Below are 114643 nucleotides of genomic sequence, written 5' to 3'. Positions count from 1 at the left end.
AAGGCGTTCGGGGTGGTGCCGCGGCTATCCGAGGCGGAATGGCTGGAGGTCAGGGTCGGGCTGCGGCCGGCCAGCCGCGACGGCGAGCCGCTCGTTGGGCCCGCACCAGGGGTCGAAGGCTTGTGGTTGGCCACCGGGTTCGGGCCGCAGGGGTTGACGCTGGCGCCGTATTCCGGCTGGCTGCTGGCCCGGGCGATCCTCGGCGAGTCCGTCGAGTTTCCCGTACCCATGGCGGCTACCCGGCTGGCCGCACCGGTTCGTTCGTGAACGACCGTTACCTGCCACCGATTCCTTGTGCTGTGTGTCGCCGTCATAACCAGGGGACCACTGGGCCGCGACACACTAGAGGGAGAACCAAGGCGTGGAGACGATCATGGCTGACGACGTTCGCAACAACACCGAGCCAGTCGGAGGGGAGGTGGCTCTGGTCGCGGCCGCACAGGCGGGCGACGAAGCCGCGTTCACCACCCTGGTCGAGCGGTACCGGCGCGAACTCCATGTGCACTGTTACCGGATGCTGGCGTCGTACGACGATGCCGAGGACGTCGTGCAGGAGACGTTCCTACGCGCCTGGAAGCGGCGGCGAAGCTACGCCGGCCGGTCCACCTTCCGCGCGTGGTTATACCGGATCGCTACCAACGCGTGCCTAGACATCCTGACCGCCCGGTCCCGTCGGCCGCGGCGATTCCAGGGACCGCCGCTGGCCGGGGCGCCCGTGGCGGAACCACCGGTGCACGTACCCTGGCTTCAGCCGTACCCGGATCGGCTGCTCGACGTGAGGGCCCCCAGCAACGTGGAGCCCGACGTGGTAGCCGTCGAACGAGAGACGGTCGAGCTGGCCTTTCTCGTCGCCATTCAACAACTGCCACCCCGGCAGCGGGCCGCGCTGATCATCCGCGACGTGCTGGGGTGGTCTGCTGCGGAGACAGCGGCGCTGCTGGACACCAGCGTCGCCTCGGTCAAGAGCGCGCTACAGCGGGCTCGGGCGACGATGCGCGAGCATCTGCCGAAGAGCCGCGACGACTGGTCTACCTCCTCGGCGTTGACTCCTGAAGAGGACGCACTGGTAGCGCGGTATGTCCAGGCGCACGAGCGGGCCGACCTGGACCTACTAGCGTCGTTGCTCGCGGACGATGTCGTGCAGACCATGCCGCCGTATCCGGCGTGGATTGTCGGCCGCGACGCCCTGGTCTCGTTCTCCCGGGACGTTTTCACGCCAGGAACGCCGGGCCATCTCGGGGGTTGGCGGTCGGTTGTGACCTCCGCGAACTGCCAACCGGCCGTCGCGCACTACGTCGAACGCCCGGTGGCTGCTGAGACGCGTGACCTGCCGGGGGCCCATCGGGCGCAGGTGATCGACGTGTTGCGGATCGAGGGCGGAGCCGTGGCGGCGATCACTTCGTTCGAGCCGCACCGCTTCAGGCTCTTCGGGTTGCCGCTCGTCCTCGAAGATCCGGCCGGCCCGGCCCCGTCCGCCGAGTAACTACGGCGGACCGATTCCTTTCGCGGCCGGCTGGCGTCAGACAGATACCAACCGGCTAGTAGAGGAGGACGTCATGGCAACCGAACACAGCACCAGCAAGACCGGACCCGACGCTGAGCTGCGTGCGTTGGACCGGCTGGTGGGCACGTGGCGGGTGTCCGGCGAGGCGCAGGGAGAGATCAGCTTCTCCTGGCTCGATGGAGGCTATTTTCTCGTGCAGGACGTCGATATCGCGCAGCCGAAGGTGGGGGTTCACGTCAAAGGAATCGAGGTGATCGGCCGGATCAAACCGTTCGGGGCTGAGGAACCGGAGGCGGAGATCCGCTCCAGGTTCTACAGCAACACCGGCGACACCCTCGACTACGTGTACGAACTCAGCGGTGACACCCTCACCATCTGGGGAGGGGAGAAGGGCTCTCCGGCGTACTTCCGGGGTGAGTTCAGCGCCGACGGCTCAACGCTGGCCGGCGGCTGGGTGTGGCCAGGTGGAGGGTACACGTCGACGGCGACCCGAGTGGTGGTCGACTGACAAGCAGCATGTGCGACGATGTGCGCCGTGGATGACCAGGAGTCCAACGCGGCAGACCCGCGGACCAACCTGCGGCGCGAGTCGGGCGGCGCCTGGGTGTGGCCTACCGGTTGGCGGCGAACGGATCGTCGGGCCCGCGCCTACGCGGCCGCCGGCCACGCCGGGGTCCGCGTGGTCGACGTCGACATCGACGCGTATCGCGAGCCGGGGCTGCTGTTGCCGATGCACCCGACGCCGCGCTGGCGGGGTATCGGGTTCCTGGCCCTGGGAGCGGTGTTCATCGCGCTGGCCGTCGTCATCGGCATAGTGGCGGTGGTGGACGGGCTCTGGGCGGGGATTGTGGGCCTGCTCGTTCTTGGCGGTGTCGGTGCCGTGTTCGTTCTCGGCGGTCTGGCCACGTTGAAACAGCGGCGGGACGCCGTGCCGGGGTTGCGGCTCACGCCGTCGAGGGTGGTGTTCGACGCTGGCCTGGATCGGCTGGGGGTGCCGTGGGATGAGATCACGGAGCTGCGTACCTACACCATCAGGTATGGGATAAACCCACTGATGCCCCGGCCGTGGCAGAACTGGTTCAGCGTCGACGTGCGTGACGTGGCGGCGGTGCTGCGGCCGTCCGAGTCCGCCGGGGCGGCGCGGACGGCCCGCCGGTTGCGCGGGTCGACCGCGTTCGCCGTGCCGGATCGTCGACTGGCGCTCGACCCGGTGGTTGCTTATCAGGTGCTGCGGTATTACCTCGACCATCCGGCCGACCGCACCGAACTCGGTACACCCACGTCCGTCGCCCGGGTGGCCGAAGGACGGCTGTTCGACTAGCGGCGGAACTCTAACGCAGCGGGTCGTCGATGTCGTCGGGCCGATCGATGACCTCCCGGCGAGTCCGGCGCCTCGACGCGCTGAGAATCATGGTCAAGATGACGCCGAGCGCACCGACGCCCGTGAGGATCCAGCCGATGACGCTGAGATCGAAGTCGGCGAGTTGATCGCGCACGCCCAGGGACAAGATCAGGCCGACCGCAATGAGGAAAATGCCGAGGCCGAGTCCCATGTCGATGCCTCCGTCCTGTCGGATGTCACACGTTCCGCCGGCGACGGAACCTGTGATCACCTACTACCCAGGCGCGCTGGCCTGAAACTGTCAGGCCGGGGAGTGTGAGGCGTTGGCTGGCCGCCAGCGGGTCGAGTACCAGACGTCGACGGCGGCGAACACCATCGCGGCGGCGCCGGCGAGGTGCAGGCCGACCAGCAGTTCAGGGAGTTCGAGCCGGTACTGCACGGCGCCGATGAGTCCCTGCGCGAAGAGCACGGCCAGCAGCACGGCTGCTGCTCGGGCGGTTCGGCCCGGCGCTCCGGCGACGCGGGCCGCCGCGTACAGTCCGATGGCCAGACCAAGGACGATCGCCGCGGCATGGGCGTGGAAGCCGGTGACGAGGCCGAGGTCGAATCCGGTGCGTGGGGCGTCGGGGTCACCCGCGTGTGGGCCGCTGGCGGTGACGATAGTGCCCATGTAGACGGCTACGGCCGTTGCCCCGAGTGTGATGAGCGCTAGCCGCTCCAGCCAGGGAATCCCGATCCGCTCCGGCACGTACAGCGCGGGCCGTTGCGCCCGCCGGACCAGCACGGTGGCGACACCCACGAGCACTGCCGAGACCAGGAAGTGGAACATCACCACCCATGGGTTGAGGCCGGTCCAGACGGTGATCCCGCCGATGACGGCTTGGGCGGGGATGACGCAGAGCAGGAAGATCGACGGGACGAGCAGGTCGCGCCGGGGCCGGCCGGAGGAGAGCGTGCGGACCACGGCCAGGAGCATGGCGAGGGCGACGAAGCCGAGGACGAATGTGAGCAGTCGGTTGCCGAATTCGACGACCCCGTGGATCCCCATTTCCTGGGTGGCGGTCCACGATTCGTCGGTGCACCGCGGCCACTCCGGGCAGCCAAGGCCGGAGTCGGTGAGGCGTACCGCGCCGCCGGTGACGATGATGCCAGCCTGGGTGATCAGCGAGGCGTAGGCCAGCTTGCGCAGTGTGGGTTCGGACACGAGCGGCAGCCGGCCAAAGCCGCGAGCACGGCTGGATGGCGGCGCCGACCGGTTCTGCGTCGTCGTCACCGTGTCATGGTACGTCCCACCCCGATGATCATTGGCACTTGACTACCGGATCCGGTAGTCAAGTGCCAATGATCATCGGGTTAGTCCCAGCGGAACCAGCGGGCGGCTGCGGCGAAACCCGCGACGGCCCAGGCGGCCAGGACGCCCACCCGGTCCCACGGCAAGGCGGCGCCGTCGGCGAGGACGGTACGTAGACCATCGGCGAGTGCACCGGCCGGGGTAGCCGCCAGCACCGGCTGCAGAGTGTCGGGGAACTGGTCGAGTGGGATGACGATGCCACCCAAGACCAGGAGCAGGAGGTAGACGAGGTTGGCCGCAGCCAGTGTGACCTCCGCGCGCAGCGTGCCCGCCATCAGCAGGCCGAGGGCGGCGAAAGCGAAGGTGCCGGCGATGATGATCACGACGGCCGCCACCGCCGACCCACTGGGCCGCCACCCCAGCGCCACCCCCAACCCGCCGACCAGCACCACCTGCACCATCTCGACAGCCAGCACGGTCAACGCCTTGGCCAGCAAGAGCGCCCAGCGGGGCAGTGGCGACACGGCCAACCGGCGCAGCACTCCGTAGCGGCGTTCGTATCCGGTAGCGATGGCCAGTGAGGTGAAGGCCGTGGACATCACCGCCAGGGCAAGGATCCCGGGCACGAGGAAGTCGATGCGCTCATAACCACCGGTGTCGAAGACGTCGATGCCGGCGAACAGGGCCAGCAACACCACCGGGATGATGGCGGTCAGCAGCAACTGCTCACCATTGCGCAGGAGCAGCCGGACCTCGAAGGCCACCTGTGCGACCAGCATGTGTGGCAGCGGGGCGGCGCCCGGCGCGGGACGGTAGCCGGTCGGAGACGAAGCGGAGGACTGGTCGCCGGTCGGGGACGAAGCGGGGGGCTGATCGCGGGTCATGACGTGACCGGCTTCCGCCCGGTGACGTCGATGAAGACGTCTTCGAGTGAACCACGGCCCACGGTCAGCCCGTCCGGCATGACGTCGTAGGTGGCGCACCACGAGGTGATGGTGGCCAGCAGCTGTGGATCGACGGTAGCTGTGACGCGGTAGCGGCCAGGTGCGGTCTCTTCCACCCGGGCGTCGGAGGGCAACGCCGTGCGCAGACCGGTGAGATCCATCCGGGGTGGACCAGTGAACTGGACGGTGGAATCCTGCCCCGCGGTGAGCTCCGTCGGGCTGCCCGCGGCGACCAGCCGCCCGTCGTCGACGATCGCCACCTGATCGGACAGCCGTTCGGCCTCGTCGATCAGGTGGGTGGTGAGCACGATCGTGACACCGTCGGCGCGTAGCTCCTCCAGGAGTGCCCAGATCGAACGGCGCATGTGTGGATCGACCCCCGCGGTGGGTTCGTCGAGGAACACCAGCTCCGGGCGGCCAACCAGCGCGGCGGCGAGCGCGACCCGCTGGCGTTGGCCACCGGACAGCCGCCGGATCGGGGTCCGGCCGGTTTCGTGCAAATCGAGCCGGTCGGCTAGGACGTCGGGGTCGAGCGGGTGCGCGTGCAGCTGAGCCAGGTGGGCGATCAGCTCGACGGGCCGGGCGCCGGGGTAGAGCCCGGCGCCCTCCTGGAGCATGACGCCGATGCGGGGCCGCAGCCGGCCGCCGTCGCGCCGGGGATCCAACCCGAGCACCCGCACCGTGCCGGCGTCGGGGATACGCAGGCCCTCGCAGCACTCCACCGCGGTGGTTTTGCCGGCGCCGTTCGGCCCGAGTACCGAGGTGATGGCGCCCGCGGTGATGGTGAGGGTGAGCCCGTCGACGGCGGTGGCCGGCCCGTAACGTTTGACCAGGTCGTGGATCTCGACGGCGGGGGAGGAGCTCACGCCAGTGAGTCTGACATGTGAGCACGAGCGGCGGCAGTGCGGGTCAAAGCTGGGTGGCGGGTCGGCCGTACTGGTCCCAGAGTTCGTGCGGTACGTGTTCGAGGACGCGGCTCATCGCGTCGAGGCGGGGGATGACGTCGGTGGGGTCGAGGCGGCCCTTGCGGTAGGAAATCATGACGTCGCCGTCGAACCGCCACGCCCACACCTCGCCCCGCATCATCAGGTCCACCAAGGCTGGATTGAGGATGCGGCGGCCGAACTCCGGTACGTCGCAGGTCACCTTGAACCGGCCGTCGAAGTCTGGGTCGCCGATGTCCAGGCGATTGAAGCCGAAGGCCTTCGCCACCCGGCCGCCGAGGATTCCCTCCGCACCCAGCGAGATGGACGGCACCGAGGCCGGCAGATAGATGACCCAGGTGGAGTAGTAATGGGTGGTGGTGCTGGTGGTCTGCCCAGTGCTGGTGGTTGTGGTGTACGAGTACTCGAAGGCGACGAAGTCCCGCCCGTCGTGGGTGCCGGTCAGCACGTTGCGGGCCCGAGCCCGGCGCTTATGGCCGCGGAATGGCGGACCGTCCCATCTCGAGGCGTAGGAGTCGTCCCGATCGGTCCATTGCCAGCCGTGGGCGTTGGCGGCGTTCTGCAGAGCCTCTCGCCGTTTTGTTTCGTTGTGATGGTGAATGGCAAAGATCGCCAGTCCGATCACCAAGCTCCCGACGATAACTAGGGCGACAATGCTCTCCATGTGGGCAGTGTTTCAGGTGGTGCTACACCGGGACTACATTCGCGAGGGTCGCGCGGATTCGGCGATTTAGCCCGGCATCCCGGGGTCTAGCGGTCCGAATACGGGGTGAAGCACCCGTGCGGTCGGCGTGTCGGGCAACGCTGGCGCACGATGAGCTGTCGTTGTACGCCAGCGTTGCGCCGAAACGGACATACGGCGGCGAAAGCGCGACGCTAACGCACGACGTGCACTGGTAGTGCGCCAGCGTCGCGCCATACAACGGACGCTCGGCCAAGTTCGACGCGGAACGACGGCGGAACGGTACAGGTCGACGTCGTAACGTCGGGGAACGGTGCGGAACGGTGCGAGTCGACGTCGTAACGTCGGGGAACGGTACAGATCGACACCGGGATGTCGACGATCAGATGTGCCAACGCACTGGCAGGCGCCGATACTGCATCTGATCATTGCGCGTCCACATCTCGGGACGCGATCAGATGTACACCTCGGTGCCGCCACCTGCCACAACGCGTCGTCGCCCGCACCTGATCACCCCGGTGAAAGCGATCAGGTGTCAAAACGGAGATCAGGTGCACAACAGGGGAGGGTGGGCGCTCAACCCGGCCGGTGCGCATGGGGGCGGTCGGTCGCTATTCGTGGATAAGTTAAGTGAGGCTGGCCTGCGTGACTGACGCCACTGGATGGGGAAGGCCGACAGATTTGTGTCGGGCTCGGAAAAAGAGCACGATGGTGTTGTGAAAAACATTCGTACGGCGTTAGCGACCGCGGAGCCTAGCCCCGTGGCCGCGGAGTCGCACGAACGTACCCGGGAACGGGTAGCGCGGGCCATTCTCGAGAACGGCCCATCGACGGCCGTGGCCCTGGGGGAGCAGCTCGGGCTCACTCCGGCCGCGGTGCGCCGGCACCTGGACGCTCTGCTGGCTGACGGCATGATCGAGGGCCGGCAGGAACGTGTCTATGGGCAGCGTGGACGGGGCCGGCCGGCCAAGGTGTTCGTGCTGACCGACGCTGGCCGGGACGAATTCGAGCAGGCGTATGACGACCTCGCGGTTCACGCCCTGCGTTTTCTGGCCGACACCGGAGGTGAAGGGCTGGTCGCCGAGTTCGCCCGGCATCGGGTGGCCGATCTGGAGTCCCGGTATCGTCCGCTGATCGACGCTGCCCGGCCGGAGGAGCGCACCGCCGTGCTGGCCGCGGCGCTCAGTGCCGACGGATACGCGGCGTCCGCCGCGGAGTCGCCGGTCACCGACGGTGAGCAGCTATGCCAGCACCACTGCCCGGTGGCACACGTCGCCGAGCAGTTCCCGCAGCTGTGTGAGGCCGAAACCGAGGTCTTCGCCCGGCTGCTCAATACCCATGTTCAGCGCATCGCCACGATCGCTCACGGCGACGGCGTCTGCACCACGCACGTACCTCGCGGCATCGAAGTCACGGGGCAGCATACGGAAGACCCTGCGGAGAGGATCTCTTGATATGACCACCACCGCTCACCCAGAGCTGGAGGGCCTCGGCCGGTATGAGTACGGCTGGGCCGACTCGGACGCCGCCGGAGCGATCGCGAAGCGCGGTCTGAGTGAGGACGTCGTCCGGGAGATTTCCGCTCTGAAGAACGAACCACAGTGGATGCTGGATATCCGGCTCAAGGCGCTGCGGCTGTTCGAGAAGAAGCCGATGCCCACCTGGGGTGCCGATCTCTCCACCATCGACTTCGACAACATCAAGTACTTCGTCCGGTCGACGGAGAAGCAGGCCGAGTCGTGGGAGGATCTCCCGGCCGACATCAAGAACACCTACGACAAGCTCGGCATCCCGGAGGCGGAAAAGCAGCGTCTGGTGTCCGGTGTGGCGGCGCAGTACGAGTCCGAGGTCGTGTACCACCAGATCCAGGAAGACCTGGAGAAGCAGGGTGTCATCTTCCTCGACACCGACACCGCGCTGCGCGAGCACCCGGAGCTGTTCAAGGAGTACTTCGCCTCGGTCATCCCGGCCGGCGACAACAAGTTCTCGGCGCTGAACACGGCCGTCTGGTCCGGCGGGAGCTTCATCTACGTGCCGAAAGGTGTGCACGTGGAGATCCCGCTCCAGGCCTACTTCCGGATCAACACCGAGAACATGGGCCAGTTCGAGCGCACGCTGATCATCGTCGACGAAGACGCCTACGTGCACTACGTCGAGGGCTGTACCGCGCCGATCTACTCGTCGGACTCGCTGCACAGCGCCGTCGTCGAGATCGTCGTCAAGAAGGGCGCCCGGGCTCGCTACACCACCATCCAGAACTGGTCCAACAACGTGTACAACCTCGTGACCAAGCGGGCCACCGCCGCCGAGGGCGCCACCATGGAGTGGGTCGATGGCAACATCGGCTCCAAGATCACCATGAAGTACCCGGCCATCTACCTGATGGGGGAGCACGCCAAGGGTGAGACGTTGTCGCTGGCGTTCGCCGGCGAGGGCCAGCATCAAGACTCCGGCGCCAAGATGGTGCACCTGGCGCCGCACACCTCCAGCTCCATCGTCTCCAAGTCGGTGGCGCGGGGCGGCGGGCGCACGTCGTACCGGGGGCTGGTCCAGGTCATGCCGCGCGCCACCTCCAGCGCCAGCACGGTGCTGTGTGACGCGCTGCTGGTCGACACCGTGTCCCGGTCGGACACGTATCCCTACGTCGACATCCGCAACGACGACGTCTCGATGGGGCACGAGGCCACCGTCTCGAAGGTCAGCGAGGACCAGCTGTTCTACCTGATGAGCCGGGGTGTGCCCGAAGACGAGGCGATGGCCATGATCGTGCGGGGCTTCATCGAGCCGATCGCCCGCGAGCTGCCCATGGAGTACGCACTCGAGCTCAACCGGCTGATCGAGCTGCAGATGGAAGGCGCCGTCGGCTGACGGCCCTCCGAGTCCCACCGCAGATTCCGCCCGGCCGGTCCATCCGGCCCTGGCTGACGAGTAGAACCTGAGGAGCAGATGAGCACCGCCACCGAGACGCCGGCCCAGCATGGCCTCACCGCCCACTCACACGGCGCCGGCACCGAGAGCGCACCGGGCGCGCTCGACCGTTTCGCGTCGTTCGACGTCGCCGCGCACCCGGTCCCGCGTGGCCGGGAGGAGGCGTGGCGGTTCACCCCGATGAGTCGCCTACGTGGTCTGCACGACGACGCGCCGCTGGACGGCGGTGACTACACCGTGGACGTCGACGTCGACCCGCGGGTCACCGCCACCACGGTGGGCGCCGACGACTCCCGGAAGGGTACGTCGACGTACGTCCCGATCGATCGGCCCAGCGCACGGGCATGGCGGTCGGCGGAGAAGGTGTTCGCCGTCGACATCCCGCGCGACACCGTCATCGAGAAGCCGGCGATCATCAAACTGACCGGCACCTCGGCGGAGCGTGGCGCGGCTGGTCATCTCGTGGTGACCGCGGGCCGGCACAGCAAGTCGGTGGTCGTCGTCGAGTACGACGGTTCGGCGGCCCTCGTCGAGAACGTCGAGATCGTCGTCGAAGATGGCGCGGAGTTGACGTTCGTGGCGTTGCAGGACTGGGCCGACGATGCCGTCCACCTGTCTCACCACCACGTACACGTTGGCCGCGACGCCACGGTCAAGCACGCGGTGATCACCTTCGGCGGTGATCTCGTGCGCAACGGCACCACCGTGAACTACGCCGGGCCCGGGGGCGACGCCACCCTGCTCGGGTTGTACTACGTCGATGCCGGTCAGTACGTCGAGAACCGGCTCGTCGTCGATCACAACACCCCCAACGCCACCAGCGACGTCGAGTACAAGGGTGCATTGCAGGGCAAGAAGGCCCATGCGGTGTGGGTCGGCGACGTGCTGATCCGCAAGGAAGCCGTCGGCATCAACACGTATGAGCTCAACCGCAATCTGGTGCTGACCGATGGCGCCCGCGCCGACTCGGTGCCCAACCTGGAGATCGAGACCGGCGACATCGAGGGTGCCGGGCACGCCAGCGCCACCGGCCGCTTCGACGACGAGCAGCTGTTCTACCTGCAAGCTCGGGGGATCCCGGCGGACCTGGCCCGCAAACTCGTCGTTCGCGGGTTCTTCGCGTCGCTGATCAACCGGATCGGCGTGCCGGATCTCAAAGAACGCCTGATGACGACGGTCGAGCGTGAACTAGCCGTTGTCGAGGAGCTCGCCGCCGATTCGTCGGCCAGCTGACGGACCACCACCACATCATTTTCGAAACGAGGCACGAGTTACCGATGAGCACTCTCGAGATCCACGACCTGCACGTCTCGGTCGAGACCGAGACCGGTCCGAAGGAGATCCTGCACGGCGTCAACCTCACCGTCCGCGCCGGCGAGATCCACGCGATCATGGGACCGAACGGATCCGGGAAGTCCACCTTGGCGTACGCGCTGGCCGGGCACCCGAAGTACACCGTCACCTCCGGCACCGTGAAGCTGGACGACGAAGACGTGCTGGAGATGTCCGTCGACGAGCGGGCGCGGGCCGGACTGTTCCTGGCCATGCAGTACCCGGTCGAGGTGCCGGGTGTGTCGGTGTCCAACTTCCTGCGCACCGCGAAGACCGCCATCGACGGTGAGGCGCCGAAGCTGCGCACCTGGGTGAAAGACGTCAAGGGTGCGATGGACGAGCTGCGGATCGACTCAGACTTCGCCGAGCGGGACCTGAACACCGGCTTCTCCGGTGGTGAGAAGAAGCGGCACGAGATCCTGCAGCTGGAGCTGTTGAAGCCGAGTTTCGCCATTCTCGACGAAACCGACTCCGGGCTGGACATCGACGCGCTGCGGATCGTGTCCGACGGCGTCAACCGGTTCACCGCCGGCGGCGACAAAGGTGTGCTGCTGATCACCCACTACACCCGGATCCTGCGCTACATCAAGCCGGACTTCGTGCACGTGTTCGTCGCCGGCACGATCGCCGAGGAGGGCGGCCCGGAGCTGGCCGACAAGCTCGAGGAGCAGGGGTACGTGGACTACGTCGGCGCCAGCGCCTGATATCCAGCTCACCTAGGGGAGGTAGTCGTGGCGCACCGGATGGCCAGTCCGCTGGACGTGGATCGGATCCGCAAGGACTTCCCGATCTTGGAGCGGCGCCTGGCTGGGGACCGGCAGCTGGTGTACCTGGACTCGGCCAACACCTCGCAGAAGCCGCGGGCGGTGATCGATGCCGTCACCGAGCATTACGAGCGGCACAACGCGAACGTCGCCCGGGCGGTGCACCAGCTCGGTGAGGAGGCTACGGCGGCCTACGAGGACACCCGCGACAAGGTCGCGGGGTTGATCTCGGCGCCGAGCCGAGATGAGATCATCTTCCTCAAGAACGCCTCCGAGGCGCTCAACCTCGTGGCGAACACGCTGGCGAGCGGGCTGGCGGAAGATCCACGCTACCGGCTCGGTCCGGGGGATGAGATCGTCATCACCGAGATGGAGCACCACTCCAACATCGTGCCGTGGCAGCTGGTCGCCCGGCGCACCGGAGCCACGCTGCGCTGGTTCGGGCTCACCGACGACGGGCGACTCGACCTCACCGATCTCGACGAGCTGATCAACACCCGCACCAAGATCGTTTCTATGGTGTATCAGTCGAACATTCTCGGGACGGTGAACCCCGTCGAGCGGATCGCCGCTCGGGCTCGCGACGTCGGCGCGCTGGTCCTGGTCGATGCCGCGCAGGCGGTGCCGCACATGCCGGTCGACGTGACCGCGTTGGCCGAGCATGGTGTCGACCTGCTGGCGTTCACCGGCCACAAGATGTGTGCCCCCACCGGGGTCGGCGTCTTGTGGGGCCGCAGCGAGGTGCTGAACTCGCTGCCGCCGTTCCTCGGTGGTGGGGAAATGATCGAGACCGTCGCGATGGAAGGGTCGACGTTCGCGCCCATCCCGCACAAGTTCGAGGCGGGAACCCCGCCGATCGCGCAGGTCGTGGGGCTTGGTGCCGCGGTGGACTACTTGACCGGACTCGGCCTCGGCGCCATCCACGAACATGAACAGGTCCTCACCGCCTACGCGCTGGACCGGTTGGCCGGCGTCGACGGCGTCACGGTGATCGGGCCGGCCGAGCCGGTAGACCGCGGCGGCACCGTGTCCTTCACCGTCGACGGTATCCACCCCCACGACGTCGGGCAGGTACTCGACGAGCACGGGATCGCCGTGCGGGTGGGGCACCACTGCGCGCGCCCGGTGTGTGTCCGGTATGGAATACCTGCGACCACCCGAGCGTCGTTCTACCTGTACACCACTACCGCTGAGATCGACGCGCTGGTGGACGGCATCGACGAGGTGAAGAGGTTCTTCGGGTGAGCGAGTCCCTGTACCAGGAGATCATCCTGGATCACTACAAGAACCCGCGTGGGCGCGGGTTGCGGGAGCCGTTCGACGCAGAAGCCCACCACGTCAACCCCACCTGTGGCGACGAGATCACGGTGCGGGTCCGGCTGGACGGCGACACCCTCGCCGACGTCTCCTACGACGGCCAAGGCTGCTCCATCAGCCAGGCGGCGGCCAGTGTGCTGCACGAGCTGCTGACCGGTCACACCCTGACCGACTCGGCTGTCGCCGGAACCGCGTTCACCGAGATGATGCAGGGTAAAGGCAAAGTCGAGGGGGACGAGGACATCCTGGGTGATGGCATAGCGTTCACTGGAGTTGCCCGGTACCCCGCCCGGGTCAAGTGTGCGTTGCTCTCGTGGATGGCGTTGAAAGACGCGGTGCACAGGGCGTCGACCGAGAAGGTCGGCTGACATGAGCGTGAGGGAGAATGAATGATATGACGACGACCGTTGACCTCGAAGACCTGAAAGAGGCGTTGCGCGACGTCGTTGACCCGGAGCTGGGTATCAACGTCGTCGACCTTGGCCTGATATACGGCGTGTCCGTCGACGACGACGGCGTGGCCACCGTCGACATGACCCTCACCAGTGCGGCCTGTCCGCTGACCGACGTCATCGAAGAGCAGGCGAAGTCCGTCACCGACGGTCTGGTGACCGACCTGCGGATCAATTGGGTGTGGATGCCGCCGTGGGGGCCGGACAAGATCACCGACGATGGCAAAGAACAGCTGCGTGCCCTGGGCTTCAACGTATGAACACGGTTGTCTTCGACCTGGGTGGTGTACTGGTCGACTGGGATCCGCGGTATCTGTATCGGCAGTTGCTGCCGACCGATGACGAGGTCGAACGGTTCCTGGCCGAGGTCACCACGCCCGAGTGGAACGCCGAGCAGGATCGTGGCCGGTCGTGGGACGCCGCCGTCAAGCTTCTCAGTGCTGAGTTTCCCGATCACGCCGAGCTGATCGCCGCCTATCACCACCGCTGGGACGAGATGATCGGCGGGCCGGTCGCGGAGACGGTGGACGTGCTGGCCGATCTGCGGAACACGGGTGCTGAGCTGTATGCGTTGACCAACTGGTCGGCGGAGAAGTTCCCTATCGCGCGGGAGCGGTTCCACTGGCTGTCCTGGTTTCAGGGCATCGTCGTTTCCGGCGAGGAACAGCTGGTCAAACCGGATCCGCGGATCTTCCACCTGTTGACCGACCGGTACGGAGTGCAGCTGTCGTCGGCGGTGTATATCGACGACAACCCGCCCAACGTCGAGGCGGCTGAACAACTCGGGATGACCGCCGTCCATTTCACCTCGGCGGCCAAACTGCGGGTTGACCTCAATAGCGCCGGCCTACTGCTCAACCTGCCGTGATCGTTGCCGCTTTCGGGCCGCTATAGCGACCCGAAAGCGGCAACGATCACCGGGGCAGGACATCATGGAGGAGAACAGAACGTCATGGCGGTCCGAGAGATTCGCCTTTTCGGCGATCCCGTCTTGCGCACCAAAGCCGAACCGGTGGTCACCTTCGACAAAGAACTACGTGGCCTGGTCAAAGATCTCGCCGACACCATGCTCGAAGCTGGTGGCGCCGGCCTGGCCGCACCCCAGCTGGGTGTGTCGTTGCGGGTGTTCACCTACGACGTCGACGGCATCGTCGGGCATCTGATCAATCCGGACCTGCAGCTGTCCGAGGAGGAACAGTTCGGCCCCGAAGGGTGCCTGTCGATACCGGGCCTGGAGTATGACTGCGTGCGGGCCTACGGCGTTGTGGCGAAAGGGTTCAACGAGTACGGCGACCCCGTCACCATCGAGGGAACCGAACTCCTGGCGCGGGCTATCCAGCACGAGACCGACCACCTGGATGGCGTATTGTTCGTCGACCGCCTGGACCGCGAGACCCGCAAAGCTGCCATGAGGGCGATCCGCGAGGCTGAATGGGCCGGTCAGGAACCGCCGGAGGTGAAGGTGTCGCCGCACCAGATGTTCGGCCGCGCCACGTAGTGTGTTTACCTTCCACTGTCCCTATAGGGGCGGTGGTTGGGTCTTGCGCTGCCGTTCTGCGCATCTATGCCGGCCATCGGCGCGCCGATCAGCACGGCAGAGTCGCCCCCCGTTTGTGCGCCTGATCTCCGTTTGTGCGCCTGATCGTTTGTGTGGCGACGATCAGATGTAGGTGTGATGGCGACGCTGCTGGTCAGCGCGGGGGTTTGCTGCATCTGATCTCGCCTCGTGATGCGGACGGTTGGCGATCAGATGCATGATGCGCTCCTGAAAGCGGTTGTCGTGCATCTGATCGATCGGCGTGGTTGCCCGTTGGTGTCATGTGTTGTGGTGGCGGCCATCGGTGCGTGGGTGCATGCGTGAGGTTGCCGGGGCATGGGCCTGCTGGCTCAGAATTGCGGATAGGCCACCTCAGACGCGGTCTATCCGCAATTCTGAGCCAGCAGGCCCACGCTCAGGAGAGATCAGATGCACCAACCGCGTCGTCGCCCGCCGTCAACACGTCGTCGCCCGCATCTGATCGCCCCCTCGAAAAAGATCAGGCGTCAAAACGGAGATCAGGTGCACACAGGGGGGAGGTTTAGTCGTCGGCGACGGGTTCGCCGGTGGGCCCACGGGTGGCGGCCGCCTGCGTGATACCGCGTTCCTCGTCGGTACCGGGGATGACGTTGTCGAGGATCAGGCCGAGTATCGCGGCCACCGCCATGCCGGTGCTGCCGACGGTGTTGATCACGTCGCCGAGCCACTCTGCCCAGGATATGTGAACCTGGACGTCCTCGAAGAACGCCGGCACCGACAGTCCCATGAACAGGATGAACCCGATGATCATCAGGTTGCGCTGGCTGGTGAGGTCGGCCCGGGTGACGTTGGAGATGCCGATCGAGGCGATGAGGCCGAACAACGTGCAGTAGAGGCCGCCGACGATGGGTGGTGGAATCGTCGCGATCACGGCGCCGAACTTGGCGATCAGCCCCAACACGATCAACAGCCCGGCCGCGACGTACACCACCCGGCGGCTAGCCACCTTGGTCATGGCCACCAGGCCGATGTTCTCGGTGTAGCTGGTGGAGGCGAACCCGCCGAACATGCCGGTGGCGAAACAACCAACACCCTCGGCGCCGATACCGCGGTTGATCTGCTTCTCCGTCGGGTGATCCTTGCCCACCGCGCGGGAGATCGCGTGGTAGTCACCGAACGACTCGATCATCGAGGCGAGGAAGCCGGCCAGGGTGGCGAGGATGAAACCCAGACTGAACTGTGGCCAGCCCCAGGGCATGAAGATGCCGCCGTCACCGAAGTTCAGGTTGCGGATCCACGGAGCGTCGCCCAGTCCGTCGAAGCTGACGTAGGCCGGGTTGCCTTCGCTCAGTACGCCGATGGCGCTGAAGAACCAGGCCGACATGTAGGCGAGCAGTACGGCGAGCAGAATGGGGAACAGCGAGAAGAACCGCACCTTCGGGGCGAGGATCAACGCGAAGGTGAACGCGGCTGCGATGGTCAGCCCGCCGAACCACCAGTTGCCGCCGGCCATGGGGGCGCCGGCCTGGAACAGGGCCAGGCCGATGAGCGCGATCACCGGACCGATGACGACGGGGGTGATGTAGCGGCGGATCCGGCCGAACAGGCCGGTATATCCGAGCACCATCTGCAACACCGAGCCGGCGATGATGGCGCCGGCGATGTATTGCATGCTGACGTCGCCGCCTTGCGCGACCGTTCCGGCGATGATGGCGAAGAACGGGCCAAGGAACGCGAAGGACACGCCCTGGATGATGGGCAGCCGGGTGCCGAAACGGACCTGGATGAAGGTGGCGATCCCGGAGCAGATCATCACCGAGCTGACCAAAACGGCCATCTGTTCCGCGCTGAGGTTCATGGCGGGGCCGAGGATGAGCGGCACCGCGACGGTGGCGCCGAACATGGTGAGCACATGCTGGATGCCGAGCCCTAGGCTCGCTAGCGGCTTCGGAACGTCGTCGAGTCCGTAGTTCAGATCCACCGGCCGTGCTGGGGTGCCGCTCATGAGCCCCTCCTGTAGTCCCGTTCGCCACGTGGCCATGCCGGGCCGTGTAATGGGCATGCGGTATATCTCGTGGACAAGGAACGTACCGGTCGGGCGGGGTGCTGGTCACCTGGTGACATTCACGACATTCCTGCTGGTCCTCCTGGCACATTTCGCCATAGTGACGGGCGGACGTCGTGGCCTGACGTGGCGTAGCGTTGTCGCATGACGGATACCGCGGACACCGAGCGCGGCGACCATCCCCGTGAGCCCTATAACGGTCAGATCGCCGGGCCTGGTGAGCTGGCCGCCCGGCTCGACGCCAGTGGCTATCTCGCCGACGACGGTCTTGCTACGGCTGCTTTCCTGGCGCTGCGGATGGGGCGGCCGTTGTTCGTCGAAGGTGAGGCCGGGGTGGGGAAGACGTCGCTGGCTCGTGCGTTGGCGTCGGTCCTCGAGGCGCCACTGATCCGGTTGCAGTGTTACGAAGGCGTCGACGCGGCCCAAGCCCTCTATGACTGGGACTTTCCCCGCCAGCTTCTGCACTTACGGGCCGCCGAGGCAGCCGGCGTCACTGACGTGGAGCGGCTCGAGCACGAGCTGTACGATCGGCGGTTCCTGCTGGCTCGACCGCTGCTCCGGGCGCTCGAAGAGTCACCGTGTGTTCTCCTCATCGACGAGATCGACCGCGCCGACGACGAGTTCGAGGCGTTCCTGCTTGAGGTTTTGTCCGATTTCACCATCTCCATCCCGGAGGTCGGCACGGTCCGTGCGGACACCCCACCGATGGTGGTCGTCACGAGCAACCGTACCCGTGAGGTACATGACGCCCTGAAGAGACGGTGTCTATACCACTGGCTCGACCACCCCACCGTCGAACGCGAGATCGCGGTCATCCGGCGGCATCTTCCTGAGGTGTCCGAACGCCTCGCCGGCGACGTCGCACGCGCCGTGCACCGGCTTCGGGACGCCGACCTGCTCAAACCGCCGGGACTGGCCGAGTCGATCGACTGGGTGGCGGCGCTGGCGGCCTTGGGCGCCCACGAGCTGGACGGCGACGTAGCGGCCCGGACCCTGGGTGCGGTCCTCAAATACCAGGAAGACACCGAACGTGTCCGCACCCAGGTGGCCGACCTCGTCGGCGGATAGGACGGAGGGGCCGGGCAGGACACCAACACGTGAGCAGGACACCAACACGTGAGGAGGAGGCAGGCATGGAGACCGGCGACGCGGTCAGCGCCGTGGTGGCGTTCGCCGGGCAGCTGCGCAAGGACGGCGCCGCCATACCACCAACCCGGGTCCACGCGATGCTTCACGCGCTCGGTGAGCTGGGCGCGGACTCACTACGTTCGGTCTACTGGGCCGGGCGGCTGACCCTGTGTGCATCGCCGGAAGACATCGACCGCTACGACCGCGTGTTCGCCGACTTCTTCGCCGGCCGGACGCCGCGGCCCCGCACCCGGATTACGGTTGAGCCGTCGTACCAGCTGGTCGCCACCCCGGCCGACCCCAACGGGACGGGGAACGAGGAGCCAGACGATCAGCCGCGGCAGGTGGCCACCGCCAGCCGGCAGGAGATCCTCCGGCACCGCGACGTCGCCGATCTCAGCACTGCTGAACGCGCGGAAGTGCACCGGTTCATCGGGCTCCTGGCGCCTTCGGGTCCGCAGCGGCTGACCCACCGGATCCGTCCGGCCGCGCGCGGGACCGTCGATCCGCGCCGCACGGTGCGGGCGATGCTGCGCCACGGCGGCGAACCGGCCGAACTGCGTTGGCACCGACGAGCGCGCCGAAACCGCAAACTGGTCTTCCTCATCGACGTCAGCGGGTCGATGGCACCGTACGCCGACACGTTGTTGCGCTTCGCCCATGCGGCCTGCCGGGCCCGCGGCGGCACCGAGGTGTTCACCGTCGGAACCCGCCTGACCCGAGTGACCCGGGAGCTGCGTGCACGAGAACCGTCGGCGGCGCTGGCCGCGGCGTCGGCGATCATCCCGGACTGGCGTGGCGGCACCCGGCTTGGGGCCGAACTCAAGGAGTTCCTCGACCGCTGGGGGCAGCGTGGTACCGCACGCGGCGCCGTCGTCGTCATCGCCAGCGACGGCTGGGAACGCGGCGACCCGTTGCCATTGGCGATCCAGATGGCCCGGTTACGCCGGCTGGCCCGGCGGGTCGTGTGGGTCAACCCGCATCGTGGCCGGGCGGGTTACGTTCCCCGCACCGGCGGGATGCTGGCGGCGCTGCCACATCTCGACGATCTGGTGGCGGGGCACTCGCTGGCCGCTCTGGAACAGCTGGCCCGGATACTAGGTACAGACGAGCCGAGCGGGACGGCCCCGCCGGGAATGGTGGTCATCGATGCGTGAGGTCATGAAAGACCTGGTCGCGGCGGTCCGTTCGGGCCATCGGGCCGGGCTGGTCACCGTCGTCGGCACCTTCAAATCCGCTCCGCGGCCAGCCGGCACGGCGATGGTGGTCACCGACGCCGGTGAAGCGATCGGCAGTGTGTCCGGCGGGTGCATCGAAGGAGCGGTGTACGAGCTGGCCCGTGAGGTGATCGACGGCAGCGAACCCCCGTCGGTACAGCGGTACGGGGTGAGCGACGACGACGCCTTCGCGGTGGGTTTGACCTGCGGCGGCATCATCGACGTCTTCATCGAGCCGGTCGATGCGGCCACTTTCCCGCAGTTGGGGGAGTTGGCCCGGAGTATCGCCGAGTCCGAGCCGGTAGCGCTGGCCACGGTGGTGTCCGGCCCGGGCACGCCGGGTGCACACCTCGTCGTCTGGCCCGATCGGGTGGCCGGCAGTCTGGGCGGGGCGCGCCTCGACGACGCCGTCGCCGACGACGCCCGCGGCATGCTGGATCAGGGCGGCACCGGGGTCCGTCGTTACGGCGCTGAGGGCGAGCGGCGGATGGACGAGCTGGAGGTGTTCGTGCAGTCGTTCGCGCCGCCACCGCGGATGTTGGTGTTCGGCGCCATCGACTTCGCCGCCGCGGTGGTGCGCATCGGGAAGTTCCTTGGCTACCACGTCACCGTGTGCGACGCCCGGCCGGTGTTCGCCACCGAGCGCCGGTTCCCCGACGCCGACGAGGTGGTGGTCCGCTGGCCGCATGACTACCTCGCGGAGACGACGGTGGACGCCCGGACCGTCATCTGCGTGTTGACCCACGACCCCAAGTTCGACGTGCCGTTGTTAGAGGTCGCGTTGCGCACCCCGGCGGCCTACATCGGGGCGATGGGGTCCCGTCGCACCCACGAAGACCGAGTGGCCAGGCTCCTGGAGGCCGGAATCACCCTAGACGAGCTGGCTCGGATGGCGTCGCCGGTGGGGTTGGACATCGGGGCCCGAACCCCGGAGGAGACGGCGGTGTCCATCGCGGCCGAGATCGTCGCGGCGCGGTGGAGCGGCACCGGGCGACGGCTCAGCGAGTTGTCCGGCCCGATCCACCATGACCGGTGAGGTGTCATGACGATCGCGGCGGCGGGGCTGGTGCTAGCGGCAGGTGAGGGGCGACGTTTCGGTGGCCCCAAGGCGACGGTGCAGGTGGGCGGCAAGCGGATGGTCGACCACGCGGTGCGGCTTCTGGTGGACGGCGACTGCTGGCCGATCATCGTCGTCGACGGCGCGGTTCCGCTGCACGTGCCCGGCGCCCGGACAGTGCACAACCCGCAGTGGCGCACCGGGATGGCGTCGTCGCTGCGGGCGGGGTTGGAGGCGGTCCGCGACGAGCCGGTGAACGCGGTGGTCGTGACCTTGGTCGATCAGCCCTGGCTGGGTGCGGAAGCGGTACACCGGTTGCGCGCGGCCTGCGCCGGGGGAGCGTTCCTGGCGGTGGCCACCTACGGCGGTGAACGGGGCAACCCGGTGCTGCTGGCACGTCAGGTATGGGACGACGTGCTGACGCTCGCCGTTGGCGACGTCGGAGCCCGGGCGTTCATGAAAGCACACCCGGAGCTGGTGACCCCCGTGCCATGCGACGGTACCGGCCGCCCGGACGACGTCGACTACCCCGCGGATCTGCCTCCCACGTAGGCGCTGGTGCTGATCATGAGCTCAACAGCGGCGGCGTCACCGTGCGGGCGGGGTGCGGTTGGCCAGCTCGGCGAGGGCCGCGACGAAACACTCCGCCGGTGGTTTGACCAGGCCAGCGCCGACCTGGCCGGTGCCGGCGACCTTGCCGGCCATACCGGTGTTGATCTGCGGCAGGATGCCGGTACGGGCCACGAGAGTGATGTCGATACCGGTGGGCGCACCACGGAAATCCAGGATCGGGTACGCGTACGCCGGATTCTCCGCGACGGTGATCTCGTACATGAGCTGCGACGTATGCAACGCATCCGGAACGGTGCCGCCAACGAAGCGGACGATGGCCGGGGCCGCGGCCATGGCGAAGCCGCCGATGCCCATGGTCTCGGTGATGGTGGAGTCGCCGATATCGGGGTTGGCGTCGTCGGGCCCGAACGAGCCGAGGTACAACCCGTCGGGGGTGTTGGCCGGTGCGGTGAACCATTGGCTGCCGGTGCCGGACACCTGGATACCGAAGTCGGTGCCGTTGCGGGCCATCGTCGTCACTAGGGAACAGCCGTCGATACCGGCCGCGGCGGAGGTCTGGAGTTTCCCGGCCGGCATCACCAGGTTGAGGAAGAAGTGGTCGTTGCCGGACACGAACCGCACCACCTCGGCTACCTGGGCCGGTGGCGCGCCGCTGTCGATCAGATCCGGCAGCAGCTCGCGCAGCAGCATCAGCGTGCCCGCGCGGTTGCGGTTGTGGCCTTCGTCGCCCATCTGGATCATCTGCGCGATGATCGCTTTGACGTCGATCCGGCCGCGGCGCCGCACGGCGGTTTGTAGCAGCGGGCCGAGGACGTCGCGCATCCACCGCAGCCGCTCGATGACGTCGGGGGAGTAGGCGCCGTACCGCAGCACCTTGCCCAGGCCCTCGTTGAGCGAGCACCACGAGGTGGTGTTGTTGGCCTCGTCCCGCAGCTCGAACATCCACATCGACGCAGACACCACACCGGCCATCGGGCCAACGGCGCCGCGATCGTGGCAGGGCCCCAGGGACACGCCGGTGCCCGCAGCCAGTGCTTTCTCCGCTGCCTCGGGTGTTGCCGCCAGGCCCTCGAAGAGCATCGCACCGATCAACGCGCCGCGCATCGGGCCCGACGCGTGATCCCAGGTCAGGGGTGGTCCGGCATGGAGGAACTGGCCGGGCTGCAACCCAAGGACCTCGCGCGCGGGCCGGACATCGACGAGTTCGGCGGTGGAGGCGAGCATCCGCTGGACCGCTTCGGCGTTGGCGGCGTCGCGGCGAGGGTCGGCGAGGACAGCCGCGACGTGTTCGGCGGTGGCATCCAGCGGAGGGCGCCAGTCGACCGGGCCAACTTCGACGGCTTGGGCCCGCAGGGTCTCGGTGAACAGGTCGACACCAGCGGTGACAACCCGTGGCTCGGTGCTGAGCAGGGGGTGCGGTTGGGTCACGGTGTCCCTCCGGCGAGACGGACCGCCTCGCGAGCGGCGGCGGCGTTGGATAGATGGACCGACGCACCGGCTTCGGCGAGGGCGGTGGCCTGCCGGTCCAGACCCTGGGGGTCGTCGTCGGTTCCGACCAACCCGACGACGACGGCCGGCCCGGATCCGTTGCCGCCAGCCCGGGCTCGGGCGATGGCCGGAGCCAACTCGGCCGCCGGGTCGGGATGGGCGCCGTGCCCGAGCACGACGTCGAGCAGCACAACGGCGCACTCGGGGTCCGCGGCATCGGCGAGCAGCCGCTCGACCCGCAGCGAGCCGTCGATCATGGGGTGCGGCCGGCCTTGGGTGAGGGTGTCGTCACCGAAGTCGATCATCACGTGGCCGGTTCCGCGAAGGTCGTCGTCCACCACCCAGTCGGGACGCAGCGGAATGTTCGAGTGGATGGGGCCCAACGCCGCGCTGGCGATGATCATGGCTTCGTCGCAGAGGCTGCCCCCGGCGAACGAACCACGGATGTACCCCGGCCTGGGAGTAGGTGGTGTGGATGGCCGCCAGGTGCGTGGTTGGGGCCACGTGCCCCCGGCGGCCTCTACGACGCCGCGGGCCGCTGCCGTGAGGTCTGGTTGTCCCTCACCGAGCAGCGCGAACAGGACCGGCTTACCCAAGCCGGCGGCATGGGTGCGGACCGTCTCGGCCACCTCGGGTGCTGGTGGTTTGCTCACCACGGTGATCACCTCGGTGGCGTCGTCCGCTGCGAGCATGTCCAGTGCGGCGAGGGTGGACAATGCTCCGACGGCGCCCGAGAGGTCGCGCCCACCAACCCCAAGACAGTGGCTGATACCAACCCCGGCGGTGCTGACCAGGCTCATCACCTGCTGCGCACCGGTACCGGATGCGGCCACCAGACCGACTGGTCCGGGCCGCACCACGTTGGCGAAACCAAACCCGACACCACCAACCACCGCGGTGCCGCAGTCCGGGCCCATGACCAGAAGGTCGCGTTCGCGGGCGGCCTGTTTGAGCCGGATCTCCTGGTGGAGCGGGACGTTGTCGGAGAACACGATGACCGACACGCCGTGGTTGAGTGCGTCCATGGCATCGGCGAACGCGTACTGCCCGGGGGTGGAGACGAACGCCAGGGTGGCGTCGTGGCGGAGCACCGCGGCGCCCACCGTCCGTGGTGACGGCGCATCGCCGAAGCCGGTCTGGCTCGCCGCGACCCGTTGGGCGAGGGCTGCCTCGACGGCGGCTAGCGCCTGCCCAAGGGACCCGTCGTCGTCGGCGTGGACGGCCACGAGCAGATCGGTCGGGCGTGCCTCGGCCGGAGCGTCGAATCCCATGCCGGACAGCAGGCCGACGTTGAGTTCGGTAGCCATGGCCACCAGCGCGGCCCGCACCCCCGGGACATTGCCGACGGCCTGGCTGACCTGCATCAAGGACACTGAATCTTGGTAGACCCCGGCCCGGAGTTCGAGATGACGAGTCAAGGTGTGGCACTCCGATCGACGGGTGACGGGTGGACGGCGACCTCCAGCGCACATCGGACCCCCGCGTACAGCGCCGCGCCGGACGTGTGGCCCACGTCCAGAAGGCGTCGATAGGCGGGTAGCGGATCCGCGCCCGGAGTGTCGAGGGCGGCGAGCAGTGCTGTTAACGGGGGAACACCGTAGGCGTCGGCGGCATGCGCCAACAGGCCCGCAGACACGGCGGTGGTGCGGGTGAGCGGGTCGGCGGTATCCACCGACGCTGCCAGTTCGGTGGCCCGGCCGGCGCCGGCCGCGCTTAAGGTGACGAGGGCGCCGGCGAGCACGTCGTCACCAGCGGGGGTGAGCCCGGGCCCGAGCCCGAGCAGCCCACCCACGGCGGCGTCGAGCTCATCCCGGCCGCCACGCAGGGCTACGGCGAAGCGTTCGGTTGCCTGCCGGACCGCGGCGTCGAGCGTCGGCTCCGGGCAACGTGTGGCCTGAGCAGCGCAGCGTGCCGGGTGGGAGATGCGCAGTGGGGCGTCAGGTAGCCATCGGCCGACGGTGACCGACACCGTGGGTAGCCGCAACCACCCGTCGCCGATCACGGCGGGAGCGCCGGCGCTGACGACAGGCAATGGTCCGGCCAGGAGCATGGCCCCGGGGAGCCGGACGGCGTCGCGAGTAGCCAGGACCGCCAATGCGGGCTGGCCACCAGGAATGTGCACGGCCACCAGGCTGCGGGTGCTGGCGACGATTTGTCCGGTGCGCCGCGGGCCGAGCAGAACCGGCCGCAGCGCGGTGCCGACGGCGGCGAGTGCGGGGGATGGCATGGTCACCTCCTCACGTTGGCCACGAGATGACTCTGGGTTAACGCTGTCTTGAACGTAACTGGGGCGCTACGGTCTCCTGCATGGGAAATGTTGCCAACGATCCTGGCCTTGCTTCGCCGGAGTTGCCAGCGCCCGAGGCCGGGGCGCCGGCGATACCCGGGCTGACGGTCCGCAAAGCCATGGAGATGCCGGCGCTGGCCGGCGCACGCCTGGTGGCCGGTGCCGGCGGGCTCGATCGGGTGGTGCGGCGGGCCAACATCATGGAGGTCCCCGACATTCTGCCCTGGGTGAAACCCCACGAACTCCTGCTCACCACCGGGTACCCATTACGCAACACCCCGCAAGGATTCCCGGCACTGGTCACCGACCTCAACGACCGCGGGCTCGCCGCACTCGGGGTCAAACTCCACCGGTACCTCGACCGGCTGCCCGACCAGATGGTCGACGAGGCCGACCGCCTCGACCTTCCGTTGTTGCTGCTGCCCGACGCCGTGGGCTTCGACGACATCCTCAACCAGGTGCTCACCGGCGTGCTCAACCGGCAGAGCGCGGAGCTCGAGCGGTCCTGGGAGGTGCATCACGCGCTGCTGTCGGTCGTGCTGGCCGGTGGCGAGTTGGCCGAGTTGGCCGAGCGGGCGGCGTCGGTCCTGGACATGTCGGTGTTCATTACCACCGCCGACGGCCGGGTACTCGCCGCCGGTGGTGCGCCGACCGACCTGGACGCCTGGCGCGACACGGCGTGCTTCGACGAGACCGGCCGGTTCCGCACCGAATACGAACCGGGTGGTGTGCACCACCACGCCGACGTGCCGGGCCGGCACGCCGTTGTGCCGGTGGTGGCCGGGCGGGTGGATCACGGCCGGATCGTCGCCTTCACCCGTGACCGCGACCTCGACGAGAGCGACGTCAATCTGTTGGAACGTACCGCCACCGTGGCCGCGCTCGCGGTCAACAAACAGCTGGCGGTCACGGCGGTGGAGAGTAAGTACCGCGGCGACTTCCTACGCGACATGCTCGCTGGGCGGGCCGGCGAGCGCGAGCAGATCGTGGCGCATTGCGAGGTGCTCGGCTGGGACGTGGACCGCGACCTCGTTGTTGTGGTGGCCGAACTCGACCCGGGGCCGGGGCCGGCTCCGGTCACCGGTCTGGAGTTGCGCCCGGCCCAGGAGCGTTTCTCTACGGCGTGGCAGACCGTGGTGGCCCGGCGCGACGGCAAGGCGCCGGTGGTGGGTTTCGCGCAGGAGGTCGTAGCTCTACTGCCGGTGCCGTCGGGAGCCGACGTCGACGTTCTGATCCGCGACGTGGTGCGCGGGGTCACCGGTGACGGCGGGGGCGGGCGTCGTTCGTTTTCCACCGGTGTCAGCCGAGTGCTCGACGACGTGACCCGCCTGCCGGGCGGGTACGAGCAGGCCCGGCGGGCCGTCCACGTGGGCCGGCAGATGAACGGGCCAGGATCGCTGGCACACTTCGACGCGCTGCGTTCGTTCCGGCTGATCAGCCTGATCGAGGACCAGGACGAGCTGCGTGGTTTCGTCAAGGAGACGTTGCGTGACCTGGCCGCCGAGGCCGATCCGGACATGGCCGATCTGCGGCATACCTTGAAGGTGTTGTTGGACACCAACCTCAATGTGGCGGAGGCAGCCCGGATGTTGCACTTCCACTACAACACGTTGCGGTACCGGATCGGCAAACTCGAACGTATGGTGGGCGCGTTCACCACGGACCCGGAGCTCCGGCTGGACCTGGCGTTGGCGCTGAAGGTGCTCCAGATGCGATCACTCGACCATGACCACTGACGGGTACCCGGTGCCCTGTCCCGCGCCGCACACGGGGCATGGGTTGCCGACAGATTGCCGCCGGCGTCGGCAGATGATGCCCATGATCCGTCGATTCGAACTGCATAGGTTTCCTGCATCAGGTCTCCTGGGAAGAGGATGATCGCGTGAAGCCATCGCCGTTCACCTACCACCGGCCCGGCACCACCGAGGCCGCGGTAGGGCTGCTGACTGAGCTGGGCACCGACGCGAAGGTGCTGGCCGGCGGGCAGAGCCTGGTGCCGTTGCTGAACATGCGGCTGGCCGCACCGCCGCATCTGGTCGACATCAACCAACTCCAGGAGTTGAACTACGTCCGTGCCACCGGCACCAGCCCGGATGGTGCCGGGCCCGCCGTCGTGGTGGGCGCCGCGGCGCGGCACGCCGACGTCGAACGCGACCCTGCGGCACACCAGGCCCTTCCATTGCTGCGCCGGGCGCTTCGACACGTGGCTCACCCCACCATCCGCAACCGCGGCACCACCGTCGGCAGCATCGTGCATGCCGACCCGGCGGGCGAGATGACGGCGGTGCTGGCGCTGCTCGATGGGTCGGTCGAGCTGCGCTCGGCGAACGGTAGCCGCCGGGTTGGCGCCGCCGATTTCTTCGTCGGCCCCCTGGAATCGGCGGCCGAGCCCGGTGAGCTGGCGGTCTCGGCGACGTTCCCGGTGCCGCCCGGCCAGACCGGAACGGCATGGCTGGAGGTGGCGCGCCGGCACGGAGACTACGCGGTCTGCGGGGTCGGCGCGCTGGTCACCGTCGACGCCGACCACCGCGTCGTCGGAGCGCGGGCGGCCTACATCTCGGTCGACACCACGCCGGTGGTGCTCGATCTCCTCGACGCGGTGGGTACCGGACCGGCCGACACGGCCGATTGGTCAGCCGCGGGTCGGCTGGCCGCCTCCACGCTACGTCCCGACGCCGACATCCACGCCACCGCGGAGTACCGCCGTCATCTGGCAGCGGTGCTTACCGGCCGGGCGCTCACCGCGGCCGCGCTGGACGCACGCGGGCGCGGCGTCAACCACCACACCGGCGAGACGGAGGAGACCGCGTGACCGACATCCCCGCAGACGAGCCGCTGCACGAGGTGACCGTCGTGGTCAACGGCGTGCCCCGGGCCGCCGCCGTGCCCGCGCGCCGGCTGCTGTCCGACTTCCTCCGCCACGATCTCGGCCTGACCGGCACCCACGTCGGGTGTGAACACGGCGTCTGCGGTGCGTGCACGGTGCTGGTCGACGGCCGGCCGATCCGATCGTGTTTGCAGTTCGCCGTGATGCACGACGGCGCGCAGGTCACGACGGTTGAAGGGTGTAGTAGCGGCGATGGCGGGCTGGGGCCGGTGCAGCAGGCGTTCCGGGACTGCCACGGCCTGCAGTGTGGGTTCTGCACCCCCGGATTCGTCACCACGATCACCGCGTATCTGGATGAGAACCCGCAGCCGAGCGAGGACGAAGCCCGCGAGGCCATCGCCGGAAACCTCTGCCGTTGCACGGGGTATCAGAACATCGTCGCCTCGGTGCTCCGCGCCGCCGAACTGCGCGGTTCGACGGGGGAGGTGGCCCAGTGACCACCAGAATGCTCGGCGCCCCCATCACCCGGCGGGAAGACCCGAGGCTGCTGGCCGGACAGGGCCGCTACGTGGACGACATCGGTGCCGGTGCCCTCGAGGTCGCCTTCGTACGTAGCCCGCACGCCCATGCCCGGATCGTCGACATCGACGTCACCGACGCACTCGACGTCCAAGGCCTGGTGGCCATCTACACCCACGAAGACCTTCCCGGCCGGGTTGGCGAGCCGCTGCCCCTGCTGATCCCACACCCTGCGCTCACCCATGGCCGCACTCCGTGTGCGCTGGCCAAAGACGAGGTCAACCACGTCGGCGAGCCAATCGTCATGGTCGTCGCCACCAGCCGTTATCTCGCCGAAGACGCGTGTGACCGGATCCGGGTGTCGTTCGACTTCGACCCGCCCGTCGTCGGCATCGAGAATGCCCGCGACGGTGCCCAGCTGGTGCATGACGACGTCCCCGGCAACGTCGCCGCTCATCTCGTGCAGGAAGTGGGCGACGCCGCGGCCGCCATCGACGCGGCACCGAACGTCGTCGAACTCGACCTGGACATCGAACGCAGCGCGTCTATGCCGATGGAGGGTAAAGGCGTCTGGGCCCGCTGGGACTCCGACGACCGCAGCCTGCGCGTCTACACCTCCACTCAGGCGTCGACGTCGGTGCGAGCGGCCGTCGCCGCCAAGCTCGGCCTCGAGGCCGACCGGGTAGAGGTGGTGGCGCCGGACGTCGGCGGCGGATTCGGCGTGAAGATCGTTCATCCGTGGCCGGAGGAGATCCTCATCCCGTGGGCCGCGCTCACCCTCGGCCAGCCGGTGAAATGGACCGAAGACCGCCGCGAGCACTTCGTCTCCAGCGCACACGAGCGCGGTCAGCTGCACAAGGTGCGGGCCGGCTTCGACGACGACGGCCGGCTGCTGGGGCTCGACGTCACCTTCTGGCACGACAACGGCGCCTACACGCCGTACGGGATCATCGTGCCGATCATCACCTCCACCCAACTCCTTGGCCCGTACAAGCCGGGGGCGTACCGGGTGGAGTTCTTCAGCCTCTACACCAACACCGTCCCGGTCACGCCGTATCGAGGAGCCGGTCGGCCACAGGGCTGTTTCACCATGGAACGCACCATGGACGCCATCGCCCAGCACCTCGGCCTGGACCGCACCGTCGTTCGAGAGCGTAACTTCATCCAGCCCGCCGAGATGCCCTTCGACCACGGTCTGACGTTCCAGGACGGCCGGCCGCTCATCTACGACTCCGGCGACTATCCGGCGTCGCTGGAGAAGCTGAAGAAGCTGGTGGGGTGGGACGAGTTCGAGCAGTACCGCACGGCGGCGCGAGCCGAGGGGAGGCGGGTCGGCATCGGCCTGGCCTGCTACGTGGAAGGCACCGGTGTCGGCCCGTACGAAGGAGGGTTCGTCAAGGTCGAGACGGATGGCGGCGTCGTCGTCGCCACCGGGCTCACCACCCAAGGGCAGGGCCACCAGACCGCGTTCGCGCAGGTAGTCGCCGACGAGCTCGGGGTGCCGATCGACAAAGTGACGGTGACGACGGGCGACACCCGCCGCTTCAAATACGCCGTTGGCACCTTCGCGTCCCGGGCGGCCGTCATGAGCGGAAACGCCATCGCCGTGGCAGCCCGGCAGGTCCGGGAGAAGGCGCTGCGGGTGGCCGGTGAGGCGTTGGAGGCCGATCCGCGTGACCTGGAGATCGTCGACGGTGTCGTGCAGGTGAAAGGCGCCCCTGGTTCCAGCGTGCCGCTGGCCACCGTGGCCGTGCTGTCCAACCCGTTGCGGTACGCGTTCGACGAGGAGACGCAGCGGGCCACTCAGTTCGCCAGCCCGGCCGACCCGGACCGGCCACCGGTGGCCGAGGGAGACTCCCCGGGGCTGGAAGGGACGGGGTACTACTCGCCGCCCCGGTCCACCTTCGCCAACGGCATGCATGCCGTCATCGTCGAGACCGACCCGGACACCGCCGAGATCACCGTGCTGCGGTACTGCGTGGTGCATGACTGCGGCACGTTGATCAACCCGCGTATCGTCGAAGGCCAGATCCACGGTGGCGTCGCCCAGGGGGTGGGCGGCGCTTTGTACGAGCGGATGGTCTACGACGACGCCGGGCAACTACTCAACGCGTCGTTCATGGACTTTCTGATGCCGTACTCCACCGAGGTGCCGGCAGTGGAGACCGACCATCTGGAGACTCCTTCGCCGCTCAACCCGCTCGGCATCAAAGGCGCCGGCGAGGCGGGAGTGATCCCCGGATCCGCCGCGCTGGCCTCGGCCATCGAAGACGCCGAAGGGTTCCGGATCACCCGGATGCCGATCTCGCCCTCCGAACTGCACCATCTGCGCGTACAGCACGAGCTTGCGTCGTCCGCCGAGAAGGGTCTTGAAGCATGAAGATCACTGGTTCCGCTGTGTTGCACGCACCCCGGGAACGGGTATGGGAGGCGCTGAACGACCCCGCCGTGCTGGTGCGGACCATCCCCGGATGCCAGCGGTTGGAAGCGATCGGTCCGGACCAGTACCGGATGACCGTCGCGGCCGGCGTCGCGTCGATCAAAGGCACCTACGCCGGCGAGGTACGTCTGCAGGATCAGCAGGAGCCGGGGTCGTTCGTCATGGTCGCATCCGGGGCCGGTGCGCCCGGCACGGTGAGCGCCAACGTGCGGGTGACACTCAGCGAAAACGGCGACGGGACGCGGCTGGACTACGACGCCGACGCCATCGTGGGCGGCATGATCGGCGGAGTGGGCCAGCGCATGCTGACCGGCGTGGCCAAAAAGACCGCCGGGGAGTTCTTCACCGCCGTCGACGACGTGCTGACCGGAAAGGTGCCAACCGCGGCGGCGGCCACCGTCGGGGTGCCCGGCGTGGCCGCCGGACCGGAGGGGGCTGCCGGCGTATCTGCCGGGCAGCCTGGTGCCGCCATGCCTGGTGTATACGAGGCGCCGGGTGCTCAAGGTGGTGGTACGGATGTGTTGGGTGGCGAGTTCGGCCGGGGCATGCTGGTAGGCGCGGTGATCGCGTTGGCCGGAGTGGCGATAGGCGGCTGGATCGCCGGCCGCCGCTCGTAACCGCCCCCCGTTGTGCACCTGATCTCCGTTTTGTCACCTGATCGTTTTCTGCGGAGCGATCAGGTGCACGGACGACGTGTTTCGCAGAGTGTTGGTCGTCTGATCGATTCTGACGATGGCATCACCACGCGGATGGCAAAAGATCAGATGACAAAGGTGAAGAATCCCGCGGGGTTATGCATCTGATCGTCGGGCGTCCGAATGGTGGAGATGATCAGGTGCACGAAGTGCGCGGGTGTCCGGTGTAGACGCGGGCGTCGGCGCATCTGATCGCTCCGCAGAAAACGATCAGGAGCGGAAACGGAGATCAGGTGACACAGTGGGGAGTAGGAGGGACGTCGCATGCGAGCATTTACGGCGGCCGCGATCCAGGTAAGGCCGCGAGCCGAGCAGTTGACCCCGGAGTCGATCAAGGCGAACATCGACCACGCGGTGGAGTACGTCGAACGCTGCGTGGCCGACACCGGGGCCGACCTCGTGGTGTTGCCCGAGTCGGTGACCACCGGGTTCACCCCGGACTGTAGCCCGGAACAGCTCTGGGACCTGATCACGGACATCCCCGGCGGACACGCCGAGCCGTTCCAAGAGGTGGCCGACCGGTTGGGGATCTATCTGGTCTGGGGTGCTTACCAGCGAGGCGAGGACCGTGGCGTGGTCTACAACGCCGCCGCGCTGGCCGGCCCGGACGGCTCGATCCGCGGTGTCTACCACAAGACGCATCCCTACTGCACCGAGTTGCGCTCCCGCGGCGGATGGGTCACTCCGGGACATGACGTTCCGGTCGTCGACACCGAACTCGGCGGTATCGGCATGATCATCTGCTTCGACGGCGATTACCCGGAGTTGTCGAGGATCGCCGCGGTGCGGGGTGCGGAGGTGATCGTCCGGCCGTCGGCGTTACTGCGCTCCGCGGACATCTGGGAGTTGACGAACCGGGCCCGCGCCTACGACAACCACGTCTACGTCATTGGCGCCAACTGCACCGGCAGCGACCCGGCGGGGGTGATGTACTTCGGCAACTCGATGATCGTCACGCCGGTCGCCGAGGTCGTTGCCCGCGCCGCAACCCACGAATGCTGGATCTCGGCCCGCCTGGATCCGGAGGCAGCGTTGCGTTCGCTCACCCCGGCGTCGAGCATCGGTCAGGGTTTCGACCACCTCGCCGACCGCAACCTGGAGATGATCCGCCGGCATGCCGACGATCTCACCCGGGAGGCGGCGACGACGTTTCCGCATGCCCGCCCCTGACTGTCGAGTACGAAAGATCGACCTTCCGGGCGGGTGTGCGCCTTATACCGGACCGGGGCCGTTTCGGCGCGCGCTTTCACTGGATTCGGTGTAGGTTCTGCGCAGAAGGTGCTCCTCGGCCGGGCGATCGGACCCTCATAAGTCGATCCACCGCGGGCGAGGAGCACTTTCTTCACGTTATTCGGCTGCTGTGGTTTACACAATCCGTCAGATCGCCAGAAGGCTCGGCGAAAAGAACGGTTATCTGGACAGCTGGACCGGCGGTCAGTCGACTGTTTTCACGACGAACTCGACGTCGAACTGGCCCTGGGAGTCACATCGCTGGTTGGACGGCGTCCTGGTCTCGATCTTGAACCAGACCTCATCTGTGTCCAGCGCCCGTGGCAGGGTGGATGCGGCCAACGTCTCCGTTGGGTAGCGGGTGGAAGTGAAGTGGTGGGTGAAGTAGCTGCTGGTTTCTTGCTCATTGGTGAACAGGATGCCGAGGTGCAGCGGTCCGCAGCCGTCGTCGACGGAATCGTTGCCGACCACTAACACGTCGGCCTGAAGGGTGGTCCCTGGTGTGATCTCGAAGCGGTAGAAGTTCTCTTCCTCTCGGAGCACTACGTCGGTGTAGGTGGTGTTGAGCTGACCGGTGTTGGCCCGCTGCGGGATGGGGGCACCTTCGAAGCGGATTCCTTCGGCCACCACCCGGCGCTCTTCACGCTGGGTGATCTGCCGCAGCGTGTTCGCTAGCTCATCGGCGCTGTCGACGTCGTAGAAAACACCATGGCCGACGTCGGCGATGCAACCGAGTTCTTCGCGAGCCTGCTCATTGTCCTCCAGCGCGAAACCCACGGTGTGGATGGTGAGGTCGATGCCGTCCTCGGCCAGGTCGGCGGCCACCTCGCAGGGCGGCGGGGGAGCGCAGGTGTCTTCTCCGTCGGAGACGAGGATGATAGACCTCGGGCCTTCGGGTGGCAGGTCGCTGCCGGCGTCCCGTAGTGCCTGGCCGATGGGTGTCCACCCGGCGGCCTGGAAGCCGTCGATCGCGTCGAGCATGGCGGCCCGGTCGAGTGGTGCCACGGGGTGGATCAGCTCGGTGTCCCGGCAACCCACCTCGCGATCGTCGCTGGCCGATGTGCTGCCGAAGACCCGGAGGCCGACGTTGGTGCCGTCGCCGAGTCCGTTGACGACCCCCCGCAAGGCATCCTTGGCGGCCGCGAGCCGGGTGGTTTCGCCGTCACCGAGGTCGGCTTCGTTCATCGAACCGGAGGCGTCCATGACGAGCATGATGGCGGTGCTGTCGCTCTCGTCCCGGACCTCCTGGTTCTCCGGGGCGGGCGGATCGGAGTCATCGTTGTCCGGTGTGCCGGAATCGGTGCCGGGATCCTCGGAATGGTCGTCGGACCCCTCGCCGTCGGCGTCCGGATCCGGTTGCGGGTCTGGCGTGACGACGTGGGTGGGATCCGGAGTGTCGTTGGACAGCGCGGTGGTGTCGCCGGAGCTGACCTCGGCGCCGCAGGCGCTCACGAGTAGCACGGCGGAGAGAATGGCAGCGGCGACGAGTCCGGGCCGGCGGGTACGGGGTGTTCGGTGCATTGATCCGGTCCTCTCAAGAGCGGTCAACTAGCTGGTAAATCGACCGTAGAGGCCGGTTGTCGCGCTGATAGTGCCGTCGTGTCGCAGCCCTGCGACACGGGTAGCAGACCGGATACACGAGTCATGGCGCGGACGGCACCGACGCCGGGAGCCGCACCGTGACGACCGTGCCGTGGCCGTCCCGGCTGCGAAGGGCCACCGTGCCACCGTGCCGGACGATCACGGCTCGCACCATCGCCAGGCCGAGGCCCATCCCGGGGGTGCCACGCGCGGCCTGACCGCGGGCGAGTTCGTCCCAGACCTGACCGACCTCCTCGAAGGGGATGCCGATACCGGTGTCGGCGACTTCGACGACGACGTACGCCTGGTCGTCGTGGGCGCGTAGTTCGATGTGATCGTCGTCGCTGGTGAACTTCACCGAGTTCGCGAGGAGGTTGTAGAAGGCGAGGAACAGCAAGTCGCGGTCACCGGCGACCGGAGACAGCGGCCACGGCGCCTGAGGCACCGTCAGCGTGATGCTGCGCCGCTCGGCGCCGTCCAGCTCTTTCGCCGCGTCGCGTACCTCGTCGAGGAGGTCGGGCAGGTCGACTGAGTCTTGTTCGATCGGGCGGGTCTCGAGTTCGGCCAGCTTGCGCAGGTCGGCCACGAGGTCGGCGATCCGCTGGGCCTGGGTCGCCACACTTTCGACGACGGATGAGGCCCGGCGATCGGCGCTCTCCTCCAGCACCCCGGACAGGTTGGCGATACCCACCTGCATGGCGGTGACCGGGTTCTTGAGCTCGTGGTCGAGCCGCAGCATGAACCGGTGGTGGTTGGCCGTCGCGACCTGCTCAGCGGCGGCGGCCGCTTCCGCCCGGACGTGAGACATCCGGGCGCGGATCAGCACGGGCACCATCACCAGGGCGGTAGCCAGGAGGCCGGCGACGAGGATCGCCGCCCACAGGTGGGCCCACACGGTGAGCCGGGCGGCTGCATCGGTGCCATAAACGGCCGCCGCGGCGACGATTCCGGCGACGGCGGGCACCGCCGTCAGCACCACATGGATCGTTCGTGGCCCGCTGCGCACGGGGTGGACGGCCTCGGTGCGCACCACGTCGCTCATTGGCCACCCCGTTCGATGCGTCCGCAGAAGCGGTAACCGAGCCCGGGCACCGTCTCGATCCAGGTGGGCGCCGACGGATCGTCGTCGAGGAGGCGGCGTAGTTCGGCGACCCGGTTGTCGACGGCGCGCGTGCCGACCGGGGTGGCGAACCCCCACAACACTTCGAGCAACCGTTCCCTGGTCAGTAGTTCATCCGGATGGGTCAGCAGGTAGTCGAGCAGCGTGAGCGCTTTCGGGGTCAGGGTGAGCTGGCGTTCACCGAGCCAGGCCCGGCGGGCTACCCGGTCGAACCGGAGTGGGCCACTGCGCAGCACACCCTCGGTGGCCAGCGGTGGCCGCCCGGGGCGGGCCCGGCGGAGTACGGCCCGGATCCGGGCGATCAGCTCCTGCGGGTCGAAGGGTTTGTTGAGGTAGTCGTCGGCGCCTTCTTCCAGCGCCATGGCCCGCTCGCCGGCCTCGCCGACCTGGGTCAGCAGGACGACCGGGGTGTGACGGCCGTCGCCCCGGAGGCGGCGGAGCACCTCGCGTCCGTCGAGCCGGGGCATCATGACGTCGAGGACACACAGGTCTGGATCGACGTCGGCGACGGCGGCCAGAGCGGCGGCTCCGTCGTGGACGACGTGGACGCTGAACCCGGAACGTTCGAGGAACGGCCCGAGGTTGTCGGTGATAGCTCGTTCGTCGTCGGCCAGCAGCACGACGGGACGTCCATGCTCGTCGTTCGTATTCAGGCCAACCACCCCAAACATCATGCGGCGGCCAGATCATAGCGGAGCCCGGCGACGCGCACCCGTGGTGCCCGCCGGATGAGCAACAACTGGCGGGAGGACGACGCCGGGAGACGCCGGGAGCCGCAAGGACGGGTTGGTCGGCTACGTGACAGGCCAGCGGATCTCGGTGCGGAGCTCGGCGTCGTCGCTGACATCGGCTGGGGAGTTGAGATAGATGTCGTACGGCTCACCGGTCAGGGTGAGATCGTGTTCGCTGACCCATTTCTCGAGGTCCGCGTACGCCTGGGGGATGTCGTCGTACGACCCGGTGTGAACAGTGGCGGCGACCCGCCCTCCGGCTGAAGTGTGGACGGCAAGGCCGTCTGGCATCTCGGTCGCCTGGACCAAGGGCGCGCAGGCCTCGACGGTCCACGTGTCTTCATGCAGGTCGTAGTAGACCAACCGAGGTGGGCCCGCCGGAACCAGCCCGGCTTGATCGATGGCGTGGTAGATCTGTTGGTAGGCGCTGCTCACCTCGTGTCCCAGCTCGCCGGCCTTGGCGGTGATCCGCACTCCGACGAGCACCTCGGGTTCCACCGTCTTGACGGTGATCTCCTGGCTCATGGCGTCCTCCGGATGTGACAGGTGTTCCTCTTTTCCCTTCCCACCATGTCGTCGTTCGGTGCCGCCAGCCAGAGGCTTTCGGCTGGCGCTGATGCGGCCGAACGGCGACGACGGGGGTGGTTGCGGGGGTACCCATCGTGGGTGACGATCGTCGTCAGGAAGAGGACGGTGGTGGACATGCGCAGACGACCGGTCGCCTCGTCGGTGATCGAGTCCGTGGGGTACGACGCGGCCAGCCGGACACTGGAGGTGGCGTTCCACTCTGGCTACGTGTACCAGTACCTGGACGTGCCGGAGTTCGACGTCGCGGGCCTTCTTCGGGCGGAGAGCAAGGGGCGTTTCATCAACGAGCGGATCAAACCCAGATATCGGGTCGTCTACGTGCAGGAGTGACGCCAGGGTTGTGGACCGAAGGCAGTGTGCGTACACTGGGTGCACAGAATGAACATGGATGGTGGTGTCATGCCTCGTATCGATGCCCAGTGGCAGGAGCGCCGGAGTCAGCGGCTGCACGTGCGCGTGTCGCCGGATTTCAAAACGCGGCTTGAGCGGGCCGCGCGAGAGGTGGAGATGAGCGTGTCCGACTTCGTGGTGCGGGCGGTCAGTGACCGAGTCGAGCACGTTCTTGGTGACGGGTCGGCGGGTGCGGGCGAGACGAGCGCACAGCTGGTCGACGCCCTGGGGGTCGAGGCCACGCAGATGGTGCACCAGATGGCGGCCGCGGAGGGGGCTTCCCGGGATGAGGTGGTGCGGCGGCTGCTCGGCCGGGCGCTCGCTGGGGTCGGTGATGACCTGGCGGCGGATCTCGCTGCCCTCGACGCGTCGTTCGGGGCGTACCCCGACATCGAGATCACACCCCGGGGTGTGGATGAGCGGGCGCGTCATCTGGCCAGCGTGCGAGCAGACGAGGACTGATGCTGGTCGACAGCGATGTTTTGATCGCGCACCTTCGCGGTCTGGATGCGGCCCGGGCATGGCTGCTCCAGGCCCGTCAGGCGGGGCCGCTGAGTATCAGTGTGGTGTCGGTGGCTGAGCTGACCGGAGGCATGCGGTCCGGGGAGCGCCGCGAGGTCTGGTCGTTGCTCGGCGCGTTTCGGGTGGAGCCGGTGACCGAGGTGGTGGCCCGCCGGGCGGGGGAGTTTACTCGGCAGTACCGGCGTAGCCATGACGGCATCGGCTTGGGTGACTACATGATCGCCGCCACCGCGGATGTGCGGGGGCTGCGGCTCGCCACACTCAACGTCCGGCACTTCCCGATGTTCACCGGTCTCCGGGCGCCCTTCAAGCTCTGAGCGCTCAAGGCTGCACCGGTCACCAAGCCGAACGTCCGGCCTTGGCAGAAGTTGCCGACGCGTCAGGCAACTTCTGCCGGTTGAATCGCCGCATGGGATCGCCACCCACCTCCAGCATCCGCGTCGGCATCGACACCGGCGGTACGTTCACCGACGTCGTCGCCGTCGACGAGCGCACCGGCCGGCTGGCCGCGACCAAGACGCCATCCACCCCGGCCGATCCGGCCGACGGCTTCATGACCGGCCTGCACAAGGTCCTCGACCACCTTGGTGCCGTGCCATCCGCCGTGTCCGCGGTGTGTCACGGCACCACCGTCGCCACCAACAAACTCCTCGAAGGCAAGGTCGACGACCTCGGGTTCGTCACCACCGAAGGGTACGAGCACATGCTCGAGATCGCCCGCCAGTCGGTCCCGGACGGCTACGGCAACAGCTACTTCTGGGTCAAGCCACCCCGGATCGTGCCGGTCGACCGGGTGCGTACCGTCCGGGGCCGGCTGTCGGTCGACGGCACCGTCATCCGGCCGTTCGACGAGGACGACGCGGTCGCGGCCGCCCGGTTCTTCCGTGATCGCGGCATCACCACCATCGGGGTGTGTTTCCTGCACGCCTACGCCAACCCCGAACACGAACTGCTGATGCGCGACGTGTTGGCCCGTGAGCACCCGGAGGCGACGGTGTCGATCTCCTCGGACGTGCTCCGCGAATACCGCGAGTACGAGCGCAGCGTCACCACCCTGGTCGACGCCGCCGTCAAACCGAACATTCGCCGTTATGTCGCCAACATCAGTACCCGCCTGAGCGAGCTGTCGGGGGCCAACGGGCAGGACCACGCTCTGCCGTTCTACGTGATGAAGTCCAACGGTGGAGTGTTGTCCGCCGACGAGGTCGCCTCGCAACCGATCACCACCGTGCTGTCCGGACCGGCGGCGGGTGCACTGGGCGCGGCGGTGGTGGCCGGAACGGCCGGTTACTCCAGTGTGCTCACCCTCGACGGCGGCGGTACGTCCACCGACGTCACCGTCGTCGTCGACGGACACCCGGCGTTGACCACCGAGGGGTCCGTGGGCCGTTACCCCAGCAAGATCCCCATGATCGACGTCGTCACCGTCGGTGCGGGTGGTGGTTCGATCGGGTGGTTGAGTCCCGAGGGAACGTTGAAGGTCGGGCCGCATTCGGCCGGCGCCGACCCGGGCCCGATCTGCTACGGCACAGGGGGCACGGAGCCAACCGTCACCGACGCACACGTCGTGCTCGGCCGGATCCCGCCCCACCTGCTGGGCGGCGAAATCCCACTCGACGCGCCGGCGGCTGCCCGCGGCATCGCGGACCTGGCCGCCCGGCTGAACCTCGACGTCGAGCAGTGTGCCGCCGGCGTGCTGGAGATCTCGGCCTGGAACCAGGCCAACGCCCTGCGCCAGATCACCGTGAAGCGTGGCCTCGACGTCCGCGACTTCACCCTGGTTACCTTCGGCGGCTCAGGTTCCCTGCTGGCCTGTCGCCTGGTGGACGTCCTCGGACTCGACGGGGTCCTGGTACCGGTGAACCCCGGTAACCTCTCCGCGTACGGTCTGCTCACCGTCGACGTGCGCAACGACTACGTCCGCACCGCCGTCGCCCGGCACGCCGAACTGGACCACGCGAGCGTCGCGAAGATCCTTGACGATCTTCGCGCCGAGGCGGACGTGGCACTGCGGCGAGAGGGGTTCGAGCCAGCGCAGCGGCGTTTCGTGCGCACCGCCGACCTCCGGTACTACGGGCAAGCGTTCGAGGTCCGCGTCGACGTTCCGGACGGCCCGGTCACCCCGGAGCTGGCCCAGACGGTCGCCGACGCCTTCCACGACGCGCACCGAGCGCTGTATGGCTACGACTTCCGGGACGACTCCCGCCAGGAGGTCGAATGGGTCAACCTGCGGGTCACCGGGATCGGCCCGATCCGGCGCCCCGAGATGGTCGAGATCGCCCCGGGTACCGGTGCCGTCCCCGCTGCGCAGCGGCGGGTGTACTTCGACGAGTGGCACGACGCCGACGTCTACCAGAGGTCGGCGCTGGGTGCCGGTGACACGGTGACCGGCCCCGCCGTCATCGAGGAGTTCGGGTCCACCGTGCCGGTGCACCCGGGGTTCCAGGTCCGGGTCGACCGGTTCGGGAACCTGCTGATGCGACGGGAGGGCGCGGCATGACCAACAGCAGCTACCACCTCACCGACGGCGTCGCCGCCGACCCGGTCCTGGTGGAGATCGTCCAGGGCTACCTGGCCAGCGTCGAGCAGGAGGTCGAGACCGCCATCGGCCGCACCTCGCGCTCGCCGATGATCCGCGACGCCCATGACTACCGGGCCGGCATCCATGATCGCCATCTGCGCAAGCTGACCGGCCGGTCGTATTCGGCGCTGGTGCATCCGGTGGCCCGGGATTACCCGATCGAGACCATGCGCCCGGGCGATGTGTACTTCCACAACGACGTCTATCTCTCCGAGGGAGGTATCGGGCATCTGCCGGATCTGTGCGTGACCGCCCCGGTGTTTCACCGCGGCGCCGACGGCACCGACTCGGTGGTGGCATTCGTGCAGGCGTTCGGTCACCACGACGACATCGGCGGGGCCGTGCCTGGCTCGATGCCGTCCCGCGCCACCAGCGTGTTCGAGGAAGGCCTGATGGTCCCGCCGATCAAGCTGTGGGACGCCGGAGTGCCCAATGAGGCCGCGCTGAAGATCATGACCAGGAACTCCCGGATGCCGGAGTCGCTGGCGGCCGATCTCGACGCGGAGTGCGCGGCGTGCCTCATGGGTGCCCGGCGCATGGCCGAACTCTTCGGCCGCTACGGTCAGCCGACGGTGGAGGCGTGTTTCGACGCCATCCTCGATCAGACCACCGAGACGTTCCGGCGCGAAGTGCTGTCGAAGATCCCGGCTGGCTCGTACACCTGGGAGGACTACGCCGAACACGACGGCGTCGACGAACCCATGCTGCACCGGCAGCGGATCACGCTGACCAAGTCCGACGCCGACGGCGGCACCCTCACCATCGACTTCACCGGCACCGGCCCGCAGGCGAAGGGGCCGATCAACCACGCCGGCGACTACGCCGACGGGGTGTTCCTGAAGAAGTGGCTGGCACCGGTCCTGCGCAATCTCGCCGACACACCGGAGCGGATGGCCGAGCTGGACGTCAACGAGGGCATCGTGCCGCTCATCCACATGCGATTCCCGCCGCCGGGCACGCTGCTCACCCCAGTGTTCCCAGCGCCGACCAACGCCCGCACCTTCGTCATCCTGCGGATGTTGGGTGTGCTGGCCGGGGCCGTGGCCAAAGCCGTCGACGGTCACATGCCCGCCGACCAGGAGACCATCCGTTACACCGGCGTCTACGGCACGGACACCAATGGCCGGCCGTACCTGATGCGAGAGGTGCTGGGCGGCGGGTCCGGTGGCCGGTACTACGCCGACGGGGAAGACACCATCCACGTCGTCCCCGACTCCCGGAACCTGCCGAGCGAGTTCAGCGAGTCCCGGTTCCCGTTCGTCGTCGAGCGGCTGGGCCTAGCCATCGATTCCGGGGGGCCAGGGCGATTCCGGGGTGGGCTGGGGTACGAGAAACACATCCGGATGTTGCGTGATGCCCACTTCATGTCGATCGCCGACCGCTCGATCCTGTCCTGCTGGGGGGTGCGCGGGGGGCGGGCCGGCCAGCCATTCAGCGTCACCGTCGACCCCGGCGGGCCCAATGAACGTGAGGTGGACGCACTAGCCGACGCCGAGCCAGTGGCCGCCGGGGAGGTCATCCGGATCCGCACCACCGGCGGCGGGGGATGGGGTGACCCGCTGGAGCGCCCGTACGACGACGTCCTCCGGGACATCCGGTGGCGCAAAGTGTCGTTCGGTGGTGCCCGATCCGACTACGGCGTGGTGGCCAGCGGCACCTGCGACGATCCCGTCCTCGACCCGGCCGCGAGTGACGAACTGCGGGCCGAACGACGGGCCGGCCGTGCCGGGGACGAGCCGTTCTTCGATCGTGGACCGGGCTACAGCCGGCTGTCCGGGGGAGCCCCGGCAGCCGGCGTCGACTGGCTCGCGTGAACGTTGTCACACACGATCGACCGATGAGTACGGCCGGCTTTGGCATAGTGTGCTATCGAAACGGCCGGGAACGGCGTCGTATGTTGCCAGGTATTGCCATATCCGTCCCGCTTCGGAGGTAACCGTGGACCACGTGCAGGCGTCCTCGCAGGGCCCGCTGTCCGGGTACGTCGTCGTCGATCTTTCCCGGGCGCTGGCCGGACCCCACGCCGGGATGATGTTGGGTGATCTCGGTGCCCGGGTGATCAAAGTCGAGGCGCCCGGCCATGGCGATGAGTCCCGCGGGTGGGGCCCGCCGTTCGTCGGCGAAGCCGCTGAGCAGGTCTCCACCTACTTCCTGTCCTGCAACCGGAACAAGGAGTCGGTCACCGCCGATCTCAAGAGCGACGAGGGTCGCGAGCTACTCACCCGCCTGGTTCGCCATGCCGACATCCTCGTCGAGAACTTCCGCACCGGGGTGCTCGATCGACTCGGCTTCGGCTTCGACCGGCTGCATGAGATCAACCCACGTCTGGTCATCCTCTCGATCACCGGATTCGGCCACGACGGTCCGGCGGCCGGACGGGCTGGCTATGACCAGATCGCGCAGGGGGAAGCCGGACTGATGAGTATCACCGGCGAGCCGGGCACCCCGACCAAGGTTGGTGTCCCCATCGCGGACCTCTTGGCCGGTATGTACGGCGCTTCGGGGGTGCTGGCGGCGTTGCTGGACCGGGAACGCACCGGCCGGGGGCAGGTGGTGCGCACCTCCCTGCTGGCCTCCGTCGTCGGTGTCCACGCCTTCCAGGGCACCCGGTGGACCGTCGCCGGCGACGTGCCGGAACCCACCGGCAACCACCACGCGGCGATCGCGCCGTACGGGCTGTTCCGAGCCGCCGACGGCGCCCTGCAGGTGGCGGTGGGCAGCGAGGCACAATGGCGGTCGTTCGTCGAGGCCGTCGGACTTACCCCGGACGATCCACGATTCACCACCAACGCCGAACGGGTGCACCATCGCCAAGAGCTGATCGACGAGATCGAGCGGGTCTTCGCCACCGCACCGTGTGACCACTGGTTGGGCCGGCTGGAGCAGGCCGGGATCGCCTGCGGGAAAGTGCGCACCCTCGACCAGGTCTACGAGTGGGAGCAGACCCGTTCGCAAGGACTCCTGGTGGACGTGGAGCATCCCGAGCTCGGCTCGTTCCAGCTGCCCGGTCCGCCGTTGCGGTTCGACGGGGCGCCGGCGCGAGACCACGCGGCACCACCCCTGCTCGGGGAGCACAACCAGACGGTGCGCGAATGGCTCGACGAGCTTGACGGGCTCGACCGCGTTGCCGAACGCCGGTAGCGGGGTGTCTGCGGTGCCGCGCCGGTTGGGGGCACTGGAACTCGTCGACCTGGTGCTCGACGACGCGTCGTTCATCCAATGGGATACCGCTGCGGTGGACGTCCCCGCCACCGAGACGTACGCGGCCGAGCTGAGGGCAGCTCGGGAACAGACCGGCCTCGACGAAGCGGTAGTCACGGGGGAGGGGCGGCTGCGTGGGCGCCGGGTGGCGGTAGCGGCCGGTGAGTTCGCCTTCCTGGGCGGGTCCATCGGCGTCGCGGCGGCCGAGCAGTTGACCACCAGCATCGAGCGGGCCACAGCGGAGGGGTTGCCGCTACTGGCGGCACCCGTCTCCGGTGGAACCCGAATGCAGGAAGGCACCCTCGCCTTCGTCCAGATGGTCAAGATCACCGCGGCGGTCACCGCGCACCGGGCGGCCGGCCTGCCGTTCCTGGTGTACCTGCGCCATCCCACCACCGGCGGGGTGCTGGCGTCGTGGGGCTCGCTCGGACACGTCACCGTGGGAGAACCCGGTGCGCTGATCGGGTTCCTCGGGCCACGCGTGTACCAGGCGCTGTACCAGCGAGAGTTCCCGCAGGGTGTCCAGGTGGCCGAGAACCTGTACGCCCACGGGCTGCTCGACGCCGTGCTGGCACCCGAGCACCTCGCCGAGATCGCCCACCGCGCGCTGAGTGTTGTGATGGCACCTCGCGACGGGCTGCCACCGGTGCCGGAGCTACCCAAGGAGCCGCTGGCCGACATCCCCGCGTGGGAGTCGGTCACCCGGTCCCGCCGGCCCGGGCGGCCAGGTGTGCGGCGGCTGCTACGCGTGGCGGCCACCGACATCGTCACGCTCAACGGCACCGGTGAAGGCGAACGGGACCCCGGCCTGTTGTTGGCGCTGGCTCGGTTCGGCGGCGCGCCGTGTGTGGTGCTGGGCCAGGACCGACGCGGGCAGGCCCGCGGTCCCGAGCCCATGGGGCCGGGTGCGTTGCGGGAGGCTCGCCGCGGGATGCGGCTGGCCGCCGAGTTGGGGCTGCCGCTGGTCACCGTCGTCGACACCCCGGGCGCAGCGTTGTCGAAAGCCGCCGAAGAGGGCGGGATGGCCGGTGAGATCGCCCGGTCGCTAGCCGATCTGGTCACTCTCGACGCGTCGACCCTGTGTCTTCTGCTGGGCGAGGGCACCGGCGGTGGCGCGTTGGCGCTGGTTCCGGCCGACCGGGTCATCGCCGCCCAACATGCGTGGCTGTCACCGCTGCCGCCCGAAGGGGCGAGCGCCATCATGTATCGCACCACCGAACATGCCGCCGACGTCGCCCGAGCTCAAGGTGTGCGCTCGCTGGACCTCCTGCGTAACGGCATCGTCGACCGGATCATCGCCGAACACGACGACGCCGCCGACGAACCCGACGACTTCTGCCGCCGCGTCGGTCAGGTCCTGCAGTACGAACTCACCCGCCTGCTGGAGGCGCCTCCGGACGAGCGGCACGCGGCTCGGCTGCGCCGCTACCGCCACCTCGGAACCCGGTGATCAGCTATTTCCGCCGAGAAGACGTGATAGTTCGGCGAGGTGGTCCAGGCGCGTCTCCAGCGGCGCATGGTCCGGGTGCTTGCCGTCGCGGTAGGCGCTGACCGCCGGTTCCCGGTCTTCGCGCGACAACCGATGTCCAGCTCGCGTCACGGCACTGACCGGCCCAGACGGCGTTGGGATCGGCAGAAAGGCCAGCGGTTTCACTGAGCTGAGGTCGCGTAGTTCCGACGGGAAGACATCCGCCTCCGCGGCGGCGAGTGTGCGGATCGTCGCCGCGAGCGTAGCGGGCTGGCCGGTGATGATGGCGGCTGACCGGTCAGCGGCCAAGTCTCGGTGGTGCCCGAGGCCCCTCGTCGCATAGCCGGCCGGGATGAGGAAGAGCACGAACCCAATGGTGGCGATGCCCGCGACGGTGATACCGAGCTGGACGAACCATCGGGTCACCACGAGCGCCGGAATGACCGTGAGCCCGAGTAGCACATTGAGCCTGGGCGGGCGGTTGATGTGCTGTGGTAGCTCGCGATTCCTGGCAAACCGCGGATACCAGGTCCATCCGCACTTCCGGGCGATCCAGCAGATACGCCACTCGGCTCGCGAAAGAAGATCAACGACGAGTGTCGACGGAGCGGCCATCGCGGTCATGGCATAGGTGGCAGCGGTCATCACCTCGGCGTCCCGGTGGGTCACGTGGGCCAGCTCGTGCGCCAGAACCGCATCGAGTTGCGCGTCGTCGGTGATATCGAGCAGGCCACGGGTGACGGCGACAGTGGGACGTCGCCCGGGCAACCGGAAGGTAAAAGCGTTGGGCAACGCGGTATCGATGACCTTGAGTTTCGGTTTGGGCAGGTTGGCCAGGGCGCAGAGCCGATCGACGATGACATGTAGCCGGGGCTCGTCGCTGCGCTCGGGTGAGGTGATGCCGAGCTCGCTGGGCAGCGTTTCGAGCACGCCACTTCGGTAGAGCAGGACGGCCGCGATCACCGGCAGAACCAAGCCGAACCACCACGGCAACCCGAAGACGAGGTGGAGGAGCCCGGCAAACAGCAGGCCGTAGCCGAGGCTCACCAACAGCAGGATGAGCCAAGCGCGAACGATCCGGAACGTGTGCACGGGGCTAGCGTGGAGAGGTGGATCGGGCACGTGTCCCCTTTTCGTCCGCTCACGATCGCCCAGCCGTGCAGGTGAGGTGACTGATTGTAACGAGGCCGCGGCAGCGGCCGGGCGGGTGTGGACGTGACGCAGCCGGGCGATCGTCGATTGCTGCCGAAACCGGGCCGTTGTTTAGGCGAACCTCACCATCGTTCCTGGCCGTGCCCGGTCTTTAGGCTCGACGTACGCGTTCGGCCCATGATCATGAACACTTTGCCGCGCTATCGCACGGCAAAGTGTTCATGATCACCGGTAGGAGGAGGTGGTGGTATGCGCGCGCTCATCGCTCTGGGCGGCAATGCCATGACCGCGCCCGACGGCAGCGCCCGCCCGGACGCTCAGATCAAGGCGGTCGCCGTCGCCATGCAGCCGGTGGCCGACCTCGTCGCGGACGGTTACGAAGTGGTCCTCACCCACGGCAACGGCCCGCAGGTCGGCAACCTCCTGGTCAAGAACGAGCTGGCAGCGTCGGTGGTGCCGCCGGTCACCCTCGACTGGTGCGGCGCGCAGACCCAGGGCACCATCGGCTATATCGTCGTCAACGCTCTCGAACGGGCACTAGCCGAGCGTGGTGCGCGGCGCCGGGTGGCCGCCATGGTCACCCGCACCCGGGTCGATGCTCAAGACCCGGGCCTGTCCACCCCCACCAAACCGATTGGCCGCTACCTCCCGGCCGCCGACGCCCGCGTTCTGATCGACCACGGTCAGGTGTGGGAAGACCGCGGTGAGCGTGGCTGGCGACGAGTGGTGGCCAGCCCGGAGCCGGTAGAGATCCTCGACGCCCCAGCCGTGTCGGCCCTGCTGGGTGCGGGGTTCGTGGTGGTCGCCAACGGTGGCGGCGGGATCCCCGTCGTGCGGAGACCCGACGGCAGCATCGAGGGTGTGGAGGCCGTCATCGACAAAGACTTGGGTGCCGCCCTGCTGGCCCGCACCCTGAGCATCGACGTGTTGGTGATCGCCACCGACGTCGAGGCCGCCGTGCTCGGCTTCGGCACGGCCGACGCCGCCGCGTTGGGCCGGGTCGACGTCGCCACCCTGCGCACCCACGCCGCCGCTGGTGAGTTCGCCGGCGGCAGCATGGGACCCAAGGTAGAGGCGTGTTGCCGATTCATCGAGCAAGGTGGGCACAAGGCCGTCATCACCTCCCTGGATCGCATCGCCGACGGGGTGCGGGCCGAAGCTGGCACCACCGTCGTCGCGTAGCCGCGAAGGCCGGAGACACCGGCCGACAGATATCGAGTACGAAAGGTGGCCGGGAATGCCTGAGCCGATCGAAGTCCGCAAGGTTGCCATCAAGCACGTCAGCGACGCCTCCGGGCTGGCCGAGCTCATCGACACCGGTGTCCTGGAGGCCGACCGCGTCATAGCCGTGGTCGGCAAAACCGAAGGCAACGGCGGTGTCAACGACTACACCAGGATCATCGCCGATCGCGCATTCCGCGACGTGCTCGTCGAGAAAGGCACCCGTACCCCCGACGAAGTGAAGCAGGTACCCATCGTCTGGTCGGGTGGCACCGACGGCGTGATCAGCCCACATGCCACGATCTTCGCCACCATTCCGGCCGACCGCGCCGAACCAACCGACGAGCCGCGGCTGACGGTGGGATTCGCGATGAGCGACACTCTGCTTCCCGAAGAGATCGGCCGGCGCGGCATGGTCGAAAAGGTCGCCGCCGCCGTCGAGGTAGCCATGAAACGGGCCGGGATCACCGACCCCGCCGACGTGCACTACGTGCAGACCAAAACTCCGCTGCTGACCATCCACACCATCCGCGACGCCAAGGCCCGCGGCAAAACGGTCTGGACCGAACACACTCATGAGTCGATGGACCTGTCCAACGGCTGCACCGCGCTCGGGGTGGCGGTCGCCCTGGGCGAGATCGAGATGCCGGACGACGCCGACGTCATGCACAGCCGCGAGCTCTACTCGGCGGTCGCGTCGTGTTCGTCGGGTGTTGAGCTGGACCAGGCGCAGGTCGTGGTGGTCGGCAACGCGAGAGGCGTCGGGGGTCGCTACCGGATCGGGCATGCGGTGATGCGCGACGCTCTCGACGCCGACGGCATCTGGGACTCCATTCGCGACGCCGGGCTGGAGCTGCCGGAGCGGCCGCACCCGAGTGACCTCGACGGCCGACTGGTCAACGTCTTCCTCAAATGTGAAGCCAGCCAGGACGGCACCGTCCGGGGGCGGCGCAACGCCATGCTGGATGACTCCGACGTGCACTGGCACCGCCAGATCAAGGCCGCCGTTGGTGGTGTGTCCGCTGCGGTCACCGGCGACCCCGCGGTGTTCGTGTCCGTGTCCGCGGCTCACCAGGGCCCGGAGGGTGGCGGCCCGGTGGCGGCGATCGTCGACCTTGGTCCCGAACCAACGGGAAACCGCGGCGCCTGACGCTCGCCAGCCTCACCCCGCGGGTCTCACCGGTGAGTCTCACCCCGCGAGTCTCGCCCCGCGGGTCTCACCAGCCACCGCTGTCAGGGCGGGCGCGAGCATTCGCCCTGGTCAGCTAGTTGTCCGGGCTGACAGGTGGCAAACCGGGGGTGGGGTGTGCGGACGCGGTGGGCCGGTGTGGGTTTGTGCAGGCGGACTGTGAAAGAGTCAGGGCTGACTCGCTGAGATCGTGAGGAGGTCGCCCGCCGTGCGTGTGTTGTTCGCCGGTACGCCCGACGTCGCCGTCCCGCCGTTGCGGGCCCTGCTGGCATCGCGGCATGAGGTCGTCGCCGTGTTGACCCGCCCTGACGCGCCGGCTGGGCGGGGGCGCAAGCTGCACCCCAGCCCGGTGGCGCAGCTGGCCGCCGAGGCCGGCATCGAGGTGCTCAAACCCGCCAAACCGCGTGACCCGGAGTTCCTGGAGCGGCTGACCCAGCTGGCGCCCGATTGTGCACCGGTGGTCGCCTACGGCGGGTTGATCCCGCGGGCCGCGTTGGACGTTCCCCACCACGGATGGGTGAACCTACACTTCTCGCTGCTGCCGGCGTGGCGGGGGGCGGCGCCGGTTCAGCACGCCGTACTCAACGGCGACGACGTCACCGGCGCGTGCACCTTCCAACTCGAGGAGGGCCTCGACACCGGGCCGGTGTACGGGCTGGTCACCGAGGAGATCCGGTCCACCGACACCAGTGGTGACCTGCTCGAGCGGCTGTCCAGGTCGGGTGCTGAGCTGCTGGTCCGCACCCTCGACGGGATCGACGACGGCACGCTGCGGGCAGAGCCGCAGCCCGTCGACGGCGTATCGCACGCACCGAAGATCACCGTCGCCGACGGCCAGATCGACTGGACCGCACCCGCGTTGCGGGTGGACCGGCTGGTCCGGGCCTGCACCCCGGCCCCGGGTGCATGGACGACGTTCCGAGGTGAGCGGCTCAAGATCCGGCCGGTCGTCATGGAGCGTGGGCGATCCGCAAACCCGCCCGGTGAGCTGGTCGTGGAGAAGTCGGGTGTGCGGGTCGGCACAGGTAGCCATCCGGTGGTGCTCGGCGAGGTGCAGCCGCACGGGAAACGGGCGATGCCAGCGGTGGACTGGGCCCGAGGTATCCGTCCGGAGCCAGGGGAGCGGCTCGGCTTATGAGCGAGCGGCGCGGATCAGGGGCGGCATCGGGACGGCCGGGGGGCCGGGGTCGGCCGCGTGGCCGATCCGGCCAGCGCAGCAGTGGATTTCACGGTGCCGCCGACGCCGCCCGCTCCGTCGCGTATGAGACGTTGCGCGCGGTGAGCAGCGACGACGCGTACGCCAACCTCACCTTGGCCGATCGGCTGCGGGCCTGGCGGGTCGACGCCCGTGACGCGGGCTTCGCCACCGAGCTCACCTATGGCACGTTGCGTGCCCTCGGCACCTACGACGACATCGTGCGGGCCAGCTCGGGCCGGGAACCGACCGATCTCGATCCCGCGGTGCTCGACGGCCTCCGGATCGGCATCCATCAGCTGTTGGCCACCCGGGTTCCGCCGCATGCCGCCGTGTCCACCACGGTCGATCTGGTGCGCGAACATACACATGAGGGGGCGGCGCGCCTGGTGAACGCCGTTCTGCGGAAGGTTGGCCGGCAGGACATGGACGGCTGGGTGCGGGAACTCGCCCCCGACCGCGATACCGACCCGGTCGGTCATCTGGCCTTCCGGCATGGCCACCCGGGATGGATCGTGCGCGCGTTCAACGATGCACTCGGTGGCGATCTGGCGGCGGTCGAGGCGGCGTTGGTCGCCGACAACGAGCCCGCACCGGTCACACTCGCGGTCCGCCCCGGCCGCGGCGAGGTGACCGAGTTGGTAGCAGCTGGGGCCAGCCCAGCCCGCTGGTCGCCCTATGGCGCGGTCCTCACCTCGGGTGATCCGGGTCGGCTGCCGGCGGTCCGCAGCGGGCGGGCCGGGGTGCAGGACGAAGGTAGCCAGCTGGTTGCGTTGGCCCTGGCTGAGGTGGAGCTGGACGGCCCGGACGACCGCTGGTTGGACATGTGCGCCGGCCCGGGGGGCAAGGCGGCGCTGCTGGCCGGACTCGCTACAGGCCGCGGGGCGCGGCTGTTGGCGGCCGACCGGCATGAGCACCGTGCCAGGCTGGTCGAACAGGTGCTGCGTGGCGACCCCGGTGAACACGAGGTTCTGGTGGCCGACGCCACGGCCCCGCCGTGGCCGGAGGGCGATTTCGACCGCGTACTGCTCGATGCGCCCTGCACTGGACTGGGTGCGTTGCGCCGTCGCCCAGAGGCGCGCTGGCGGCGCCAGCCCTCGGACGTCGGCGAGCTGCGCTCGTTGCAGGTGTCGCTGCTGGAGTCCGCCGTGTGGTCGGTCCGCCCAGGCGGGGTGATTGCCTACATCACCTGTTCGCCACACCTGGCCGAGACGGTGACCGTGGTCGACGACGTACTGTCCCGTCGCAACGACGTCCACCGCGTCGACGCCCGACCGTATCTACCTGGCGTTCCGGACCTCGGTGACGGGCCCGACGTGCAGCTGTGGCCGCATGTCCACGGCACGGACGCGATGTACCTGGCGCTGCTGCGCCGGGCGTGAGTAGCTGGCCGTCAGAGATCCACGAGCTCGGCCGGTACCACGGTGATGGGGAACGGCTCCCGCACGGTGAGTGGTTCGCTGCCCGTGGCGTGCCCGGCGTCGACGTACTTGCCGCCGACGAGCTGATAGGCATCAACCGACGGTGCGGTGGGGTCGACGATCCAGTACGACGTAACACCCGCGTCGGCGTACTTGGAGAACTTCAGGACCCGGTCCTTGCGCCGGGTGCTGGGGGAGAGGACCTCCACCGCGAGAACCAGTGGCTCGGTGATGTTGCGCTGGCCGATGTCGGCGCGGGCGACCACCAGCACGTCGGGCTGTAGCGACGTGCGGTGATCAGGCTGCCAGTCGAGCGGGGCCACAAACGTCTTCAGATGGCTCGGGCATGAACGGTCGATGGTCTTGTATAGCTCGCCGAGCACTCCTTGATGGAGAGGGATAGGGGCCGGAGTCACCAGGAGCATCCCGTCGAGCAGCTCATACTGCAAACCGTCGTCGGGAAGCTGATGAAGGTCGTCGACTGTCCAGTCATACGACGCACGGGGCATCACCGCCATAACTGTCATTGTGCCTCCACGGGGGCTGGTCGCACCATCGTGACAGACAACCGGCATCGAAATTAGGTTATCCACAGGAAAACATAGGCAAGCCAAGGAAAACATCGGTAAACAAAGATCAAGAATCTTGTTGCCAGTCGGTCGAGCGGCGCCGGCCAGCGCCGTCTACGCTGGTGCGCGTGGGAATCCAGATCGCGCCGAGCATCCTGTCCGCCGACTTCGCCAACCTCGAGGCGGAGATCGGCCGCATTCACAACGCCGACCTCATCCATGTCGACGTCATGGACAACCACTTCGTGCCGAATCTGACCCTCGGCCTGCCGGTTGTGGACGCCATCCTGCGGCGCACCTCCCTCCCGGTGGACTGCCACTTGATGATCGACGACCCGGATCGTTGGGCACCGGCCTACGCCGAGGCCGGTGCACACAGCGTCACCTTCCACGCTGAGGCCGCCAAGGCGCCGGTCCGGCTTGCGCGGGAGATCCGGCACCAGGGAGCCCGCACCGGCGTCGGGTTGAAGCCGGCAACGCCGGTGGAACCATTCGAGGACCTCTTGGGTGAGATCGACATGCTGCTTATCATGACGGTCGAGCCGGGTTTTGGTGGGCAGGCGTTTCTCGACATGTGTCTGCCGAAGATCCGCCGGACCCGGGAGATGGTCAGCCGGTCGGGCCTCGACGTCTGGATCCAGGTGGACGGCGGCGTCTCCAAAGAGACCATCGAACGCTGCGCGGACGCTGGCGCCGACGTCTTCGTGGCGGGGTCGGCCGTCTACGGCGCCGACGACGCCGCAACCGCGGTGGACCAGCTACGCCACCTGGCGGCCGCGGCCCAGCAGTAGCGACCACGGCCCGTCACGGAGAACCATGCCACCCGCCCCCTCCCCTCCGCGTGCACCTGATCTCCGTTTTGACGCCTGATCTTTTTCATGGGGGCAATCAGATGCGCCGACGACGCGTGACCGCCCGATGAGTGCATCTGATCGCATCCCGAGATGTGGACGCGCGGCGATCAGATGCACGGACAAGCCGTTTAAGCCGTGTAGTGCATCTGATCGTCCGATGGGTCCACCACCTCGCCCCTAGGCAGTCTGGAAAAAGGGGGGCATGGGTGTGCCATGGGGTTTGGTCGCGCGACGCGGATCGACGTTAAGGATGTTGACGATCAGATGCACCAACCCACTGATAGACCCCGTTCACGCATCTGATCGCCGCGCATTCACACTCTAAGATCCGATCAGATGTACTCACCGCGTCGTCACCAGCCGCCATGCGTGGTCGGTGCATCTGATTGCCCCCATGAAAAAGATCAGGCGTCAAAACGGAGATCAGGTGCACCTGACGGAGTGCGATGTGTCATATCCGCGCCGGAAGACGACTCGCTAGGCGGCGGTTATACTCCCATTAGGAGAACGAAGCGTGCTCCGGGGCTCGGTGAAATTCCGAACCGGCGGTGACAGTCCGCGACCCGGCTGCCGTCTCGACGAGGCGGTCGGTTGATCCGGTGGAATTCCGGAACCGACGGTGAAAGTCCGGATGGGAGGCAGCACGCAACGGCATCGCCTTGTCGGCGGACGTGTATAAGCGTCCCCGAATCATGGTGTATGTCGGGTTCGGTCGTTGAAGCGACCCATCCCCCCGGAGCCCGCTCGGCTGACGAGCGAGGAGGAGCTCCGGTGGCGGATCACACCGAGCTGGCGGCGATGCGCCGGGCTATCGAGCTGTCCACCCGCGCGTCGTACACAACACCACCCAATCCCGACGTCGGCTGTGTGATCGTCGATGCTGTCGGCGACGTCGCCGGTGAAGGCTGGCACGAACACCCCGGCGGCCCCCACGCCGAGGTCGCCGCATTACGGGCCGCCGGGTCGCGCGCCCGTGGAGGGACCGCCGTCGTCACCCTCGAACCGTGCCACCACCACGGCCGGACCGGCCCCTGCACTCAAGCTCTAGTGGAAGCTGGCATCAGCCGGGTGGTGTTCGCCGTACCGGATCCGAATCCGGTAGCGGCCGGCGGCGGCGCGGCCCTCGAGGCTAGCGGTGTCGACGTCGAGGGTGGCGTGCTGGCCGCGGAAGCCGCCCAAGTGAACGCCCGCTGGCTCGTGCCCTTCCGAACCGGCCGCCCGTTCGTCGTCTGGAAGTTCGCCGCGACGTTGGACGGGCGCAGCGCAGCGGCCGACGGCACCAGTCAGTGGATCACCGGCGGGCAAGCGCGGGCCGACGTGCACCAGCTACGGTCCGCCGTCGACACCGTCGTCGCCGGGATCGGGACGGTTCTGGCCGACGATCCGCAGCTCACCGCCCGCCCGAACGGCACCGCCCGGCCACCGGCCGCCCAGCCTGTGCGGGTGGTGGTTGACTCCGCCGGCCGGACCCCGGCGTCGGCAAAGGTCAGGGACGCCGCCGCACCCACCTGGATCGCCACGGCCGACGAGGTCGGCGCCACCCCGGACGGCCGGGTGGACCTCGTCAAGCTGCTCGCCGCCCTGCACGAGCGGGGGCAGCGCTACGTGATGGTGGAAGGTGGGCCGGTGGTGGCCGGGGCGTTCCTCCGGGCCGGCCTGGTCGACCGCGTCGTCGGATACGTCGCCCCGGCACTACTCGGCGCCGGCGCGAACGCACTAGCGGCGGCCGGCGTCGAGACCGTCGACGACGCGATCCGGCTGCAGATCACCGACCTGACCGTCCTTGGCGACGACCTACGGATCACCGCCGTTCCCCGTATCACCACCGCGAACCTGGAGGTCTGACCATATGTTCACCGGAATCGTCGAAGAACTCGGCCGGGTGATCAAACTCGACGCCGCCGAGACATCGGCCCGGCTGACGGTGCACGGACCACTGGTCGCCTCCGACGCCGTGCACGGTGCGTCCATCGCGGTGAACGGCGTCTGCCTCACCGTCGTCGACGTCGACGACACCAGCTTCACCGTCGACGTCATGCAGGAAACGCTGCGACGATCAGCCATCGCCCACCTCACACCGGACGATCCGGTCAATCTCGAACGCGCGGTCAAAGCCAGCGACCGGCTGGGTGGCCACATCGTCCAGGGGCACGTCGATGGGGTCGGGGTGGTCCGTAGCCGCACCCCGGGGGAGCGATGGGACGTCGTGCGCTTCAGCCTGCCGGAGCCGGTACGCCGCTACGTGGTCGAGAAGGGTTCGATCGCCATCGACGGTGTGTCGTTGACCGTCTCCGGCCTCGGGTCGGACTGGTTCGAGGTCAGCCTCATCCCGACGACGCTGGAGCTCACCACACTCGGTACCCGCCAACCCGGAGAAGAAGTCAACCTGGAGGTGGACGTGATCGCGAAGTACGTCGAACGTCTTCTAGACGCCGGACACTCGACGGCGCCGGCCGGCGGAGCTGCCCCGGCGAACGGCAGTGAGGTGCGGTCATGAGCCAACCGATTCAACTCGACTCCATCGAACGTGCCATCAAGGAGATCGCCGCGGGCCGCGCCGTGGTGGTGGTGGACGACGAAGACCGCGAGAACGAAGGCGATCTCACCTTCGCCGCCGCCCGCGCTACCCCCGAGCTGATGGGTTTCGTCATCCGGCACACGTCGGGTGTGGTGTGTGTGCCGATGACCGGCGCCGAACTGGACCGGCTCAAACTGCCCCCGATGACGCCGGTCAACGAAGATCGCAAAGGCACCGCCTACTCGGTGTCGGTGGACGCTAGGCACGGCATCGACACTGGCATCTCGGCCGCGGACCGCGCGCACACCGCGAAGGTTCTCGCCGATTCGGCCACCGAGGCCTACGAGCTGACCCGGCCCGGCCACGTGTTCCCGCTGCGGGCCAAGGACGGCGGGGTGCTACGCCGGGCCGGGCACACCGAGGCCGCGGTCGACCTGGCGCGGCTGGCTGGTTTCTCGTCGGCTGGGGTGATCTGCGAGATCGTGCACGACGACGGGTCGATGATGCGTGCGCCGGCGTTGCGGCGGTTCGCCGACGAGCACGGCCTGGCGATGGTGTCGATCGCCGACCTGATCCGATATCGGCAGCGACACGAATGGCAGGTGGAGCGGATCGCCACTACCCGGCTACCCACCGCACACGGCACGTTCCGGGCGTACGGCTACCGTGACCTGGTGGCCGAGGTCGAGCATGTCGCCATGGTCATGGGAGACCCGTCGGGCTCCGATCCGGCGCTGGTGCGGCTGCACTCGGAGTGCCTGACCGGGGACGCCTTCGGGTCCTTGCGCTGCGACTGTGGTCCGCAGTTGCAGGCGGCCCTGGCCGCGGTGGCGGCGGCTGGGCGAGGCGTCGTGGTGTATCTGCGCGGGCATGAGGGCCGGGGGATCGGGCTGGCGCACAAGCTGCGCGCTTACGAACTGCAAGATGGCGGCCACGACACCGTCGACGCGAACCTGGAGCTTGGGCTTCCCGCCGACGGACGCGACTACGGCGTCGGCGCCCAGATCCTGGCGGACCTCGGCGTCGAGTCGATCTCCCTGATGACGAACAACCCCGCCAAGCTGACCGGTATCGAGGGGTACGGTCTGGCCATCGCCGAGCGGGTGTCGCTGCCGGTCAACGCACACCCGGAGAACGTGCGGTACTTAAAGACGAAACGCGATCGGTTCGGGCACGACCTGCCCGGCCTCGAAGAACTGGAAGGGAACGTGACGTGAGCGGAGCAGGTGCACCTGACCTGACACTTCAGGCCGACGGGCTGCGGGTAGCCGTGGTCGCCGCGCAATGGCACCAGACCGTGATGGACGGGTTGGTCGACGGTGCCCTGGCCGCGTTGAAAGAGGCTGGACTGGGGGAGCCGACGGTGATCCGGGTGCCGGGTTCGTTCGAGCTGCCCGTCGCGGCTGCCAGGTGCGCGCGGGCCGGGTTCGACGCGGTGGTCGCGCTCGGTGTGGTGATCCGCGGCGGCACCCCCCACTTCGATTACGTCTGCCAGGCGGCCACCGACGGGTTGACCCGGGTGTCCGTCGATACCGGTGTACCCGTCGGCTTCGGTGTGCTGACCTGTGACACCGAGGAGCAGGCGTTGGACCGGGCTGGGCTGGAGGGGTCCCGGGAGGATAAAGGCCGCGAAGCCGCCCAGGCCGCCGTCGCCACCGTCCTCGCCCTCCACCCCCTCCACCCCCTCTCCCTCCACCCCCACTCCCGGTGATCATTGGCTTTTGACTACCGGATCCGGTAGTCAAAAGCCAATGATCACCGGGAAGGGTGGGGGCGCGCTGGGTAGCGGCGCCGCGTAGGCTATACGCACGTGAAGAGCTTCGAGGGCCTGTGGGCCGAGCTGTCGGCGAAGGTGGAGTCCGGTGCGCCCGATTCGGGCACGGTGCAGGCGGTGCGCCAGGGCGTCCATCATGTGGGCAAAAAGGTGGTCGAGGAGGCCGCCGAAGCCTGGATGGCAGCCGAGCATGAGGGTGCTGAACGCGCCGCGGAAGAAATCTCCCAGCTCCTCTACCACGTCCAGGTCCTGATGCTGGCGCGCGGCATCAGTCTCGACGACGTGTACGCCAAGTTGTGAAAGCGAGTCACGATCTTTCATGAATACTCTGCGCATCGCCGTGCCCAACAAAGGATCTCTGGCCGAACCCGCGGCCGAGATGTTGCGGGAGGCCGGCTACCGGCAACGCCAAGATGGTGGGCGCGAACTCGTCCTCTCCGACCCGGAGAACAACGTCGAGTTCTTCTTCCTGCGCCCACGTGACATCGCCGTCTACGTCGGATCGGGCACACTCGACGTCGGCATCACCGGCCGTGACCTGTTGCTCGACTCCCACGCACCGGCACGTGAGCTGCTACCGCTCGGTTTCGCCCGCTCGACCTTCCGGTTCGCCGCCCGGCCCGGTACGGCCACCAACCTGGACGGGTTCAACGGCAAACGGGTGGCGACGTCGTACCGCGGCCTGCTCGAGTCCTACCTGAACGAACGCGGCGTCGACGCTGAAGTGATCAAGCTTGACGGCGCGGTGGAGACCGCGGTCCAGTTGGGTGTCGCGGACATCATCGCCGACGTCGTCGAAACCGGAACGACGCTCCGCCAGGCCGGACTGGAACTGGTCGGCGAGCCGATCCTGAAGTCCGAGGCGGTCCTCGTCACCCGCGCCGAGGGGGATCCGGCCGTCGGTACCGAGTTGCTTCTCCGCCGGCTCAAAGGTGTGCTGGTGGCCCGCCGCTACATCATGATGGACTACGACATCCGCGCCGAGCGGGTCGAAGAAGCCAGCGAACTTACCCCCGGGCTGGAGTCGCCGACGGTGTCGCCGTTGCACCGTGAAGGCTGGGTGGCCGTGCGGTCGATGGTGCCGCGCGATCAGGCGCAGCGGGTGATGGACGAACTCTGGGAGATCGGTGCTCGCGCGATCCTGGTGACCGACATCCTGGCCTGCCGCATCTGAGCGGGGCGGCACCTCGTCGTCCGCCGCGCACACTTGTCAGGCCGGGCGCCGACGTGTCCGGCCGGACAACTCGGAAAATTAGTGGGGGACGACGGGGGAGCCGACGTGTAATGTGCCCGCGCTGTCCGGGATCAGATTGATGCCGAACCACACTTTGCCGTCCCAGCGGCGATACCGGGCCAGAGTCCGGATCGGCTCGCGGCCCTTGAGCAGGGTGTCCGGGTCGATCGTGGTGAGTACACACCGGGCGCACGGCTTGGCGACCCGGAACGTGACGTCGCCGAGCTGGACCCGGGTCCATTCGTCTTCGCTGAACGGCTCGTCGTTCTCGATGACGACGTTCGGCCGGAACCGGCGCATCGGCAGCGGATCCGGTGCCGGCTCACCCCGGTCCAGAGCGTCGGCGACGATCCAGTCGTTGAGCTGGCGAAGTGAACTCGTCGTCGTCAGAAGCACCGGGTAGCCGTCGGCGAAACTCACCCGGTCGGATTCGCGCCCGTGCGCCGGGTTGACCGACCGGCGAGTGGGCTCATCCAGCCAGACGAGGCGGACGTCATGGTTGAGCAGAGCGCTGAACCATCGATCGGCCTCGGGGCTGGGGTGAGCGGCTTTGAGCTGACTACGCCAGATGGTCACCGGCACCAGTTCGGCATCGCCGGTGGCGTCGACGGACACCGGCTCGGCGCCCGGCCGCTCCAACGTCACCCGGCCCGGCGAGTGATGGGTGGCGGTGACCGTGAGCAGCCGGGAAAAGACACGCGCGGTGACCACGGTTCCGCTGGCGTCCACCACCATCCACCGCCGATCAGCGGCCAACCCCCACGGCTCGACGTCGACGGACTCGACCGAGTGCCCTCGGGTCGACTTGACCGGATAGACGTTCAGCTCACCGATGTACATGCCACCAGTCTCACAGGAACGCCTTTCCGTCACCGCGGTAGGTGGGTGTGGTGTCGACCAGCCGCTCGCCGCGGACCAGGTGATAGTTGTCGAACCGTTCGGCCATCTCGCCGGCTTTGACGTGCCGGAACCAGACGAGATCCCCGATGGCCAGGCTGTCGGCCGTAGCTCCCCCGAGCAGGGGAGTCTGCGTCTGGCCGGCGCCTTCGTCCCGGGACAGCCGCAGGCCCTCGGGCAACCAGGGCAGCGGCAACTGGTGCGCACCCGCCGTGCCGCTGGCGACGTAACCGCCGCCGGCGACGGTGACCACACCCGGCCCTGGGCGGCGCACCACCGGTGCGGCGAAGAACGCCGCTGGCCGGGGCTGGACGTCGGTGAGGTCGTCGGTGCTCGCCGGCCCGAGCAGTGCGGAGCCCGCCGACACCTCCGTCACCCAGCTGTGCTGTGCCGTCGCCGCCATCGAGGCCGTGCCGCCGGCGTTGACGAACTCGAGATCGGTGATGGCACGCACGGCCTCGACCACTGCCGCCTGCCGCTCGGCCAGCCGACCCATGGATCGGCGCAGGACCCGTCGGGCGAGTGCGCGTCGGATCCGGCCGTGGCGAGTCCGCCAGAGGTCGACGGCCGGCTGGGAGTTGTAAGCCATCAACCCCACCAGCCGGAAGCCCGGACGGGACATGACGGCCCGAGCCAGCCGGGTGACGTCGTCGACGGCGCGTAGCGGCGAGCGGCGGTAGCCGAGCCGCCAACGGCCGCGGAGGGCCTGCCACGAGGAGTCGAGATCCAGGCAGACCCGCAGTTCGGCCCGGGCCTCGGGCGGGGCGACGGCGTCGACGAGGTCCAGGTGTGCGATGTCGTCGACCATAAGCGTGACCCGCCCGGCGAGATGTTCGTCGCTGGTCAGCCGCGAGATCGCGCGGCGGTCGGCGCTCGGATAGGCGACCAGGGCGTCGTCGGAGATACCGGTGCCGGCCAGCCAGATCGCCTCGGCCAGGGTGAATGACAGCACACCGCGATAACCGTCGCGGCCCAGGAGGTCGCGGAGCAGCGCGCGGTTGCGGATCGCCGCGGTGACGACGCGGATCGGGCGGCCGGCGGCGTGCCGGACCAGATCGTCGGAGTTGGCGTCCCACGCGTCCATGTCGACGGCCGCCAGCGGCAGGTCACATCCAGCGGTGGCGCTGTTCAGGCGATGTCGGAGGTCGGCCCGGGAACTGGTGAGGGACGGTGGTGGTGGTTCGGCGGCCGGCGGGCGGGTGGCCGGTAGCGTCTCCCGCCGTGGCGCGGGCGGGGGAGGAGGCGTCGATTCTTCGGCTAGCTTGATCTCCACTAGGCATGGATATCAGAAGATCTCGCCCAGGTCACCACGAGATCACCACTATCCTTCAGATCGGTGCAAATGCCCTGACGGCTGGCGCTGATAAACGACCGTTAGCCTTGATTCGTATGTCGAGAACTCTCCTGCTGCTGCGGCACGCCAAGTCGGCCTGGCCCGACGATGTCCCCGATCATGAGCGCCCGCTCACTGGCCGCGGGCGTCGCGACGCCGAGCAGGTCGGCCGGTGGTTACAAGACAGCAAGCTGGCGCCGGAGTTCGCGCTGGTCTCCAGCGCGCAGCGGACCCGTGAGACCTACGAGCGGCTGGCCGCTCAGCTCGACGCGCCGCCCCGGCCGCAGGTCACCGACGCAGCGTATGCGGCTGGTGTCGGCGACCTGCTGGACCTGGTGCGAGGGTTCTCCATCGACGTGCACCGGGCGATCCTCATCGGCCACAACCCCGGCATCGGCACCCTCGCCACCTTGTTAGACGACGAGTCGAGTGACGTCTCGGGCCGGTCGGAGATGCGAATGGGATATTCCACGGCGGCCTGCGCGGTGTTCGACGTGGCGACGGAGTGGGCCGAGCTCAACCCCGGAGACGCTCGCCTGACCGATTTCGTCGTCTCCCGCGGCTAACCCCACCCCACCTCCACCCACCCCACCTCTCCGTGATCGTCGGCGGGATCGAGTCGCTATAGCGACTCAATCCCGCCGACGATCACCGGATTAGGTGCCGACGCTGGTCATGACATGTTTGACCCGGGTGTACTCCTCGAAGCTGTACATCGACAGGTCCTTGCCGTAACCGGAATGCTTAAACCCACCGTGCGGCATCTCCGCCACCAGCGGGATGTGGGTGTTCACCCACACGCAGCCGAAGTCCAGCTCACGCGATAGCCGCATGGCGCGGCCGACGTCGGCGGTCCACACCGACCTCGTGATCATTGGCTCTTAACTACCGGATCCGGTAGCTAAAAGCCAATGATCACCGGGGCAGGGGAGGGGAGGGGGTGACATAGCCGTCGGCGGCGTCGGCCGCTTCGACGTCGGCGCGGCTGATACCCAGCAGGTACAGCACCGCGTCGAGGTACGGGACGTTGACCGCGGTGTCGGCGGCGTCGCGCACGACGGGTTTGGCGTTGAACGCCACTCCGAGGCCGGCGGCGGCGATCATGTCGAGGTCGTTGGCGCCGTCACCGACCGCGATGGTCTGCGACAGCGGCACCCCGGCTTCGGCGGCGAAATGTCGCAGCGCCTCGGCCTTGCCGGCGCGGTCGAGGATCGGCCCGACGAGCCGGCCGGTGAGCCGCCCGTCGACGATCTCAAGGGTGTTCGCGGCGGCGAAGTCCAGGCCGAGGTCCGCGGCCAGGGCGTCGGTGATCCGGCTGAACCCGCCGCTGACGATGCCACACCGGTAGCCGAGCCGTTTGAGGGTGCGCACCAGGGTGCGAGCACCCGCGGTGAGCTGGACGTCGGCGCGGACGTCCTCGAGTGCCGACTCGGGCAGCCCGGCCAGGAGCCCGACCCGCGCCCGCAACGACTCGCCGAAGTCGAGTTCGCCGCGCATCGCTGCCTCGGTGACCTTGGCGACCTCTTCCAAGACACCGGCCCGGGCGGCCAGCATCTCGACCACCTCACCCTGGATCAGCGTGGAGTCGACGTCCATGACCACCAGTCGTTTGGCCCGCCGGATCAAACCGGACGGCTGAACCGCGACGTCTACCCCGGCGTCCAGGGCGGCTGCGGCCAGCTCGGCCTTGAGCTCCTGCGGGTCGGCGCCGGACACCTCGAACTCGATGGACGTGACGGGGTACGAAGCCAGCCGCATGATGCGGTCGATGTTGGCCCCGGCCGCGGCGACCCGTTGAGTAATCGCGGCTACCGCGGGCGGGCGCAGCGGTGCACCGAGCACGGTGACGTGAGCGCGCTCGACCGGTTCGGCCGGATCGCCATGCCCGCTATTGAACTCCACCGTCAGCCCCAGCGTGGCTGCTACGTCGCTGAGCTGTGCGCGCACCGACCCGTCGTCCCCGGTTACGTCGAGAACCGCCGCCAGCACCAGCTTGCCTCGGGCGGTGACCTGCTCGATGTCCAAGACGTCCACCGGCCGCTCGCCAAGAGCGCCGAAGATCCGCGCCGTCAGCCCGGGCCGGTCGGTACCGGTGAAGGTGGCGAGCAGGGTGGGCATGGGAGACGTAGGAGAATCGGCCAGCACGGTGTTCACGCTACCGGACTCAGTGAGTTGCACGCGGCGACCAGGGCATGCCGGGCCGCGCGCTCGAGCGGAGCCAGCGCCGCACGCCGTGACGCCGCGGAACTTGCCGTGACGGCCCCGCCGTCGTCGTCGAGGGCAAAGCCGGCGATCGCGAGCAGCCGGATGCTGCGCGCGGCCACCACCTGGGCCCGGTTGGGAAAGGCCCGGGGCAGCGGTTCGGTGACCTGGTCGGAGCGTACCTCCTCGAGGAGGACGGCGACGTCCGGCTTCCACGCCGCGACGTCGAGCCGGGCCAGAGTGGAGCCAGCCTCCAAGAGTGTGGTGGCCAACGCCTGCTCGGCGTCGCGTAAGTCGGGTCCGGCCGGTGGTGGCGCCGCCGGCAGGCAGCGCCAGGTGACCATATGGCCTTGGTCACCTGGCGGGCCGAAGGCCCGGACGTCGGGTATGAGCGCGCAGGGTTGCGGGCCGACCGCGAGGACCGTCTCGCCGGCGTCGATGGCATCCGCGGTGAGAGCGGCCGGTCCACCGAGCGCCACCGGGTCGCCCGGCACCGGCAGCGAGACCCGGAACGAGGAGAGGCCATCGGCGCGCAGCGTGGTGAGCGCGGTGACCAGGCTGGTGGTGGACTCGTGGCCGGGGAGGTCCACCACGTCGTGCGGCTCGTCGTCGGCGGTGACGCGGTCGACGACCTCGTCGAGAGAGCATTCGCCGTGCAGCCATGCACTGGCCCATGCGGCCAGGCGGGCGGAGCGCGGCATCGTCACCATGGCCCCCAAGCCTAATGTCCCGTGGGGAGCATCCGCGCGGTGGTTCGGCACAGCCCAGCGGATCGGCCCGCAGGACCCGCCAGGTATCGTGCGCTTGCGTAGTGTCGCGCCGATCGACGAAGCCCGAGGGAGCGAGTTCCGTAATGTCCGACGTGCTCGAGTTCGCCGACGTGACACTGGTCCGGTCCGGGAACCGGCTGCTCGACGGCATCAACTGGCGGGTCTCCGAGGGGGAGCGGTGGGTCATCCTCGGTCCTAATGGCGCGGGCAAGACGACGTTGCTGCAGATCGCGGCCACCAATATGCACCCCACCAGTGGGTACGTGTCCGTACTCGGGGAGGTGCTGGGCGGGGTCGACGTGTTCGAGCTGCGGCCCCGAATCGGGTTGACGAGTGCGGCACTGGCCGAGCGGATCCGGGGCAGTGAATGGGTGCTCGACGTCGTGCGCACCGCTGCCTACGGTGTGCTCGGCACCTGGCGGGAGTCCTACGAAGATCTGGACGACTCCCGGGCCTTGGGGCTGCTGGTACGGCTCGGGATCGCACATCTGGCGGGGCGGACGTTCGGGACGTTGTCCGAAGGGGAACGTAAACGCACCCAGATCGCGCGGGCCATGATGAGCGACCCTGAACTGTTGCTGCTCGACGAGCCGACGGCGGGCCTCGACCTCGGTGGGCGGGAGACATTGGTCGCGGCACTGAGCGAGATCGCCGCCGATCCGGTGTCGCCGACCACGGTGCTGGTCACCCACCACGTGGAGGAGATTCCGGCCGGGATCACCCACGCCATGCTGTTGCGTTCGGGCCGAGTGGTGGCGTCGGGACCCATCGGGCAGACGTTGACGCCCGATAACCTCGCGGCCTGTTTTGGTGTGTCGCTGGACATCAGCCATCAGAACGGCCGGTGGAGTGCACGCGCCTCTGCTCGCAACGGCGGGTAGCGCACCTGGAGCCGGGCGTTCCGTGTCGGCGATACTGTGGGCGTGGAGTATGTGTCCAGAGTGCCGCGACCGCCGCTGGACGGGCTGATCGACGACCTCTATTACCTGGAGGGTGTGTCGCCGTATGCCCGGCTGACGCTGCCGGCGAGTCCGGCGGCGTTTCTCATCGTCAACCTTGGGGCGCCGTTCCGCATCCGCGCCGGTACCGACGTCGCGACGGCCGAGTATGCCGACGGCTGTGTGGTCACCACGCCCACCCGCGCGTTGGAGTTCGGCTACCCACTGCGGACCCGGTCCGTCGGCGCGCATTTCAAGCCGTGGGGGCTGGCGCCGTTCCTGCCGATGCCCGCGAGCGAGCTGTGTGACCGGCCGGTGACGGTAGAGCAGGCGTGGGGCCGGCCCGCCGTTGCTGAGCTGCGAGACCGGCTGGCCACGGCGCCAGGACCGGACGAGATGCTGACGCTGCTCGAGGAGGAGCTCAGGCGACGGCTGTGCGAGACCGCCGGCCTGGGGCTGGTCCGCCATACGAGCAGCGTCATCGCGGCAACCAGCGGGGCGGCGGCGATCGGCGACCTGAGCGTGGCGGCCGGTGTCAGCAGCACTCACCTGGCACAGCGGTTCAAGGAGCTCATCGGCGTCACGCCGAAGCGGCTGGCCCGCACCTACCGTTTCACCGCCACCGTCTTCTCGATCAACCCCGCCGAACCGGTCGACTGGGGCGACCTCGCCAGTAGCGCTGGCTATTTCGATCAGGCCCACTTCGGCCACGAGTTCCGGGCGTTCACCGGGCTCACACCGACCCGATACGTCGACGTCCGGCGGCGGTTCCTGCGCGAACATCCCGGCCACGCCCTGGACGGCTGGCCGCTGCCGGCCGATTGATTTCTTACAAGAGCGACAGCTCACGACACGCTAGCTTTGGGGGCACCCCAAAGCAGAGGAGCGCCCCGTGGGCAAAGTAGTCATGTACGCCTCGGTGTCGGTAGACGGCTTCATCGCGGACGAGAACGACCAGCCCGGACCGCTGTTCGACTGGTTGTCCAGCGGTGACGTCCCGTTGGACGAGAGCGGCTACGTGAAGGTGTCGCAGACGTCCTACGACTACACCCGGGCGTACTGGGACCAGATCGGGGCGACAATCGCCGGGCGCCACGTCTTCGACATGACGGACGGCTGGGACGGAAAGCCGCCGAGCGGGATCGACCACGTGGTCGTCGTGACCCACCGGCCGCCACCCGAGGGCTGGGACCCCGAGGCGCCGTTCCACTTCGTCGACGGCGCCGAGGCAGCCGTGGCCAAGGCGCAGGAGCTTGCCGGTGACCGCATCGTCGAGGTCGCTGCCGGCGATGTCGGCGGCCAGGCGCTGGCCGCGGGTCTGGTCGACGAGGTGCGCATGGACGTCGTACCCGTTGTGTTCGGGGCCGGCAAGCGCTACTTCGGGTCGGTCGACGCGCAGCACCTGTTGGAGGACCCCGACGTGGTGATTCAGGGCAACCGGGTGCTCCACCTCCGCTATCGGGTGCGCCGTTGAGCGATCTCAGCGGGTACGCGCAAACCGCCGCAACTCGCCGGGGTTCGGGAGCAGGCTCTCAGCGGTAATCTGGTCGAATGGAAGGTTTCTGGGACTGGCTAGGCGACAACGAATGGTCGGCTTGGCTCGGACTGGCCTTCATCTTCGGGATCGCCGAGACCACCACCCTCGATCTCGTGTTCCTGATGCTGGCGGCCGGGGCGGCGAGCGGAGCCGTAGCCTCAGTGGCTGGGTTGCCGTTCATGGCGCAGACACTGATCGCGATCGGCGTCAGCGCCGCGTTGATCGGTGTCGTGCGCCCGATCGCCAAACGTCATCTTCGGGTGCCGACCCGGGTGCGTACCGGCGCCGCGGCCCTGGTAGGGCTCAGCGCCGTGGTACTCGAACGGGTCGACGGCGACGGTGGCCGGATCAAGCTCCAGGGCGAGATCTGGACCGCTCGGAGCTTCGACGGACGCACGGTTATCGAACCTGGCGAGAACGTGGATGTCGTCGAAATCGACGGTGCGACGGCTTTGGTGTTCCCGGGGCATGATCCCGTGTAGGGTCGGCTTCGACGTCGACGTGAAAGGTGATCGATGGAAGCCGGACAGGTGTTTCTGCTCTTCGTGATCTTCCTGCTGGCCGTGTTCGTGCTGGTTGCTTTAGCGAAGTCGGTGCGGATCGTTCCACAAGCCCGGGCCGGCATCGTCGAGCGGCTGGGGCGTTACCAGCGCACGCTCAGTCCGGGCCTCGCCATCGTGGTTCCGTTCATCGACCGGGTGCTGCCGCTGCTCGACCTGCGCGAGCAGGTGGTGTCGTTCCCACCGCAGCCGGTGATCACCCAGGACAACCTCGTCGTGTCCATCGACACCGTCATCTATTACCAGGTCAACGACCCCAAGGCCGCTACCTATGAGATCGCCAACTACATTCAGGGTATCGAGCAGTTGGCCGTCACCACGCTGCGTAACGTCATCGGTGGTATGGACCTCGAACGCACCCTGACCAGCCGCGAGGAGATCAACAGCGCGCTACGTGGGGTACTCGACGAAGCAACCGGCAAGTGGGGTATCCGGGTCAACCGGGTGGAGCTCAAGGCGATCGATCCGCCGCCGTCCATCCAGGACTCGATGGAGAAGCAGATGCGCGCCGACCGCGACAAACGTGCGGCGATCCTCAACGCCGAGGGTGTCCGGCAGTCGCAGATCCTGACCGCCGAGGGGCAGAAGCAGTCGGCCATCCTCGCCGCCGAAGGTGACAAGACGTCGCAGATCCTGCGGGCCGAAGCGGACAAGCAGGCAGCCATCCTGCGGGCCGACGGTGAGTCCAAAGCCATCGCGGCAGTGTTCAACGCCATCCACAAGGGCCGGCCGGATCAGAAGCTGCTGTCCTACCAGTACCTACAGATGTTGCCGGAGATCGCCAAGGGCGACGCGAACAAGGTCTGGATCGTGCCGTCGGAGATCGGCGCCGCGCTCGAGGGCCTCGGCACCGCGGTCGGCAAATTCGGCAACGCGCTGCCTGGTGTCAGCCGGCCGGGGTCCGACAACACAGCAGCCGACCTCGACCTGGATGAGCCGGAGCCGGCCGCCGAGGCAGCCGCCGATGTCTCGGACGCTGCCGACGCCGCGGCGGCCGAAGGTGAGGCAGCGGTGTCGGCGGCCGAGAACGAGGTGCGCGAGGCGTTGCGGGCAGCCGAGGCGGCCGCACAAGGACAAAGCCCGACAGCACCAGCACCTGGCGACGACCCCGGAGACGTCCCGGAACCGCCGCCGGTGCCGCAGCCTCCACGCGAGTGAGTCTGCTCGAAGCCGTCGCGATCGTCGCGGCAGGGTTCGCCGCGGGCGTCATCAACACCGTCGTCGGGTCCGGAAGCCTGATCACGTTTCCCACCCTCGTGGCTTTGGGGTACCCACCGGTGGTGGCCAACGTGTCCAACTCGGTCGGCCTGGTGCCCGGGTCGGTGGCCGGTGCCTGGGGGTACCGGCGTGAGCTGGTCGGTCAGCGGAATCGGCTGCTTCAGCTCGGCGCCGTGGCGCTGGTTGGGGCCGTGATTGGTGCTTTGCTGCTGTTGCGCCTGCCCCCGGAGGCGTTCGAGACGATCGTGCCGGTGCTCATCGTGCTGGCGTGTGTGCTCGTGGCGATCCAACCGTGGCTGACCGAACGGCTCAAACACCGGCCGCGAAGCGAGAACGGCGGCTTCTGGGTCTGGCTGATGATCCTGGGCAGCAGCGTGTACGGCGGCTATTTCGGCGCTGCGCAGGGTGTCATCCTGATCGCGGTGCTGGGTCTCGGGCTGCACGAGACCCTGCAGCGGGTGAACGCCGCGAAGAACGTTCTGGCCGGACTGGTCAACCTGGTCGCTGGGCTCGTCTTCGTCGCCATCGCGGATGTCGACTGGGCGGTGGTGGGGTGTGTCGCGGCCGGTGCGGCGGTCGGCGGGGTCATCGGGGCCCGGATCGCCCGGTCCCTGCCGCCGCTGGCGCTGCGCGTCGTGGTGATCGTGGTGGGCATCGTCGCCACCGTCTCGTTCCTCCTCAGCTGACCCCTCCCATGATCATGAACACTTTTCCGGGTGATAGCACGGGTAAGTGTTCATGATCATGGGAAGGGGCGGGAGAATCTGACGGTGCGGCAGATCCAGATCGACGACCCGGCCGACCCACGCCTGGCCGACTACGTCTCGTTACGCGACGTCCAACTGCGAACATCGTTGGAGGCCCAGCACGGGCTGTTCCTCGCCGAGGGGGAGAAGGTGATCCGGCGGGCGGTCCAGGCCGGGTATCCGGTGCGGTCGTTCCTGATGGCGCCTCGATGGGTGGACCCCCTGGCCGACGTGATCGACGCAGCCGTCGACGCCCAGGTCTACGTCGCGCCAGAGCCCGTTGTCGAACAGGTCACCGGCTTCCACGTCCACCGCGGGGCACTGGCGTCGCTGCGTCGACAACCATTGCCGGAGCTGTCCACCGTGATCCGGGACGCGCGGCGCGTCGTCGTCATGGAGGACCTCGTCGACCACACCAACGTTGGGGCGGTCTTCCGGTGCGCGGCCGCGCTGGGCTGGGACGCCGTGCTGCTCAGCCCGCGGTGTGCGGACCCGCTCTACCGCAGATCGATCAAGGTATCGATGGGCACCGTGTTCTCCGTCCCGTACACGCGGGTGGACACCTGGTACGACGGCCCGGGTGTGCTCCAGGCGGCCGGGTTCGAGGTTCTGGCGCTCACCCCGGCCGTCGACGCCGTCGACCTTGGCGACGTACACCCGCCGCAGCGGCTGGCGCTGCTGGTCGGCACCGAGGGGGAGGGGCTCAGCGAGCGTTGGCTTCGAGCCGCGGACCGGCGGGTGGCCATCCCCATGAGCGGCGGGGTCGACTCGTTGAACGTCGCTGCCGCCACTGCCGTCGCATGTTACGCGCTGCGCCCGGATCGGTGACGACGCCGCGCTCGGATCGGTGACGACGGGCCGCCGGTACCGATGATTTCCGGCCGCTCCGACGGTCCACATTGGCAAGATGCCCGATGACGCGGCATCATCGCAGGTATAGACCGGACGATTCGGGGACGTCGATATGCAAACGGTATGGAGAGGTTCCATCTCCTTCGGACTGGTGTCCATCCCGGTGCGGCTCGTGTCCGCCACCGACGAGAAGGACGTCAGCTTCCGGCAGGTGCACGCAGCCGACGGTGGGCGTATCCGCTACCGGCGCTTCTGCGAGAAGGGCGGGCACGAGGTCGCCTACGCCGACATCGCCAAGGGCTACGAGATGCCCGACGGTGAGATGGTCATTTTGGACAGCGACGACCTCGCCGACCTTCCGGTGGTGTCCAGCCGGTCCGTCGAGGTGCTCGGCTTCGTGCCGTTCGCCCAGATCGACCCGACGGCGTTGGCTCGCGCCTACTACGTCGAACCGACGGGTGACACCAAACCTTACGTCTTGCTGCGTAACTCGCTGGAGGAGTCCGGCCGGGTCGGGGTGGTTAAGGTGGCCCTCCGCAACCGGGAACGGCTGGCGCTCCTGCGTTCACACGAGGGTGTCCTCGTCGTTCAGACCATGATGTGGCCGGACGAGATCCGCAAACCGGAGTTCGGTTTCCTCGACGAGGACGTCAAGATCCGCAAACAGGAGATGGCCATGGCCGAGTCTTACATCGAGACTCTGGCCGGCGACTTCGACCCGGGTGAGTACACCGACGACTACCGCGAGGCGGTGCTCGAGCTCATCAACGCCAAGGCCGATGGTGCAGAGGTCAGCACCCCGGAGGAGGAGCCGGACGACGGCACGGTGGTCGATCTGATGGAGGCGCTGCGCCGCAGCGTCGAGCAGGCCAAAGAGGCGAAGGACGGCAAGCAGGAGAAGCGCCGCACGAAGTCGGCGTGAGCCTCAGGTGGTTCTGGCCTCCGCGTCGGGGCCGGATTAGGCGCCGCCGGCGATGAGCTGGTGGAGGGTCCGCGGGCCGACCGTCGACGCACCGCTTCGCGTGACCCGCTGGCGTAGCTCCCGGTCTGCCGTCACCACCACGACGTGATCGTCCGGGCGTCGCATGAGGGCGTCGTCGACCACGGCCACGATGAGGTCGTCGCCGTTGGCGGGAGCCCGCTCGATGACAACCGGCGACGCGTCGTCGGAGGGTGCGGACTGATCGGCGCGGTAGATGTTTCTGGCCTGCCCCTCGACGACGAGGTGGATCCGCGGCCACCAGGACGTGGCCGGTAGCCCGAGGAGCGCTCCGGGGAGCGACGTCAGCGCGGCCAGCTTGTCGTGCAGCCGCTCAGCCGCTCCTTCCCGATCCCGCCACCACCCGTCCGGCCGGGACCCCACCACGTTGGCCGCGTCGACGACCAGCACGAGGTGGCGAAATGCCTGCTCGCGGATGGCCGGCCACAACTTGCCGAACGCCGGATGCAGCGGCAACGCGTCGACGTCGGCGGCCGGCACCCAGGAGATGTCGAGACTCTCGGGGTCGCTCGGATACGGCACGAAGTCGACGTCGCAGCGGGCAACCACCGTCGTGTACGACCACGGGCCGTGATCCTCGACCCAGCTGTGGCTGGGCGTGACCTGGTCAGCCGGCACCGCTGCCTCTTCGTGTGCCTCCCGGATGGCGCCGTCGAGTGCACTTTCCTCGGAGGCCCGCGCCCCGCCAGGGATACCCCAGGTGCCGCCGTGATGGCTCCACTCGGCGCGGTGCTGCAGCAGGACACCACGGGCCGGGTCGACCACCATGAGGCCCGCCGAGCCGAACAACCCCCAGTGCCGTTGCCCACACGTGCACTCCACCCAGCCGTCACCGTCGGTGTGGTGTCTAAGAGGACTCATCCCCCTCAGTCTCTCGTATCAGCCGACCGTCGCCCAACCCTCGGTGCATCGCCTGGGGCGACATGCAGCGTAGGGTGCGATCCCGTGAACAGTCTTATCGACGTCGGCGGTGCCGGTGAACATACGTTGCGATGGGGCGAGCAGGAAGCCGTTGTCGTCGAGGCCGGAGGTGGCCTGCGGACCTACTCCGCCGCGGGCGCCGACCTCGTAGCCGGCTATCCCGCCGGGAGCGTATGCCCCAGCGCTCGGGGCCAATGGCTCGTGCCGTGGCCGAACCGGATCCGCGACGGCCGCTACACCTTCGCCGGGACCGAACACCGTACGCCGCTCGACCCAGGGAAGACGACGGCGATCCACGGGATGGTGCGTTGGTTGCCGTTTCAAGTGCTGGCCCGGGCCGAAGCGTCGATCGAACTCGGCACGGTGCTCACCGCCCGGCCGGGTTACCCGTGGACGCTGCGGATCTGGACGCGATGGTCGCTGGGGGAGCGTGGGCTCACCTCTGAGCTGGTAGTTGAGAACGTCAGCGACGACGACGCACCCTACGCCGCGGGCACCCACCCGTACCTCGCCCTCGGTGGTGGACTCGTCGACGACGTGACCGTGACGGTGCCCGGGGCGACTATCCTCCTCGGCGAGCACGGCATGATGACCCAGCGCACACCCGTCGACAACGACAACGACTTCCGGACGGCCCGCATCGTCGGGGAGAGCCAACTCGGGCTGTACACCGACCTCTCGAGGGACACATCCGGCCTGGCGCACACCGTGCTCGAACGGCCCGACGGCTGGCGAATCGCCCTCTGGCAGGACGAAGCCTGGCCGTTCGTCCTCCTCTACACCGCCGACAGCGTCAGCGTAGCCGAGGGACGTCGTCGTTCTCTGGCCGTCGAGCCCATGACCGCCGCCGTCGACGCGTTCAACACCGGCGATGGGCTCATCACCCTCGAACCGGGCGGAACCTTCACCGGGACGTGGGGTATCTCAGCCAGCCGATGGCGGTAGGGTCCATTCCGTGGCGAGCACTGACCCGGTCCAGGAGGAGTTAGCCGCGTGTGAGCGCAAGTTCCGACGCAGCGGACTGCCGCTGTTCATCGAGGGCTACACCGCGTCCGAAGACATCTTCACCCGCGCCGCGCCGCTGCTGGCCCTGGTATTCCTCGCCGAGATGCTCGGCGCGATCGACATGGACTGGCCGTTCCTCGTCAACGTCGTCGCTGCGCTTGGTGGCCTGGCCATCCTGATCATCGGGTTCGGGCTGCTCAACCGGCTGCTCGGCCGTGGCTTCTGGACACTGCCGCAGCGGATCGGCCGACCCGAACTGGCGGGCTTCGTCTTTCTCCCAGCCTTGCTGCCGCTGATCTTCGGCGGGCAGCTTCGGCAGGTGGTGGGGGTCATCGCCGGCAACACCGTGCTGCTCGGGCTGATCTACCTAGTAGTCGGCTACGGCCTGATCGGCACCCTGGGGTGGGCCCTGACCCGACTGGCCGACGAACTGGCGGATTCGCTGGCGCGGCTCGTCCGGGCCCTCCCGTTGTTGTTGATCTTCTCACTCGTGCTGTTCCTGAACGCGGAAATGTGGCAGGTCTTCTCCACGATGCCGCGCGACTTCGTCTGGATCGTCGCCGGAATGTTCGTCGGACTAGGCTGGCTCTTCCTCATCCTGCGCATGCCCGGCCAGGTCCGACAGCTCGAGGCGGAGCTACGCGGCGACACTCCCGCACTCAGCCGCCGCCAGCGGGTCAACATCGGACTGACCCTCACGATCAGCCAAGCACTACAGGTCTTCGTCGTCAGCGTCGGCGTCGGCGCGTTCTTCGTGGCATTCGGAGCGCTGGCCGTGGGGGACGAGGTCCGCGCCGCGTGGGCCGTCACCGACGGCATGTGGTCCTACGACGTGATGCTGTTCGGGCACGAGATCCAGATCACCGAGGCACTGCTCCGAGTCGCCGGCGGCATGGCCGCCATTACCGGGCTCTACTACGCGATCTCCATCCTCACCGACGCCACCTACCGCGAAGAGTTCCTCGAGGGTGTCACCGAGGAGATGCGCGACGTCTTCGAGGCGCGGGCGCGGTATCTTGAGTTGAGGGCGTCGATCAACACGGGCGCCGCTTCACCGGGTCACTGATCAGGCCCGCGGTTGGACAGACAGCCGCTGGAGTTTGGTACAGTTACTCGGCCGCCGGCGCTCAAAAGGCGCCGACACCATGTCCGGGTGGCGGAATAGGCAGACGCGCTAGCTTGAGGTGCTAGTCCCCGTTAAGGGGGTGGGGGTTCAAGTCCCCCCTCGGACACGTCCATGCCACACGCGCTAGGTCAACTTCTACGTTGACCTGGCGTGGGTTGGCGTCATAGATGAGCTTGAGGCCCAGTGACGGGTAGAGTTCGGCTCGTTCTTCGGGCGTAGCTTCGGCCAATGCCGATGTGATTCCGCCCACGTGGGCGATGAGTTCCTCGATCTCTTGATCCGCGACGGTCCTCTTCTGGGTGGCTCGCCGGAGTTCTGCCTTGAGTTGGTCGCGTTCATGGGTGCGCTGGGCGAGCTTCTCGGTGAGCAGCGCCATTTCGCCGGAGGCCTCTTCGATGGCATCAACGAGGTTGCGGATCTTGCGTTCTCGGTCCGCGATCTGTTTGCGAAGCGATTCGACATGGGCGTCGTGGGTCGCGCTCGGTTCTTGTGCCGCGCGGAGCCATTCTGGGCTTGCAAGCGTAGCGAGCCACGGATCGAGCTTAGAGACGATCTCGTCTTCGCGGACGTACAGGCTGGACGGGTGGCCCGTCATGTCTGGCGTGATCGACCGTCGTCTTCCGGGAATACACCGGTACATCTTCCAGCCTCGGCCGTTGGCATGGCGTGACTTGTGGTAGCCCGCCTGCATCCGTAGACCGCACTGACCGCAGAACAGTAGGCCCGAGAGCGCGTAGGAACGCTTGGCCGGCACTGCTCTTGTGGTGCCCGGTTTGCTTCTGCTGGCGATTCGAGTCTGCACGGCGGTGAAGAGATCGTCATCAACGAGTGGTTCGTGAGACTTGTGGTCGGGCATGATCCAGCTGTCGCGGCGCCGCCATCGCATCTTCGTCTGGTAGCCCGCAGCGACGTCATCTGGGTCGACGAGCGCTTCGAACTTCTCCTGCTTGCCCCAGACCCGGACACCGGTGTAGACGGGGTTGACCAGGATGGCGCGGACGGCGGAGTGTGCCCAGCCTTTTTGGTCCCGATGTGGGTTGCGTCGTGGGTCGTGCTGCGAAGGGGAGGGATGACCGGCATCGGTGAGATGCTGCGCTATGGCACGGAATCCCATGCCGCCGCGGTACATCGTGAAGATCTCCTTAACCACGGTAGCGGTCACTGGGTCAGGTTCAAGCCGCCTGAGCCTCTGCCCGAGCGAGGCCTTCGCCGGGTTGGGATGCTCGCCAGCGTCAACTAGTTGGTAGCCGTAGGGTGGCCGGCCGGCGAGGTGTCGGTCGGTGGTCTCGGCGAGGTTAGCCATGGCGTCCTTGACGCGCTTTTGGATGCGCATCCGTTCGCCCTTGGACATTCCGCCGAAGAGGGCCATTACCAGGTCGTGTGCTTCACTGCCGGGGTCGACCCGACCGCCGACCTCCGGGACCCAGAGGCCGACTCCGTGGTGCGTGAGCACTGGGAACGTCAGGGCGAACTGTGCGCCGTAGAAGGCGCGTTGCGGTTCGCCGATCACGAGTTCTGTGAACGGTCGAGCCGGGTTGGTGATGTCGTCGAGCAGCCGTGCCGCCTCAGGGCGTCGCTTCCACGGCAACGAACGTGATTGGCCGATATCGAAGTACTCGGCGACTATCTCGCCGCCGTGGGGGTCGATGAGCTGTTGTGCACGTCGTATTTGCCAACCCCGGCTGGACTCCGGGTCTTGGGCATCTTCGGTTGAGCATCGGCCGTAGAAGGCGAATCGCATGGTCGCTCCACGCTGAGACCTGTCGTGTTCCCGTCCCGTCTGGCGGCCTGCCGGGCGCGGACGTTTCTGAGTATCTTCAGTATGGCCCGAGCGGCGCTCGGAGGCGGTGTCCAGCCGGTCGGCGTGTTGACGACGAGTGTGAGCGGTCCGGCGCTCGGCTCGACGTGTACGGACCGTGCTCGTGCCTCTGTCGCGCGAGCACGCGCTTGCGTGCGGCGGTGAGTCTTTCTCATGGCAGGTCGACCTCGTCCGGCAGGACGCCGTCCTCGACGATTCGGCGACGGTTGACGTCGTCTTTGACGAATCGGGCAAAATCCCGGTCGCGGTTAGTGATGCGTGTTTCAGCTGGTTCATCAGGTAGTGCTTCGCCGGGCCAGGTGGTTTGGCGGGTTGGCCGGTCGCGGTCGAGGCGGGTGCCGGAGATGGTGACCCATTCGCGGAGGCGTTCGCGGGCAGCGCGGAAGTCGACCATCCAGGCGAGTGGTGCGGCGGCGTCTTGGTGGGGTTCGTAGGCGCCGAGCCATTTGAGGTGGAGGGCGGAGAGTTCCCAGACGAGTTCGGGGTGGCGGTGCCAGTAGGGCGGGATGACGGATGCGGGCAGGCCGAATTCGTGGCGGAGCCAGTTGACCCAGTCGTTGAGGGTGTGCCATTCGGTTTCGGCTTCCTCAGCCGTGAGGGTGCGCCAGTCGACGGGGCGCAGGGGGAGGCCGTAGGCGTCCTGGAACAGCGCATCGACCTCGTCATCGATGTGGGCGTCGTCGCTGGTGGGGTTGAGCGGTTCGGCGGTGACCACGTCGGGTTCATCCATGTCGGGGACGAAGTCCACGGGGGCGTCGTGTTCATGGTCGTCGGCGCGGTCGGGTGTGTTGAAGACGTGCATAGCGATCCTTCCTCCTCAGCGGGACACAGCCGGTTGGCTAGGCGGTGGCGGGGGAGGACTGGCAGCCTGGGCCGCGTTCGTCCGCGCCTCCACGGCATCGTGAGTGGTCGATGCGTGTGATGCGGATGCTGCTGCCGAACGCGCGCCCTCGGGTCCTGTTCGGCCGCTGTCGTGTTCGCGGGCAGAAGGCTTGCGGTGGACCTCGTAGGTGGTGGTGTTCGGGTCGTGCCCGAGTCGTTTGGCGACGAATTGTTCGTCGGTGCGTTCTTGTCCGTCGATGTTGCGGGTGTATTGGCGGACGTAGCCTTGGGCGACGACGTCGTCGCCGCGGCGGAAGCGTTCGTATGAGCGTTCCGCGCCTCTGCCGAACTGGACGAGGTCGTGGTAGGTCGGCTGGAGTTTGCGGAATGAGCCGTCGTCCTGGCGTTCGAAGTGGTTGATGCCGATGCGGACGTACAGGCGGGCTTGGCCGTCGTCGTTGAAGCTGAGTCTGGGTTCGGTGGCGATGAAGCCATTGATTGCTTGTGTTGTCTTGATAGCCACGGCTACCTCCTGACCGACGGATGACCGATGAACCCGGCGAGGCCGGGATACCGGTCAGGTGCGTCGCGTGGCCCTAGCGTTCAGGTGGCGTCGCGTAGTCGCCGTTCGAGGTCGTCGCGGTCTTCAGCGAGCTGGTCGGCGTCGTTGCGCTTGGTCCATGGCCGCAGGGTGGTGACGATCGGTCGTGCGGTGCGCAGGAGGGTCACGCCGGTGCCGAAGGGCAGCGTGCGCAGCACGTCCGGGGGCATGACCGAGATCCGGCGGAGCGAGCGTTGGGTTGATCGACCACCGTGCTGGTCGATGGTGGTCGAGTCGGTGGTCTCGTCCCGTTCGCCGATGAGCGTGGCGAGGTCTTGCAGATCGCGGCTGTTGGACGCGCCGCCGAGGACGATTTTGACGATAGCGGCGTCCCAAATGGCGTTGGCTTGGTTTTCGCCCCATTTTTCGCGGGCTTGGGCGAGAGATTGCAAGACGGGCAGGGTGGTGATGCCGGTGCCGCCGCCTTCGGCCATGAGGGTCGGCAGGGACGGAAGCGGTGCGAGGTTGCCGATCTCGTCCAGGGCGAGCAGCAGTGGTGGGTCGAGGCGGGCACCGGGGGAGCGGGCGGCGAGTGTGCGAGCGGTCTCGACGAGGTCTTCGATGAGGGCGGCGACGAGGCTGGCTGACGCTCCGGCTCCGGCGCCGGTGGCGAGCAGGTAGAGGGTGCCGTTGTCGCGCAGGAATGTTTCGGGGTCGAACACCTCACCGATGCGTGGTGTGACGGCGTCGAGCACGCGCGGGTCGGCGAGGGCGGAGAAGGCGAGGGAGACGCCGTGCCAGATGGAGTCGCGGGTTTTGGGGTCGGCTTGCAGCATCGCCTCCAGTGAGTCGGCCCAGCCAGTGGCAGCGCGCGGATTGGACTGCAAGATGCGCACCGCATCTCCGGCGAGTGTGGGGTTGAGCGCCCATTGGTACAAGGTGGCGGCGTCGCGCCCGTCCAAGGCAGCGGCGTGCAGCAGAGCTTGGATCGCGGCGGTGGTTTTGCCTTGCCAGAAGTCGCCCCCGGTGACGCTGGAGTAGTTGGTGGATGAGGCCAGCCCGGTGGCTCGGATCATCGCGGTGAGCGGGTTGTCGCAGCCGCGGACGGGGGACCAGCGCAGCCCGGCGGGGATACCGGGTGCAAGCTGTTGGGGGTCGAACACCGCGACTGGGCCTTGTCGCTGATGTGCCGCGAGGGTGACGGTGAGGTTGTCCGGCCGGGTCGAGGTCGTGATCACCGGACCGGGCGCGTCGAGAATCGCGTTGATCACGACATGCAGCCCTTTGCCGGAGCGTGGGGGGCCAATGAGCAGGATCGAGTCTTCGACCGTAGCCCACACGTTCCGGCCGTGGGCTGTGCCGAGCAGGTAGCCGACATCAGAAGGTTCCGGTTTGGTCAGCGACGGGCGCAGCGTACCCGCTCGTTTCAGCAGCCCCCGGGCTGATGCGGCCCGAGCGACGTCGGCACGGCTGGCGGTACCGGGTCGCTGGCGCAGGTCCAGCGCGCTGGTCATACGGACGGTCTGGAGGGCTCGCCACACCACCACGGTCGCGACGGCCAGGACAGCGAGAAAGGCGACGACGACGGCCCAGTAGACGACCGGATTGAGGTCCGGGGTGCCGAGCGCTGACCCGACGTCGAGCGGACGGGACAGCACACCGAGACTGCCCGTGATGCTCGCCGTCGGTTGCGGTTGCCCGGTGAGCACGGCGGTGATGCTTCCGGCGCTCCTGAGGACGGCTGATAGCCCGGCGATCGCGGCGAGCAGGGCGAGGCCAGCGGTAGCCGTTTGGTGGTCGTGAGGACTGGCGTTACGGGTCACACCGCTCAGGTGCGTTTACCAGTAGGCGTGGCCAGCGTTGATCGAAGCGGTCGGGTCTCGGTGCTAAGGCGGCGCTGGTGCCTAACGCGGACCGAGAAAGAAGACCGGAAACCGCCGTAGTTCGTTACCCAGGGTCAACGCGGAGCTGTGCTTCTGCCAATCCCCGGGGGACGCCCTTGTCAATCTGCGGCCGGGGCCCAGCGCGGGGGTAGACCGGTGTGGACACGCAAATTAGGTTCACCCGTGAATCATCGACGTCAATGACTCGTAGGTCTCGGCGTCGGCGGCTGCCACGAGTCCACGGCTTCCCGGACCGATCGGGTCACCGTTGATTCCGGTAACGACGCAGCGAGCGGCCCGGCACACGGCGATGCCGGCGGCGAAGTGCACACTCGCGGACAGGTCGTTGCCATCGGTGACGTAGGCAGCACGCTTGCCGGCGGCGACCCAGGCCAACGCCAATGTCGTGGATACGACACGTGGTCGGAAACTCTTGACGAACTCGGGGTGGGTGAGCAGGTCCGCGGCCCGGAATTCGGGCGCGCTGGGAAACGGCGGGTCCAGGTTGAGGTCTACCAGTTGGGTCGCGGGTGTGGGCACCAGTTCTATGTCGATGTCGTGGTGTCGTGCCCAGGCCGTTTCGCCGTCGGTGAAGAAGATCTCGCCGCTGAATGGGTCGGCGACGGCGGCGGGCCCGTCGCGTAGCGCGACGTTGACAGCGACGAGCATGGTGCGGGCGGCGTAGTTCAGCGTGCCGCACAACGGATCCACCAACCACTGGCGCGCAGACGCCGCGGCGCCTTGCTGTCCGCCTTCCTCGCCGAGCACGGCGTCGTGGGGACGAGCAGTACGGATGATGTCGAGGATCGTCTTCTCGGCCTGGATGTCGGCGTCGGTGGCGAAGTCTCCGCTGCCCTTGTCGATGTGGGAGAGCTGCTGGCCGTGCAAGGTGCGCACAGTGTCCGCACCGGCTTGTGCTGCAGCTACCGCAACCCTGGCATCGTCAGAGTTCGCGTATGAGTTGACCACCCCGTGCAGAATACCGGCCAGTTACAGCCGTTTCCGCACGAGCACAGCCCTCGGTGAGGATGATTGTTCCGGATTTGGAACCGACGAGCACAACATCACGGTCATCCGTGCGGCAGAGATCGACACAGAATTCCAGGTGGCCACCTGGGTCCGCGTGCTCGACACGATCCACGACGGTGACGAGTACCCGCTCGCCCGGCAGGAATCCGTCGTAGCGGGTCGCACACCCGACGTCATCGGGACATCGCCGGCTTGATGGTTCCAGCGCCGGGCGGCGTCGGGGTGGTGGGTGGACGATGTCGGCGTAGATGCCGCCGTCGGGGTCGTGTACCTCGACGCGGACCGCGGTCTCGGCTTGCTCGACCACCGATGCGACAGCGCGGCCGAGGTAGTTACGGAGGACGGGCTCGACAGACACGGGCTGGCCGTCCAGCGTGATCGTGTACGCGCCCGGCTCTGTGGTTGGCTGAACGATCAGTTGCGGCAGGACGACGGGCACGCCCGCCGCTTCCTCCTGCTCGGCACGTCGTCGGTTTCTCACCGCGCGACCATCCTGGCCGTGGTATCGAACGTGGCCAGCTCATCCGGGTGGAGCTGATGCTGGATCACGAATGATCTCTCTTTGATTCTCCAGAGGCCTTGTCCGGTGCCAAGCGTGGGCAGGAGTTTCTGTTCGGTCCGGGTGAGGCCGAGCGCGTTGGCGGTGGCGCCGAGCTGGTCGGATTCCTGCCGGTAGATGATCCGTGTCTCGGCGAGGGCCAGTAGTGAGGACGCTAGGGCTCGTGCGGCGGTGCCGGCGTCGCCGACGTTGTCGAGGTCGGTGAGTTTGTGGAAGATCAACAGGTTGGCGATGCCGTAGTGCCGGGCGAGTCGCCAGTGAGCGTCCATGCGGCGCAGCAGGGACGGGTGCTGCATGAGTCGCCACGCTTCGTCGTAGACGACCCAGCGTTGTCCTCCGTCGGGGTCGAGCAGGGCTGATTCCATCCAGGCCGATGCGCAGGTCATCAGCACGGACACCAGGGTGGAGTTCTCCACCACGCGGGAGAGGTCGAGGGTGATCATCGGCGCTGTCGGGTCGAAGGCCACGGTTGAGGGGCCGTCGAACAGGCCGGCGAGGTCACCGGCGACCAGGCGGCGTAGCGCGTGTCCGACGATGCGGCCGTCGTCGGCGAGGCTGGCATCAGTGCCGCGGTCGGGGTCGAGGATGCGGTCAACGACCATAGGCAAGATTGGCACCTCTGCGGCTGAGAGGGTGGATGTGAGCGCGGCATCGATGGCGGTGTGTTCGAGTGGGCTGAGCGGCCGTTCGAGAACGGTTTCGGCCAGTGCGCCGAGGAGTGAGCGGCGTCGGGAGGCCACGATGGTGGCCCATTCGGCGTCGGACAGGGCGGACGGGCGGTGTCCCTCATCCAGGGGGTTGAGCCGGTTGGGCAGGCCATGTCCGAGGACGATGGCGTGACCGCCTACGGCTTCGGCGACGGCGGCGTGTTCACCTTTCGGGTCGCCCGCCACATAGACGCGGCGGCCGAAGCCGAGGGATCGGGTGTAGAGGCTCTTGGCTAGCGATGATTTGCCCGAGCCCACGACGCCTGCCATAACCACGTTCGGTGCGGTGATCATGCCGTGCTCGTAGAGAACCCAAGGGTCGTAGACGAAAGCGCTGCCGGAGAAGAGATCCTGGCCGACGAAGACGCCTTCGCTGCCCATGCCTCCCTCGGCGAGGAATGGGTAGGCACCTGACAGCGTGGCTGAGGTGTCCTGATGCAGTGGAATCCGGAACCGCCGGTATGTCCGCAAGGCTGCCGGGCCTGGCTCACCGCTGGCCGGAAGGAGAGGGGTGTTGCGCTTTTCGGCCCGCTCGGCGTCGATGCGGGCTTTGGTTTCAGCCCGGCGTGCGGCGGCTGCGTCAGCGTGGATCTGTGAGGCCGCCCGTCGGCGTGCTTTTCGGTACCGGCGCCGTTCCTTGGCGGGCCCAATGAGTACGGTGGCGTGGACCTTCGTCGGCGGACTCTGTCGCATGGCCGAAACCTCCTTCCCCGGAACCTGGACGGGCACAACGTCGGTGTTAGCGCTCGATACCGTCGCGCTCGGCTGGGATCAACGGGTTAGCCGTAACCGCAGGAGTCGCCGACGAGACGCGACGGCTTCGGGACGCCGACGCCGTCCGATCCCAGGCGATGCCGCTGTTGCGATTGTGTGCGTGGTCGACCTCACCGCAGGCGAATCCGACGAACGAGGCGGCGTCGCGCAGGTGGGCGGCTGCCGCTTGCGCGTTGCGGCGCCCGGCAATCCGGTCTCCGTCGTCGGTGGCGGCGTGCCCGGCGTGCCGCTCATGCCACGCGGCAAGCTGCTCCAGTGACTGTTGCAGAGGCCGTAGACCGGCGGCGAGAGCGCCGAGTACGTCGTAGCTCGCTTCTGGATCAGTGAGTGTTCGGCTGGCGTGGGCAAGGCCACGCAAAGCGTGTGCGGCTTCCGCAGCGTCCGCTCTTGGATCATTGAATGTCGCCATCACGAAGCCCTTTCGGAATGGGAGGGATGGTCAGATACCTCGACACAGAGGCAGGGCGGCCGCGGTGAAGGCCTGTGCTTGCTGGCCCACGAGGCGGCGGGTTTCGCAGGACGCTTGGATGGCGGCCTGCTCGATTTCAGCGACGGCAGCTTCGAGTTCGTCGGGTGTGGCCGCGGAGACGGCGATCAGACCGGTGTAGCGCAGTACTCCGTGCCCGGCGGTGAGGTCGGCCTCCTGCTGAAGCACGTCGTGGTACTCGGCGGTCTGGTGGGCGTCTTCGATCTGGCCAAGTTTGGCCCGTTGGGCGGCATCAGAGATGTGCTCGGTCTTTCGACGCCGGATGTCGCGGGCGGCCTGATCGGCTCGGACGGGGTGGCACAGCAGCGTGAACGAGCGCCGGACGCCGGAGGTGAGCAATACGGGGGAGAGGAATCCCGGGTAGACCTGCGATCGGGGCCATTCAGACACCCACAGCACAGCGTTGACCGCGCTGTCAGAGCGCAGGCTGTCCCAGGATTCTTCGACCGCGACGGGGCCGGCGGTGGCTAGGTCGTGGCCGAGGTCGCCGGCACGTTCCAACGTTGCTGCGATGCTCGGGTCGTACGCGGAGCGCAGCGCGATGGCGAGATCACCTGGGGTGTACCAGGCTGATGGTTTCAGGTCGGCTGACCGCAGCGCAGTGGTGAACGTGTTCATCTCCTGTCGCAGCACGTGGGCGGCGCCGCGTATCCCGCCACCGGCGGTGCGGATCGCACGTGCCGCGGCCTTCATGTCCAGCGCGAGCGAGATCGTGGTGACGTGGCGTTCCCCGGCTGGGCCGGCTCGTTCGATCAGCTGCTGGTAGGTGGTGGATACCCACGAGTCGTCGTTCACGCCGTGGCGTGACCACCATTGGGCCAGGCCGGTGCCGGAGTCTGGCAGGGTGCGCTCCAGCACCTGGATACGGGCGATTCGGCCGGATCGGCAGCAGGTGGAGAGTACGCGGCCCCAGCCGGTCACCCGGCGTTGTTGTTCACCGGGGTCGAGCAGCACAAAGGAGGGGTGGGACACCTGCAGGATCGCAGTCAGCGTTCGTTGATGTGGGTCGTGGATCATTACCGCGTCGGTTTCCGGATCGTGGTATTCGCGCAGCGCGGCGGCGTCCCCGGGCAGCGCGAGCGTGCCAGCGGGACGGGGCTTTCTGATCCTGCGGCGGTATATCAGCTGCCTTGCGATCACCCGCACCACCCAGTGTGTGATGAGCGGAATCCACTCGACGATCTTCCGGCCTCTCACCGGAGCCCACGTCACGATCACAGCCGACACCCAGATCGGAGAGACCAAGAGCAGTCCCGCACCGCCTGCCACGTACAACGCAGCCACGGCAACGGTTGCCGCGAGCGCAACGGAGACAACTTGTGAGACGGAAAGCCCCAGGATCACGCCGCGGCGGGTCAGACGGGAGAACTTCACCGGGGCCAGCTCGGCGTCGTTCCGGGTGGTGTCGTTGGACATGGGCTGCCCTTCGAGGTTCGCGAACGGAGGTGTCCTTGCACCAGTCAGGTACGCAACCGCGCCCTGTCTCGCGGGCTCAGCCGGGTGAGTCTTCGTATTCGCGTCCTACGTGTTCTCGTGATCCGGCTTTCTCGGCGGCTGCACCGGCCTAGGGTCCTCTTTGACTGGTGCCGTTGGCTGCGGCGTCTCTGGCGCAGGGGGCGGATTTTCACCTTCCGCCACCGATGCCGAGGCGGGCCGGCTGGCGGCGTCGGGTCCTGCTTGTCCGGGTCGTGCCGATTTCGGCACGGATGGCGAGGACGGTACGGCAGGATCCTGCGTGGTCGTCGCCTCGTTTCGGTTCGGGCGCTCTGCCTGCTGGCTGGCGTCGAGGTGTTGATCGGCAGCGGATCCGACCTTCGAGTCAGCCTCGTGTCCGGCCGCGGCCGCTTGGGCACCACCGGCGGCGCCAGACCCGGCCTCTCCTGCGCTCGCCACTCCGCCGGAAGCCTTCGCCTCACCCGCGCTGCTCTCCTTGGGTGTCTTTTGGCCTGTCGCTTCACCCGCGTCCTGGGAGCCTTCGCCCCCAGTGCCTAACGGGCCGGATTGCCTGCTCTGCGTCGTCGTATCGGCCTCGGCCGTCCCTGTTGGGCCGCGATCGCTACCGCCGCTGGTGCTGTCGGCAGTTGGGGAAACCGGCTGTGTCTGCGTCTGTTCGTTTGAGGGCGTTTCGTCGCTCACGCCGCTGGACTTGTTGCCACCGGTGTCGCTGAGGACCTTAGTCGCCGCGTCGGTGTTAGGCATGGCCGAGACCGGCACGGGCCGGTTGAGCGCGCTCTTGGCCTCCTGTTCGGCGGACATGGCATGGTGCATGTCGAAGCCGACGAAGCTGATGAATTTGTACGTCATGTACGGAGCGAACGCGGCCACGAACATCAATACGACACCGGCGATCGGGTCAGCTATCGAGGCAAGATCGACATCTATTGGGGCCGACACCTGATTGATCGCGACGAGAAACACGACCACGATCACCAGCTTGGAGAGGATCAACGCGAGTACAAAAGACGCCCATTTGCCGAACCAGCCCTTGGTGGCATCCCACGACTGCCCTGACAACGCGATCGGCGCGAGCACAATCGCCACCAGCAACAGTGCCTTGCGAATCAGCAGCGAGAACCACACGATCGCGGCGGCCGAGATGGCGAGCCCGGCGAGGAAGATCGTGATGATCGCGCCGACGCCCGGCATGGCGACATTGATGGCAGTCAGACCCGCTGCGAGGGCCGCGATCCGATCGCCCATCTCCTGCATGCTGGTGCCGGTCGCTTGAACGATACCGACGCACAGCTGGTCGACAATCTCCAGCATGGTTGCGGTGATGGTGATGACCAGGAACGAGCCAAGCACGGATTTCGCAAGCCCCAGGCCGGCACGTTGCAGCGCTGACGGGTCTCGGCGGATCGTGCCGGTGATCAGTTGGAGACAGAAGAAGATCAGCATGACGAACACGGCGACGCCGAACAAGATGTTGTAGACCGCGATATATCCGCTGGAGGTCACGTCGACGAGCGTCGTGGTATCGAAGATCGCCCAGACGCCTTCGAACATCCATGCTGCTGCGTGACCGATGGCATCGGCGAGCCAGTCGAACGGCGCCGACACAAGCGTGGCCGCGGCCTCACCGGCAACGTTGCACACCGTCGAGATCACCGGCACGTCACAGACACTCATCACTCACTCCCAGTGCTACGGCTTCGGAAGGGGGATGCGAGATAGACCCAGCTAGATGCCCTGGCCGACACCCCAGAAGAAATTGACCAACGTGACCGAAGCGCCAGTGATGATCGCCGCGCCACAAGAGATGAGCACACCAGTCTTCCCACGGCCCGCCAGATGCGGGTTGGACGAGTTCGATCCGAAACCCCACACGACCGCAGAGATGATCAACGCCAGCACCGACAACACTAGCCCAATGGTCATCACCGCCCCCACGATGCGACGAAGGGCCCGGATTCCCGGCAGTCCACCTTCGTTGGGGTTGATATTGATCTGGGTCGGTGCCGCGTCGACGACGGAGGCCGCTGCGTCGAAAGCGGCAGTGAGGGGTTCCAACATGATCAGTGACGCTCCTTCACACCACCGGGCGGATGAATCGGTGCTGTCACACAGGTGCGCCAGCGCTGCCGGACAAGAGATGACGAACGATGGCTACAAAGTGGTGCCGAGGTCGATCAGGAAGTTCATCCACGCCACACCTGCGCCAGTCAGCGCAGCGGCACCGATCGACACCCACGCCCCGACACGTGCCCGGCTAGCCACCTGGTAGTTGCCCGCCGCGGCAGAAAGTGCCCATGTCACAGCCGAGATGACCAGCATCAGGACTGCGACGACCAGCCCGATAGTGAGCAACGCACCAACAACCGCCGCGAGGTCACCGGATCCACGGACGCCTTCGAAGTCGGGAAAGACGCTAGTGTCCAGCCGTAGCCGAACATCCTTGACGTACCGATTCTCCACGTTGGTAGGTGCGATCGGCGGTCGTCGGCGCACAGTATGTGCGGGGCGAAGGGCCTGACGCGCGGTTCGCGACCCCGTCTTTCTGCGACTCGAGTTTTGCGCGTTCTGTATCAGAGCCATCGCAGAAGCACGGTCAACCTCGTGCGGGTGGTTGACAATGGCATGGGCACCGGAGGATGCTGCTGCCCTTGTTCTGTGCTGCCGGGAGGGGTGGATGGCTGACCGTGTAACCGTAGACCGCGATGACATCTTTTGTGAAAGAGTCACAGTGCAGCACCCGATTGACGGGGGCTTTGATCTTTTTCGACAGTTCTACGCCACGATCAGCACGGTTGACGAGGTGGGGATCTGCGGCCTTTCCGGTTGGGTGGGCTGGCGAATCGCATACGAGGATCTTCACGATGCGGCGGATGCGATAAGCGCTGACGCCGAACCGTTGGGGTGTGTTGCTCAGCGCATACAGATTGATCGTGAGGATCGTGGCCAAGGACCCGCTGACAACGCTCTATTTGTTGACCGCATGGGGCTCGAACCACAGTACCGGGGGAATCGTCTGGCTGGAGTCATGATCGAGGCAGTCGCCGACCTATTCAGGTTCGATGCCGAAGACACAATCGTCGTTCTCACTCCTGAACCGCAGCGTCCTGGTGGTGGTCCGTACTCGGATGGCCCTGAACGAGATGATGCAATGTCGCGACTATGCGCCGCATATGCCAAGAGTGGCCTGGAGCGCTGGGCCGACACATCTATCTGGTGGCGCCCCATCAGGTAGTTGCTCCTTGAAACGGACCGGGTGCGGCTCGCCCGCCTTTGATTGCGAAGCGCTCGAAGTTCGCGACCGTTGGCGATAACTTGTTCTCGACAAGCTAATGATCAGCACGCTACACGGTCTTTGAGCTGCGAAGCAGATGAATCAGGAGGCGTTGTGGACGAGAATCCTGGCGACGCGAACATGGACGACGAAACCCTAAGGCTCTTAGAGCTTGTGCCCAACAAGGCGTATCACCGCCTGATTGTTCGTTACCCTTACCAGACGGACAGCAATTTTGCGTTCTTCTACCAAGAATCGGCCGAGCGTCTTGCGTCGACCTATCGCGGAAAACCAGAAGACGACACGATCTTAATGCCGTTCCTGATGTTGTACCGTCACGCATTCGAGCTTGAAATAAAGGACTTCATCCGGTTCCTCGCCCAGAAGAGACATCGTTACCACGAGGCCCAGAATGGCGAATTGCGGCGGGAGGAAATTGACAAGAAGCTACGCCACAAACTTCGTCACAACTTAGAAGATCTACTGAACGAACTACTTCAGCACTACGACACACTCGCTCTGCCCGAAGAATTCCCGCAGAGCGTTAAGGACCTGGTGGACATGCTGCACGCGGCCGACCGCGGTGGCACCGCATTCCGGTATGCGGGCGGACTTCCAGACAGTCAAGACTATGCTGACTTTCCAGATCTCGTTGAGTTGCTCCGTGAGAGATTCGAGCTACTCCAGGCGGTTTATTCCTCAGTCGAGGCGCTGTACGATGCGATGCCTGAGCCGGAGGAGCAGCACTACTGATTTCAGGCCAACCAGTGAATACTGGTCAAACCGGCGCTCGCAATTATTCGAAGCGTTCGAGATGTCCATGTCACACGGTGAGCGGGAGACCCCGAGGGGTGTGGACGGCAGGCGGAGTTCGCCGGGCACGCAGGGGTCGGGAGCATTTGATGCCCCGGCCGGTGGCGATCGAGCGGGTGGAGCGAAGGCACCGGCTGCACCGACGCCTGTGGCCTGGTCTGTCCTAGTCGAGCAGCACCGTGTCAGCGATCTTCGTCGCCACTTCCTCCAGCGATGAGTAGTTCGCAGTGTCCAGCCCGGAGCGTGCCGCAAGCAAAGGGCTAACCCGTCGCAGTTCGTCGAACGTCGTGCCGTGGACGATCGGGATAACCCGGTCGGTCGCCAGCAATGCTGAGAGCTCCTGGGCGGCGATACCCTCGTTGTTGAGGCTCGTGAACAAAGCTGGCGTGACGAGCACGATCCCTGCTCGTGAGCCCGCTAGGCCCTTGTCGATCTTCCGGATCAGCGACGTGCCGAGTGGGACGTCCATTTCACTGAACCAGACTGAGACGTCGAGATCAGTCAGTAGGTTGTTCAACTCGAGGGCTGCGCCCTGACGGTCGTCCCATGCGTGGCAGAGAAACAAGTCGCGACCGCCGTCATCGGTCTGCGCGATCTGAACGACCTGTTCGCGCACTGGGTTGAGCGTTTGATACTCGCGCGTGGAGTACGAAACGGATGATCGCCGGGCCCGGCTTGAACTGCTGCCGCCGCCGTCAGAGTATCGACTGGCGTAGCTCGGGAATCGGCGCGGCGCCGGAGGAGCCACGTAGGCGGGCGGCGGCGTGTAGTAGGTCGGCCGGTACGAAGAGCGATAGCGGCAGGCGGGGCAGTTCGCGGCACCGCTCGCAGTGCGATGACCTTCAACTGGAGCTGTGCACTGAGCCATGCGGCCAATAGTACGAATAACCTCCGACAATGGGAGGAGCAAGCGGATCTTCACCGTCTCGCTGAGGCCCAGCCCGCCTGGCCATCGAAACCGTGGACCGCACGTGATCGACGACAGGCGCCCTGATGCCGGACCCCAGGGTTGTGTCAATGTCGGGCAGCGGCGTACTTGTTCCAGGCTGAGCCGGTGAGTTCGACCCATCGGGTGGCGGTGGTGATGTGGATGCCGATGAGGGAGGCGAATACGGCGGGCGGGGTGGTGGCGGCCAGGTGCAGCAGTGCGGTGTTCCGGCTGGCGCGGGAGATGATGCCGAGCTGGTTCATCCGGCGCATCAGCGAGGCAGGGTGCAGGTGGGTGCCGGCGTTTTTGCCGGTGAACAGCCACCGGGCATCGGCCAGGGTGCTCGCGGTGCCGAACGGCTTGGCGACCGGCAGTGCTGTGACGAGCGCGTCCAGGGGCGGGATGAGCAGCAGCGGCTCGGCGCCGAGTGCGAGGTAGGTGCCTGCGTCGCGGACCTTGATGTCGCTGCTGGTCAGCGCGGTGATCTTCGTGACGGGTTGGGCGTAGAGCAGGATCAGGCAGGCGGCGGCCCGGTCCTCGGTGCTGGCGGCGTCAGGGTCGTGTAGGAGTCTGCGGGCGAGCGCGAGCTGTTCCTCGGGGTCGATGTCGTGGCCGGGGTGCTTGTTCGCAACGGGATCGGGTAGCCGCGCTTGGGAAAGGTAGCCGCTCCGTTTGAGCCAGCGGATGAAGCTCAGGCGTGCGCTGCGCCTGGTGGTCAGCCAGGCGTCGAGGCAGGCTTGCGGGCAGTCGTTGAGGTCGTGGCCAAGAGCGGTGTTGTAGTCGAGGAAGGCATGGGCGGTGTGGATGTCGTTGCGGCAGCGGGCCGCGACGTGTGCGGTGAGGTGGCCGTGGCGGTCGGTTTTGGCGCGGCCGACGACGTGCCAGCGTGCGTAGCGGGACAGCACGCCGCGCAGCTCGGGATCGGTGATGTCGGCGACGGCTTCGGCCACGTAGCGGTGCAGCCGGGCGGCGTTTTCGTCGCGTGGTGGGAGTGCGCCGCCGGCGACGAGCATAGCTCGCAGGTAGGTCACCGAGAACACCTGTGGGTGGGCGTCGAGGGCATCGTGTGACAGGTCGAGTCGGCCTTGGGCGATGGCGGTCAGCAGGTGCAGGCTCGGTAGGTCGTGCCAGTTGCTGAGCAGCGATCGGGGTTGGCGGAGTTCGGTCAGGGCGTCGCGGACGCCTTTGAGCTCGGGGCGGATCGTCCCGTCCGGGCCAGTGAGGGCGGCATCGATCTGCTGGGTGGCTTGGCATGCGAAGCAGCGGGAATGGCCGTGGTTGGTGGTGCGTCGGCCGAGGGCTTGCTGTCCGCAGATGGAGCAGTCGATGACCGGTGCCTGGTAGCAGGTCGGGCAGACATCCGGCGTTGTGGTGGTGGCTTTCAGCGCGACCCGTTTGAGCCGTCCGCAGATGCCGCAGGTCCGTTTAGGGTTGCGGTAGCAACGCGGGCAGAGGTTCCGCGACCCGTCGCGCTTGCCACCGGCTCGGGTGGCTAGCGGGCCGATGCTGCCGCATTCGTCGCAGGCATCCTGGGCGGTGCGGGTGTGGGCGTAGCAGGTCACGCAGAGCGCGCCGCCATCATCGGTGCGGGCGTTGACCCGGCGCTGCTTGCCGCAGCCGGAGCAGGGCTCGGTCGGTGAGCGGCGGGCGCGGCAGGCTCGGCATTCGCCCCGGTCCAGGGCGTGGTTCCAACGCAGGGTCTTCACCCGTCCGCAGCGGAAACAGGGGCCGCGGATGATCGTGCTCGCCATTCAGCCGGTCAGTCCCCGGCCGGCTTGATGACGGCACGGGTCGGACGGTTCTTGCTCGATCTGGGTGGCGTGGCGCCGGTGGTGCCGGTCTTGCGTCCGCGCCGCGAGTTCGTGGCGACGTAGGGCTCGATCAGATCGTTGGGGGTGACGCCGAAGATATCGCAGAGCGCGGCGAGCAGGCGCATGTTCAGCCGCTCGGGCTCACCGACCACGATCCGGTAGACCTGGGTGGAGGTCATCACCACGCCCCGGTCGGCCAGCAGCGGCACCAGATCGGTGGTGGACTGCATGCCGTGCTCGTTCATCACCTTGCGCAGGTGCCAGCGATAGGCAACGGTCTTCGTCACGGGGATCAAACCTCCTCCATAGCGGTCGGTGGGGTGAACGCCGCGTCCAGGGCGCGGCGCAGGGTGCGGTTGCGGTAGTCGCCGGACACGCCGGTGTAGAGGGCGGTGGTCGAGCCCCACCGGTGCCCGACCTGCTGCTGCACGAACAACGGGTCGAAGCCGCCCTCGATCAGATGCGTCACATACGAGTGCCGCAGGCAGTGCGGGTGCAGCGCGACATCGAAGCCGAGGTCGTCGCGGTACTCAGCAAACCGCATCCCGATGTAGCTGCCCGTGATCCGTGACTGCCGTTCGGTCGGCCAGAGCATCCCGGTGCCAGCGGCATCGAACAGGGGCAGCACGTCGGTGACGTACTCGTCGATCACCGGACGGGTCCAGTCGAAGACAGCCAGCACCGCCCGCCGCCGAGGTTGGGAACCGCGGCTGGCCTTGGCCCAGCGGACGTTGCAGACCCCGAACCGGCCGAACTCGGTCGCAGTCGGGTTGCGGATGAAGTCGTGGACGTCCAGCATCGTGACCTCCCGGCGGCGCAGCCCGAACGCGTAGATCATCTTGAACAGCGTCGCGTCGCGGAACACCGACTTCCAGCCCTTCTTCCCACGCGTGCGGGCATGGTCGACGCGATCATCGGCGTAGTCGAAGAAGGTCTGCACCTCGTTCCGCGACAGGGGTCGCACCGCTGGGCGTGCTTCGTGATCCCCGGTATGGACGATCGTGTTCCACTCGTGGCAGACCTGCACCGGGTGGGTGCCGAACAGTTCCTCGCACCGCTCGACCCACCCGTAGCGGCGGTCGGTGAGGTAGGCGCAGAACAGCGCGACCGCGTTCTGGTAGGAGCGGATCGTGCCGTGCGAGCACGGCTTGTCGCCGGAGACCAGCTCGGTCGTCCACTCCTCGACGTCGCCCGGCGTCCACTCCCACGGCAGACTTCCGCAGAACCCGGCGAACCGGCGCACCTGCGCCAACCTCGCCTGGATCGTCTTCGGGTTCAGCATCCGCGAGGACTGCTGCGCCGACCACCCGGTGAGCATGTCATCGAAGACCTGCCCGGCCGGACGCAGCAAGGCCACGTTGCCAGGCCGCAGCGCCGTCACCGATCCAGGCCGGTTCCCGTCCTCTGAGTCCACCCCGACAATCTTACATCTAATGTAGGAAAATTACATCTAATGTAGGCATCGGTGTGTTTGTGCTGCTCCGAAGCGGGTTCTACTGCTTCATTGGTGGCCACTGATACCCTTGCCTGACCAGGGAACCTGCACAATCTCGGCCGCCAGCTATTACATCTAATGTAATTATTGCGAATTATGGCTGACCGACAGGTGTAGGTGGTCATAGTGGCCTCCAGTGACGTCGTCGGGGTCGTGCATGCCGCCGCCGTCGTAGGACCGCCAGCCTTCATCGGTTCGGTTGACGCTCCAGATCAGGCCGTCCCAGATGAGGTAGTCCACCCACAGCGCGTCGGCGTGAAGTTGCAGCCAGGTAGTCGTGCGCCAACCTTCGGCCCTTTGCGTGTCAGTCGGGTGTTCGCCGATAGCGTTGCCGAACGTCACGTCACAGGCCCGGCCGTGCGGATGGTCGGAGTCGGTGCCTGGGCGTTCGGCCCAGCAGGACCAGCCGGTGTTGGGGAACGCGGAGCGGGTTTCGGCGATGAGGTGGGCGAGCTGGCGGGTCACCCAGCCGCCGGTGCCGGTCGGGTCGTCGACGCGGCCACCTGGTGAGCCGGTGAATGGCTGCGGTGGTGGTGGCAGGTCGCCGTCGGGCAGGGGAGTGCTGGGGGCGCATTCGTCTGGCTGTTCGGTGCTGGGGTTGTCGGGTCGGCCGAGGTCGCCGGCGCCGTGGGCGCGGAACCAGGTCACTGGGTCGCTTGGCGGGGCGGTGGCTCCGCCGTTGCGGACCTCGACGTGCAGGTGCGGTCCGGTGGCGCGTCCGGAGGCGCCGACGTCGCCGATGTGTTCGCCGACTGTGACGATGTCGCCTGGTTCGACATGGATGCCGTGTTCCCACATGTGCATGTACACGGTGGCGGTGATGTGGTCGCCGAATCGGTGTTCGATGATGATCGTCCCGGTGGCGCCGCCGGCCATGTGGGCTTCGGCGACGACGCCGTCGGCGACGGCGTGGATGGGGGTGCCGTCCTCGGCGGCGAGATCGATGCCGGTGTGTAGTTCTTCCTTGGTGGGATCGGTCGGATCGGGGCGGAGTCCGTAGCCGGAGGTGAACGTGTATGTCCCGTCAGGTAGCGGGAGCACCACCTGATCGGCTTCCGGTATGTCGGCCGTGCGAATTGTCGCGCCGGTCAGGTTGGGTTCGTTGGTGGACCAGTCTCTGGTGAGGTGCCGGATGGTGTCGAGGTACTCGCGGGTGATGGCGGGGATGTCGGGGTAGGTGGCCAGCCGGCCCGGGCCTGCGTTATGTGCGACGGCGAGTGCTTCGAGTTCGGTGAGTTCGCGGGTAGAGGCCCAGTCAGGGTTCGCTTGCCGGGTGCCACGGATGTCGTCTCGCAGATCGCACAGGTAAACCGCGCCGTACTCGGCATGGATGAGCGGCTCTTTGATGTCCCAGATGCCGTTGCCGTTGCGGTCTGCCTCCCATTCGCCGTACACGGTGTGCCAGACGTGTCGGTTGATTTGGAACAGTCCCCAGGTGCCGCCGTTGACGTCGTCGGCGTAGGCGTCCGGGATGAACGAGGATTCGTGATGCATCACCGCCGCGATCCACACGCTCGGCAGTGCTGGGCAAGTGGCGGCGGCGGTGGCGATCCAGGGCCTGGCTTCGTCGGGGATCGGAGCGTCTTCGTTGAGTTCTTGATCGTTTTCAACAGGGAGATCCAGGCAGCCTGCTCCGGCTGCTTGGCCGCCTGGGTTCATGAGCACGGCGACGGCGAGCAGGCCGGTGGAGGGGCTGAGTAGAAGAAGGGCGGTCAGGACGATCAGTGCCTTTTTGAACATGTGTCTGGCCTGCCGGGGTGTTAGGTGAGTGGATTGTCGAGTTCGGAGAGCCGCAGGGTGTGGCAGCGGGGGAAGGCTGGACGGCAGGCGAGGAAGACGGTGAATGCCGTATCGTGTGCGGATTCCTCGGCCCGGTCGTGCCAGATGCCGTGGCGGTGGCGGGTTCCCTCGATCGTGACGGCGACGGTGCCGTCTCGGATCTGTCCGGCGGCATCGCGGGCGATGTGCTCCCAGGCGTCGGGGACGAACGCGGCGTGGATGGTGAAGGTCTGCCGGGTGTGGTAGTCGCGGAGATGTTGCCAGGTGTCGATGTCTGGCAGATAGTGGGTTAGATCGGCGATGAGCCCGGCGGTTTCGGTGCCAGAGGGGTCGGCATCGATCAGGGCGACGTTTCGGTACTCATCTGGTGAGAGGCCCGACATTGTGTCCCACGTGAACACCGCCGTGGCGACCGCGCGTGCGTACCGGACCGGGTCGTTTGTCGCTGGCAGCGTGGGTATGTCCTGCCATGAGGCCGCCGTGGGCGCCGTGGATGGTGTTGGTTTTGATGTGGCTACGTTGGTGGCCGGGTGCCGTGTCGGGTCTTCGCTTGGTGGGCCGGTGATGAGGCCGTAGACCCCGATACCGGTGACGATGATGACCACGATGGCCGTTGCGACCATGGCGATGGTCAAACGCCGGGGAGTCTGCGAGGGGCGTGTGCGTGCCCAGAGGGTGAGTTTCATGACGGGTAGCGGCCCTTCTGCGCTGAAGGAGGTTTGCCCGTAAGGTGGGTTCAGCTGGCCGTGCGGACGCCACCGTCGCGGCGGTTGCGGGCGTCGATAGCGGCGCGCATGAATGCTGAGCAACCGTCATGGCAGGCGGTGATGATGTTCCACTGCTCATCGTCGAGATGTTCGGCGACAGCCTGTGGTGAGACGTTCTCCCACCAGCCAAAATGTTGTTTTGCGAACGTAGCTACGCGGCGGGCGCTGAGGATGTCGCGTGCTGAGGAGTCGATGTCGCTCCAGCCGGTCGCGACCGAGTGAACCTTCTTGGTCGCCCGTTTAGCTTCGCGTGCTGCAATGGCCGGATGGTCGATGGCGGCTAGATGCTCCAGCTCAGACTCGGCCGCGTCACGGACCCGTTCAGGAACGGCGGGGTCCGTCGCGGTGTCTTCAAGTTCAAAGCGTGCTTTGGCTGTCGTGATCGCCAGGTAGCGGCCGTGTACTTTGCCGTCAGCGTTGAGCTCGGCGAGTGCCTGCTCGGTTTCGGCCCGCAGCCACTCGGGCGCCTCGCTGTCTACGATGCGTCTGAGTTCGAGCACCTGTTCGAGCATGCCATGTGAATCGCGGCCAGTTATGGCGCGTGCTGCCTGCACACGGGCGTCTTGCGGTGCCGTCGAATCGACGGCACCGTGTTCCCCGCTACCAAACCGGGTCGAGGCCTGGCGGCGGGCAGCTTCGTCGGCGTAAAGGGCCTTCAGCTCGGCGTAGAGCTCTGCGGCTTCAACCGGAGTGAGATCTTTGCGGATCGTATTTTCGTGCTGGACCGCCATGACGGTGCGTAATCGGTCAGAGATATGGGTGGCAACCCACACCGGCACCCGGCGCCAGTTCAGCCGTTTCACGGCTTCGAGTCGGCGCCGCCCGGAGATGAGCAGTCCGTCAGGGCTGATAACCACCGGGTGCAGCAGCCCCACAGCGCGGATCGACTGGCACAGCTCGCTGAGGTCACCAAGCTCGTGCCGGTACGTGCGCCCCAGTCGGATCGCTGCGACCGAGTACTGCAAGTCCAACCGCCCGTGAGTCATGACGACGCCCCTGGGCAGGTGTGCCGGGCCAGATCGATCAGATCGGTATCGTGAAGCAGATCAGCGAGCTGGTCACCAACCAGGACACGAGCGAACACACCCAGTTCGCCCGGGGATGCGGCACCCGGTCGCGACCCGATGAGCAGCCTGATGAGCGTGGTCCAGGCCGAGTGGCTCAGGCCGAGATGCAGGCGGGTGACGTTGTCACGGCGGAGTGTGTCTCGGGCTGACTCATGCGAGCCCATGTCGGTGGCACGCATGGCCGCGTATTCAACAACTCGCCGTGCGCGGTCATGCTGCCAGCCAGCGACGACCAGGAACGCCGCCGATGTTGCGATCAGCCGCTCGACGCCGACGCCGGCGGCAACGGTGCCGCTGCTCTCGGCCGAAACGATGTCATAGAGAAAATCTTCGTGTTCGCCCGCGCGCATTGGTGCCCGCTCGGGCCGGTGGATCGGGCGGCGAGCCCGTTCAGGCGATATCAGCAGCCGTTCGCCGTAGGTCTCGGCCTGCATGGCCAGCGCCACAGCGCGGGTGATGACTGCCCAGGGGTCCCGGGCAGTCCGAACTGATCGCCCACGCATCGCCATAAAGGCGGCATATGTGGCGTCTTCGGGCGGCCGGTGCCATGCCTGAGCGACCGGGGTGAACCGTTTCTGGATGAACTCCAGCAGTGTCCGTGCCGCGGGCAAGGTATGCCACCCGTCGGGCCCGAGCTGATCGAGCACATGGAGCAGAGTCCGCAATCCATCACTGGTGGCGAGGAACTCTTCTACGGCTGAGCGGTCCGCGTCGGTGGTGTGCATAGCAATCGACATGGGCACCTCCCTGGATATATGGGAGGTGCGCACCGCGTCCCGGCCGCGTTCGGGCAGTTCAGTGTGGTGCCGGGGTTCACCGGCGGTTTGGCGTGCGAGGCGGCTGCGAGTGATCATGGTCTGCCGAATGCTGCTCACAGCGTCGGAGCTGACCGCTCAGCCGCTGGTGGTTCATGGCACTGGGAGGCAGCATTGGGTGGGCCGACAGCGGCTTGCCGCTGCCTCCGCAAGAGTGCTAGACGGGCTGCGGCTCGCCCGCCCTGGCGCGCCAGCATGTTAAGCCTGCGCTGAGCCCGTGCGGCTCGGCTTGCCGCCATGTCGTCTGTACGTTGGAGAACCTCAGTCGCGCGGACCCACCGAAGCTCGGCAAGTTGTCGCGCCGGGGCGGAAGGTTCGTTCCCGTTGGTAGCTTGCTGCAGGGACGGGTCGCCGTGGCGTGCCAAAGCCACAGCGGATTCGGCCTGGGCGGCCGCTGGCTCAAGATCCGTGGTGTGAGCACGGTCGGAGGCGTCCGGGTCATTGCTTACCGGGGCGTTGTAGGCGTTGGTGGTCATGAGTTCCCCTTGTCATCCTGTCGATGCTCATAACCGGCAGGGCGTGCAGCGTGTGTTGCCGGAGGTGTGCTGGGGGTCGTCTGTGCTGATCCGTCCGACGCGGTCATGTTGAGCCAGCGGCTCACCGTCGACGGGTGAACGCCGAGGTGATGGGCGATCCGCGCATTGGGCCAGCCAGAAACGAGGCGGAGCTCGCGCGCCTCTCGGCGGCGGGCACCGTTGGATTGGGAATGCCGGGCAGCTTTCGCGCTAGCGGCGGTGTCGCCGTCGATCGGCGTGAGTGCGCATGTGAGCGAAGAACCACCCGACGACGGTCCGTCTGCCGTGGGCACGTTCGTGCGGCGGGTCAACTCGACGGTGAGATGAGTGATCGCCAACAGCACTAGCGGGGGCACCGCGGACACGGCAGCGGCCAACACACCGGGGGCGGTCGCATGGCGAGCCACGAGCGCGTGCAGCGCGTTTCCGGTCACGGACACGGTGGCCCCGGCGAACAGCAACATCCACGGATATCGGGTCGCGCGTGGTCCGAACGGAGTTAGTGCGACGACGGAGATGGTTGCGACGACGATGATGCCGTCCACGATGAGCGGCCATGTCCACGCCCGGCTGGCATCGATGCCGGAGCGCACCGCCAGGTCGGTCAGCGTGGCGAAGGAGAGCCAGAACGCCCCGAGAGCGATCAGGATCGTGCCGCCGACGGCAGTGGCGACAACCCACCGCTCCACCGTGTGTGCTGGCAGGTCGGTCCTGGGCGGATGCGGGGGAGTCATGGCATCAGAACCGGCGGCGAGATCTCGTGCTGGTGGACCGCCTCTCGTGGGCTGTGAAAGTGTCGTCGGTAGGCCGAGTGGATCGTGACGTGCGTTTCGGGCGCATTGAGTCCGGAACGTTGGGCTGCCGCACCGAGAGTTTCGTGGGCGCTTGCCTCGGCCACGCCGTGCTCGGCGTAGCGGTGCGCCGCCCAGTACAACGCGGAGTTCCGGTTTCCTTCCGGCTGCATGGCCACCCACGCCGCGATCCGGTCGATCGACCCGTCGACCTGAGGTGGTCTGCCGGTAGGATCTCGTGTCGGCATGGGCGGAGCGAGCAGCGCCCGCACCGCCTCGCCGTCAACAGGTCGGGACTGGCGGCGCATCCCGACGACGACGTAGGCACGAGCGGTCTCGTCGTCGCCGGTAACAACTGTTGACGGCGGGGCGATCACGTACCCGCCGATGGCGCGGAAATCGACATGTGCGCTGGCCAAGGACCAGCACCGCTGGCTCTCAGCGCCGGGGTAGTACGCGTGAAGTCCGCCCGATGGCGTGCGGACCAAGCACGCCCAACCGTCGGCCAGCTCCGCCCGGCATGCCGTGCGAAACGCTCTGAATCCTGACCCGGACGGGTGCACGTCGACGTCCACAACGTCGAACCCTCCTCGGCTGCCGGTGGCCAGGCCGATGTTCGCCTGCGGCCACCGGCGCCACCACGCACGTACTCGTGCCCGGCTGGTCGATGCGTCATGGAACCCGTGCCGGGTGAGCGGGCGTTTGCCTCTGGGAATGCAGGGAAACACCGGTACACCGGCAGCGGCGTAGGCTACGGCTGCGGAGCCCAGGCTCAGATCGCCGATTCTGCTCAGCAGGGTGGCGTGGGCGACCATGTCACATCTCCGCCCGGACTGCCGCGCGGTCCGCCACGGGACCGGCCGCCGCGGGTGCCGCGAGGGAGACGGGGTCCGAGCGGGTGAGTCGCGCACCCGGGGGAGTGCCGTCACCGACCGGTGCCTCGGGCAGCTTCTCCAGGATCGATAGGGCTGCCGTGCGGGCACGCTCGCCGGTGGCTCGCACCACGTCGAGGGGATCACGGCCATTGACTGTGGACGACCATCCCGCCACGTAGGGCATCGAGTTCGGCTGGGTGTCGAGGCCGAAGCTGGCCGTCACCATAACGGCCGTCGACTCGGCCTCCACCTCACGGATACCCCGATGCCGGTCATCACCAGGGCCATGGCCGAGCATGATGTGGGCCAGTTCGTGGGCGAGCGTCGCCACCCTTGCGGCCTCGCTCATGTCGGAGCGAATGACCACGGCGCGGTCGTTGAAGCGGGTAACTCCGTCCGCACCTGCCAGTGCTGCTGCGTCGGGAGCGTCGTCGAGGGTGAAACCGAGTTGCCGGACCTGTGCAGCGAGCCCGTCCCACAAGCCGTCTGGAGCTTGGCCATGCAGCACCGCGGGCTCGGGACGCTCCGGGATCGGCTCGCCAGCGGTCTGCGAGACGTCCCACACGTACGCAGGTTTCATCCCCACGATCCGGCGACGGACCGTTTCGCCCGGATCGGGCCGCTCATAGCGGCCTAGCCGCCGCCACGAATGCGGATCGTCCGGGTGGAGTGAAGCGAACCGGGCCGTGACTGGAGACCAGAACATGTAGCCGGACTGGCCCTTCACCACTGACCGGCCCAGCTGCTGCCACTGCCGGAATCCTGCCACGTATGACGGAAACGGCTCCGGGACGCGGCCTTGTTCATACGCGTCCGTGTGCTGGCTGAGAATCAGCAGGGTGTTGGCGAAAGATCGCGACCTAAACCGAGCGGCGAACACCATCGCACGCCGCCACTGCTCGCCCGTGACCAGTTCCTCGACAGCGCGTTCAAGTCGCTCGCTGAGTTCGTCCAGCTTCTCTTCCCGCGACCTGCGGACTCGTTGGTCGTTCATACCGGCTAGGTGCGCCCACCGACGGGCCGACCCGCCTGGCGCGAAGTTATGACGGTTGTCGCATCCAATGGCGATCCGCGGGCCGGATGCTGTCAGACGCACGCCGGCCGACTGCCGGGCATCTGCTGTCACTCGCAGATACGGCCCATGTGTGTCACGTTTGTTCATGTGGACCACGCCGTCATGCTATGTTTACTGATGTGAACACTATTGAGAATGCCTCAGCGATGCGGCTCGGTCAAGGGCTTTGTTGAAGGTCGACGAAGAATGAGTCATTCACGGGACTCGTGGCATGATCTGAGAACTCCAGCCAACCCATCGCAGCGCGAGGAGATGGGCCGTGAATCAGTCTGAAACTCCGCGGCTTTCCGCACTGGCCGGACGGCTTGACTACCTCTTCGCCACTGTCCGTCCCCGGGGGCGAGGCGAGTACACGTACCGTGAAGTGGCCCAGGCCATCAACGACTCGCCGGACGATGTGACCATCTCCGCAAGCTACCTCTGGCAACTCCGCAAAGGCCATAAGGTCAACCCCTCCGTGAGGCACATCGAGGCGCTGGCCAGGTTCTTCGGTGTCCCGACGCGATGGCTCGTCGGCGACGAAGACGCCGACGAAATCACCTCACAACTAGAGCTGCTTGCCGCGATGCGTGACACCGACGTCCGCGAGATCGCCCTGCGCGCCAGCGGGCTATCCGATGCCGCCCTCCAGATGATCAAGAACGTCGTCGAGAACACGCGAAAGATGGAAGGCTTGACAGACGACGACTGAACAAGCCCCCGCGTTGTGAAACGCCAAGCCTCATGACAGCGACCCTAACTAGCGGCATAATCAATGCAAGTGCATCTAGTCACGAACACGGGGTAGGGACGTGGAACCGCGTCGCATCAGGCAGACGTGCGAGGAACAACTGCGCCGATTCGTCCTGCCCGAACCGTTCACGATCGACGCGTTCTGCTCCACCCTGGCACGTGAGCGCGACAAGCCAATACGCCTGATGCCAATGCCCGACGGTGCCGACTCACCGTGCGGGATGTGGCTGGCGACCGCTGACACCGACTGGGTATTCCACCAGGCCGCGACATCTCAACTCCACCAGGAACACATCGTCCTGCACGAACTCGCCCACATGATCTTCGGCCACACCACGAAACAAGACCGGGCCGAACGGTTACAGGCCCGCCTGCTGCCTGATCTCGACCCCCAAATGATCGCATCGGTGCTTGCCCGCACCGCTTACACCTCAGTGGAGGAACAGCAGGCCGAGATGCTCGCTGGCCTGATCGGCGCACACGTCCGACGTCGTGCTCACGTGGACGCAGGGCCCGACTTCACTCGCGCCGCAGACGTGTTCGAGCCAGAGCCGTGAGCACGTACACCGTCATTCCAGCCATCCTGTTGTGGGTCGCGGTTGCCTTCCGGTTGCCGACACGGAGAAAGAACACTTCGCAGCGTCACCTCCTGGTCGGACTGACCGCTCTTGCGATCGCATGCACCCTGGAGATCCCCTCGGTCAGCGCGACTCTTCAGGAACGAATAGTCAGTGCGAATACACCACATCTGGTCAAGCACATCGCAGTCGTGGTCGCCGCGAGTGCCATCTGGGAGGTCGCCCGCCACGTCGCGCTGACGCAAACTGAGGCAGCCACACACCGTGCCCGCCGCGCCGCCATCACGATCAGTGCGATCTGCGCCATGATCGGCATGTTCCTTCTGGCACCCGAACACGACGAGCCCTTGCCCGGCCTCACAAACGCAGCCGTCGGCGAGCCGGCGCTCCTGGCCTACTGGACGGCCTACCTGGCCGTACTCGCCGTGGTCGTCGTGGGCATTGCCCGAGTAGCGGTCTCGGCGCTACGCACGTTCCCAGCCGGTGCGCTTCGGACGGGAGTGTTGTGGATGGGCGCCGGCGCGCTTGTCGCATTGGCGTACTGCCTGAACAAGGCCGTCTACCTCGTGACCGCCACGGCCGGTCTCGCATCGGACCATGCCGACCTCATGGAGTCTGTGCAAGCGCGGTTGCTTGCGCTCACCGTCTTCGGTTTCGTTGTCGGTAGCTTGTGGCCGATCGCCGTCCGCTGGCCGTTGATCCGGCACATCATCGCCTACATGACCTACCGGCGGCTGCTGCCGGTGTGGCGGGCGTATCTTCAGGGCGAACCCGGGCTCGCCTTCAGCGTGACGGGACGGGCGCGTCTCTACGACGTTGAGCTACGCCTTTACCGGCGGGTGATTGAGATTCGCGACGGCATGTTGGCCGCCCGCGCTTACGCAGACCCCGGCCATTGCGACTTGGCCCTACGCGAGGCCCGTCGAGTCACCACGAGAGATCCAGACCTCATAGGCGAAGCGGCTTGGTTGGAAACGGGCCGGCGCGCCAAGCTCCGGCGCGTTCAGCCCAGCGGCGTCCCTCAGGTCGGCATCAGTGGCGGCGCGACCATCACCGACGAGATTCGGGTGCTGACCCGTATTGCCAAATCGTGGCCACTTATTCAGACCATCGCCGACAGAATCGACGACATGTCGGACGTGAGGAAGACAAGCACATGAGCCGGATTGACACCGCTCCTGGCCGGTCAGAGCGTTTCGCTGCGCTGTTGACCACGGTCTTCGCGCCAGCACACCTCGTGATCGGTGTATTACCCGTCATCGGAGCCGCCAGCCATACATCAGTCATCCGTGGCCTTGGCTGGGGCGCGCTGGCTGCGCTCCTTGTTGGCGTCCCGCCCTATGCGTGGGTCCTTTACGCGGTGCGGCGGGGTCGTTTCAGCTCACCCCACATTCCCGATCGCGCCCAGCGGCTTCTCCCGCTGGCCGTTGCCGCGGCCGCCGCAGCCGGCGGGTTGCTCGCCCTAGTGATCCTGGGCGCGCCGCGGCAGCTGATCGCGCTCCTAGTGGCGATGCTCACCGGTCTAGCCGTCACCACCACCATCACCCTTAAGTGGAAGATCTCCATTCACACCGCGGTCGCCGCCGGCACCGCCACAATCCTGACCATCGTCTTCGGACCCGCACTCGGAGCCAGCTGGGCCATAGTCGCCGCGACCGGTTGGTCCCGGATCCAGTTGAGAGACCACACCACCGCCCAAGTCGTCACCGGCGCCATTCTGGGCACGATCATCGCCGCGACAGTCTTCATCGCCCTTCGGTGAAGGGACCTAGAACGGTTGCATTGATGGCATCAGGGAACCTGATATCAACCGGTCTCGCTGATCGCACCTGGAGATCCCGAGTCCAGGGTCCGCGGCGACTTGACGCAGTCCAGGAGGACTCGCGGATCGCGGAAGATGACGACGTTCCTGGCGCTCAGCCAAGCTCCCCTCGTCTGTCGGCTCCCTTCATTGCGGTTGTGACATGACAGGGCTCGATGACGTGGACAGCGGTTCGAGCAGGGCGACGACTTACGTTACGATTTGCGCCTCGCGCCCATTTGAGGAGCGCGCCCGGGCTAATTGACAGTCTCTGAATCTACGGAAGCTGAGGGCTCCCTTGAATCGAGATCGTGGGGCACATTACTATCGCTCAGATTTCCAGGTCCACACGCCTAGGGACGCCAGGTGGAAGGGGAAGAGGGCAACCTCTGACGCCGACCGGGCCGCCTACGCGCAGACCTTCGTCGCTGCGTGCCGACGTGTCGGCCTGAATGCTGTCGCGATCACCGATCATCACGATCTCCTATTTGCTCCGTTGATTCGCAAGGCCGCCGCGAACGAAACGAACGAACACGGCCAGCCGTATGCTCCCGAAGAGCGCCTCTGCGTCTTCCCTGGAGTCGAGATGACGCTCGCTCTCGCGCGTCAGGCTCTACTCATCCTCGACGCCGACTTCCCAGACGATCGGCTGCCATCGGTGCTCCAAGTGCTCGCGATCACTCCGCACGATCCGGCCAAGGCGGCCTTGCCTGATGTAAAGCCGCTGGATCACGTCACATCGCTGGCCGATCTGTACAGGAAGTTCGATGAGCATGATTGGCTCAAGGGCCGCTACATCGTCCTGCCGAATGCCAGCGACAGCGGCCACAAGACGATCATGCGCAAGGGTATGCAGGCTGAGTACAAGGACATGCCCTGCGTAGGTGGCTACCTGGACGGCTCAATCGACAAAGTCGGGACTGGGAACCGGAGGATCTTCGCAGGCGAGGATGCGGCATGGGGCAACAAACCATTGGCCATCTTCCAAACCTCAGACGCCAGGTCCGCAGACTTCGCGAGCCTGGGATCGCCCTCTACGTGGGTCAAGTGGGCAGAGCCGACCGCTGAAGCGCTGCGTCAGGCGTGCCTCGGTCATCAATCCCGCATTGCTCATGTGAGTCCGCAGGTGCCGACGGTCTTCGTGTCGCGCGTGGCAGTCTCCAACAGCAAGTTCCTTGGTCCCGTAGATGTCCAATTGAACCCCCAGTACAACGCCGTCATCGGGGGGCGGGGAACTGGCAAGTCAACGATCCTCGATTACCTACGCTGGGGACTGTGTGATCAGGCAGCCCACGCGGGGGACGAGGAACTAGCGAACCCGAGCGTGCGACGAGAACGGTTGATCGAGAACACACTGAAGTCAGTTGGCGGCCAGGTCGAGGTCTACTTCACGATCAACCAGATTCCCCACGTGGTTCGCCGCGACGCTGTGTCGGGAGACATCCAGCTCAAGGTTGGAGAGGCAGAGTTCGCCAAAGTGCGCGAGGAACATGTCCGAGCGCTCCTTCCTGTGCACGCATACAGCCAGAAACAACTAAGTAGTGTCGCGTTGCGGATGGACGAGCTAACCCGATTCGTCACCGCGCCAGTGCAACGGTCCCTTGACAGCGTCGACCAAGAGATCACGGAAGCCGCAGGCAAGTTGCGTGAGAACTACGCTAAGGTCCAGCGAGCGCGGAGCCTTGATTCGTCGATCGCAAGCCAGCTGTTGGCAGAGCGATCCCTTGCCGATCAGGCCACGAACCTGCGAACAGCCTTGACCGACCTCTCCGACCCGGACCGCGCAATCTTGGGCGCGAAGCCCAAGTTTGATGAGGTTCGGGAGCTCCTTCGGTCCCAGGAGCGGGAGCTGGAGGATGCGCTTGGTCAGGTGCAGACGTCTGTAGATCAGCTCAGCAAGATTCACGATTCCCTCACTACGCCCGGCGAGCTGCCTATCGGAATTGCCGGAGACATCTCGACCCTGATTGACGCGAGGCGCCAACTGGTCGAAGGGCTCCGCAGCGACATCAGTCAAGCGCTAATTAGGGCGACGAGCGCCCGGGCGGAGGGAGCTAACGAGCAAGTCGCGGCGGCTGCCGTCAGAGATGGGATCGGTTCGTTCGACAACCAGTACGAGGAGGTCAAGCGCCGCTCGACAGCGCATCAGGCAAAGCTTGATGAGCTGGCGGGTGTGGAGGCTCGCCGCACGCAGGCCGCCGAATTGCTTGCCAATCATCGTCGCGATCGTCAATCGCTCGGAGACCCCGTAGTCGCGCATGCCGAGTTGCGAGGCGCACTCGTCAACCTCTATCGCACGCGGTCGGACCTGCTTACGAATGAGACCGCCAAGGTGACTGAACTCTCCGACGGGCTCTTGAAGGCGAGTATCAACCGCGGCCAGGGACTCGCGGCAGTCGAGGCCAAGTTCCGCGGTTTCATCCAAGGCTCCAGTGTCCGTGGCGGCAAGGTAGATCAGTTCTTCGCGGGCCTTCGTTCCGAGTCCGACCCCCTGGAGACATGGGAATCCGTACTGGGAGAACTCGAGGAACTGCTACTCCTGGAGGAGGATGCCGAACACACGTCTGAGACGACCCCTAACCTCACTCGCCTCGGCTTTCCAGTCCCGGACCAGCGGCGTGCCAGGACACGAATGACGGCTGACGGCTGGCTGGACCTCGCTCTCACGCCGATACGAGATGAGCCTGTCTTCGAGTACCAGACCAAGGAAGGCGAGTTCATTGCGTTCAACGCGGCCTCTGCCGGCCAGCAGGCGACAGCACTGCTTCGGGTCCTGCTCGCGCAAACGGGTGTCCCGCTGATCATCGACCAGCCGGAGGAGGACCTTGACAGCCAAGTAGTGCAGGACGTCGTGACTCGAATCTGGGCTGCCAAACAGAGGCGCCAACTGATATTCGCGAGTCACAACGCCAATTTGGTAGTGAATGGCGATGCTGAACTTGTGGTCGCCTGCGACTACCGAAAGCAGGGCGACCAGTCTGGAGGTCGCGTCAAGTTGGAGGGCGCAATCGACATCGTGGCTGTGCGCGACGAGATCACGCGCGTCATGGAAGGTGGGGAGAAGGCGTTCCGCCTCCGTAAGGAGAGATACGGGTACTAAGGTTCGATGGCACCGGCGAGACGCTGGTGGGTTCGTGTCGCCACGATCTGGGCGGTTCGCCCGTTGACGATGAGGGCGTTGCTTTGTGGGCGAAGCGATGCGACGTCGCTAAATCTACCGTGCGATGGTCAGCTGCGCGCACTCTGGTGGTCGGTCAAGATGGTCCCGTGCATCAGCGGTGCTGACTTTGGTCAGCTACCCCAGTCGAATGGGCCAGGCCTTGGTTCGGGCAGTGAAACCATCGAGCCCGCACGTTCGCATCGCTAGAGGATTCCTGCTGTGTAGGATCTTGGATCTTTGTCCGGCGCTGCCGACGAGTCCTGCGGTCGTCCTTGACGCCGCTTGCCAGGGATCGACCGACTACCGTGGTAGCAGCCTTGGCTACGCCTCTGATTGTTGATCTTTAGTCACACCTCTTGCAACTGAGGCCCGGTGGCGCACCTGACGGGTGTGACGGTGTCGATGCGGGTGATGTCTGCGGGCAGCGGCTACGCCTATCTTCTCAAGTCGGTGGCCGCCGGCGACGGGCGTCGTCGCCTCTCTGAGCCGTTGGTCCGGTACTACACCGAGAAGGGCACACCGCCTGGTTGGTGGCTAGGCAGCGGCGTGGGCAGCCTCGCCTCCGACGTCGTCGCGGGGGACGTGGTGGCTGAGGAGCAGTTGAGGCTTCTGCTGGGGGAGGGAAGGCATCCGGTCACTGGTGATCCGTTGGGTCGGGCGTTCCCGGTGTTCGCGTCCGTGCAGGACCGTGTCAACGACCGCGTCGCTCGCCTCGACCCTGCGCTCACTGAGCGTGAACGTTCCGAGGCCGTCTCGGCCATCGAAGCTGAGGAGTCTCGTCGGGGGAACCGGCGGGCGGTTGCCGGCTACGACTTCACGTTCTCGGTTCCGAAGAGCGTGAGCGTGCTCTGGGCGATCAGCGATGCGGCGACGCAAGCACGGATCGCGCGTGCGCACCACGCCGCCATCGCCGACACAGTTGCACTCTTGGAACGGGAAGTCGCAACAACACGCGTTGGTCGTGCAGGCCTGGACGGAGCTGTTGCACAGGCCGAGGTCACCGGGGTCGTGGCGACCGCGTTCGATCATTACGACTCGCGTGCGGGTGATCCGCAATTGCACACGCATATTGTGGTGTCGAACAAGGTGCACACGGTCCGCGACGGCGCATGGCGGACGTTAGACGGGCGGCCGTTGCACGCGGCGACGGTGGCGCTGTCCGAGCACTACAACGCGTTGCTGGCGGATCGCCTCACACTTGACCTGGGCATTACGTGGCAAGCGCGCCCGCGTGGGCGGGACCGCAACCCGGCGTGGGAGATCGCCGGCGTGCCGGATGAGCTGTTGACGTCGTTCTCGTCCCGCAGTGGCAAAATCGACGCCGAAACCGACCGCCTGATCGCCGCCTACGTTGATGCGCACGGGCGTCGCCCCAGCACCGATGTCGTGATTCGGCTGCGGGCGCAGGCGACGCTGTCGACGCGGCCGGAGAAGATGGTGCGGTCGCTGGCCGAGTTGACCGACGACTGGCGACGACGCGTGACCGCTGTGCTCGGCGTGGACGCGGCAACATGGGCGCGCAACCTGTGTGGCACGTCGTCAACGCATGCAACGGCGTTGCGTGCGGGCCAGGTTGCCGATACCGATGTGCGTGCACTTGCGACGCAGGTGGTGCGTGCGGTGGGGGAGAAGCGTGCCACGTGGACGCGGTGGAACTTGCATGCTGAAGCGTCGCGCACGTTGATGCACATGCGTTTCGCCAGCACGACTGATCGGGAAGCTGCCGTGGCACGGGTGGTCGATGCGGCCGAGCGTTTCTCGTTGCGGTTGACCCCACCGGAGGTGGCATCTTCACCGGAGCCGTGGCGCCGCGCGGATGGCACGTCGGTGTTCCGGCCACGGCACGGCGAGGTGTTCACGTCGACGGAGCTGTTGGCCGCCGAGCACCGGCTTCTGGACCATGCGCGCGCCACCACTGCACCCCGCGCGAATGTGGCTGACAGTCCGCGGCTTGTACGTCGAGACATCCACGACGGCGGCGCGCTCGCCGCAGAGCAGGTGGACGCGATCACCAAGATCGTGACATCTGGACGGACCGTGGACGTGCTCGTGGGCGCGGCTGGAGCCGGAAAGACCACCACGATGCGGGGCATGCGCCGGGCCTGGGAAGTCGCCCACGGTCCTGGGTCGGTGATCGGGCTGGCGCCCTCGGCCACAGCGGCGGAGGTTCTTGCCGCTGATCTCGGGGTGGCGTGCGAGAACACAGCCAAATGGTTGCGCGAGCGTACGGCCGGGCGGTGGCCGCTGCGGCGAGGTCAGTTGATCATCGTGGATGAGGCGTCGATGGCCGGGACGTTCACGCTTGACACCATCGCCAGTCACGCCGCACGGGCGGGGGCGAAAGTTCTGCTGGTTGGGGACTGGGCGCAGCTCGCCGCGGTCGATGCTGGTGGTGCGTTCGGGTTGTTGGTGCGTGACCGCGGGAACGACGTGGCGGAGCTGACCGGTGTACGCCGTTTCCACCATGCGTGGGAACGGTCCGCGTCACTGCGGCTACGCCGCGGCGATACCGCCGTCGTCGAGATGTACGACCAGCGTGGCCGCGTCGTCGGCGGAAAACTCGACGACATTCTCGACGCTGCCTACACCGCTTGGCGCAACGATCTCGATGCCGGGCACGCATCGATCATGATCGCGGAGACCATCGACACTGTCTCGGCCCTGAATGCCAGAGCACAACTGGACCGCATCGTCGCTGGAGAGGTACTCGCTACGTGCGAGGTGAACCTTCACGACGGTACGCGGGCCAGTGTCGGCGATCTGGTGGTCACTCGCCGTAACGATAGGAGGTTGGCGAGCGGGCGGGGGTGGGTGAAGAACGGCGATCGGTGGACGGTCACCGGCATCGGCGACGGCGGTTCCGTCGTCGTCCGCCGCGCCGGGCATCCTAGTTCGAGTGTGACGTTGCCGCCCGACTATGTCAGTGAGCACGTCGAACTTGCCTACGCCGTGACGGTGCACCGGGCGCAAGGTGTCACGGTGGACACTGCCCACGCCGTGGTCGCCTCGCCGTCGATGACCCGCGAGGCGTTCTACGTTGCGATGACCCGCGGCCGCACCCGCAACACCGCCTACGTGGCGACCGATCAGTCGCACCTGGAACAGCACCAGAAGCCGGTCAGCGAGGACGATGTCACCGCCACCGCAGTCCTGACGGGCGTGCTCGCACGACGTGGCGCGGAGCCATCCGCACATGAGACGCTGCGGGCCGAACAAGAGCGTTGGATGAGCATCGCGCAGCTGGCGGCGGAGTACGAGACCATTGCCGCGGAGGCGCAGCGGGGACGCTGGGCGACGCTCGTGCAAACGTGCGGATTGTCGCCCGAGCAGGCGGTGGCGGTCGTCAACTCGGAGGCGTTTGGTCCGCTGGCTGCGACATTGCGCCGTGCCGAAGCCCACCACTGCGACGTCGACTCGCTCTTGCCGCGCCTCGTCACACGACGCGGCCTCGACGACGCCGAGGACATCGCCGCAGTGCTGCACCGACGCCTCATCGCCGCCGTTCCTCCCCGGCACACCGGTGGTCAGCGTCCGCCGGAGCTGATCGCTGGGCTGATCCCAACAGCTGTCGGCCCCATGGATGCGTCGGCGCGGGAGGCGTTGGCTGAACGGCACCGGCTCGTCGAACGCCGGGCAAACACGCTCGCCGGCGCTGCTATTGAGGAGCGAGCGGATTGGGTGCGTCGGCTCGGCAACGACCCGCACGAGCCACGGCGGCGGGCAGCTTGGCGACGCGCAGTGGTCACTGTGGCCGCGTACCGAGATCGTCACGGCATCACCGATGCCCACCCCCTCGGTTCCGTAACCGTGCCGAGCGAACGCTGGCGCACGGACACGGCTTATGCCCGCGCGGCGTTGGAACGGGCGCGCCGGCTCGCACACGACGCCACAGCCCAGCAACCTGCCGCCAGCCATGAGTCGCCCGACCATCCGGTGATGGACCGGGACCTCTGAGCCCACCGGGAGCGGAGCACGCGGTGATCCTGATAGCCGCCACGCCGTCGGTATCGATGGCGACAGCGGCCGACCCGGCGTAGTGTTAGACATTGCGGCAGTAATGTCTGTCCGTCCCAGCTTCTAGCCTGGGCGGCGAACCCCGAATCTCGGGCGTCCTTTCAACTCATGGGGCCGCATTCCACAGTTGTCACCGTCTTCGATGGTGGGAGGATGCCACGATGTTCCGTTTGATCGGCCGCCTCGGCGGCGGCTACTACCGACTGCTCACTTACGCGCCGACGAACGTGCTGCTCGCATACCTGCGCACGCGGCGAGACCTCACAGCCACCCTGATTGCGCTGCTCTCTGGGGCCGGGTATCTGTACGCCGCCGCCGTCTGCACGGTCCTTGTGGATCGCGGTGCACCGGAGTGGCTGTACGGGGGCGTTGGCCTGTTCATCTGGAACGGCTTGAAGCTGCTTGTCTTCGTTCCCGTCAACCTTGCCGTGATCGTCACGACCCGCGGTGCGCGGCATCGATCCGCCCGGCATGAGGACGTCGCCAACGTCCGCCAATCCGTGACTTGAAGGAGCTGATCAACTAACCAGACACGCCTTTTTGCCAGGCGGGGCCGCCGGGAGCGGACACTCCACGACGACCCCTTGATCCCCTACCTGCCGTAACAGGAGGAGACCCGATGGGTACGCTACCCAACCCGCTCACGCCCACGTCGACCAGCCTCGATACCCGCCCCCAGCACTGTCAGCAGCTGCGCTGGTGCGACGAGCCCTACTCCCATCGTGGACCGTGCCGGCGCTATCTCGGTGAAGCCCGAGCTGGATCAGAACGCAATCCCAGCTTCCTCGGTGTCGCGGTCATCAGCACCGGCGTCGGTCAGCGCCGACTGGAAGTCTCCGCTGGTCAGGAGTGTTTGGTGTTCGACTGGCGACAGGTCGAAACCCTAGCCACGCTACTGGCGCAGGCGCGCCGGTCATACGCGAGCTAGAGCCATGGTTCCGGAGTTTGACCCTGACCAGGCCGATCTGAGCTATCTGTACGTGGCCTTCGCCGACTACCTCACTGCCCGCATCAACGATGGTACGCACCCACCACGTGCCCGCATGCTTGGCGAGCGTGACCTCGCCGCGGAACACGGCGTGTCCGTCGGGACCGTGCGCCGCGCCACCGAGCTCCTGCGCGAACGTGGCCTCGTCGTCACGCTGCCCGCTAAAGGCACCTACGTCGCCCGGTCGACCATGCCGGGCGAAGGCGCTCATCGGCCGACTACGGGGAGGCGTGGGCGAGGCGACGATGACTGATCAACCTCGACCTGTTGTCTCGGGGAGTTCGGAGCAGAGGCTCCGTCGGTGGAGGTTCACGAGCACCGCAGTTCGGCACGACGGGCGCTGGCTGGTCCACTGCAACCAGCACCCCGAAGTGCGCTCAAACGTGGCGCTGCTAACCCACGCAGCTGAGCATCAGCGGTCCGGCATCGCCGCTCACCTTGACCTGCTCCCGGACGAAGTCGTGGTTGACGTGCTGCCCCTGCTTCCTCAAGACGTCAAACGGCACATCACTCAGGCTCACGACCTGCGACGCACCGCGTCCTGGGCAAACAGTGCCGCTGCTGTTGAGCATCGTGCCGCAGCGCGGATGCTCGCTGACGCGGGACTGTCGTTGCGTGATATTGGCACCATCCTCGGCGTCTCCCACCAGCGAGTCCACCAACTTCTGCATGGCGGGCTAGTACCCGGTAGTGACGAGGAAAGCTGACTCTTGGCGTTGCGATCGGGCCAAGCTGCTGGTGGCGCGAGGCGGGATGTGTGTGAGCGTTCGCAGGCACGGGAGGCGAGCGGGCTTGGACCCGGGCGTCGTTCGGAGGTCCGATCTCTGAGCCGGATTCGATGTGCTGTCCGTGCGGGAACTTGCCGGTAGGCAGAAGAGGCGTGCTGTCACCAGCCAAGCCGTCGCGTGTCAGCGGCTTGGTGGTTCCAACCCGGAGCATTGGCTTTGTGATGCCGGTGTCGTCCATGCGTTCGGGTCCGCCGCCGCAGGATGTGGTCTCGCGTGCGCTGGCGCTTGCTTAGTCGATGGCGCGGTATCCGTGGGCGGTCCGGATGGGGTGTGGATCCTGCGGACCAGGCCGACGTGGCCAAACGCGTGGTTGTAGGTCAGCACATACTCACCATCGGCGTATTCACGGTCCAGGCTGCCGGTTGGCGGCTCGCTGTAAACGTGGCCGTTGGCCTCGGCCGCGTACTCGGTCTCGGCGCCGAAGTCCCACGCCGCAAGATGCTCCAGTGCTGCCTTGGGTCCTTGCCCGTTGATGATTCGCAACGTCTGCTCAGCGTCGTCACTCTGCTGGAATACCACGCCGATGTACTGCTGCACATTCGTGCCGTGTTCCGGAGTTTCGTCTGCGATGAGCTGGGGCTCCAGGGCCAGCGTCGCCAGTTCTTCGCTGTTCTGATACGCCGCTTCTGCCACCCATTCGGGGAACAGGTCCGAATTCTCGGTTTCGCGATTCGGGTACGCCAACCGCAGGCCGTACGACTCGCCAGCGGCATGTAGGAACGAGCCCAATGCTTGCATGGCCTGCTCAGTGTCGATGTCGTTGCCGACGCCGGCGTAGAGATCGTCACTGGTGTACGTTCCGGGCAACTCGGGGTCTGTCGACTCGACCGCATACCGATACTGGCACCGATCACCCAGCTCACCTGCCACTGTTCTGGCGTAGGCCACCGACAGTCGCAACGTACCGACCCTGAGAACCAGGTCGTGATGTTCGGCGTTCACGTCCGCGCACCTCCCATTGGCCGTGTGCTCATCAATGAGGTGTGCGAGGCCCGTCGCTCTGGCCGACGCGTCGTTAAGTCAGCGGCGTGGCACTGACAAGCGGAGCGGGTCCCTAGCTGCTGTTGTGGGGTGGCCAGCTAGTCGCGTTGGCTGGGCCAGTTCTGGGGCCATTCGCGGATAGAGCACGCATGCTAGAGCAAGCCGCCTGCAAGTTTCGTGTTAGCTCCTTGCGCCTCGCCGCGTGCGACATAGGCCCGGATGGTCGCGGGCCGTTTACCTTAATTGTTCGTCGACCGGCTGGTGTCCCAGAGTTCTCCTGCGCCGCAAGCCGCGGCCCTGGCCAAAGCGTTGCACCTGTGGGCTGAGGAGAACCCCGATCCCTACCTCGGACCCCACTGGCCGTCCGTCAGCTGAACTACTCGAGGCGGCCCAACTACGCATGGCAACTGGATGGGTGTTTGTGCCTACGGATCGAGCAAGACGTCGGCCTAACTGCGCTGGCTCGGCCGGTTCTCGTGCCATTCACGGATCGTGGAGGCATGCCAGACCCAGCCGCCAGCAAGCCTCATGTCCGGTGCCGGCATCTCGTTCCGGGCGACATAGGCACGAACCGTTGAGGCAGTCACTCCCAGATATTCAGCGACTGCCTTGGTGTCCCATAGTTCCTGCTCCGCCACGGCGAACACGCTAGACTACAGCGGACTTGCTGCGCAGTGGATGCGCTGTATACTGGAAGTATCCAGAACTGGCGGTCTTGGGCGGCGCGCCAACGCCACCCAAGACCTAGGAACCCAACCTGAATGGAGGTTGAGAACCATGGGAGACACCCTATCGATCACGCTTGCCCGGAGGCAGGTCGAATGTCCGCTGGTGCTGTTGCGGGGTGGCGGTCATGTCGGATGATGTCGGGCGTGCGGTGAATCGTCAGGTAGATCGGGTGGCACAGGCTGAGGCTGAGGTGCAGTCGGCGCTGTGGGATTTGCAGCGCGAGATCATGTGCCTGGATCTGCTGTTGAGTAATGCCGACGTCGCCGCGGCTCGGTCGGCCGCGGGTGGCGCTGGTCCCGTGGTTGGTTCGCGCCCCGATGGTTGGGGTGAGGGCGGCGGGTCCGGGTCGGGCGGTGCGTGATGTGGGACGAGTTCGACCCCGACGACAGGGCTCCTGGTTATGTCTACAGCCGAGTTGCTGATCACCTGGCATCTGTGATCGAGTCTCAGAACATGGCACCGGGTTCGATGCTGCCGGGCGAGCGAGCGCTGGCATCGATGCTGGGTGTGTCAATCGGGACGGTTCGACGCGCCGCCGAGGAACTGCGGCAACGCAACATCGTCGTCACGTTGCCCGCCAAAGGAACCTTCGTGGCACGTCGTCCAGGTGGGTGATCGGGATGTGTGAGTCGGGTTGCCCGCGTTGGTGTGACTTCTCCGAGCAGCCCGGCCACAGCGGCCTGCATGTCGCTCTGTCTCCCACCTCCTCGAATCCCAATGCGTAATGGCGCAAAACCGTCTTTTCTGACACACCAAGCGCGGACTAGGGGTGTCTGGCAAAGCGATATGCTGCTGGTGTTTGGCCAACGTGACGGTGAAACGCGTTGTACATACCGCTCGTGGAGCCAAATCCTGCCCGGTGGGCCACGGCGCGGATGGGTAGGTTTGTCGTTCGGAGAAGGCGTTGGCTCTCCGCCAGCCGCAGTCTGACCACGTACTCCCAGAGGGTGAGCCCACAGACTCGGCGAAAGCTAGTCATCAAGTGATCGTGATGTCTGCCCACAGCCTGGGCAATATCGTCGATCGTAATGTGATCGACGAAGTGTGCGGTGGCGAACCGAATAGCCTGGGCGACAAGCTGCGTCGCGGCACCTTGGATATGGTGGCGTGGACGTGTGCGCGGTGTCGCCGTCGCTTGGCTCAGCAGACGGATGAGACGGGCCTGAATCTCCATCTCCGCGGCAGTCCGCAGGCGGGAGTCATCGGCTAGCAGATCTTTACTCCATCGTTGGAACGCCATGCTTTCGACGACCACTTCGACATCTGATGTTCCTGCTCTCAGTAGCTCGCCTGCGAGGATCCGGTCGAGCACTTCGGCGGAGTTTGTCCAGGTCAAAACGTTGACGATGGGGACATGAGCGACGTGGTACACAGTTCTCGGAGGCGCAGGGTCGACGTCACGGTGCGGGATGCCGCCCCAGAACGCCAGGAGTTCCCCCGGTGCCAGCCAGACTTCCCGCCCGGCGCAGTCGAGGGTAATTCCACCGGTCTCGACGAAGTGCACCTCAAGATCAAGGTGGGTATGTCGGGGTGCGTCGCGTAGGTCATCGATGATGCCGTTGGCGGGTTCGCGGCAGAAGGTGAAAGCGGATGCCTGGCCGTACTCCTGGAAGCGGGTGTCAGGTGTGTTTGCAGGTCGTGTCATGGGACCCCTCTATTCGATAACAACTCCATGGGTAGGGGGAACGTTGCAAAGCCGTGACTGATCAACATGGTACCTGACCAGGCCTTAGTGGCATTTCCGTTACCGAAACACATGTATCGAAAACCTCACCAAAGCCTAGCTTGCGAGATTACGGAGGTTGAAAAGCACTGTTCAATTAGCCACACTAACCCCA

At 67.0% G+C, this 114643-nt stretch carries 112 protein-coding genes, 1 tRNA gene, 1 pseudogene and 1 riboswitch (1 of these 115 cut by a window edge); of the genes and pseudogenes, 66 read left to right on the top strand and 48 right to left on the bottom strand.

The annotated features are described in order from the left end of the window. From G8760_RS22680 to G8760_RS22665, 4 genes are all read left to right on the top strand, one after another. A protein-coding gene (locus G8760_RS22680; protein WP_166355107.1) for an NAD(P)/FAD-dependent oxidoreductase crosses the window boundary here: on the top strand, positions 1-267 show its 3' portion. It extends 870 nt beyond the left edge of the window; 267 of the gene's 1137 nt are visible here — the last part of the coding sequence; its start codon lies beyond the left edge, outside the window; it ends in the stop codon at positions 265-267. 106 nt (positions 268-373) lie between these two features. Further along, complete coding sequence (locus G8760_RS22675; protein WP_166355106.1) at positions 374-1483, top strand: RNA polymerase subunit sigma-70; 1110 nt, start codon at positions 374-376, stop codon at positions 1481-1483. 73 nt (positions 1484-1556) lie between these two features. Continuing rightward, entirely contained in the window at positions 1557-2012 is a 456-nt protein-coding gene (locus G8760_RS22670) for a hypothetical protein (RefSeq protein ID WP_166355105.1), read from the top strand. 27 nt (positions 2013-2039) lie between these two features. Beyond that, positions 2040-2825, top strand: a complete 786-nt coding sequence (locus G8760_RS22665; RefSeq protein WP_166355104.1) for a hypothetical protein — start codon at positions 2040-2042, stop codon at positions 2823-2825. A 10-nt stretch (positions 2826-2835) separates the two neighbouring features. Here the strand turns inward: G8760_RS22665 and G8760_RS22660 are convergent, their stop codons facing one another. The 5 genes from G8760_RS22660 to G8760_RS22640 all read right to left on the bottom strand — a co-directional run bounded on the left by G8760_RS22660 (position 2836) and on the right by G8760_RS22640 (position 6689). Next, positions 2836-3057 carry a DUF6458 family protein gene (locus tag G8760_RS22660; RefSeq protein ID WP_166355103.1) on the bottom strand — a complete coding sequence of 74 codons (222 nt, stop codon included), beginning with the start codon at positions 3055-3057 and terminating at the stop codon, positions 2836-2838. Positions 3058-3147: 90 nt separating this feature from the next. Beyond that, on the bottom strand, positions 3148-4059 hold the full coding sequence (locus G8760_RS22655; RefSeq protein ID WP_166355148.1) for a COX15/CtaA family protein: 912 nt from the start codon (positions 4057-4059) through the stop codon (positions 3148-3150). A gap of 140 nt (positions 4060-4199) precedes the next feature. Next, entirely contained in the window at positions 4200-4916 is a 717-nt protein-coding gene (locus G8760_RS22650) for an ABC transporter permease (RefSeq protein WP_211198997.1), read from the bottom strand. Between the two features lie 101 nt (positions 4917-5017). Beyond that, positions 5018-5947 (bottom strand): ABC transporter ATP-binding protein, encoded by a 930-nt coding sequence (locus G8760_RS22645; protein WP_166355101.1) that lies wholly within the window; start codon positions 5945-5947, stop codon positions 5018-5020. Positions 5948-5990: 43 nt separating this feature from the next. Further along, positions 5991-6689, bottom strand: a complete 699-nt coding sequence (locus G8760_RS22640) for a DUF3137 domain-containing protein (protein WP_166355100.1) — start codon at positions 6687-6689, stop codon at positions 5991-5993. 680 nt (positions 6690-7369) lie between these two features. Between G8760_RS22640 and G8760_RS22635 the strand changes: the two genes are divergently transcribed. The 9 genes from G8760_RS22635 (at position 7370) to def (ending at position 14998) form a co-directional block, all read left to right on the top strand. Beyond that, on the top strand, positions 7370-8161 hold the full coding sequence (locus G8760_RS22635) for a helix-turn-helix transcriptional regulator (RefSeq protein ID WP_166355099.1): 792 nt from the start codon (positions 7370-7372) through the stop codon (positions 8159-8161). Then, positions 8046-9575, top strand: a complete 1530-nt coding sequence (sufB, locus tag G8760_RS22630) for a Fe-S cluster assembly protein SufB (protein ID WP_425502371.1) — start codon at positions 8046-8048, stop codon at positions 9573-9575. The genes G8760_RS22635 and sufB overlap by 116 nt, the downstream gene beginning before the upstream one ends. A gap of 78 nt (positions 9576-9653) precedes the next feature. Beyond that, on the top strand, positions 9654-10868 hold the full coding sequence (sufD, locus tag G8760_RS22625) for a Fe-S cluster assembly protein SufD (protein WP_166355097.1): 1215 nt from the start codon (positions 9654-9656) through the stop codon (positions 10866-10868). Between the two features lie 44 nt (positions 10869-10912). Continuing rightward, a complete protein-coding gene (sufC, locus tag G8760_RS22620; RefSeq protein ID WP_166355096.1) occupies positions 10913-11671 on the top strand; it encodes a Fe-S cluster assembly ATPase SufC in 759 nt (252 codons plus the stop codon). Positions 11672-11710: 39 nt separating this feature from the next. Further along, complete coding sequence (locus G8760_RS22615; RefSeq protein ID WP_166355147.1) at positions 11711-12976, top strand: SufS family cysteine desulfurase; 1266 nt, start codon at positions 11711-11713, stop codon at positions 12974-12976. Next, on the top strand, positions 12973-13416 hold the full coding sequence (sufU, locus tag G8760_RS22610; protein WP_211198995.1) for a Fe-S cluster assembly sulfur transfer protein SufU: 444 nt from the start codon (positions 12973-12975) through the stop codon (positions 13414-13416). The genes G8760_RS22615 and sufU overlap by 4 nt, the downstream gene beginning before the upstream one ends. A gap of 17 nt (positions 13417-13433) precedes the next feature. Beyond that, the gene (locus tag G8760_RS22605) at positions 13434-13760 is read left to right on the top strand and encodes a metal-sulfur cluster assembly factor (RefSeq protein WP_207782617.1); all 327 of its coding nucleotides are present in this window, start codon (positions 13434-13436) and stop codon (positions 13758-13760) included. Then, positions 13757-14368 carry an HAD family hydrolase gene (locus G8760_RS22600; RefSeq protein WP_166355094.1) on the top strand — a complete coding sequence of 204 codons (612 nt, stop codon included), beginning with the start codon at positions 13757-13759 and terminating at the stop codon, positions 14366-14368. The genes G8760_RS22605 and G8760_RS22600 overlap by 4 nt, the downstream gene beginning before the upstream one ends. Before the next feature lie 84 nt (positions 14369-14452). After that, positions 14453-14998, top strand: coding sequence for a peptide deformylase (gene def / locus G8760_RS22595; protein WP_166355093.1), 546 nt, complete (start codon positions 14453-14455; stop codon positions 14996-14998). Positions 14999-15578: 580 nt separating this feature from the next. On the opposite strand, the gene G8760_RS22590 is transcribed toward def, so the two are convergent. Beyond that, complete coding sequence (locus G8760_RS22590; protein WP_207782616.1) at positions 15579-17021, bottom strand: uracil-xanthine permease family protein; 1443 nt, start codon at positions 17019-17021, stop codon at positions 15579-15581. 204 nt (positions 17022-17225) lie between these two features. Between G8760_RS22590 and G8760_RS22585 the strand changes: the two genes are divergently transcribed. The 4 genes from G8760_RS22585 to G8760_RS22570 all read left to right on the top strand — a co-directional run bounded on the left by G8760_RS22585 (position 17226) and on the right by G8760_RS22570 (position 21035). Next, a complete protein-coding gene (locus tag G8760_RS22585; RefSeq protein WP_166355091.1) occupies positions 17226-18149 on the top strand; it encodes an AAA family ATPase in 924 nt (307 codons plus the stop codon). A gap of 65 nt (positions 18150-18214) precedes the next feature. After that, positions 18215-19366 carry a vWA domain-containing protein gene (locus G8760_RS22580; RefSeq protein WP_166355090.1) on the top strand — a complete coding sequence of 384 codons (1152 nt, stop codon included), beginning with the start codon at positions 18215-18217 and terminating at the stop codon, positions 19364-19366. Next, entirely contained in the window at positions 19359-20462 is a 1104-nt protein-coding gene (locus tag G8760_RS22575; protein ID WP_166355089.1) for an XdhC family protein, read from the top strand. The genes G8760_RS22580 and G8760_RS22575 overlap by 8 nt, the downstream gene beginning before the upstream one ends. 6 nt (positions 20463-20468) lie before the next feature. Continuing rightward, positions 20469-21035 carry a nucleotidyltransferase family protein gene (locus tag G8760_RS22570; RefSeq protein WP_166355088.1) on the top strand — a complete coding sequence of 189 codons (567 nt, stop codon included), beginning with the start codon at positions 20469-20471 and terminating at the stop codon, positions 21033-21035. A 36-nt stretch (positions 21036-21071) separates the two neighbouring features. Here the strand turns inward: G8760_RS22570 and G8760_RS22565 are convergent, their stop codons facing one another. Genes G8760_RS22565 through G8760_RS22555 form a run of 3 tightly spaced genes read right to left on the bottom strand, consistent with a single transcriptional unit; the run spans position 21072 to position 24771 of the window. After that, a complete protein-coding gene (locus G8760_RS22565; protein ID WP_207782615.1) occupies positions 21072-22484 on the bottom strand; it encodes a YlbE family protein in 1413 nt (470 codons plus the stop codon). Next, entirely contained in the window at positions 22481-23908 is a 1428-nt protein-coding gene (locus G8760_RS22560; protein ID WP_246222657.1) for an AllF/FdrA family protein, read from the bottom strand. Before G8760_RS22560 ends, G8760_RS22565 begins: the two co-directional genes overlap by 4 nt. 50 nt (positions 23909-23958) lie before the next feature. Then, positions 23959-24771 (bottom strand): oxamate carbamoyltransferase subunit AllH family protein, encoded by an 813-nt coding sequence (locus G8760_RS22555; protein WP_166355086.1) that lies wholly within the window; start codon positions 24769-24771, stop codon positions 23959-23961. Between the two features lie 80 nt (positions 24772-24851). Here G8760_RS22555 and G8760_RS22550 point away from each other — a divergent pair, with 80 nt between their 5' ends. The 6 genes from G8760_RS22550 to G8760_RS22525 all read left to right on the top strand — a co-directional run bounded on the left by G8760_RS22550 (position 24852) and on the right by G8760_RS22525 (position 32482). Further along, positions 24852-26567, top strand: a complete 1716-nt coding sequence (locus tag G8760_RS22550) for a PucR family transcriptional regulator (protein WP_166355085.1) — start codon at positions 24852-24854, stop codon at positions 26565-26567. A 146-nt stretch (positions 26568-26713) separates the two neighbouring features. Beyond that, on the top strand, positions 26714-27643 hold the full coding sequence (locus G8760_RS22545; RefSeq protein ID WP_166355084.1) for an FAD binding domain-containing protein: 930 nt from the start codon (positions 26714-26716) through the stop codon (positions 27641-27643). After that, positions 27640-28155: a (2Fe-2S)-binding protein gene (locus tag G8760_RS22540; RefSeq protein WP_166355083.1), complete on the top strand. Its 516-nt coding sequence runs from the start codon at positions 27640-27642 to the stop codon at positions 28153-28155. Before G8760_RS22545 ends, G8760_RS22540 begins: the two co-directional genes overlap by 4 nt. After that, positions 28152-30557: an aerobic carbon-monoxide dehydrogenase large subunit gene (gene cutA / locus G8760_RS22535; RefSeq protein WP_166355082.1), complete on the top strand. Its 2406-nt coding sequence runs from the start codon at positions 28152-28154 to the stop codon at positions 30555-30557. Before G8760_RS22540 ends, cutA begins: the two co-directional genes overlap by 4 nt. Then, positions 30554-31234 carry an SRPBCC family protein gene (locus tag G8760_RS22530; RefSeq protein ID WP_166355081.1) on the top strand — a complete coding sequence of 227 codons (681 nt, stop codon included), beginning with the start codon at positions 30554-30556 and terminating at the stop codon, positions 31232-31234. Before cutA ends, G8760_RS22530 begins: the two co-directional genes overlap by 4 nt. 342 nt (positions 31235-31576) lie before the next feature. Further along, a complete protein-coding gene (locus tag G8760_RS22525; protein ID WP_166355080.1) occupies positions 31577-32482 on the top strand; it encodes a carbon-nitrogen hydrolase family protein in 906 nt (301 codons plus the stop codon). Between the two features lie 264 nt (positions 32483-32746). Here G8760_RS22525 and G8760_RS22520 read toward each other — a convergent pair whose 3' ends face one another. The 4 genes from G8760_RS22520 to G8760_RS22505 all read right to left on the bottom strand — a co-directional run bounded on the left by G8760_RS22520 (position 32747) and on the right by G8760_RS22505 (position 36499). Continuing rightward, positions 32747-34063, bottom strand: a complete 1317-nt coding sequence (locus G8760_RS22520; RefSeq protein ID WP_166355079.1) for a vWA domain-containing protein — start codon at positions 34061-34063, stop codon at positions 32747-32749. Between the two features lie 121 nt (positions 34064-34184). Continuing rightward, on the bottom strand, positions 34185-35165 hold the full coding sequence (locus G8760_RS22515) for a sensor histidine kinase (RefSeq protein WP_166355078.1): 981 nt from the start codon (positions 35163-35165) through the stop codon (positions 34185-34187). Next, positions 35162-35905: a response regulator transcription factor gene (locus tag G8760_RS22510; protein WP_207782613.1), complete on the bottom strand. Its 744-nt coding sequence runs from the start codon at positions 35903-35905 to the stop codon at positions 35162-35164. The genes G8760_RS22515 and G8760_RS22510 overlap by 4 nt, the downstream gene beginning before the upstream one ends. A gap of 132 nt (positions 35906-36037) precedes the next feature. Continuing rightward, positions 36038-36499 carry a GyrI-like domain-containing protein gene (locus G8760_RS22505; protein ID WP_166355077.1) on the bottom strand — a complete coding sequence of 154 codons (462 nt, stop codon included), beginning with the start codon at positions 36497-36499 and terminating at the stop codon, positions 36038-36040. Positions 36500-36676: 177 nt separating this feature from the next. On the opposite strand from G8760_RS22505, the gene G8760_RS22500 reads away from it, so the two are divergent. The 7 genes from G8760_RS22500 to G8760_RS22470 all read left to right on the top strand — a co-directional run bounded on the left by G8760_RS22500 (position 36677) and on the right by G8760_RS22470 (position 44706). Then, positions 36677-36892, top strand: a complete 216-nt coding sequence (locus tag G8760_RS22500) for a KTSC domain-containing protein (RefSeq protein ID WP_166355076.1) — start codon at positions 36677-36679, stop codon at positions 36890-36892. A 69-nt stretch (positions 36893-36961) separates the two neighbouring features. Further along, positions 36962-37414 (top strand): type II toxin -antitoxin system TacA 1-like antitoxin, encoded by a 453-nt coding sequence (locus tag G8760_RS22495; protein WP_166355075.1) that lies wholly within the window; start codon positions 36962-36964, stop codon positions 37412-37414. After that, positions 37411-37791 carry a PIN domain-containing protein gene (locus G8760_RS22490; protein ID WP_166355143.1) on the top strand — a complete coding sequence of 127 codons (381 nt, stop codon included), beginning with the start codon at positions 37411-37413 and terminating at the stop codon, positions 37789-37791. The genes G8760_RS22495 and G8760_RS22490 overlap by 4 nt, the downstream gene beginning before the upstream one ends. Positions 37792-37883: 92 nt before the next feature. Further along, positions 37884-39974, top strand: coding sequence for a hydantoinase/oxoprolinase family protein (locus G8760_RS22485; protein ID WP_166355074.1), 2091 nt, complete (start codon positions 37884-37886; stop codon positions 39972-39974). Next, a complete protein-coding gene (locus tag G8760_RS22480) occupies positions 39971-41869 on the top strand; it encodes a hydantoinase B/oxoprolinase family protein (protein WP_166355073.1) in 1899 nt (632 codons plus the stop codon). The genes G8760_RS22485 and G8760_RS22480 overlap by 4 nt, the downstream gene beginning before the upstream one ends. Positions 41870-41993: 124 nt before the next feature. Further along, positions 41994-43196, top strand: a complete 1203-nt coding sequence (locus G8760_RS22475; RefSeq protein ID WP_207782611.1) for a CaiB/BaiF CoA transferase family protein — start codon at positions 41994-41996, stop codon at positions 43194-43196. After that, complete coding sequence (locus G8760_RS22470) at positions 43162-44706, top strand: acetyl-CoA carboxylase carboxyltransferase subunit alpha/beta (protein ID WP_246222654.1); 1545 nt, start codon at positions 43162-43164, stop codon at positions 44704-44706. The genes G8760_RS22475 and G8760_RS22470 overlap by 35 nt, the downstream gene beginning before the upstream one ends. Here the strand turns inward: G8760_RS22470 and G8760_RS22465 are convergent, their stop codons facing one another. After that, positions 44707-45816 (bottom strand): M48 family metalloprotease, encoded by a 1110-nt coding sequence (locus G8760_RS22465; protein WP_166355072.1) that lies wholly within the window; start codon positions 45814-45816, stop codon positions 44707-44709. A gap of 309 nt (positions 45817-46125) precedes the next feature. On the opposite strand from G8760_RS22465, the gene G8760_RS22460 reads away from it, so the two are divergent. The 4 genes from G8760_RS22460 to G8760_RS22445 all read left to right on the top strand — a co-directional run bounded on the left by G8760_RS22460 (position 46126) and on the right by G8760_RS22445 (position 50863). Beyond that, positions 46126-47058, top strand: a complete 933-nt coding sequence (locus tag G8760_RS22460; RefSeq protein WP_166355071.1) for a carbamate kinase — start codon at positions 46126-46128, stop codon at positions 47056-47058. Positions 47059-47113: 55 nt separating this feature from the next. Then, complete coding sequence (bar, locus tag G8760_RS22455; protein ID WP_166355070.1) at positions 47114-48247, top strand: barbiturase; 1134 nt, start codon at positions 47114-47116, stop codon at positions 48245-48247. A gap of 247 nt (positions 48248-48494) precedes the next feature. Beyond that, entirely contained in the window at positions 48495-49424 is a 930-nt protein-coding gene (fmt, locus tag G8760_RS22450) for a methionyl-tRNA formyltransferase (RefSeq protein WP_166355069.1), read from the top strand. Further along, the gene (locus tag G8760_RS22445; protein ID WP_166355068.1) at positions 49421-50863 is read left to right on the top strand and encodes an RsmB/NOP family class I SAM-dependent RNA methyltransferase; all 1443 of its coding nucleotides are present in this window, start codon (positions 49421-49423) and stop codon (positions 50861-50863) included. The genes fmt and G8760_RS22445 overlap by 4 nt, the downstream gene beginning before the upstream one ends. An 11-nt stretch (positions 50864-50874) precedes the next feature. Here G8760_RS22445 and G8760_RS22440 read toward each other — a convergent pair whose 3' ends face one another. Continuing rightward, positions 50875-51420, bottom strand: coding sequence for a Uma2 family endonuclease (locus G8760_RS22440; protein ID WP_166355067.1), 546 nt, complete (start codon positions 51418-51420; stop codon positions 50875-50877). 179 nt (positions 51421-51599) lie between these two features. Between G8760_RS22440 and rpe the strand changes: the two genes are divergently transcribed. From rpe to hisG, 7 genes are all read left to right on the top strand, one after another. Beyond that, the gene (gene rpe / locus G8760_RS22435; RefSeq protein ID WP_166355066.1) at positions 51600-52262 is read left to right on the top strand and encodes a ribulose-phosphate 3-epimerase; all 663 of its coding nucleotides are present in this window, start codon (positions 51600-51602) and stop codon (positions 52260-52262) included. A gap of 574 nt (positions 52263-52836) precedes the next feature. Then, a riboswitch (FMN riboswitch) is annotated at positions 52837-52973 on the top strand. A 150-nt stretch (positions 52974-53123) separates the two neighbouring features. After that, positions 53124-54170, top strand: coding sequence for a bifunctional diaminohydroxyphosphoribosylaminopyrimidine deaminase/5-amino-6-(5-phosphoribosylamino)uracil reductase RibD (gene ribD, locus G8760_RS22430; RefSeq protein WP_343074447.1), 1047 nt, complete (start codon positions 53124-53126; stop codon positions 54168-54170). Positions 54171-54174: 4 nt separating this feature from the next. Beyond that, positions 54175-54822 carry a riboflavin synthase gene (locus tag G8760_RS22425; RefSeq protein WP_166355064.1) on the top strand — a complete coding sequence of 216 codons (648 nt, stop codon included), beginning with the start codon at positions 54175-54177 and terminating at the stop codon, positions 54820-54822. Further along, a complete protein-coding gene (locus G8760_RS22420; protein ID WP_166355063.1) occupies positions 54819-56060 on the top strand; it encodes a bifunctional 3,4-dihydroxy-2-butanone-4-phosphate synthase/GTP cyclohydrolase II in 1242 nt (413 codons plus the stop codon). The genes G8760_RS22425 and G8760_RS22420 overlap by 4 nt, the downstream gene beginning before the upstream one ends. Then, the gene (gene ribH, locus G8760_RS22415; RefSeq protein WP_166355062.1) at positions 56057-56554 is read left to right on the top strand and encodes a 6,7-dimethyl-8-ribityllumazine synthase; all 498 of its coding nucleotides are present in this window, start codon (positions 56057-56059) and stop codon (positions 56552-56554) included. The genes G8760_RS22420 and ribH overlap by 4 nt, the downstream gene beginning before the upstream one ends. Before the next feature lie 99 nt (positions 56555-56653). Continuing rightward, on the top strand, positions 56654-56917 hold the full coding sequence (locus tag G8760_RS22410) for a phosphoribosyl-ATP diphosphatase (protein WP_166355061.1): 264 nt from the start codon (positions 56654-56656) through the stop codon (positions 56915-56917). A 19-nt stretch (positions 56918-56936) separates the two neighbouring features. Continuing rightward, entirely contained in the window at positions 56937-57791 is an 855-nt protein-coding gene (gene hisG, locus G8760_RS22405) for an ATP phosphoribosyltransferase (protein WP_166355060.1), read from the top strand. Positions 57792-57869: 78 nt separating this feature from the next. Here the strand turns inward: hisG and G8760_RS22400 are convergent, their stop codons facing one another. Together G8760_RS22400 and G8760_RS22395 are read right to left on the bottom strand one after the other, a co-directional pair. After that, entirely contained in the window at positions 57870-58691 is an 822-nt protein-coding gene (locus G8760_RS22400) for an MOSC domain-containing protein (protein ID WP_166355059.1), read from the bottom strand. 10 nt (positions 58692-58701) lie between these two features. Next, the gene (locus G8760_RS22395; RefSeq protein ID WP_343074446.1) at positions 58702-59880 is read right to left on the bottom strand and encodes an alanine racemase; all 1179 of its coding nucleotides are present in this window, start codon (positions 59878-59880) and stop codon (positions 58702-58704) included. Between the two features lie 257 nt (positions 59881-60137). Here G8760_RS22395 and G8760_RS22390 point away from each other — a divergent pair, with 257 nt between their 5' ends. Continuing rightward, the gene (locus G8760_RS22390; RefSeq protein WP_166355058.1) at positions 60138-60647 is read left to right on the top strand and encodes a SixA phosphatase family protein; all 510 of its coding nucleotides are present in this window, start codon (positions 60138-60140) and stop codon (positions 60645-60647) included. Positions 60648-60737: 90 nt separating this feature from the next. Here the strand turns inward: G8760_RS22390 and G8760_RS22385 are convergent. The 3 genes and pseudogenes from G8760_RS22385 to G8760_RS22375 form a co-directional block, all read right to left on the bottom strand. Further along, positions 60738-60953, bottom strand: a pseudogene (locus G8760_RS22385) (aldehyde dehydrogenase family protein); the annotation flags it as partial. A 43-nt stretch (positions 60954-60996) separates the two neighbouring features. Beyond that, positions 60997-62226, bottom strand: a complete 1230-nt coding sequence (gene serB / locus G8760_RS22380) for a phosphoserine phosphatase SerB (RefSeq protein WP_246222651.1) — start codon at positions 62224-62226, stop codon at positions 60997-60999. Positions 62227-62231: 5 nt separating this feature from the next. After that, a complete protein-coding gene (locus G8760_RS22375; protein WP_166355057.1) occupies positions 62232-62993 on the bottom strand; it encodes a hypothetical protein in 762 nt (253 codons plus the stop codon). A 143-nt stretch (positions 62994-63136) separates the two neighbouring features. Between G8760_RS22375 and G8760_RS22370 the strand changes: the two genes are divergently transcribed. The 8 genes from G8760_RS22370 (at position 63137) to ku (ending at position 69826) form a co-directional block, all read left to right on the top strand. Further along, positions 63137-63934, top strand: a complete 798-nt coding sequence (locus tag G8760_RS22370; protein WP_166355056.1) for an ABC transporter ATP-binding protein — start codon at positions 63137-63139, stop codon at positions 63932-63934. A 60-nt stretch (positions 63935-63994) separates the two neighbouring features. Beyond that, the gene (locus tag G8760_RS22365) at positions 63995-64816 is read left to right on the top strand and encodes a helix-turn-helix domain-containing protein (RefSeq protein WP_166355055.1); all 822 of its coding nucleotides are present in this window, start codon (positions 63995-63997) and stop codon (positions 64814-64816) included. 67 nt (positions 64817-64883) lie between these two features. Next, the gene (locus tag G8760_RS22360) at positions 64884-65465 is read left to right on the top strand and encodes a dihydrofolate reductase family protein (protein WP_166355054.1); all 582 of its coding nucleotides are present in this window, start codon (positions 64884-64886) and stop codon (positions 65463-65465) included. 77 nt (positions 65466-65542) lie between these two features. Further along, a complete protein-coding gene (locus G8760_RS22355; protein WP_166355053.1) occupies positions 65543-66010 on the top strand; it encodes an NfeD family protein in 468 nt (155 codons plus the stop codon). Positions 66011-66043: 33 nt separating this feature from the next. Further along, positions 66044-67246 carry an SPFH domain-containing protein gene (locus G8760_RS22350; RefSeq protein ID WP_166355052.1) on the top strand — a complete coding sequence of 401 codons (1203 nt, stop codon included), beginning with the start codon at positions 66044-66046 and terminating at the stop codon, positions 67244-67246. Then, on the top strand, positions 67243-67992 hold the full coding sequence (locus G8760_RS22345; protein ID WP_166355051.1) for a sulfite exporter TauE/SafE family protein: 750 nt from the start codon (positions 67243-67245) through the stop codon (positions 67990-67992). The genes G8760_RS22350 and G8760_RS22345 overlap by 4 nt, the downstream gene beginning before the upstream one ends. An 84-nt stretch (positions 67993-68076) precedes the next feature. Then, entirely contained in the window at positions 68077-68880 is an 804-nt protein-coding gene (locus tag G8760_RS22340; RefSeq protein ID WP_207782609.1) for a TrmH family RNA methyltransferase, read from the top strand. A 136-nt stretch (positions 68881-69016) separates the two neighbouring features. Continuing rightward, on the top strand, positions 69017-69826 hold the full coding sequence (ku, locus tag G8760_RS22335; protein ID WP_166355050.1) for a non-homologous end joining protein Ku: 810 nt from the start codon (positions 69017-69019) through the stop codon (positions 69824-69826). Between the two features lie 36 nt (positions 69827-69862). On the opposite strand, the gene G8760_RS22330 is transcribed toward ku, so the two are convergent. Beyond that, positions 69863-70765 (bottom strand): NUDIX hydrolase, encoded by a 903-nt coding sequence (locus G8760_RS22330; RefSeq protein ID WP_166355049.1) that lies wholly within the window; start codon positions 70763-70765, stop codon positions 69863-69865. Positions 70766-70849: 84 nt separating this feature from the next. Here G8760_RS22330 and G8760_RS22325 point away from each other — a divergent pair, with 84 nt between their 5' ends. From G8760_RS22325 to G8760_RS22315, 3 genes are all read left to right on the top strand, one after another. Next, a complete protein-coding gene (locus tag G8760_RS22325) occupies positions 70850-71770 on the top strand; it encodes an aldose 1-epimerase family protein (RefSeq protein ID WP_166355048.1) in 921 nt (306 codons plus the stop codon). A 10-nt stretch (positions 71771-71780) separates the two neighbouring features. Beyond that, on the top strand, positions 71781-72896 hold the full coding sequence (locus G8760_RS22320; RefSeq protein WP_166355047.1) for a hypothetical protein: 1116 nt from the start codon (positions 71781-71783) through the stop codon (positions 72894-72896). 81 nt (positions 72897-72977) lie between these two features. Beyond that, positions 72978-73062 (top strand) — tRNA-Leu (locus G8760_RS22315). Here G8760_RS22315 and G8760_RS30965 read toward each other — a convergent pair. The 12 genes from G8760_RS30965 to G8760_RS22255 form a co-directional block, all read right to left on the bottom strand. Continuing rightward, a complete protein-coding gene (locus G8760_RS30965) occupies positions 73018-74697 on the bottom strand; it encodes a recombinase family protein (protein ID WP_166355137.1) in 1680 nt (559 codons plus the stop codon). The two genes, G8760_RS22315 and G8760_RS30965, sit on opposite strands and share 45 nt — an antisense overlap. A 229-nt stretch (positions 74698-74926) precedes the next feature. Next, positions 74927-75577 carry a hypothetical protein gene (locus G8760_RS30370; protein WP_166355046.1) on the bottom strand — a complete coding sequence of 217 codons (651 nt, stop codon included), beginning with the start codon at positions 75575-75577 and terminating at the stop codon, positions 74927-74929. A 15-nt stretch (positions 75578-75592) separates the two neighbouring features. Then, entirely contained in the window at positions 75593-76120 is a 528-nt protein-coding gene (locus G8760_RS22300) for a single-stranded DNA-binding protein (protein ID WP_166355045.1), read from the bottom strand. Positions 76121-76200: 80 nt separating this feature from the next. Further along, positions 76201-77970 carry a type IV secretory system conjugative DNA transfer family protein gene (locus tag G8760_RS22295; RefSeq protein WP_425502372.1) on the bottom strand — a complete coding sequence of 590 codons (1770 nt, stop codon included), beginning with the start codon at positions 77968-77970 and terminating at the stop codon, positions 76201-76203. A gap of 228 nt (positions 77971-78198) precedes the next feature. Next, a complete protein-coding gene (locus G8760_RS22290) occupies positions 78199-78990 on the bottom strand; it encodes an inositol monophosphatase family protein (RefSeq protein ID WP_166355043.1) in 792 nt (263 codons plus the stop codon). Beyond that, a complete protein-coding gene (locus tag G8760_RS22285) occupies positions 78965-79531 on the bottom strand; it encodes a hypothetical protein (protein WP_166355042.1) in 567 nt (188 codons plus the stop codon). Before G8760_RS22285 ends, G8760_RS22290 begins: the two co-directional genes overlap by 26 nt. After that, entirely contained in the window at positions 79528-81009 is a 1482-nt protein-coding gene (locus tag G8760_RS22280; RefSeq protein ID WP_166355041.1) for an ATP-binding protein, read from the bottom strand. The genes G8760_RS22285 and G8760_RS22280 overlap by 4 nt, the downstream gene beginning before the upstream one ends. 46 nt (positions 81010-81055) lie before the next feature. Continuing rightward, on the bottom strand, positions 81056-81499 hold the full coding sequence (locus G8760_RS22275; RefSeq protein WP_166355040.1) for a hypothetical protein: 444 nt from the start codon (positions 81497-81499) through the stop codon (positions 81056-81058). 30 nt (positions 81500-81529) lie between these two features. Continuing rightward, on the bottom strand, positions 81530-82993 hold the full coding sequence (locus tag G8760_RS22270) for an SCO6880 family protein (RefSeq protein ID WP_166355039.1): 1464 nt from the start codon (positions 82991-82993) through the stop codon (positions 81530-81532). 105 nt (positions 82994-83098) lie between these two features. After that, positions 83099-84706, bottom strand: coding sequence for a TrbL/VirB6 family protein (locus tag G8760_RS22265; RefSeq protein ID WP_166355038.1), 1608 nt, complete (start codon positions 84704-84706; stop codon positions 83099-83101). Between the two features lie 51 nt (positions 84707-84757). Then, the gene (locus tag G8760_RS22260; RefSeq protein WP_246222647.1) at positions 84758-85090 is read right to left on the bottom strand and encodes a DUF6112 family protein; all 333 of its coding nucleotides are present in this window, start codon (positions 85088-85090) and stop codon (positions 84758-84760) included. A 93-nt stretch (positions 85091-85183) separates the two neighbouring features. Further along, on the bottom strand, positions 85184-85492 hold the full coding sequence (locus tag G8760_RS22255) for a DUF6112 family protein (RefSeq protein ID WP_246222646.1): 309 nt from the start codon (positions 85490-85492) through the stop codon (positions 85184-85186). A 214-nt stretch (positions 85493-85706) separates the two neighbouring features. Here G8760_RS22255 and G8760_RS22250 point away from each other — a divergent pair, with 214 nt between their 5' ends. Together G8760_RS22250 and G8760_RS22245 are read left to right on the top strand one after the other, a co-directional pair. Continuing rightward, positions 85707-86264 (top strand): hypothetical protein, encoded by a 558-nt coding sequence (locus G8760_RS22250; RefSeq protein ID WP_166355037.1) that lies wholly within the window; start codon positions 85707-85709, stop codon positions 86262-86264. A 153-nt stretch (positions 86265-86417) separates the two neighbouring features. Next, positions 86418-87056: a hypothetical protein gene (locus G8760_RS22245; RefSeq protein ID WP_166355036.1), complete on the top strand. Its 639-nt coding sequence runs from the start codon at positions 86418-86420 to the stop codon at positions 87054-87056. Between the two features lie 223 nt (positions 87057-87279). On the opposite strand, the gene G8760_RS30960 is transcribed toward G8760_RS22245, so the two are convergent. From G8760_RS30960 to G8760_RS22190, 11 genes are all read right to left on the bottom strand, one after another. Next, on the bottom strand, positions 87280-87984 hold the full coding sequence (locus G8760_RS30960) for a TIR domain-containing protein (protein ID WP_166355035.1): 705 nt from the start codon (positions 87982-87984) through the stop codon (positions 87280-87282). A gap of 146 nt (positions 87985-88130) precedes the next feature. Further along, on the bottom strand, positions 88131-89750 hold the full coding sequence (locus G8760_RS22235) for a hypothetical protein (RefSeq protein WP_207782607.1): 1620 nt from the start codon (positions 89748-89750) through the stop codon (positions 88131-88133). Between the two features lie 53 nt (positions 89751-89803). After that, positions 89804-90142 carry a helix-turn-helix domain-containing protein gene (locus G8760_RS22230; RefSeq protein WP_166355033.1) on the bottom strand — a complete coding sequence of 113 codons (339 nt, stop codon included), beginning with the start codon at positions 90140-90142 and terminating at the stop codon, positions 89804-89806. 5 nt (positions 90143-90147) lie between these two features. After that, entirely contained in the window at positions 90148-91269 is a 1122-nt protein-coding gene (locus G8760_RS22225; protein WP_166355032.1) for a tyrosine-type recombinase/integrase, read from the bottom strand. Positions 91270-91434: 165 nt separating this feature from the next. Beyond that, positions 91435-93090, bottom strand: a complete 1656-nt coding sequence (locus G8760_RS22220; protein ID WP_166355031.1) for a M23 family metallopeptidase — start codon at positions 93088-93090, stop codon at positions 91435-91437. Between the two features lie 20 nt (positions 93091-93110). After that, positions 93111-93815: a hypothetical protein gene (locus G8760_RS22215; protein WP_166355030.1), complete on the bottom strand. Its 705-nt coding sequence runs from the start codon at positions 93813-93815 to the stop codon at positions 93111-93113. Between the two features lie 50 nt (positions 93816-93865). Then, entirely contained in the window at positions 93866-94861 is a 996-nt protein-coding gene (locus G8760_RS22210; RefSeq protein WP_166355029.1) for a ParB/RepB/Spo0J family partition protein, read from the bottom strand. A gap of 17 nt (positions 94862-94878) precedes the next feature. Further along, positions 94879-95700 (bottom strand): hypothetical protein, encoded by an 822-nt coding sequence (locus G8760_RS22205; RefSeq protein ID WP_166355028.1) that lies wholly within the window; start codon positions 95698-95700, stop codon positions 94879-94881. Between the two features lie 550 nt (positions 95701-96250). Continuing rightward, complete coding sequence (locus G8760_RS22200) at positions 96251-97027, bottom strand: DUF2637 domain-containing protein (protein WP_166355027.1); 777 nt, start codon at positions 97025-97027, stop codon at positions 96251-96253. After that, the gene (locus G8760_RS22195) at positions 97024-97899 is read right to left on the bottom strand and encodes a bifunctional DNA primase/polymerase (protein WP_166355026.1); all 876 of its coding nucleotides are present in this window, start codon (positions 97897-97899) and stop codon (positions 97024-97026) included. Before G8760_RS22195 ends, G8760_RS22200 begins: the two co-directional genes overlap by 4 nt. A gap of 1 nt (position 97900) precedes the next feature. Beyond that, complete coding sequence (locus G8760_RS22190) at positions 97901-98953, bottom strand: ArdC-like ssDNA-binding domain-containing protein (protein WP_166355025.1); 1053 nt, start codon at positions 98951-98953, stop codon at positions 97901-97903. Positions 98954-99293: 340 nt separating this feature from the next. Here G8760_RS22190 and G8760_RS22185 point away from each other — a divergent pair, with 340 nt between their 5' ends. From G8760_RS22185 to G8760_RS22145, 9 genes are all read left to right on the top strand, one after another. Beyond that, positions 99294-99725 (top strand): helix-turn-helix domain-containing protein, encoded by a 432-nt coding sequence (locus tag G8760_RS22185; protein WP_166355024.1) that lies wholly within the window; start codon positions 99294-99296, stop codon positions 99723-99725. A 100-nt stretch (positions 99726-99825) separates the two neighbouring features. Then, on the top strand, positions 99826-100323 hold the full coding sequence (locus G8760_RS22180) for a hypothetical protein (RefSeq protein ID WP_166355023.1): 498 nt from the start codon (positions 99826-99828) through the stop codon (positions 100321-100323). After that, positions 100320-101504, top strand: coding sequence for an MAB_1171c family putative transporter (locus G8760_RS22175; RefSeq protein ID WP_166355022.1), 1185 nt, complete (start codon positions 100320-100322; stop codon positions 101502-101504). Before G8760_RS22180 ends, G8760_RS22175 begins: the two co-directional genes overlap by 4 nt. Continuing rightward, complete coding sequence (locus G8760_RS22170) at positions 101501-102106, top strand: phosphatase PAP2 family protein (RefSeq protein WP_166355021.1); 606 nt, start codon at positions 101501-101503, stop codon at positions 102104-102106. The genes G8760_RS22175 and G8760_RS22170 overlap by 4 nt, the downstream gene beginning before the upstream one ends. 325 nt (positions 102107-102431) lie before the next feature. Further along, positions 102432-105245 (top strand): TrlF family AAA-like ATPase, encoded by a 2814-nt coding sequence (locus tag G8760_RS22165; RefSeq protein ID WP_343074443.1) that lies wholly within the window; start codon positions 102432-102434, stop codon positions 105243-105245. A 432-nt stretch (positions 105246-105677) separates the two neighbouring features. Then, entirely contained in the window at positions 105678-109259 is a 3582-nt protein-coding gene (mobF, locus tag G8760_RS22160; RefSeq protein ID WP_207782606.1) for a MobF family relaxase, read from the top strand. A 221-nt stretch (positions 109260-109480) separates the two neighbouring features. Further along, positions 109481-109828, top strand: coding sequence for a sulfate permease (locus G8760_RS22155; RefSeq protein WP_166355019.1), 348 nt, complete (start codon positions 109481-109483; stop codon positions 109826-109828). A gap of 110 nt (positions 109829-109938) precedes the next feature. Beyond that, positions 109939-110247: a hypothetical protein gene (locus G8760_RS22150; protein ID WP_166355018.1), complete on the top strand. Its 309-nt coding sequence runs from the start codon at positions 109939-109941 to the stop codon at positions 110245-110247. 4 nt (positions 110248-110251) lie between these two features. Beyond that, positions 110252-110560 (top strand): winged helix-turn-helix domain-containing protein, encoded by a 309-nt coding sequence (locus G8760_RS22145; RefSeq protein ID WP_166355017.1) that lies wholly within the window; start codon positions 110252-110254, stop codon positions 110558-110560. Positions 110561-110699: 139 nt separating this feature from the next. Here the strand turns inward: G8760_RS22145 and G8760_RS22140 are convergent, their stop codons facing one another. From G8760_RS22140 to G8760_RS31200, 3 genes are all read right to left on the bottom strand, one after another. Beyond that, positions 110700-110978 carry a hypothetical protein gene (locus tag G8760_RS22140; RefSeq protein WP_166355016.1) on the bottom strand — a complete coding sequence of 93 codons (279 nt, stop codon included), beginning with the start codon at positions 110976-110978 and terminating at the stop codon, positions 110700-110702. Positions 110979-111215: 237 nt separating this feature from the next. Continuing rightward, entirely contained in the window at positions 111216-112037 is an 822-nt protein-coding gene (locus G8760_RS22135; RefSeq protein WP_166355015.1) for a hypothetical protein, read from the bottom strand. A gap of 488 nt (positions 112038-112525) precedes the next feature. After that, positions 112526-112714 (bottom strand): helix-turn-helix transcriptional regulator, encoded by a 189-nt coding sequence (locus tag G8760_RS31200; protein ID WP_166355014.1) that lies wholly within the window; start codon positions 112712-112714, stop codon positions 112526-112528. Between the two features lie 215 nt (positions 112715-112929). On the opposite strand from G8760_RS31200, the gene G8760_RS22125 reads away from it, so the two are divergent. Together G8760_RS22125 and G8760_RS30630 are read left to right on the top strand one after the other, a co-directional pair. After that, on the top strand, positions 112930-113166 hold the full coding sequence (locus tag G8760_RS22125) for a hypothetical protein (RefSeq protein ID WP_166355013.1): 237 nt from the start codon (positions 112930-112932) through the stop codon (positions 113164-113166). Beyond that, positions 113166-113420: a winged helix-turn-helix domain-containing protein gene (locus G8760_RS30630; protein ID WP_166355012.1), complete on the top strand. Its 255-nt coding sequence runs from the start codon at positions 113166-113168 to the stop codon at positions 113418-113420. Before G8760_RS22125 ends, G8760_RS30630 begins: the two co-directional genes overlap by 1 nt. A 148-nt stretch (positions 113421-113568) precedes the next feature. Here the strand turns inward: G8760_RS30630 and G8760_RS31195 are convergent, their stop codons facing one another. Continuing rightward, positions 113569-114450, bottom strand: coding sequence for a helix-turn-helix domain-containing protein (locus tag G8760_RS31195; protein ID WP_425502370.1), 882 nt, complete (start codon positions 114448-114450; stop codon positions 113569-113571). Positions 114451-114643 lie beyond the last annotated feature (193 nt).

The organism is Phytoactinopolyspora limicola, assembly GCF_011320225.1.
In the GTDB taxonomy this organism is placed as follows: domain Bacteria; phylum Actinomycetota; class Actinomycetes; order Jiangellales; family Jiangellaceae; genus Phytoactinopolyspora; species Phytoactinopolyspora limicola.
Note: the sequence above shows the minus strand (reverse complement) of the source record. Positions and strands in the feature narration are given on the sequence as shown.

What these genes read in the sequence shown, in the direction of transcription:
- G8760_RS22265 (WP_166355038.1), bottom strand. Translation starts at nt 84,706, where the DNA reads ATGAGTGTCTGTGACGTGCCGGTGATCTCGACGGTGTGCAACGTTGCC.
- G8760_RS22390 (WP_166355058.1), top strand. Translation starts at nt 60,138, where the DNA reads ATGTCGAGAACTCTCCTGCTGCTGCGGCACGCCAAGTCGGCCTGGCCC.
- G8760_RS22215 (WP_166355030.1), bottom strand. Translation starts at nt 93,815, where the DNA reads ATGAAACTCACCCTCTGGGCACGCACACGCCCCTCGCAGACTCCCCGG.
- G8760_RS22525 (WP_166355080.1), top strand. Translation starts at nt 31,577, where the DNA reads ATGCGAGCATTTACGGCGGCCGCGATCCAGGTAAGGCCGCGAGCCGAG.
- G8760_RS30370 (WP_166355046.1), bottom strand. Translation starts at nt 75,577, where the DNA reads ATGCACGTCTTCAACACACCCGACCGCGCCGACGACCATGAACACGAC.
- G8760_RS22485 (WP_166355074.1), top strand. Translation starts at nt 37,884, where the DNA reads ATGGGATCGCCACCCACCTCCAGCATCCGCGTCGGCATCGACACCGGC.
- G8760_RS30630 (WP_166355012.1), top strand. Translation starts at nt 113,166, where the DNA reads ATGTGGGACGAGTTCGACCCCGACGACAGGGCTCCTGGTTATGTCTAC.
- G8760_RS22570 (WP_166355088.1), top strand. Translation starts at nt 20,469, where the DNA reads ATGACGATCGCGGCGGCGGGGCTGGTGCTAGCGGCAGGTGAGGGGCGA.
- ribD (WP_343074447.1), top strand. Translation starts at nt 53,124, where the DNA reads ATGCGCCGGGCTATCGAGCTGTCCACCCGCGCGTCGTACACAACACCA.
- G8760_RS22580 (WP_166355090.1), top strand. Translation starts at nt 18,215, where the DNA reads ATGGAGACCGGCGACGCGGTCAGCGCCGTGGTGGCGTTCGCCGGGCAG.
- G8760_RS22600 (WP_166355094.1), top strand. Translation starts at nt 13,757, where the DNA reads ATGAACACGGTTGTCTTCGACCTGGGTGGTGTACTGGTCGACTGGGAT.
- G8760_RS22145 (WP_166355017.1), top strand. Translation starts at nt 110,252, where the DNA reads ATGGTTCCGGAGTTTGACCCTGACCAGGCCGATCTGAGCTATCTGTAC.
- G8760_RS22200 (WP_166355027.1), bottom strand. Translation starts at nt 97,027, where the DNA reads ATGACTCCCCCGCATCCGCCCAGGACCGACCTGCCAGCACACACGGTG.
- G8760_RS22250 (WP_166355037.1), top strand. Translation starts at nt 85,707, where the DNA reads ATGGCTGACCGTGTAACCGTAGACCGCGATGACATCTTTTGTGAAAGA.
- G8760_RS22205 (WP_166355028.1), bottom strand. Translation starts at nt 95,700, where the DNA reads ATGTCGATTGCTATGCACACCACCGACGCGGACCGCTCAGCCGTAGAA.
- G8760_RS22635 (WP_166355099.1), top strand. Translation starts at nt 7,370, where the DNA reads ATGGGGAAGGCCGACAGATTTGTGTCGGGCTCGGAAAAAGAGCACGAT.
- G8760_RS22140 (WP_166355016.1), bottom strand. Translation starts at nt 110,978, where the DNA reads ATGCAGAAGTTGGTGGACTCGCTGGTGGGAGACGCCGAGGATGGTGCC.
- G8760_RS22575 (WP_166355089.1), top strand. Translation starts at nt 19,359, where the DNA reads ATGCGTGAGGTCATGAAAGACCTGGTCGCGGCGGTCCGTTCGGGCCAT.
- G8760_RS22660 (WP_166355103.1), bottom strand. Translation starts at nt 3,057, where the DNA reads ATGGGACTCGGCCTCGGCATTTTCCTCATTGCGGTCGGCCTGATCTTG.
- G8760_RS22400 (WP_166355059.1), bottom strand. Translation starts at nt 58,691, where the DNA reads ATGTACATCGGTGAGCTGAACGTCTATCCGGTCAAGTCGACCCGAGGG.
- G8760_RS22330 (WP_166355049.1), bottom strand. Translation starts at nt 70,765, where the DNA reads ATGAGTCCTCTTAGACACCACACCGACGGTGACGGCTGGGTGGAGTGC.
- hisG (WP_166355060.1), top strand. Translation starts at nt 56,937, where the DNA reads ATGAATACTCTGCGCATCGCCGTGCCCAACAAAGGATCTCTGGCCGAA.
- bar (WP_166355070.1), top strand. Translation starts at nt 47,114, where the DNA reads ATGCCTGAGCCGATCGAAGTCCGCAAGGTTGCCATCAAGCACGTCAGC.
- G8760_RS22480 (WP_166355073.1), top strand. Translation starts at nt 39,971, where the DNA reads ATGACCAACAGCAGCTACCACCTCACCGACGGCGTCGCCGCCGACCCG.
- def (WP_166355093.1), top strand. Translation starts at nt 14,453, where the DNA reads ATGGCGGTCCGAGAGATTCGCCTTTTCGGCGATCCCGTCTTGCGCACC.
- sufC (WP_166355096.1), top strand. Translation starts at nt 10,913, where the DNA reads ATGAGCACTCTCGAGATCCACGACCTGCACGTCTCGGTCGAGACCGAG.
- G8760_RS31195 (WP_425502370.1), bottom strand. Translation starts at nt 114,450, where the DNA reads ATGACACGACCTGCAAACACACCTGACACCCGCTTCCAGGAGTACGGC.
- G8760_RS22530 (WP_166355081.1), top strand. Translation starts at nt 30,554, where the DNA reads ATGAAGATCACTGGTTCCGCTGTGTTGCACGCACCCCGGGAACGGGTA.
- G8760_RS22440 (WP_166355067.1), bottom strand. Translation starts at nt 51,420, where the DNA reads ATGGCGGTGATGCCCCGTGCGTCGTATGACTGGACAGTCGACGACCTT.
- G8760_RS22370 (WP_166355056.1), top strand. Translation starts at nt 63,137, where the DNA reads ATGTCCGACGTGCTCGAGTTCGCCGACGTGACACTGGTCCGGTCCGGG.
- G8760_RS30960 (WP_166355035.1), bottom strand. Translation starts at nt 87,984, where the DNA reads ATGGCTCAGTGCACAGCTCCAGTTGAAGGTCATCGCACTGCGAGCGGT.
- G8760_RS22275 (WP_166355040.1), bottom strand. Translation starts at nt 81,499, where the DNA reads ATGGCGACATTCAATGATCCAAGAGCGGACGCTGCGGAAGCCGCACAC.
- G8760_RS22170 (WP_166355021.1), top strand. Translation starts at nt 101,501, where the DNA reads ATGAGCCGGATTGACACCGCTCCTGGCCGGTCAGAGCGTTTCGCTGCG.
- G8760_RS22220 (WP_166355031.1), bottom strand. Translation starts at nt 93,090, where the DNA reads ATGTTCAAAAAGGCACTGATCGTCCTGACCGCCCTTCTTCTACTCAGC.
- G8760_RS22375 (WP_166355057.1), bottom strand. Translation starts at nt 62,993, where the DNA reads ATGGTGACGATGCCGCGCTCCGCCCGCCTGGCCGCATGGGCCAGTGCA.
- G8760_RS22590 (WP_207782616.1), bottom strand. Translation starts at nt 17,021, where the DNA reads ATGAGCGGCACCCCAGCACGGCCGGTGGATCTGAACTACGGACTCGAC.
- G8760_RS22125 (WP_166355013.1), top strand. Translation starts at nt 112,930, where the DNA reads ATGTCGGATGATGTCGGGCGTGCGGTGAATCGTCAGGTAGATCGGGTG.
- G8760_RS22615 (WP_166355147.1), top strand. Translation starts at nt 11,711, where the DNA reads ATGGCCAGTCCGCTGGACGTGGATCGGATCCGCAAGGACTTCCCGATC.
- G8760_RS22355 (WP_166355053.1), top strand. Translation starts at nt 65,543, where the DNA reads ATGGAAGGTTTCTGGGACTGGCTAGGCGACAACGAATGGTCGGCTTGG.
- G8760_RS22420 (WP_166355063.1), top strand. Translation starts at nt 54,819, where the DNA reads ATGAGCCAACCGATTCAACTCGACTCCATCGAACGTGCCATCAAGGAG.
- G8760_RS22675 (WP_166355106.1), top strand. Translation starts at nt 374, where the DNA reads ATGGCTGACGACGTTCGCAACAACACCGAGCCAGTCGGAGGGGAGGTG.
- sufB (WP_425502371.1), top strand. Translation starts at nt 8,046, where the DNA reads ATGTTCAGCGCATCGCCACGATCGCTCACGGCGACGGCGTCTGCACCA.
- G8760_RS22195 (WP_166355026.1), bottom strand. Translation starts at nt 97,899, where the DNA reads ATGGTCGCCCACGCCACCCTGCTGAGCAGAATCGGCGATCTGAGCCTG.
- G8760_RS22190 (WP_166355025.1), bottom strand. Translation starts at nt 98,953, where the DNA reads ATGAACGACCAACGAGTCCGCAGGTCGCGGGAAGAGAAGCTGGACGAA.
- G8760_RS22640 (WP_166355100.1), bottom strand. Translation starts at nt 6,689, where the DNA reads ATGGAGAGCATTGTCGCCCTAGTTATCGTCGGGAGCTTGGTGATCGGA.
- G8760_RS22550 (WP_166355085.1), top strand. Translation starts at nt 24,852, where the DNA reads ATGGGAAATGTTGCCAACGATCCTGGCCTTGCTTCGCCGGAGTTGCCA.
- G8760_RS22505 (WP_166355077.1), bottom strand. Translation starts at nt 36,499, where the DNA reads ATGAGCCAGGAGATCACCGTCAAGACGGTGGAACCCGAGGTGCTCGTC.
- G8760_RS30965 (WP_166355137.1), bottom strand. Translation starts at nt 74,697, where the DNA reads ATGCGATTCGCCTTCTACGGCCGATGCTCAACCGAAGATGCCCAAGAC.
- G8760_RS22515 (WP_166355078.1), bottom strand. Translation starts at nt 35,165, where the DNA reads ATGAGCGACGTGGTGCGCACCGAGGCCGTCCACCCCGTGCGCAGCGGG.
- G8760_RS22155 (WP_166355019.1), top strand. Translation starts at nt 109,481, where the DNA reads ATGTTCCGTTTGATCGGCCGCCTCGGCGGCGGCTACTACCGACTGCTC.
- G8760_RS22585 (WP_166355091.1), top strand. Translation starts at nt 17,226, where the DNA reads ATGACGGATACCGCGGACACCGAGCGCGGCGACCATCCCCGTGAGCCC.
- G8760_RS22500 (WP_166355076.1), top strand. Translation starts at nt 36,677, where the DNA reads ATGCGCAGACGACCGGTCGCCTCGTCGGTGATCGAGTCCGTGGGGTAC.
- G8760_RS22270 (WP_166355039.1), bottom strand. Translation starts at nt 82,993, where the DNA reads ATGTCCAACGACACCACCCGGAACGACGCCGAGCTGGCCCCGGTGAAG.
- G8760_RS22555 (WP_166355086.1), bottom strand. Translation starts at nt 24,771, where the DNA reads ATGCCATCCCCCGCACTCGCCGCCGTCGGCACCGCGCTGCGGCCGGTT.
- G8760_RS22260 (WP_246222647.1), bottom strand. Translation starts at nt 85,090, where the DNA reads ATGTTGGAACCCCTCACTGCCGCTTTCGACGCAGCGGCCTCCGTCGTC.
- G8760_RS22445 (WP_166355068.1), top strand. Translation starts at nt 49,421, where the DNA reads ATGAGCGAGCGGCGCGGATCAGGGGCGGCATCGGGACGGCCGGGGGGC.
- G8760_RS22425 (WP_166355064.1), top strand. Translation starts at nt 54,175, where the DNA reads ATGTTCACCGGAATCGTCGAAGAACTCGGCCGGGTGATCAAACTCGAC.
- G8760_RS22650 (WP_211198997.1), bottom strand. Translation starts at nt 4,916, where the DNA reads ATGCTGGTCGCACAGGTGGCCTTCGAGGTCCGGCTGCTCCTGCGCAAT.
- G8760_RS22150 (WP_166355018.1), top strand. Translation starts at nt 109,939, where the DNA reads ATGGGTACGCTACCCAACCCGCTCACGCCCACGTCGACCAGCCTCGAT.
- G8760_RS22520 (WP_166355079.1), bottom strand. Translation starts at nt 34,063, where the DNA reads ATGCACCGAACACCCCGTACCCGCCGGCCCGGACTCGTCGCCGCTGCC.
- G8760_RS22280 (WP_166355041.1), bottom strand. Translation starts at nt 81,009, where the DNA reads ATGCGACAGAGTCCGCCGACGAAGGTCCACGCCACCGTACTCATTGGG.
- G8760_RS22560 (WP_246222657.1), bottom strand. Translation starts at nt 23,908, where the DNA reads ATGCAGGTCAGCCAGGCCGTCGGCAATGTCCCGGGGGTGCGGGCCGCG.
- G8760_RS22670 (WP_166355105.1), top strand. Translation starts at nt 1,557, where the DNA reads ATGGCAACCGAACACAGCACCAGCAAGACCGGACCCGACGCTGAGCTG.
- sufD (WP_166355097.1), top strand. Translation starts at nt 9,654, where the DNA reads ATGAGCACCGCCACCGAGACGCCGGCCCAGCATGGCCTCACCGCCCAC.
- G8760_RS22495 (WP_166355075.1), top strand. Translation starts at nt 36,962, where the DNA reads ATGCCTCGTATCGATGCCCAGTGGCAGGAGCGCCGGAGTCAGCGGCTG.
- G8760_RS22350 (WP_166355052.1), top strand. Translation starts at nt 66,044, where the DNA reads ATGGAAGCCGGACAGGTGTTTCTGCTCTTCGTGATCTTCCTGCTGGCC.
- ku (WP_166355050.1), top strand. Translation starts at nt 69,017, where the DNA reads ATGCAAACGGTATGGAGAGGTTCCATCTCCTTCGGACTGGTGTCCATC.
- G8760_RS22605 (WP_207782617.1), top strand. Translation starts at nt 13,434, where the DNA reads ATGAATGATATGACGACGACCGTTGACCTCGAAGACCTGAAAGAGGCG.
- G8760_RS22460 (WP_166355071.1), top strand. Translation starts at nt 46,126, where the DNA reads ATGCGCGCGCTCATCGCTCTGGGCGGCAATGCCATGACCGCGCCCGAC.